At 53.1% G+C, this 113,480-nt stretch carries 114 protein-coding genes, 4 tRNA genes and 2 pseudogenes (1 of these 120 running past the window's edge); 84 read left to right on the top strand and 36 right to left on the bottom strand.

Annotation, left to right across the window (positions count from 1 at the left end):
• Positions 1–345, top strand: partial view of a glycine cleavage system aminomethyltransferase GcvT gene (gene gcvT / locus HZS80_RS03070; RefSeq protein ID WP_179915137.1) — the 3' portion only. It extends 768 nt beyond the left edge of the window; only the last 345 of its 1,113 coding nucleotides appear in the window; the start codon falls outside the window, past its left edge; its stop codon occupies positions 343–345.
• A 97-nt stretch (positions 346–442) separates the two neighbouring features.
• Here the strand turns inward: gcvT and HZS80_RS03065 are convergent, their stop codons facing one another.
• The 3 genes from HZS80_RS03065 to HZS80_RS03055 form a co-directional block, all read right to left on the bottom strand.
• On the bottom strand, positions 443–1,309 hold the full coding sequence (locus tag HZS80_RS03065) for a LysM peptidoglycan-binding domain-containing protein (protein ID WP_045812120.1): 867 nt from the start codon (positions 1,307–1,309) through the stop codon (positions 443–445).
• 32 nt (positions 1,310–1,341) lie between these two features.
• The gene (locus HZS80_RS03060; protein ID WP_035558353.1) at positions 1,342–2,223 is read right to left on the bottom strand and encodes an acyltransferase; all 882 of its coding nucleotides are present in this window, start codon (positions 2,221–2,223) and stop codon (positions 1,342–1,344) included.
• A 118-nt stretch (positions 2,224–2,341) separates the two neighbouring features.
• Entirely contained in the window at positions 2,342–3,238 is an 897-nt protein-coding gene (locus tag HZS80_RS03055; RefSeq protein ID WP_179915136.1) for a LysR family transcriptional regulator, read from the bottom strand.
• A 165-nt stretch (positions 3,239–3,403) separates the two neighbouring features.
• Between HZS80_RS03055 and HZS80_RS03050 the strand changes: the two genes are divergently transcribed.
• Both HZS80_RS03050 and HZS80_RS03045 read left to right on the top strand, forming a co-directional pair.
• Positions 3,404–4,102 carry a CoA transferase subunit A gene (locus tag HZS80_RS03050; protein WP_035558347.1) on the top strand — a complete coding sequence of 233 codons (699 nt, stop codon included), beginning with the start codon at positions 3,404–3,406 and terminating at the stop codon, positions 4,100–4,102.
• Positions 4,103–4,180: 78 nt separating this feature from the next.
• The gene (locus HZS80_RS03045) at positions 4,181–4,843 is read left to right on the top strand and encodes a CoA transferase subunit B (RefSeq protein WP_035558343.1); all 663 of its coding nucleotides are present in this window, start codon (positions 4,181–4,183) and stop codon (positions 4,841–4,843) included.
• Positions 4,844–4,931: 88 nt separating this feature from the next.
• On the opposite strand, the gene HZS80_RS03040 is transcribed toward HZS80_RS03045, so the two are convergent.
• Positions 4,932–5,699, bottom strand: a complete 768-nt coding sequence (locus tag HZS80_RS03040; RefSeq protein WP_035558339.1) for a VOC family protein — start codon at positions 5,697–5,699, stop codon at positions 4,932–4,934.
• Positions 5,700–5,838: 139 nt separating this feature from the next.
• A complete protein-coding gene (locus HZS80_RS03035) occupies positions 5,839–6,102 on the bottom strand; it encodes a GrxA family glutaredoxin (RefSeq protein ID WP_035558335.1) in 264 nt (87 codons plus the stop codon).
• A gap of 177 nt (positions 6,103–6,279) precedes the next feature.
• On the opposite strand from HZS80_RS03035, the gene hybE reads away from it, so the two are divergent.
• Both hybE and HZS80_RS03025 read left to right on the top strand, forming a co-directional pair.
• Positions 6,280–6,705, top strand: coding sequence for a [NiFe]-hydrogenase assembly chaperone HybE (gene hybE, locus HZS80_RS03030; RefSeq protein ID WP_179915135.1), 426 nt, complete (start codon positions 6,280–6,282; stop codon positions 6,703–6,705).
• A gap of 55 nt (positions 6,706–6,760) precedes the next feature.
• Complete coding sequence (locus HZS80_RS03025) at positions 6,761–7,534, top strand: 3-hydroxybutyrate dehydrogenase (protein WP_179915134.1); 774 nt, start codon at positions 6,761–6,763, stop codon at positions 7,532–7,534.
• Between the two features lie 70 nt (positions 7,535–7,604).
• Here HZS80_RS03025 and HZS80_RS03020 read toward each other — a convergent pair whose 3' ends face one another.
• From HZS80_RS03020 to HZS80_RS03010, 3 genes are read right to left on the bottom strand one after another with little or no spacing between them, the layout of a single operon-like run.
• Positions 7,605–8,144, bottom strand: a complete 540-nt coding sequence (locus HZS80_RS03020) for a response regulator transcription factor (RefSeq protein ID WP_179915133.1) — start codon at positions 8,142–8,144, stop codon at positions 7,605–7,607.
• A 42-nt stretch (positions 8,145–8,186) separates the two neighbouring features.
• Positions 8,187–9,458 (bottom strand): ATP-binding protein, encoded by a 1,272-nt coding sequence (locus HZS80_RS03015; protein ID WP_035558324.1) that lies wholly within the window; start codon positions 9,456–9,458, stop codon positions 8,187–8,189.
• A gap of 7 nt (positions 9,459–9,465) precedes the next feature.
• Entirely contained in the window at positions 9,466–9,882 is a 417-nt protein-coding gene (locus HZS80_RS03010) for a hypothetical protein (protein WP_035558320.1), read from the bottom strand.
• Positions 9,883–10,073: 191 nt separating this feature from the next.
• Between HZS80_RS03010 and pyrC the strand changes: the two genes are divergently transcribed.
• Positions 10,074–11,111, top strand: coding sequence for a dihydroorotase (gene pyrC, locus HZS80_RS03005; RefSeq protein WP_179915132.1), 1,038 nt, complete (start codon positions 10,074–10,076; stop codon positions 11,109–11,111).
• 14 nt (positions 11,112–11,125) lie between these two features.
• Here pyrC and mtnN read toward each other — a convergent pair whose 3' ends face one another.
• Both mtnN and folD read right to left on the bottom strand, forming a co-directional pair.
• Positions 11,126–11,833 (bottom strand): 5'-methylthioadenosine/S-adenosylhomocysteine nucleosidase, encoded by a 708-nt coding sequence (gene mtnN / locus HZS80_RS03000; protein WP_179915131.1) that lies wholly within the window; start codon positions 11,831–11,833, stop codon positions 11,126–11,128.
• A 40-nt stretch (positions 11,834–11,873) separates the two neighbouring features.
• Positions 11,874–12,746: a bifunctional methylenetetrahydrofolate dehydrogenase/methenyltetrahydrofolate cyclohydrolase FolD gene (gene folD / locus HZS80_RS02995; protein WP_035558312.1), complete on the bottom strand. Its 873-nt coding sequence runs from the start codon at positions 12,744–12,746 to the stop codon at positions 11,874–11,876.
• A 257-nt stretch (positions 12,747–13,003) separates the two neighbouring features.
• Here folD and HZS80_RS02990 point away from each other — a divergent pair.
• The 4 genes from HZS80_RS02990 (at position 13,004) to HZS80_RS02975 (ending at position 13,511) form a co-directional block, all read left to right on the top strand.
• A tRNA-Pro gene (locus HZS80_RS02990) sits at positions 13,004–13,080 on the top strand.
• Positions 13,081–13,171: 91 nt separating this feature from the next.
• Positions 13,172–13,248 (top strand) — tRNA-Arg (locus HZS80_RS02985).
• A gap of 79 nt (positions 13,249–13,327) precedes the next feature.
• Positions 13,328–13,402 (top strand) — tRNA-His (locus HZS80_RS02980).
• A gap of 34 nt (positions 13,403–13,436) precedes the next feature.
• Positions 13,437–13,511: transfer RNA gene (locus HZS80_RS02975), tRNA-His, on the top strand.
• A 112-nt stretch (positions 13,512–13,623) separates the two neighbouring features.
• Here the strand turns inward: HZS80_RS02975 and amt are convergent.
• The gene (gene amt / locus HZS80_RS02970; RefSeq protein ID WP_179915130.1) at positions 13,624–17,004 is read right to left on the bottom strand and encodes an ammonium transporter; all 3,381 of its coding nucleotides are present in this window, start codon (positions 17,002–17,004) and stop codon (positions 13,624–13,626) included.
• A 327-nt stretch (positions 17,005–17,331) separates the two neighbouring features.
• Here amt and HZS80_RS02965 point away from each other — a divergent pair, with 327 nt between their 5' ends.
• The 3 genes from HZS80_RS02965 (at position 17,332) to HZS80_RS02955 (ending at position 21,176) form a co-directional block, all read left to right on the top strand.
• On the top strand, positions 17,332–18,573 hold the full coding sequence (locus HZS80_RS02965; RefSeq protein ID WP_035558307.1) for an NAD(P)/FAD-dependent oxidoreductase: 1,242 nt from the start codon (positions 17,332–17,334) through the stop codon (positions 18,571–18,573).
• 237 nt (positions 18,574–18,810) lie between these two features.
• A complete protein-coding gene (locus HZS80_RS02960) occupies positions 18,811–20,400 on the top strand; it encodes a peptide chain release factor 3 (protein ID WP_008958002.1) in 1,590 nt (529 codons plus the stop codon).
• An 8-nt stretch (positions 20,401–20,408) separates the two neighbouring features.
• Positions 20,409–21,176 carry a TatD family hydrolase gene (locus HZS80_RS02955; RefSeq protein ID WP_035558302.1) on the top strand — a complete coding sequence of 256 codons (768 nt, stop codon included), beginning with the start codon at positions 20,409–20,411 and terminating at the stop codon, positions 21,174–21,176.
• Between the two features lie 12 nt (positions 21,177–21,188).
• Here HZS80_RS02955 and ygfZ read toward each other — a convergent pair whose 3' ends face one another.
• Positions 21,189–22,175 (bottom strand): CAF17-like 4Fe-4S cluster assembly/insertion protein YgfZ, encoded by a 987-nt coding sequence (gene ygfZ, locus HZS80_RS02950; protein ID WP_035558300.1) that lies wholly within the window; start codon positions 22,173–22,175, stop codon positions 21,189–21,191.
• Positions 22,176–22,349: 174 nt separating this feature from the next.
• Between ygfZ and HZS80_RS02945 the strand changes: the two genes are divergently transcribed.
• From HZS80_RS02945 to HZS80_RS02915, 7 genes are all read left to right on the top strand, one after another.
• Complete coding sequence (locus HZS80_RS02945; RefSeq protein WP_035558295.1) at positions 22,350–22,547, top strand: hypothetical protein; 198 nt, start codon at positions 22,350–22,352, stop codon at positions 22,545–22,547.
• Positions 22,547–22,954 (top strand): OsmC family protein, encoded by a 408-nt coding sequence (locus HZS80_RS02940; protein ID WP_179915129.1) that lies wholly within the window; start codon positions 22,547–22,549, stop codon positions 22,952–22,954. Before HZS80_RS02945 ends, HZS80_RS02940 begins: the two co-directional genes overlap by 1 nt.
• Before the next feature lie 36 nt (positions 22,955–22,990).
• The gene (gene uvrB, locus HZS80_RS02935) at positions 22,991–25,015 is read left to right on the top strand and encodes an excinuclease ABC subunit UvrB (RefSeq protein WP_035558289.1); all 2,025 of its coding nucleotides are present in this window, start codon (positions 22,991–22,993) and stop codon (positions 25,013–25,015) included.
• Between the two features lie 4 nt (positions 25,016–25,019).
• Entirely contained in the window at positions 25,020–25,841 is an 822-nt protein-coding gene (gene nei / locus HZS80_RS02930; protein ID WP_035558286.1) for an endonuclease VIII, read from the top strand.
• Positions 25,842–26,060: 219 nt separating this feature from the next.
• Positions 26,061–27,566 (top strand): fumarate hydratase, encoded by a 1,506-nt coding sequence (locus tag HZS80_RS02925; RefSeq protein ID WP_035558283.1) that lies wholly within the window; start codon positions 26,061–26,063, stop codon positions 27,564–27,566.
• A 112-nt stretch (positions 27,567–27,678) separates the two neighbouring features.
• Positions 27,679–29,097, top strand: a complete 1,419-nt coding sequence (gene cls, locus HZS80_RS02920; protein ID WP_179915128.1) for a cardiolipin synthase — start codon at positions 27,679–27,681, stop codon at positions 29,095–29,097.
• A gap of 56 nt (positions 29,098–29,153) precedes the next feature.
• Positions 29,154–30,071: a LysR substrate-binding domain-containing protein gene (locus tag HZS80_RS02915; RefSeq protein WP_008957993.1), complete on the top strand. Its 918-nt coding sequence runs from the start codon at positions 29,154–29,156 to the stop codon at positions 30,069–30,071.
• A 38-nt stretch (positions 30,072–30,109) separates the two neighbouring features.
• Here the strand turns inward: HZS80_RS02915 and HZS80_RS02910 are convergent, their stop codons facing one another.
• Positions 30,110–31,204 carry a bifunctional nicotinamide-nucleotide adenylyltransferase/Nudix hydroxylase gene (locus HZS80_RS02910; RefSeq protein WP_035558278.1) on the bottom strand — a complete coding sequence of 365 codons (1,095 nt, stop codon included), beginning with the start codon at positions 31,202–31,204 and terminating at the stop codon, positions 30,110–30,112.
• Between the two features lie 141 nt (positions 31,205–31,345).
• On the opposite strand from HZS80_RS02910, the gene HZS80_RS02905 reads away from it, so the two are divergent.
• Positions 31,346–32,245, top strand: a complete 900-nt coding sequence (locus HZS80_RS02905) for a YihY/virulence factor BrkB family protein (protein ID WP_035558275.1) — start codon at positions 31,346–31,348, stop codon at positions 32,243–32,245.
• Between the two features lie 24 nt (positions 32,246–32,269).
• Entirely contained in the window at positions 32,270–32,545 is a 276-nt protein-coding gene (locus tag HZS80_RS02900) for an acylphosphatase (protein ID WP_035558272.1), read from the top strand.
• Between the two features lie 43 nt (positions 32,546–32,588).
• Here HZS80_RS02900 and HZS80_RS02895 read toward each other — a convergent pair whose 3' ends face one another.
• Positions 32,589–33,530 (bottom strand): D-2-hydroxyacid dehydrogenase, encoded by a 942-nt coding sequence (locus HZS80_RS02895; RefSeq protein WP_179915127.1) that lies wholly within the window; start codon positions 33,528–33,530, stop codon positions 32,589–32,591.
• A 238-nt stretch (positions 33,531–33,768) separates the two neighbouring features.
• Between HZS80_RS02895 and HZS80_RS02890 the strand changes: the two genes are divergently transcribed.
• The 13 genes from HZS80_RS02890 (at position 33,769) to HZS80_RS02830 (ending at position 44,754) form a co-directional block, all read left to right on the top strand.
• Entirely contained in the window at positions 33,769–34,068 is a 300-nt protein-coding gene (locus tag HZS80_RS02890) for an FmdB family zinc ribbon protein (protein ID WP_035558265.1), read from the top strand.
• A gap of 65 nt (positions 34,069–34,133) precedes the next feature.
• Positions 34,134–35,915 carry an aspartate--tRNA ligase gene (gene aspS / locus HZS80_RS02885; protein ID WP_179915126.1) on the top strand — a complete coding sequence of 594 codons (1,782 nt, stop codon included), beginning with the start codon at positions 34,134–34,136 and terminating at the stop codon, positions 35,913–35,915.
• Positions 35,916–35,991: 76 nt separating this feature from the next.
• Positions 35,992–36,555 (top strand): crossover junction endodeoxyribonuclease RuvC, encoded by a 564-nt coding sequence (gene ruvC / locus HZS80_RS02880; RefSeq protein ID WP_179915210.1) that lies wholly within the window; start codon positions 35,992–35,994, stop codon positions 36,553–36,555.
• A 103-nt stretch (positions 36,556–36,658) separates the two neighbouring features.
• Positions 36,659–37,267 carry a Holliday junction branch migration protein RuvA gene (gene ruvA, locus HZS80_RS02875; protein ID WP_179915125.1) on the top strand — a complete coding sequence of 203 codons (609 nt, stop codon included), beginning with the start codon at positions 36,659–36,661 and terminating at the stop codon, positions 37,265–37,267.
• Between the two features lie 68 nt (positions 37,268–37,335).
• Positions 37,336–38,373, top strand: a complete 1,038-nt coding sequence (gene ruvB, locus HZS80_RS02870) for a Holliday junction branch migration DNA helicase RuvB (RefSeq protein ID WP_179915124.1) — start codon at positions 37,336–37,338, stop codon at positions 38,371–38,373.
• Complete coding sequence (gene ybgC / locus HZS80_RS02865; protein WP_035558250.1) at positions 38,370–38,783, top strand: tol-pal system-associated acyl-CoA thioesterase; 414 nt, start codon at positions 38,370–38,372, stop codon at positions 38,781–38,783. Before ruvB ends, ybgC begins: the two co-directional genes overlap by 4 nt.
• Before the next feature lie 58 nt (positions 38,784–38,841).
• Complete coding sequence (gene tolQ, locus HZS80_RS02860; protein WP_008957981.1) at positions 38,842–39,537, top strand: protein TolQ; 696 nt, start codon at positions 38,842–38,844, stop codon at positions 39,535–39,537.
• Between the two features lie 11 nt (positions 39,538–39,548).
• The gene (gene tolR / locus HZS80_RS02855) at positions 39,549–39,986 is read left to right on the top strand and encodes a protein TolR (protein WP_035558246.1); all 438 of its coding nucleotides are present in this window, start codon (positions 39,549–39,551) and stop codon (positions 39,984–39,986) included.
• 13 nt (positions 39,987–39,999) lie between these two features.
• Positions 40,000–41,166 carry a cell envelope integrity protein TolA gene (gene tolA, locus HZS80_RS02850; protein ID WP_179915123.1) on the top strand — a complete coding sequence of 389 codons (1,167 nt, stop codon included), beginning with the start codon at positions 40,000–40,002 and terminating at the stop codon, positions 41,164–41,166.
• On the top strand, positions 41,166–42,452 hold the full coding sequence (tolB, locus tag HZS80_RS02845) for a Tol-Pal system beta propeller repeat protein TolB (RefSeq protein ID WP_179915122.1): 1,287 nt from the start codon (positions 41,166–41,168) through the stop codon (positions 42,450–42,452). Before tolA ends, tolB begins: the two co-directional genes overlap by 1 nt.
• Positions 42,453–42,506: 54 nt before the next feature.
• Positions 42,507–43,052 carry a peptidoglycan-associated lipoprotein Pal gene (gene pal / locus HZS80_RS02840; RefSeq protein WP_179915121.1) on the top strand — a complete coding sequence of 182 codons (546 nt, stop codon included), beginning with the start codon at positions 42,507–42,509 and terminating at the stop codon, positions 43,050–43,052.
• A 95-nt stretch (positions 43,053–43,147) separates the two neighbouring features.
• Positions 43,148–43,948 carry a tol-pal system protein YbgF gene (gene ybgF / locus HZS80_RS02835; protein WP_179915120.1) on the top strand — a complete coding sequence of 267 codons (801 nt, stop codon included), beginning with the start codon at positions 43,148–43,150 and terminating at the stop codon, positions 43,946–43,948.
• A 44-nt stretch (positions 43,949–43,992) separates the two neighbouring features.
• Positions 43,993–44,754 (top strand): YciK family oxidoreductase, encoded by a 762-nt coding sequence (locus HZS80_RS02830; RefSeq protein ID WP_179915119.1) that lies wholly within the window; start codon positions 43,993–43,995, stop codon positions 44,752–44,754.
• Positions 44,755–44,802: 48 nt separating this feature from the next.
• On the opposite strand, the gene HZS80_RS02825 is transcribed toward HZS80_RS02830, so the two are convergent.
• Together HZS80_RS02825 and ubiG are read right to left on the bottom strand one after the other, a co-directional pair.
• Positions 44,803–45,471, bottom strand: a complete 669-nt coding sequence (locus HZS80_RS02825) for an HAD-IA family hydrolase (RefSeq protein ID WP_035558232.1) — start codon at positions 45,469–45,471, stop codon at positions 44,803–44,805.
• A complete protein-coding gene (gene ubiG / locus HZS80_RS02820; RefSeq protein WP_179915118.1) occupies positions 45,472–46,215 on the bottom strand; it encodes a bifunctional 2-polyprenyl-6-hydroxyphenol methylase/3-demethylubiquinol 3-O-methyltransferase UbiG in 744 nt (247 codons plus the stop codon).
• Between the two features lie 172 nt (positions 46,216–46,387).
• On the opposite strand from ubiG, the gene galU reads away from it, so the two are divergent.
• From galU to HZS80_RS02785, 7 genes are all read left to right on the top strand, one after another.
• Positions 46,388–47,278, top strand: coding sequence for a UTP--glucose-1-phosphate uridylyltransferase GalU (galU, locus tag HZS80_RS02815; RefSeq protein WP_035558225.1), 891 nt, complete (start codon positions 46,388–46,390; stop codon positions 47,276–47,278).
• 3 nt (positions 47,279–47,281) lie between these two features.
• A complete protein-coding gene (locus HZS80_RS02810) occupies positions 47,282–48,574 on the top strand; it encodes a nucleotide sugar dehydrogenase (RefSeq protein ID WP_035558222.1) in 1,293 nt (430 codons plus the stop codon).
• A 9-nt stretch (positions 48,575–48,583) separates the two neighbouring features.
• Positions 48,584–49,405, top strand: a complete 822-nt coding sequence (locus HZS80_RS02805; RefSeq protein WP_179915117.1) for a GumC domain-containing protein — start codon at positions 48,584–48,586, stop codon at positions 49,403–49,405.
• A gap of 114 nt (positions 49,406–49,519) precedes the next feature.
• Positions 49,520–51,373, top strand: coding sequence for an autotransporter assembly complex protein TamA (gene tamA / locus HZS80_RS02800; protein ID WP_179915116.1), 1,854 nt, complete (start codon positions 49,520–49,522; stop codon positions 51,371–51,373).
• A gap of 9 nt (positions 51,374–51,382) precedes the next feature.
• A complete protein-coding gene (tamB, locus tag HZS80_RS02795) occupies positions 51,383–55,426 on the top strand; it encodes an autotransporter assembly complex protein TamB (RefSeq protein WP_179915115.1) in 4,044 nt (1,347 codons plus the stop codon).
• Between the two features lie 11 nt (positions 55,427–55,437).
• Positions 55,438–56,064, top strand: a complete 627-nt coding sequence (msrA, locus tag HZS80_RS02790) for a peptide-methionine (S)-S-oxide reductase MsrA (protein ID WP_035558213.1) — start codon at positions 55,438–55,440, stop codon at positions 56,062–56,064.
• A 47-nt stretch (positions 56,065–56,111) separates the two neighbouring features.
• Positions 56,112–56,642: a c-type cytochrome gene (locus HZS80_RS02785; RefSeq protein WP_179915114.1), complete on the top strand. Its 531-nt coding sequence runs from the start codon at positions 56,112–56,114 to the stop codon at positions 56,640–56,642.
• A gap of 27 nt (positions 56,643–56,669) precedes the next feature.
• Here HZS80_RS02785 and can read toward each other — a convergent pair whose 3' ends face one another.
• On the bottom strand, positions 56,670–57,317 hold the full coding sequence (gene can, locus HZS80_RS02780; protein WP_176302125.1) for a carbonate dehydratase: 648 nt from the start codon (positions 57,315–57,317) through the stop codon (positions 56,670–56,672).
• Between the two features lie 186 nt (positions 57,318–57,503).
• On the opposite strand from can, the gene gorA reads away from it, so the two are divergent.
• From gorA to HZS80_RS02760, 4 genes are all read left to right on the top strand, one after another.
• On the top strand, positions 57,504–58,886 hold the full coding sequence (gene gorA, locus HZS80_RS02775) for a glutathione-disulfide reductase (RefSeq protein WP_179915113.1): 1,383 nt from the start codon (positions 57,504–57,506) through the stop codon (positions 58,884–58,886).
• Positions 58,887–59,162: 276 nt separating this feature from the next.
• Complete coding sequence (gene ectA / locus HZS80_RS02770) at positions 59,163–59,741, top strand: diaminobutyrate acetyltransferase (RefSeq protein WP_008957963.1); 579 nt, start codon at positions 59,163–59,165, stop codon at positions 59,739–59,741.
• Positions 59,742–59,850: 109 nt separating this feature from the next.
• Positions 59,851–61,119 carry a diaminobutyrate--2-oxoglutarate transaminase gene (ectB, locus tag HZS80_RS02765; protein WP_179915112.1) on the top strand — a complete coding sequence of 423 codons (1,269 nt, stop codon included), beginning with the start codon at positions 59,851–59,853 and terminating at the stop codon, positions 61,117–61,119.
• Positions 61,120–61,209: 90 nt separating this feature from the next.
• Complete coding sequence (locus tag HZS80_RS02760) at positions 61,210–61,599, top strand: ectoine synthase (RefSeq protein WP_008957961.1); 390 nt, start codon at positions 61,210–61,212, stop codon at positions 61,597–61,599.
• Between the two features lie 103 nt (positions 61,600–61,702).
• Here HZS80_RS02760 and HZS80_RS02755 read toward each other — a convergent pair whose 3' ends face one another.
• Positions 61,703–62,239 carry a DUF3833 domain-containing protein gene (locus HZS80_RS02755; RefSeq protein WP_179915111.1) on the bottom strand — a complete coding sequence of 179 codons (537 nt, stop codon included), beginning with the start codon at positions 62,237–62,239 and terminating at the stop codon, positions 61,703–61,705.
• A 227-nt stretch (positions 62,240–62,466) separates the two neighbouring features.
• Between HZS80_RS02755 and HZS80_RS02750 the strand changes: the two genes are divergently transcribed.
• From HZS80_RS02750 to yidD, 6 genes are read left to right on the top strand one after another with little or no spacing between them, the layout of a single operon-like run.
• Positions 62,467–63,303 carry an ATP-dependent zinc protease family protein gene (locus tag HZS80_RS02750; protein WP_179915110.1) on the top strand — a complete coding sequence of 279 codons (837 nt, stop codon included), beginning with the start codon at positions 62,467–62,469 and terminating at the stop codon, positions 63,301–63,303.
• Between the two features lie 38 nt (positions 63,304–63,341).
• Entirely contained in the window at positions 63,342–64,865 is a 1,524-nt protein-coding gene (locus tag HZS80_RS02745; RefSeq protein WP_179915109.1) for an inactive transglutaminase family protein, read from the top strand.
• Positions 64,862–65,860, top strand: coding sequence for an alpha-L-glutamate ligase-like protein (locus tag HZS80_RS02740; RefSeq protein ID WP_179915108.1), 999 nt, complete (start codon positions 64,862–64,864; stop codon positions 65,858–65,860). Before HZS80_RS02745 ends, HZS80_RS02740 begins: the two co-directional genes overlap by 4 nt.
• Before the next feature lie 56 nt (positions 65,861–65,916).
• Positions 65,917–66,363, top strand: coding sequence for a transcriptional repressor (locus HZS80_RS02735; RefSeq protein ID WP_179915107.1), 447 nt, complete (start codon positions 65,917–65,919; stop codon positions 66,361–66,363).
• A gap of 4 nt (positions 66,364–66,367) precedes the next feature.
• Positions 66,368–66,838 (top strand): phosphoribosyl-AMP cyclohydrolase, encoded by a 471-nt coding sequence (hisI, locus tag HZS80_RS02730; RefSeq protein ID WP_179915106.1) that lies wholly within the window; start codon positions 66,368–66,370, stop codon positions 66,836–66,838.
• A 17-nt stretch (positions 66,839–66,855) separates the two neighbouring features.
• Positions 66,856–67,188 (top strand): membrane protein insertion efficiency factor YidD, encoded by a 333-nt coding sequence (yidD, locus tag HZS80_RS02725; RefSeq protein ID WP_179915209.1) that lies wholly within the window; start codon positions 66,856–66,858, stop codon positions 67,186–67,188.
• 9 nt (positions 67,189–67,197) lie between these two features.
• On the opposite strand, the gene HZS80_RS02720 is transcribed toward yidD, so the two are convergent.
• Both HZS80_RS02720 and HZS80_RS02715 read right to left on the bottom strand, forming a co-directional pair.
• Positions 67,198–67,614, bottom strand: coding sequence for a SufE family protein (locus tag HZS80_RS02720; RefSeq protein WP_179915105.1), 417 nt, complete (start codon positions 67,612–67,614; stop codon positions 67,198–67,200).
• 61 nt (positions 67,615–67,675) lie between these two features.
• A complete protein-coding gene (locus HZS80_RS02715) occupies positions 67,676–68,839 on the bottom strand; it encodes a tyrosine-type recombinase/integrase (RefSeq protein WP_246361689.1) in 1,164 nt (387 codons plus the stop codon).
• 240 nt (positions 68,840–69,079) lie between these two features.
• Between HZS80_RS02715 and HZS80_RS02710 the strand changes: the two genes are divergently transcribed.
• Positions 69,080–70,129 carry a DNA-binding protein gene (locus HZS80_RS02710; RefSeq protein ID WP_035558169.1) on the top strand — a complete coding sequence of 350 codons (1,050 nt, stop codon included), beginning with the start codon at positions 69,080–69,082 and terminating at the stop codon, positions 70,127–70,129.
• A gap of 93 nt (positions 70,130–70,222) precedes the next feature.
• Here the strand turns inward: HZS80_RS02710 and nfuA are convergent, their stop codons facing one another.
• Positions 70,223–70,846, bottom strand: coding sequence for a Fe-S biogenesis protein NfuA (gene nfuA, locus HZS80_RS02705; protein WP_035558166.1), 624 nt, complete (start codon positions 70,844–70,846; stop codon positions 70,223–70,225).
• Positions 70,847–71,139: 293 nt separating this feature from the next.
• Between nfuA and metH the strand changes: the two genes are divergently transcribed.
• From metH to HZS80_RS02685, 4 genes and pseudogenes are all read left to right on the top strand, one after another.
• Positions 71,140–74,835, top strand: coding sequence for a methionine synthase (gene metH / locus HZS80_RS02700; RefSeq protein ID WP_179915103.1), 3,696 nt, complete (start codon positions 71,140–71,142; stop codon positions 74,833–74,835).
• A 3-nt stretch (positions 74,836–74,838) separates the two neighbouring features.
• Positions 74,839–76,180 (top strand): annotated as a pseudogene (locus tag HZS80_RS02695) (MATE family efflux transporter).
• 137 nt (positions 76,181–76,317) lie between these two features.
• Positions 76,318–77,970 carry a nitrite/sulfite reductase gene (locus HZS80_RS02690; RefSeq protein WP_179915102.1) on the top strand — a complete coding sequence of 551 codons (1,653 nt, stop codon included), beginning with the start codon at positions 76,318–76,320 and terminating at the stop codon, positions 77,968–77,970.
• Positions 77,963–78,526 carry a DUF934 domain-containing protein gene (locus HZS80_RS02685; RefSeq protein ID WP_035558153.1) on the top strand — a complete coding sequence of 188 codons (564 nt, stop codon included), beginning with the start codon at positions 77,963–77,965 and terminating at the stop codon, positions 78,524–78,526. Before HZS80_RS02690 ends, HZS80_RS02685 begins: the two co-directional genes overlap by 8 nt.
• A 59-nt stretch (positions 78,527–78,585) precedes the next feature.
• On the opposite strand, the gene smrA is transcribed toward HZS80_RS02685, so the two are convergent.
• Positions 78,586–79,176, bottom strand: coding sequence for a DNA endonuclease SmrA (smrA, locus tag HZS80_RS02680; RefSeq protein WP_008957944.1), 591 nt, complete (start codon positions 79,174–79,176; stop codon positions 78,586–78,588).
• A 226-nt stretch (positions 79,177–79,402) separates the two neighbouring features.
• Between smrA and HZS80_RS02675 the strand changes: the two genes are divergently transcribed.
• From HZS80_RS02675 to HZS80_RS02665, 3 genes are read left to right on the top strand one after another with little or no spacing between them, the layout of a single operon-like run.
• Positions 79,403–79,873 (top strand): gamma-glutamylcyclotransferase family protein, encoded by a 471-nt coding sequence (locus HZS80_RS02675; protein WP_035558734.1) that lies wholly within the window; start codon positions 79,403–79,405, stop codon positions 79,871–79,873.
• Positions 79,874–79,931: 58 nt separating this feature from the next.
• Positions 79,932–80,555, top strand: coding sequence for an NAD(P)H:quinone oxidoreductase (gene wrbA / locus HZS80_RS02670; RefSeq protein WP_179915101.1), 624 nt, complete (start codon positions 79,932–79,934; stop codon positions 80,553–80,555).
• Positions 80,552–80,941 carry a DUF2069 domain-containing protein gene (locus HZS80_RS02665; RefSeq protein ID WP_035558146.1) on the top strand — a complete coding sequence of 130 codons (390 nt, stop codon included), beginning with the start codon at positions 80,552–80,554 and terminating at the stop codon, positions 80,939–80,941. The genes wrbA and HZS80_RS02665 overlap by 4 nt, the downstream gene beginning before the upstream one ends.
• 7 nt (positions 80,942–80,948) lie before the next feature.
• Here HZS80_RS02665 and HZS80_RS02660 read toward each other — a convergent pair whose 3' ends face one another.
• A complete protein-coding gene (locus HZS80_RS02660) occupies positions 80,949–81,635 on the bottom strand; it encodes a cytochrome b/b6 domain-containing protein (protein ID WP_035558143.1) in 687 nt (228 codons plus the stop codon).
• 237 nt (positions 81,636–81,872) lie between these two features.
• On the opposite strand from HZS80_RS02660, the gene pdxH reads away from it, so the two are divergent.
• Positions 81,873–82,517, top strand: a complete 645-nt coding sequence (gene pdxH / locus HZS80_RS02655; protein ID WP_179915100.1) for a pyridoxamine 5'-phosphate oxidase — start codon at positions 81,873–81,875, stop codon at positions 82,515–82,517.
• Between the two features lie 94 nt (positions 82,518–82,611).
• On the opposite strand, the gene HZS80_RS02650 is transcribed toward pdxH, so the two are convergent.
• Positions 82,612–85,359, bottom strand: coding sequence for a bifunctional acetate--CoA ligase family protein/GNAT family N-acetyltransferase (locus tag HZS80_RS02650; protein ID WP_179915099.1), 2,748 nt, complete (start codon positions 85,357–85,359; stop codon positions 82,612–82,614).
• Positions 85,360–85,462: 103 nt separating this feature from the next.
• Here HZS80_RS02650 and HZS80_RS02645 point away from each other — a divergent pair, with 103 nt between their 5' ends.
• The gene (locus HZS80_RS02645; protein ID WP_179915098.1) at positions 85,463–86,404 is read left to right on the top strand and encodes a histone deacetylase family protein; all 942 of its coding nucleotides are present in this window, start codon (positions 85,463–85,465) and stop codon (positions 86,402–86,404) included.
• A gap of 106 nt (positions 86,405–86,510) precedes the next feature.
• Entirely contained in the window at positions 86,511–87,143 is a 633-nt protein-coding gene (locus HZS80_RS02640) for a helix-turn-helix domain-containing protein (protein ID WP_035558135.1), read from the top strand.
• Between the two features lie 17 nt (positions 87,144–87,160).
• Here the strand turns inward: HZS80_RS02640 and HZS80_RS02635 are convergent, their stop codons facing one another.
• The 5 genes from HZS80_RS02635 to HZS80_RS02615 form a co-directional block, all read right to left on the bottom strand.
• A complete protein-coding gene (locus tag HZS80_RS02635; protein WP_179915097.1) occupies positions 87,161–87,511 on the bottom strand; it encodes a TusE/DsrC/DsvC family sulfur relay protein in 351 nt (116 codons plus the stop codon).
• A 3-nt stretch (positions 87,512–87,514) separates the two neighbouring features.
• Positions 87,515–87,805 (bottom strand): sulfurtransferase complex subunit TusB, encoded by a 291-nt coding sequence (gene tusB / locus HZS80_RS02630; RefSeq protein ID WP_035558127.1) that lies wholly within the window; start codon positions 87,803–87,805, stop codon positions 87,515–87,517.
• Positions 87,806–87,815: 10 nt separating this feature from the next.
• Positions 87,816–88,181: a sulfurtransferase complex subunit TusC gene (gene tusC, locus HZS80_RS02625; protein ID WP_035558123.1), complete on the bottom strand. Its 366-nt coding sequence runs from the start codon at positions 88,179–88,181 to the stop codon at positions 87,816–87,818.
• An 11-nt stretch (positions 88,182–88,192) separates the two neighbouring features.
• The gene (gene tusD, locus HZS80_RS02620) at positions 88,193–88,582 is read right to left on the bottom strand and encodes a sulfurtransferase complex subunit TusD (RefSeq protein WP_008957932.1); all 390 of its coding nucleotides are present in this window, start codon (positions 88,580–88,582) and stop codon (positions 88,193–88,195) included.
• Between the two features lie 102 nt (positions 88,583–88,684).
• Positions 88,685–89,365, bottom strand: a complete 681-nt coding sequence (locus HZS80_RS02615; protein ID WP_008957931.1) for a Bax inhibitor-1/YccA family protein — start codon at positions 89,363–89,365, stop codon at positions 88,685–88,687.
• Between the two features lie 173 nt (positions 89,366–89,538).
• On the opposite strand from HZS80_RS02615, the gene HZS80_RS02610 reads away from it, so the two are divergent.
• Positions 89,539–90,297 (top strand): dienelactone hydrolase family protein, encoded by a 759-nt coding sequence (locus HZS80_RS02610; RefSeq protein WP_179915096.1) that lies wholly within the window; start codon positions 89,539–89,541, stop codon positions 90,295–90,297.
• A gap of 46 nt (positions 90,298–90,343) precedes the next feature.
• Here HZS80_RS02610 and HZS80_RS02605 read toward each other — a convergent pair whose 3' ends face one another.
• Complete coding sequence (locus HZS80_RS02605) at positions 90,344–90,514, bottom strand: hypothetical protein (protein WP_179915095.1); 171 nt, start codon at positions 90,512–90,514, stop codon at positions 90,344–90,346.
• Positions 90,515–90,665: 151 nt separating this feature from the next.
• Between HZS80_RS02605 and HZS80_RS02600 the strand changes: the two genes are divergently transcribed.
• The 4 genes from HZS80_RS02600 to HZS80_RS02585 all read left to right on the top strand — a co-directional run bounded on the left by HZS80_RS02600 (position 90,666) and on the right by HZS80_RS02585 (position 92,918).
• Entirely contained in the window at positions 90,666–90,854 is a 189-nt protein-coding gene (locus tag HZS80_RS02600; protein WP_179915094.1) for a hypothetical protein, read from the top strand.
• A gap of 401 nt (positions 90,855–91,255) precedes the next feature.
• Positions 91,256–91,582 (top strand): hypothetical protein, encoded by a 327-nt coding sequence (locus HZS80_RS02595; RefSeq protein WP_144408583.1) that lies wholly within the window; start codon positions 91,256–91,258, stop codon positions 91,580–91,582.
• Positions 91,579–91,722, top strand: a complete 144-nt coding sequence (locus tag HZS80_RS02590; RefSeq protein ID WP_158414210.1) for a hypothetical protein — start codon at positions 91,579–91,581, stop codon at positions 91,720–91,722. Before HZS80_RS02595 ends, HZS80_RS02590 begins: the two co-directional genes overlap by 4 nt.
• Positions 91,723–91,856: 134 nt before the next feature.
• Positions 91,857–92,918 carry an ion channel gene (locus HZS80_RS02585; RefSeq protein WP_179915093.1) on the top strand — a complete coding sequence of 354 codons (1,062 nt, stop codon included), beginning with the start codon at positions 91,857–91,859 and terminating at the stop codon, positions 92,916–92,918.
• 38 nt (positions 92,919–92,956) lie between these two features.
• On the opposite strand, the gene HZS80_RS02580 is transcribed toward HZS80_RS02585, so the two are convergent.
• The 4 genes from HZS80_RS02580 to HZS80_RS02570 all read right to left on the bottom strand — a co-directional run bounded on the left by HZS80_RS02580 (position 92,957) and on the right by HZS80_RS02570 (position 95,256).
• Positions 92,957–93,238 (bottom strand): hypothetical protein, encoded by a 282-nt coding sequence (locus tag HZS80_RS02580; protein ID WP_246361677.1) that lies wholly within the window; start codon positions 93,236–93,238, stop codon positions 92,957–92,959.
• Positions 93,192–93,425 carry an NAD(P)H-dependent oxidoreductase gene (locus HZS80_RS23340; protein WP_246361675.1) on the bottom strand — a complete coding sequence of 78 codons (234 nt, stop codon included), beginning with the start codon at positions 93,423–93,425 and terminating at the stop codon, positions 93,192–93,194. Before HZS80_RS23340 ends, HZS80_RS02580 begins: the two co-directional genes overlap by 47 nt.
• 167 nt (positions 93,426–93,592) lie before the next feature.
• A complete protein-coding gene (locus HZS80_RS02575; RefSeq protein WP_179915092.1) occupies positions 93,593–94,726 on the bottom strand; it encodes an endonuclease/exonuclease/phosphatase family protein in 1,134 nt (377 codons plus the stop codon).
• Between the two features lie 197 nt (positions 94,727–94,923).
• Positions 94,924–95,256, bottom strand: coding sequence for a hypothetical protein (locus HZS80_RS02570; protein ID WP_179915091.1), 333 nt, complete (start codon positions 95,254–95,256; stop codon positions 94,924–94,926).
• Between the two features lie 122 nt (positions 95,257–95,378).
• Between HZS80_RS02570 and HZS80_RS02565 the strand changes: the two genes are divergently transcribed.
• The 5 genes from HZS80_RS02565 to HZS80_RS02545 are packed head-to-tail and all read left to right on the top strand — an operon-like array spanning position 95,379 to position 100,736.
• Positions 95,379–96,026: a peroxiredoxin gene (locus HZS80_RS02565; RefSeq protein ID WP_179915090.1), complete on the top strand. Its 648-nt coding sequence runs from the start codon at positions 95,379–95,381 to the stop codon at positions 96,024–96,026.
• 50 nt (positions 96,027–96,076) lie between these two features.
• Positions 96,077–96,985: an MBL fold metallo-hydrolase gene (locus tag HZS80_RS02560; protein WP_179915089.1), complete on the top strand. Its 909-nt coding sequence runs from the start codon at positions 96,077–96,079 to the stop codon at positions 96,983–96,985.
• A gap of 45 nt (positions 96,986–97,030) precedes the next feature.
• The gene (locus HZS80_RS02555; protein WP_035558083.1) at positions 97,031–97,459 is read left to right on the top strand and encodes a protein tyrosine phosphatase family protein; all 429 of its coding nucleotides are present in this window, start codon (positions 97,031–97,033) and stop codon (positions 97,457–97,459) included.
• Between the two features lie 53 nt (positions 97,460–97,512).
• Positions 97,513–99,294, top strand: coding sequence for a SulP family inorganic anion transporter (locus tag HZS80_RS02550; protein WP_035558080.1), 1,782 nt, complete (start codon positions 97,513–97,515; stop codon positions 99,292–99,294).
• Positions 99,270–100,736 (top strand): dihydrolipoyl dehydrogenase, encoded by a 1,467-nt coding sequence (locus HZS80_RS02545; RefSeq protein ID WP_179915088.1) that lies wholly within the window; start codon positions 99,270–99,272, stop codon positions 100,734–100,736. The genes HZS80_RS02550 and HZS80_RS02545 overlap by 25 nt, the downstream gene beginning before the upstream one ends.
• Before the next feature lie 105 nt (positions 100,737–100,841).
• Here the strand turns inward: HZS80_RS02545 and HZS80_RS02540 are convergent, their stop codons facing one another.
• Positions 100,842–101,453, bottom strand: a complete 612-nt coding sequence (locus tag HZS80_RS02540) for a LysE family translocator (protein ID WP_179915087.1) — start codon at positions 101,451–101,453, stop codon at positions 100,842–100,844.
• Between the two features lie 142 nt (positions 101,454–101,595).
• On the opposite strand from HZS80_RS02540, the gene HZS80_RS02535 reads away from it, so the two are divergent.
• The 11 genes and pseudogenes from HZS80_RS02535 to HZS80_RS02485 all read left to right on the top strand — a co-directional run bounded on the left by HZS80_RS02535 (position 101,596) and on the right by HZS80_RS02485 (position 112,319).
• A complete protein-coding gene (locus HZS80_RS02535; protein WP_035558070.1) occupies positions 101,596–102,081 on the top strand; it encodes an Lrp/AsnC family transcriptional regulator in 486 nt (161 codons plus the stop codon).
• A 442-nt stretch (positions 102,082–102,523) separates the two neighbouring features.
• Positions 102,524–103,114 (top strand): rhodanese-like domain-containing protein, encoded by a 591-nt coding sequence (locus HZS80_RS02530; protein ID WP_035558067.1) that lies wholly within the window; start codon positions 102,524–102,526, stop codon positions 103,112–103,114.
• 70 nt (positions 103,115–103,184) lie between these two features.
• Complete coding sequence (locus tag HZS80_RS02525; protein WP_340162606.1) at positions 103,185–103,673, top strand: DsrE family protein; 489 nt, start codon at positions 103,185–103,187, stop codon at positions 103,671–103,673.
• Between the two features lie 29 nt (positions 103,674–103,702).
• On the top strand, positions 103,703–103,891 hold the full coding sequence (locus HZS80_RS02520) for a YgaP family membrane protein (RefSeq protein WP_035558063.1): 189 nt from the start codon (positions 103,703–103,705) through the stop codon (positions 103,889–103,891).
• A 291-nt stretch (positions 103,892–104,182) separates the two neighbouring features.
• Positions 104,183–104,959 (top strand): sulfate reduction electron transfer complex DsrMKJOP subunit DsrO, encoded by a 777-nt coding sequence (gene dsrO / locus HZS80_RS02515; protein ID WP_035558060.1) that lies wholly within the window; start codon positions 104,183–104,185, stop codon positions 104,957–104,959.
• Positions 104,943–106,175 (top strand): NrfD/PsrC family molybdoenzyme membrane anchor subunit, encoded by a 1,233-nt coding sequence (gene nrfD / locus HZS80_RS02510; RefSeq protein ID WP_179915086.1) that lies wholly within the window; start codon positions 104,943–104,945, stop codon positions 106,173–106,175. The genes dsrO and nrfD overlap by 17 nt, the downstream gene beginning before the upstream one ends.
• A complete protein-coding gene (locus tag HZS80_RS02505) occupies positions 106,168–109,263 on the top strand; it encodes a molybdopterin dinucleotide binding domain-containing protein (protein WP_179915085.1) in 3,096 nt (1,031 codons plus the stop codon). The genes nrfD and HZS80_RS02505 overlap by 8 nt, the downstream gene beginning before the upstream one ends.
• A 234-nt stretch (positions 109,264–109,497) precedes the next feature.
• Complete coding sequence (locus tag HZS80_RS02500; RefSeq protein ID WP_179915084.1) at positions 109,498–110,880, top strand: NAD(P)/FAD-dependent oxidoreductase; 1,383 nt, start codon at positions 109,498–109,500, stop codon at positions 110,878–110,880.
• Between the two features lie 11 nt (positions 110,881–110,891).
• On the top strand, positions 110,892–111,233 hold the full coding sequence (locus HZS80_RS02495; RefSeq protein WP_179915083.1) for a DUF5368 family protein: 342 nt from the start codon (positions 110,892–110,894) through the stop codon (positions 111,231–111,233).
• Positions 111,234–111,318: 85 nt separating this feature from the next.
• A pseudogene (locus tag HZS80_RS02490) lies at positions 111,319–111,936 on the top strand (cytochrome d ubiquinol oxidase subunit II); the annotation flags it as partial.
• 35 nt (positions 111,937–111,971) lie between these two features.
• Positions 111,972–112,319 carry a carboxymuconolactone decarboxylase family protein gene (locus HZS80_RS02485; RefSeq protein ID WP_179915082.1) on the top strand — a complete coding sequence of 116 codons (348 nt, stop codon included), beginning with the start codon at positions 111,972–111,974 and terminating at the stop codon, positions 112,317–112,319.
• A gap of 719 nt (positions 112,320–113,038) precedes the next feature.
• On the opposite strand, the gene HZS80_RS23940 is transcribed toward HZS80_RS02485, so the two are convergent.
• Positions 113,039–113,260 (bottom strand): transposase, encoded by a 222-nt coding sequence (locus HZS80_RS23940; protein WP_340162605.1) that lies wholly within the window; start codon positions 113,258–113,260, stop codon positions 113,039–113,041.
• Between the last annotated feature and the right edge of the window lie 220 nt (positions 113,261–113,480).

Below are 113,480 nucleotides of genomic sequence, written 5' to 3'. Positions count from 1 at the left end.
CCGCGTCGCCATGGCGGCGAACGTGCAGGCGGTTTTCCAGGCGCTGACGTTATCCTGCATCAAGTTGACGCCAAAGATCATACCCGCAAGCGCGTTGGACTGTTAGCCGACGGTCGTGCGCCTGTAAGAGAGGGGGCAACACTGGTAGACGAAGCGGGCAATGAGATTGGGGTGGTGACATCGGGCAGCTTTGGACCGAGCATCGGTAAACCGGTGGCGATGGGCTATGTGACCCGTGAGCTGGAGGCACCGCAAAGCACTGTGTATGCGGTAGTGCGTGGTAAGCAGTTACCCATGGTGGTTACCCCTATGCCGTTTGTTAAACCTGGCTACTATCGCGGCTAACAAAACGGCAGACACTAGCCTAAACCCCACGGCCCCTGTTTAAGCAGGGGCCGCTTGGTTTTTAACAAGTGCTTTAACCAGTGCTTTACGAAGAGCTTTAGCGCAGCACCTGCCTAGGATCGATGGGTTTACCACCCTGGCGCAGATCGAAGAGGAGATCGTAGCGCTGGGTTGCATCACTTTGGCCTACTTCGCAAAGCGCATCACCCGCGCTCACCTGCTTACCCACCTCGACCAATATGCGGTCACAAAGGGCGTATACGGTTTGAAGGTTGTCGGCATGGTGCACAATCACTACTTCGCCAAGCTGGCGCATACCATCAGCAAAACGTACTTCACCGGCGGCGACGGATTTTGCCTGGGCGCCCGCTTGTGTTGCCAGCAGCATTGGTTGGAGAGTGCCACGGCTATCTGGGCCAAAGCGGCGAACCACACGATAATCATCCAATGGCCAGGGCCAGCGTCTAGCTGAAGCGGGCAGCGCCTGACTGGGGGCACTACTGGGCGCGGCAGCGGGTCGGTTAGGGCTAGATGAACCACTACTGCTAGCAGCGGTTCGAGGCGCAGAGCCGCCAAGCGGAACGCTAACGACTTGACCTACTCGTAAGTTAGTGGGCGTGGCGCTAGGGTTGGCGCTCTGAATACGGCCGCTGGTGGTACCAAAATGGCGGGCGATACTCGAAAACGTATCGCCGGGGCGAATTTGGTAACGATAAGGACCGCCGGAAGGCGCGCGCTCTTGCTGAGTGGGGATCAATAACCGTTGGCCTACCTCTAGCCGTCGTGCATTCACACCTGGGTTAAATCGTTGTAATCGTTCTAGCGGCACATTAGCGCGGCCCGCCATTTTCCCGAGTGTGTCCCCGCGCTGTACCTGCACCCAATTGCCACTAATCTGAGTAGCACTAGGAGCCGCCGCACGCTGAGATGACGATTGAGGCGCATTGGCACAGCCGACAAGCATTCCGGCTAATAGGCAGGTGCTTAACAAGCCAATCAGTCGTGATCGGTTTTGCCGTCCAACAGGCCATCTTTTTCCCGCCAGAGTGAATTGATCCATGTGTGGAAACGTTCCTTATGCTGCTTTTCGTCGTGGTTATTAGGTGCGTACATCCACTGAGGAATATCTAGTTGCCGTGCGTGCAGCGTAATGGGCGCTTCATTACCGCACAAAAAACCCCAAAAAGTGGGGGATGGGTTGGTATAGCTAATCGTTACGTCCAGAATACCATCTAATTGACTGCCTAGCAGGCTAAGTACCTGGGCAACGCCACCTGCTTTGGGGCGCAACAAGTGACGATAAGGGCTTTGCTGAGCATCGCGCTTGGCGACGCTAAAACGTGTGCCTTCGACAAAATTAAAAATCGCAATCGGGGTATTACGTGCTTGTTGGCACATACGCTCGGTAGACGTGCGGTCTATGGTGGCAAGTTTGGGGTTTTTAGCTATTTGTTCACGGCTAAAGCGACGCATGAAGGGAAATTCAAGTGCCCAAAAAGCCAAGCCCACGATAGGAATCCAGATTAATTGACGTTTGAGGAAAAACCGCGGCATCGGTATGCGGCGGTGTAACGCCATGAATAGCATAAAGATATCGGTCCAACTGCGGTGATTGGATATCACCAGCCACCATTGATGGGGGCTCAACTGCTCGGGAACCGTGATCGATACGTCAGGCTTAAGCCAGCGCCGCATCCACCACAGATTAAAGCCGATCCAGTTGAGTGCCACGGCATTTAAACCCAGCAGCACCTTCTGTTTCAGTCGCTGCCCGGGAACAATGAGTTTGAGTAGCGTCAACAGAATTAGAGGTACGCCCCAGAATAGCGTGTTGAGGGTTAGCAGCAGAGCGCTGACAAGCCCTTTTAAAATAGGCATACCACGTTTCCTTACCGTCAGACGAATAGCGTAATACTGAATGCTAAATGATCCTAGCCACGCTGCCCAGCAGAAACCCAGTTCGTCTCATCAACTGTCTCAACAACATAGTAGGGGGTTAGTCGCCAGAGAGAGACGGTGCTTGGACCGTCTCAAGCAGTACAGTGCGAAGCGCATGGGCGGCAACGGAAAGCTCTTGATGCGTCAAAATACCCACTCGGCAAGAGATGGCTGGGGCTGTTAGCGGTATGCACCGGGCGCCCAGCTCATGCATTTGTCGAATACACATAGAAGGCACCGCGCTCACCCCTAACCCGTCAGCAACCATTCTTCCGACGGTGGAGAGCTGGTGGCTTTCAAACGCCACAGGCAGTTCCATGTGTTGTTTCCGCAGCTCCTGTTCCAACAAGCGGCGCACCATAGAAGGGCGCTGCAGCGTGATAAAGTCGTGATTGAGTAGGGTTGGCCAAGTTAGCTGCGAGGCTTGATTTAGCATGGAAGTTGGCGGTACCACAGCGACAAAATGATCTTCAAACAGGGGGGTGAACAGTAGGCTGCCCGCGCCTTCCGGTGAAAAAGCGATACCCATTTCCACCTGTCGAGAGCGCACCATTTCAGTGACTTCTTCATTGATCACGTCGTGCACTGTGATATTGATTTTGGGATATTGCTGGCGAAACTTAACTAACGCTGCGGGTAATAAATTACAGGCGAAAGCAGGCATGGCGGCGACGCTTAACCGGCCCAGCTGAAGCGTGAAGCGCTGGCGCAACCGCTCTTCGGTATTATCCCATTGGGCCAGCAAGTGTTTGGCCAGCGGTAGCAGCGACTCGCCTTCTGGGGTTAGCCTAACGCTCCGGGTGCTCCGGATTAACAATTTCCCCCCCAACGACTCTTCTAACCCCTTGATCGCCAAGCTGAGCGCTGGCTGGGATAAATGCAGCCGCTCACAGGCCTGGGTAAAACTGAGCGTTTGGGCGACCGCGAGAAAGGCGCGCAGCTGTTTGACGGTCATAAAGTGCCTTTTATAAGTTTTACCAATAAATTGATAAGAAAAACAAACTTAACAAATATATCATCTGGCACAACACTGGCACTATCGTAAGGGGCGGTCTATGTATTATTGACAGCCCATATCAATGACCACTCATATTTAATGACAACAACGTGAGGCACAACAATGGCAGGATTCGATAAGCGAGTATCTTCCTACAAAGAAGCGATGGAAGGCATTGAGAGCGGTATGACCGTCATTGCTGGCGGCTTTGGCCTATGTGGCATTCCCGAAAACCTGATCGCGGAAATCAAGCGCCGCGGCGTTCATGATCTCACCGTGGTTTCAAATAACTGTGGTGTGGATGGTTTTGGCTTGGGGATACTGCTTGAAGATCGTCAAATCAGTAAAATTCTGGCCTCTTACGTAGGTGAAAACGCGTTATTTGAGAAGCAAATGCTGAACGATGAAATTGAGGTGGTGTTAACGCCTCAAGGCACGTTGGCGGAAAAAATGCGCGCAGGTGGCGCGGGTATCCCTGCTTTTTACACTGCCACCGGCTACGGCACGCCGATTGGCGAAGGCAAGGAAGTACGTGTCTTCAATGACCGGCACTATATTTTAGAAGAAGCCATTATTGGTGACTTTGCCATTGTAAAAGGCTGGAAAGCGGATCGCTATGGCAATGTGATGTATCGCCATACAGCACAAAATTTTAACCCCATGGCCGCCACCGCGGGGAAAATCACCGTGGTAGAAGTTGAAGAAATTGTGGAGCCGGGTGAGCTTGAGCCTAGCCAGATCCATACGCCAGGCATTTATGTGGATCGGATTATTCAAGGCACGTTTGAAAAGCGCATTGAAAAACGCACGGTGCGTAGTTAAGTCACCGCTTTTTTAAAGACTTAAATTTCAAATATCTCACTCGCTTCCTATTTAACGATTCAACAAGAGGTAGTCACCATGGCTTTAACACGAGAACAGATGGCCCAGCGTGTCGCTCGCGAACTTCAAGATGGCTTTTACGTCAATTTGGGCATTGGTATTCCCACCCTGGTTGCCAATTACATTCCAGACGGCATTGATGTCATGCTGCAATCCGAAAACGGACTGCTGGGGATGGGCCGTTACCCCACCGAAGAAGAGCTTGATGCGGATATGATCAATGCGGGTAAAGAGACCGTGACGGCGCGCCCGGGCGCGGCGATTTTCTCTTCAGCTGAGTCCTTTGCCATGATTCGTGGTGGGCATGTGGATTTGACCGTACTGGGCGCCTTCGAGGTTGATCAACAAGGCAATATCGCCTCGTGGATGATCCCCGGCAAGCTTATCAAAGGCATGGGCGGCGCGATGGATCTGGTGGCTGGTGCTGACAATATTATTTGCACCATGACGCATGCCTCTAAACATGGTGAATCCAAACTGCTGGAAAAATGCGAGCTGCCGCTGACGGGGGCTGGTTGTATTAACCGTGTTTTGACCGATCTCGCTTATCTGGAAATCAAAGACGGTGCATTTATCCTCAAAGAGCGTGCGCCCGGCGTTAGCGTTGAAGAAATTGTCGAAAAAACAGCGGGCAAACTAATCGTGCCAGACCACGTGCCTGAAATGAGCTTTGACGCTTAATAAGGCACCCCGTCAGCTTTTAAGTCGAGTAGCATTAGAGATAGTGAGATAGTGAGATAGTGAGTCGCTAACTGAAAGAGTTAGCGACTCATGCCATTTCACAGCGTGTGTGATGGGGTAGAAGGACGTCGGCTAGGCGCTCGTGACTATGCTCTACATGCTTTTGGACGAGCGCCAGCCCCCCTAAGCAAAGGCGATGCTCATCGCCATCGGCGAATACGGCTTTCTGCGGTGTCGTTGGGTAAAAACGATGGTCAAGCAGCGGTGACACCGTAAAAACACCGTTCTGCTGCTCTTGCAGGCTCAGCATACCTACCTCTTTGAGACGTTGATCCAAAACGGCTAACGGTTCGCCAAGCTGACCACAATCAAAGCCCGCATGGTGCAAGCGGGGCCCCCTCACTGCAAGCCATGCGGCTAGCGGATGGGCCTGCTGCAACTGCTGATAAAGTGCCCAGGAGGGCATTGGCCAGGGTCTACCGCGACAGAGTAAATTATGCCCTTTGCAATCCTGAGGATGCGATTGACGCACCAGTCCTTCAATTGCTTCTCGCGGCGCTTTAGAAAGGGTGCCTATTTGCAATTCGGCAAGCACCAGCCAGCTACTGCCATCGCTGGGGGCTAGTAAGTGCACGAGTAGGCCTTTGTCCGCCATGGCGTAGTGACTCATAGCGCGGTAGCCCATGTGGGCTAAATTGCTGCTAAGCGCGGTAGCCGAAAAAGGACCGTAGTTGAGTGTGACTAACGTTAAATATTCGGCTGCGGCCGAGAGTGGCCACAGCCTCAATGCCCCAATATCGGGGTGTGTATGTACGTAGTCTAGCCACAGCTGCTGAACAAACTCCTGACGCTGCATGGTGAACTCCTTGCCCAAAAGTGGCACACCTCGCGTGGGCCATGAGTAACTGCACAGTATAGGCAAGCAAGGCAGGCAAGGGTTCAACGGGTATTAACGAGGGTTTTAACGGCAGCACAGTGCCAAACGCCAATTACTATTAAACGGCGAGGAGCTGTTTGTCGCGGACAAACTGATCAAACTCGGTAAAGCCACCGACATGAGTTTGATCCACGAACACTTGCGGTACGGTATGAATGGGTTTGCCAGCGGTCTTGGCGATATCTTCCTTAGTAACGCCTTCAGAAGGCATATCGACATAGCGGTACCCTTCAATTTTTCCGGCTTTTTCCAGATGATCTGCAAGGTGTTTAGCACGTACACAGAAGGGGCAGGACATCCGACCAAAAATAACCACAAACATAGGTGGCGCTCCTTTACGATAAGCAGAATAAGTTACAAAGTGGAACGTAACCGAGTGAAAAGTCTTTGCGGCACGATAATCTGCGCCCATTGTGGCTTAGCAACGCTTATTTCGCCAATAGCAGCTCGCTACATTGCCCATTAATGCCTGTTATCACCTGGAAAAAATCACACGTTTATGTATACGCTGACTGCTGACGAATACGCCCTTCTTGCTGAACTGGCGAAGGCCTATCGAGATGTGCATTTACCTTCCATGAAACAACAGGAGGGATGGAATCCGCGCTTAGGATTTGATGCGCTATGCTTTCAGCATCATGGTGCAGGAAATATGGTGGGTGCGTTGATTACACCCTGTGAACTTTGGCTGGTCGTGGTGCCTGATCAATCCCATCTTACGGAACCTTTGGCAGGTTCGCTGACACTTTCCTTACCTTCAGGCACCTATCAGTTGTCTCTTGAGCCCCTGCCTGGTGGCTATGAGCTCTATAAGCGCGCAATCTTGCACAATCTAGAAGAGCTCGAGAATATGCAGGAGGCTGCTAGGTTGGCGCAGCGAATGATGGCGCGTTTAATGCAACCGGTCGATGAGCCTGACGCTTAACCACGTACCGCTATACTGAAAACACCTTCTGACCACTTATGACAAGGAATTGCCCATGACTTCCTCATCCGTTTCAACGCCGCGTGTAGCGCTGGTCACCGGAACCAGCAGTGGTATCGGTGCCGCGGTTGTTAAGCACTTTTGCGAGCTAGGCCATCAAGTGCTTGCGGTCGACTTTAACCCGGCGGGAAAAGCGATAGCTGAACAGGCTGGCGCTGCCTTTTTTGAAGCTGACCTGACAGACCCAGATGCCTGCCGTGCGGCGGTAGCCGATGCGGTTAAGCGTTTTGGCGGAATTGATATATTGGTCAATAATGCCGGTATTCAACATGTAGCTTCGATTGAGACCTTTCCCGAGGAAAAATGGCGGCAGATCATGGATCTGATGCTGACCGCTCCCTTTCTGCTCACGCAAGCGGCCTGGCCGCACATGCGCGAAAAAGGCTGGGGACGCATCGTTAACGTGGCTTCAATACATGCCCAGGTGGCCTCGCCTGGTAAAGCAGCTTATATCAGCGCCAAGCACGGGATGATTGGTCTGACCAAAACCGCAGCGTTGGAAGGGGGGGAGCAAGGGATTACCGCAAACGCTGTTTGCCCCGCCTATGTGAAAACGCCACTGGTGGATAATCAGATCGCCGATCAAGCTAAGTTGCACGGTATGGATGAGCAGGAAGTGATTGAGAAAGTCATGCTCAAACAGGCGGCGATCAAGCGCTTGATCGAGCCTGAAGAAGTGGCGCAACTAGTCGCCTATCTGGCGTCCGATGCCGCCGGTGCGGTGACCGGGTCAAGCTTTAATATTGATCTAGGCTGGACAGCGCATTAAGCGTTCAGGCCCCTGCCATAAAACATTTTAGTGTGGTGGGGCTTGGACTAGCTGGCAATTAACCAACAATCTAACGCCGCACCGGGCGTTTTTGTAATTTGCGCTGCAGAGTACGGCGGTGCATGCCCAGTGCTCGGGCGGTGGCCGATATATTGCCGTCGTGCTCCTGGAGTACCTTCTGAATATGCTCCCAGGTAATGCGGTTAATTGAAGGTGGATTATCAGCCAACTCAATATCAGGGTCGCCACTTTGGCGCTCAAAGGCCGTTAGCACATCATCAGCATCTACCGGCTTGCAGAGATAATTAACTGCACCAAGCTTAATGGCCTCAACGGCAGTCGCAATGCTGGAGTAGCCTGTCAGCACCACAATGCGAGACTGGGGTGAAATAGCCAGTAGCTCGGGAAGCAGCTTTAAGCCTGAACTATTTTCCAATTTTAGATCAAGGGTCGCCATCGTGGGCAAGTACTGGGCGGCCATTGCCAGGGCCTGATCGGCATTATGGGCAACAATGACTTCGTAACCACGCCGCGTTAAAGCGCGATTTAGCACATGACAAAACATTTCATCGTCATCAACAATCAGCAGGCGTTGGTCTCGCGTTTGCATGTTGTCCTCAATCCATTAAAGGCGATGCTTGGGCAGCCGGGTTTAATGCGGTGCCGCGCAGCGGGGCAGCGTAACTTCCGTTAGCGTACCCCCTTCCGGGTGATTATACAGGCTTACCCCGCCTCCAAAGCGATTGATAGTGGCGTGGGTTAAAAACAACCCTATGCCCATGCCTTTGCTTTTTGTGGAGATAAACGTTTCCCCTAACTGGTCGGCAATCGACATGGCCACTCCTGGGCCATGGTCGCGTATATCAATGACTACACTCTCATCCTGCCAGTCTAAACGAATCGCAATGTGCTCAGGGTTGGCGTCGGCGGCGTTGTTCAACAGGTTCGTTAACGCTTGGTCAAGCGTGGCATCAACCGCAAGCCATGGCCTGCTACGCTTCTCGGCCACCTCGAAATGATGGCTTACATCCGGCCTTAGCACTAGCCAGCGCTGCACAACGCCTGCTAGCCAAACTTCTGCGTCAAGCACTTCAGGCTCTGCCATCCGGCGCCTATCCGCATTAGAGACTAAGTTTTGCAGCCGTGATTTGCAGACGTCCACCTGCTGGCGCAGCAGGGTAATGTCTTCATGCAGCTCAGAATCAGGTAGCGCGTCGGCCTGCATTTCCTTGAGTAGCACCGCCATGGTAGAGAGCGGCGTTCCCAATTCATGCGCTGTGCCAGCGGCTTGAGTGGCTACTGCCAACACCTGTTCATTACGCAACGCGGCTTCCCGGGTGCGTGAAAGTGCTTGGTCCCGGCTACGCAATGCGTGGGCCATTTTGTAGATAAAAAAGGTCACCAATCCTGCTGAGAGACCAAAGTTAAGCCACATGCCCAATATGTGCAGGCTCAAGGGGCTGTCGCTATTAATATGACCCAATTGCGGGATGGGGAAGTAAGAGAACATTAAAAAGGTATAACCCGCCATAGCGCAGGCGGCAATGATCCAGGCGTGGCGCCAGGGCAGGGTGGCGGCGGCAATAGTAACCGGCACTAAGTAGTAGGTAATAAAAGGGTTGGTGGAGCCCCCGGAAAAGTAAAACAGCAGTGTAAGGCCTGCAATATCGGCCAGTAGGTGCAGTAGATACTCCAGGTGGGTAACGGCCCGTGGGCGACCCAGCCGCCACCAGGTGGCGATATTAAGTATGCCCATGGCTATCACCACGCTCACCACAGCAGTCACTGGTAAATCGAAGGCTAGCAATTCGACACCCACAATAATGGCCAGTAAAAAACCGGTCCAGGTGATGCCGCGCACGATAGTGAGCCGCACTAAATTACGGTTGGGCGTAGAGAGCGGAAGTGGTAGAGCCGTTGGCATAATGAGCTTACTTAGTCCTGGTTTTTAGGCCATGAATCACAAACTTAATAAACAACGTCATGACGTAGGTGGCCCAGCCAGCAGAGGCCAGGATATTAAATAGCAGCATTTTAGGTGGCAGCCAGGCACTGCCTAATAGGGCTTCCAACATGATGTGGAAGAACATCGCTAGCAGCAGAGGCAGGGCTAAAATATGAATCCACATATCGGTTCGCCGCTTGCGAATATGGTAGCGACCTAACAAAAAACGCAGTGGTCGATGCGCCCAGCAGAACACCACGAGAGCACCAATCACTAACAAACTGGCAAGGGTAGGCTCCGTGCTGCCCATATGGACTGACAGCGAAATTGACCAAGCCAAGCTTAGCCATAACACGCCCTCCAGACTGGCAATGACATCCGCATAACGTCGCACATTCTGCATAAACAATCGGGTCCTTAACGTTAAAGCGAGCTATCAACCCTAGTCGTTAAGACGGGTTCATTAAGAAAAGTGCCGCCATGATACGACACTTGGGCAAATGTGTGGCGCTCGAAGAGTGGATTTATCCAATCGCGCAATTGCGTATACTGTCGCTATCATTTTTCCGACATCACTCCAGTACAGGACTCGCCGTGGACACTGTAACACTGACCCGCCCCGATGATTGGCATCTTCATTTACGCGATGGTGAAGCGCTAAAGGCGGTGGTAGGCCATACCGCCGCACAGATGGGGCGTGCCATTATTATGCCTAATCTAACTCCGCCGATCACCACAACCTCCCAGGCGATTGATTACCGTCAACGTATCCTAGACGCCTTACCTGCGGGCAGTACTTTTGAGCCCTTAATGGTGCTTTACCTTACCGATACCACGCCCCCCGAAGAGATTGAACGCGCAGCACAGAGCGGCATCGTCAAAGCGGTCAAGCTTTACCCAGCGGGTGCCACTACAAATTCTGACTCAGGTGTGACCGACTTGGCCCATTGTGATGCCACGATTGCCAAGATGGTTGAAGTAGGCATGCCCCTGTTAGTGCATGGCGAGGTCACTACCGCTGAGATTGATATTTTTGATCGCGAAGCTGTGTTTATCGAAAAAGTGATGAAGCCATTGCTGGCGCGCCACCCAACGCTGAAAGTGGTGTTTGAACATATCACTACTCAGCAGGCCGCAGAGTTTGTCGCGCAAGCGCCGGACAACGTAGCCGCTACCATTACCGCCCATCACTTACTGTTCAATCGCAATAAAATGTTGGTCGGTGGTATTCGCCCTCACTACTACTGCTTGCCGATTCTCAAACGTGAGCAGCATCGTCAGGCGCTTTTGAAAGCAGCCACCAGCGGTAGCCACAAGTTCTTTTTGGGCACCGATAGCGCGCCTCACTCTCAGGGTGCTAAAGAGTCAAGCTGCGGCTGTGCGGGTGCTTATACCGCCCCCGCCGCCATTGAACTTTACGCTACTGCTTTCGATGAAATGAATGCCTTGGACAAACTGGAAGCCTTTGCCAGCCTTAACGGGCCGCGCTTTTATGGCCTGACGCCTAACGCTGACACCATGACGCTAGAACGACGCGAATGGCGACTGCCGGAGAGCTACTCCTATGCCCAAGGCGAGTCGATTATTCCGCTATTGGCGGGCGAATCGCTTGGATGGGCTATTAAGGCGTAGCCCTGAGATACCAGCTAGCCTAGGCTAAGCTGCTTCAGCATTTGATCGACCATGCGCGATGAGTGGTCGGCAGCTACTTCCAAAAACTCATCAAAAGAGAGGTGGTTGTCGCCACTGCCGGGAATGTCAGAGAGTGCGCGGATCACGACGAAAGGACACTGGTAGAGATAGCATGTCTGAGCAATCGCAGCGCCTTCCATCTCAACGGCCAGCATGGTGGGGAATTGGGCGCGGGTTGCTTCTACGCGAGCCGGGTCGGCCATGAAGGCGTCTCCTGTGGCGATCAGCCCTTCGCGTATGTTGACCTCACCTAATGAAGCAATGGCGTTACGGGCAATGTCTCGTAGCGCCGTGTCGGCCTGATAGGCGGCGGGCATCCCCGGTACTTGGCCCATCTCATAGCCAAATACGACGGCGTCAACATCATGATGGCGTACTTCATCAGAGATGATCACATCGCCAATCTTTAAATCGGTGGCAAATCCACCCGCCGAACCGGTATTGATAATGATGTCGGGTTGGTGGCGCTCTAATAAAATAGCGGTACCCACTGCGGCGTTGACTTTGCCAATGCCTGACTGCAGCACAATCACCTCAAGGCCATAACGTGTTCCAGTATGGAATGTAAAACCCGCGTGTTCATAGCGTTCAGCATTGTCTAGCTGCGCTACTAAAGTGCTTACTTCCTGCGCCATTGCGCCAATAATACCAATACGCTTCACTGCGCCATGCTCCTGCATAAAAGGGATGAAAATGTATTAATCAGGCGTGATCTTGGGGCGTTAAATCGTGCCGTTCAGCGGCTTCAAGCGTATTTTCGAGCAGCGTTGCGACGGTCATGGGTCCCACGCCGCCCGGAACCGGGGTAATAAAGCTAGCGCGTTCAGCGGCGGCGGCGAAATCAAGGTCGCCTTTTAGCGTGCCATCTTCCTGGCGATTAATACCTACATCAATCACGACAGCTCCTGGCTTAATCCATTCCCCTTTAACGATGCCTGGCTTGCCGACGGCTACCACCACAATGTCAGCGCGGCTAACGTGGTCTTTAAGGTTCTGGGTAAAACGGTGGCATACGGTAGTGGTACAGCCCGCGAGCATCAGTTCAAGTGCCATAGGGCGGCCGACAATGTTAGAAGCGCCGACCACGGTAGCATCCAAGCCGCGTAGCGCGATGTCGCTTTGCGCCAGTAAGGTCATGATGCCTTTAGGGGTGCAAGGGCGTAGCGCAGGCATGCGCTGTGCTAAGCGACCAATGTTGTAAGGATGAAAACCATCAACATCTTTATCAGGACGAATACGCTCTAAAATAGGGCCGGCATCTAAGTGCTTGGGTAGTGGCAGTTGAACCAGTATTCCGTCTACGGCCGGGTCGCTATTGAGCTGATCAACCAGCGTTTCTAAGTCATGCTGAGAGGTCGCAGTGGGCAGAGTATGCTGGAAGGAAAGAATGCCTGCCTGTTCGCAGGCGCGGTGCTTATTACTGACGTAAACGTGAGAGGCGGGATCATCTCCTACCACAACTACGGCTAGGCCCGGTGCTCGTGCGCCTGCATCTTTACGTGCGGCAACCTTCTCGGCAACCTGTTGGCGAACAGTAGCAGCGATGGCTTTGCCATCGATTAGTTGGGCAGTCATGTAGAGAAATCCCTGTGGACGTGGAAAAGGGCTAGGCGGTGTCTCGAAGCCTTTTGACGTAATGGCTTTTAAGACAGTACCTAGTGCTGCTAGCGCAGTTGGCTACGCTTTCTAAGGCGGTAATTTTCGCACGCTAGGGCATCCAGGCAAAGCGCCTTCACGAACAATCACTTTAATGGTTGACTTTAAAATTAAAAATAGTAATATATGCCTCGCTTGAGACGGACCAAGCGGTAGCGTCTAGGGTGATGAAAAATCGGGATGTAGCGCAGTCTGGTAGCGCGCCTGCTTTGGGAGCAGGATGTCGGGGGTTCGAATCCCTCCATCCCGACCACACCTAAACGTGAAAGGTAGTAGCTTGCTTTTTCAAGCTTTGGTTGTGGTCTAGTGCTCATCAGTATTCGTTATTTCTGAATGCTTTTTGTGCGCCCATAGCTCAACCGGATAGAGCAACGGCCTTCTAAGCCGTAGGTTGCGGGTTCGATTCCTGCTGGGCGTGCCACCTAATTTCAGTGGTAACAACCCGTCAGAGAATCATTCTTCAAGCATGTAATACTTGTTTCTACGTAAGATTGTCTATGGTGGGTGTAGCTCAGGGGTAGAGCCCCGGATTGTGACTCCGGTGGTCGTGGGTTCAAATCCCATCATCCACCCCAGTGACAATGTTTACGTTTCCAGTTTTAGGTTGTGGTGGGTGTAGCTCAGTGGTAGAGCCCCGGATTGTGACTCCGGTGGTCGTGGGTTCAAGTCCCATCATCCACCCCATTACCCGCATGTACTCTTCTTGTTATCTCCTCCTGTTTTTAGTTTCTATTTTTCGGTTTTTATGCCCTTTATTGGGTTTTTTTGTTTTCGCCTTTTAAGCGCTCTCGTTTTTCTAACGAGGCATCACTCGAATACGGTTGCCGGCCATATTGGTAAGCGGTTCAGGCATTCCTAATAAATACCCCTGCGCATAATCAATCCCTATCTGATGCAGTGTGTCCAGCGTAGCCTGGGTTTCAACAAACTCTGCGATCGTCTTGATCCCCAGTGCCTTACCCACCGAGTGAATTGCCTCCACCATTGCCCGATCAATCGGGTCTTGATGCACATTGCGGATGAAGTTACCGTCAATTTTTAGATAATCAACGGGTAGCTGTTTCAAATAACTAAACGAGGAGAGTCCGGTACCAAAGTCATCAAGAGCAAAACGGCAGCCATAAACTCTCAAGGTATTAATGAGTGTCTTTACGCTGGATAGCTGGGCGATCGCGGTACTTTCAGTAATTTCAAAACAGAGCGTGCCGTGGGGTAGGTCTGCTGTAGAGACCTTGGTAATCAGATCCTGACAAAAATCAGCATCGGACAGCGAAGCCCCTGATAAATTGATACCCCACAGGCTATATGTTGGTGGAGAGGATTGGCGATTTTGATCTCCTAGCCATGCCAGGGTATTACGAATTACCCAACGATCAATGCGCACCATAAAGTGATAGCGCTCAGCGGCAGGTAAAAAGCTTCCAGGGGCGATAAGTTCACCATGCTCTTCCAGGCGGAGCAAAATCTCACGATAAGCGGGAGCGTCACCGTATATAGCTTTAATCGGCTGGGCAAAAAGTCGAAAGGCATCGTTATCAAGACCATTTTGCAAGCGCTGAACCCACTGCAGTTCACCATGCCTCTCTAGTAACAAATGGTCATCGGGTTGATAGCAGTGGATGCGATTGCGTCCCGCCTCCTTTGCGGCGTAGCAAGCTGCGTCAGAAGCGTGAAGTGCTTGACTAAGCTGCATGGGTTGAGCAGCGTTGAGTTCAACCAAGCCAATGCTAACCCCAATCCCAAAGGTGTGCTCTTGCCAGGCAAATCGGTAATTTTCGATATCGCTGCGCAGAGCTTCGGTAATGACAAGCGCTCTATCAAGACCGCAGTCGGGTAGCAGCAGGGCAAACTCATCACCACCCAGGCGAGCGGCAATATCGCTACTGCGCACATGGGATTTCAGCTTTAATGACACTTGCCGTAACAGCTCGTCACCCGCTAGATGGCCGCAGGTATCGTTGACTATTTTGAACTGATCAAGATCGAGGTAGCAGAGGACATGTTGGCCATCATCGCGATTAAGCAACGCGTTAAGCGCTGATTCAAATGCACGCCGATTGAGTAAGTCGGTTAGATTATCGTGACTTACTTGGTAACTCAGTTGTTCTGTCAGTTGGCGAGTGAGGCTTACATCTTGAAAGACAACGACTGCCCCTAGAGTGATACCGCTGCGAGAGCGTATCGGTGAGGCACTGTGTTGGATGGGTGTGTACGATTGGTCACACTTTACCAGTAGGCAATGCTCAGTGGAGTGCACTGAAGTTAATTGCGTTAGCACTTGCCGGGCTGGGTTGCTGAGCAGTTCGCCACTGGCTTCCTCGAGTAATTGATATACCACATGAATGGGTTTATCCATTGCCTCTTTGAGTGACCAGCCGGTTAAGCGTTGCGCTTCTGTGTTGAGAAACGTGACGTTGCCGCTGGCATCGCAGGTGATAACGCCATCACCTATAGAAGCCAGCGTCGTGCGGGCAAGATCACGCTCCCGGTTTAACTGCTCTTGGAGCTGTCTGCGCTCAGTAATATCGCGCACCATTCCAGAACGCTCTGATGCAGAGCCGCTAGCGCCTTCGCTAACCTGAATTTCCAAATAGCGAATACGCTTGTCATCGCAGCGTCGTTTAATTTCATGCCGCGCCCCAGGGGTTAACGTAAAGCCAGGCAACAGATGTGAGACGGGTTGACCCATAAGGCTGGCTGCATTGATGTTGAAAAGCTGCTCTGCTCCAGGGTTAAGGCTGGTTAAGGTCCCGTCTGCTTGCCAAGTGATCACTCCATCGCGCAGGTTCCGCAGCATGACGCGAGTGTGACCAACGGCGGTTTCAAGAGCCGCCGTTACCCGGTTATAGCTGGCCGCTATTTCACCCACTTCGGTAAACGGGTCGGCTTCAATGCGTTGGCGTATATCGCCCTGTTGTTCATGTTGGCGCATATGTTCGAGCAGTTGGTTCAGCTCGTTGTTGGCGCCATGCTCGGCTAAATTGAGGCCCATTTTTTCTGCGTCAGGTGAGACGCGTAAGGGCAGGAAGCGCCGGGTGATGCGAAAAATCAGCCATGCGCTGCCAAAACTCCAAACACCGCAAACGACAACGCCAAGTAGCTGAATGCCGAATTGAGCGGGTCGGGACAGGCCGCTATCCAGTAGTGCCATATCCGCCACCCAGGGGAGTGCGAGCGTGCCCCAAATGCCGGATATCAAATGGGCAGGTATGGCGCCCACGGCATCATCGATACGCTTACTCAGCAGCCATTCGCTGGTCAGTACCATTAGCACGCCGCTAACCGCCCCCAAGCCAAATGCCGCCGGGAGCGAGATCACATGCGCGCTGGCGGTGACGGCGACTAGGCCTGCAATGGCGCCATTAATTGCGTACATCACATCGGCGTAACGACGTGTTCGCATTCCCATGAGCATACCGGAGAGAATGCCGCCCACGGCTCCAAGCACGGTATTAGCCAATATGCCTGGTATCTGGTCGGTAACCGCCAGCGTGCTACCGCCGTTAAAGCCAAACCAACCTAATATCATAAATAGCGCGCCAAGCATCGCGAGTGGAAGGTTGCCAGAGGGAAAAGCGGTAGGAGGCTTGCCGTGTGCGAAACGACCGCTGCGTGGGCCGATGCAGAGTACCGCTGCCAGGGCTACCCAGCCGCCTACACTGTGAACCACTGTGGAGCCAGCAAAATCAACAAACCCCAGAGCCCCTAGCCAGCCTGCGGCACCACCTAATAGCCCGCCCCAAGCCCAGTGTCCGAATACGGGGTAGATGATTAACGCGATCCATAGCGCCGTCCAAATATACGCTAAAAAGGGCATGCGTTCCGCCACTGCACCCGACACAATGGTGGCGGCGGTCGCGCAGAACATTGTCTGGAAGATGAACACCGTGATCACCCAGCTACCCGAAGCATCTAACTGCCAGCCGAATAACGTCGTGCCTACAGCGCCGCCCAACGAATCACCAAACATGATGCCGAATCCGATGAGCCAAAAAACACTGACGGCAATCGCAAAGTCCGCTACGTTTTTCATAGCGACATTAATGGCGTTCTTGGTACGCGTTGTGCCAGCCTCTAAGCATAGAAAGCCAGCTTGCATCACAAATACCAGAGCGGCTGCCCAGAGTACCCAGAGCGTATCGATCAGCGAGCTATCCAGATTTAGCGTTGCAGGCATGGTGTTTTCCTTTATCACGAGTGCGAGGGCATCTTTTGGTGCGAACGCTTCTTTTTGGTGCGTTATGTGTTTTGCGCTGGGAAGGGAGAGGCCGTTACGGCGGCGTCAATCGCATACCTTTTAGGTTGCCTAATAGAAACTAAGCAATTGTTATGCCGCTAATAGTTTTGTCATCCTTTTTAGCTCTTTATGCAGCATTAATTACTTATTTAAAGCTTTAAAACAGCGGTTTCTACTATATTAATGCGGTTGATTTGGTGATATTTTTCAAATAGTTATTACTTGTCAATAATAGTGCTGAATCGACAGCGGGGGGAGTGCATCAACATGGGACGTCAAACGGTAGTTTTAGGAGCAGGGATGGTAGGTGTCAGCATTGCTTGGCATCTGCAACAGCGCGGTCATGAGGTCACCGTGGTAGACCGTCTTCAGCCTGGCCGAGAAACCTCGTTTGGCAATGCAGGCATTATTCAGCGAGAAGCCGTTAGGCCTTACCCCTTTCCACGGGATGTCAAAACGCTCCTGAGCGTGTTGCCTAACCGACGGGTTGATATTCGCTATCGTCCTGCGGGTATGGTGAATGCCGCTTCCCCACTGTTGCGCTACTGGATGAACTCAGCACCGAAGGCTTACCAGAAAATCGTGCCGGAATACGCGTCTTTGATTCAGCAGTCACTGAAGACCCACGGCCCGATGATTGAGGCTGCCGGGGCGGAACACTTAGTGCGCAGGCAGGGATGGCTTGAGCTTTACCGTACCCCTGAAAAGTTGGCCGCACGGTTAAAAGATGCTGAAGAGGCGCGCCGTCTTTATGGTGTTCAATTTGAGCAACTGGATCGGGCTGCGCTGATGGAGAAAGAGCCTTCCCTTAGCGAACATATTATCGGCGCGATTCATTGGCTCGACCCCTGGACCGTGGCCGACCCAGGCGCGCTGGTCGCGGCTTATGCCCAAGCATTCAGCAATGATGGCGGACGCATTCTGCAGGCGGACATCACCTCTGTTCAGCAGGTGGGTGGCCGGTGGCAGGTAAGCACCGCCGCCGAAACGTTAGAAGCAGACGACGTCGTGGTGGCGCTAGGGCCTTGGGCGGGTAGCTGGCTGAAGGAGCTTGGTTACCATTTCCCTACCTTTGTGAAGCGTGGCTATCACATGCACTACGCCCCGCAAGCAGAGGCCAAGCTAAATTACTGGGTCATGGATGCCGAAATTGGCTACCTGCTGGCGCCGATGAATGCGGGTATCCGCTTGACTACCGGGGCAGAGTTAGACCGTCTTGATGCCCCCGCCGACGTTAACCAACTGGGTGCGGCAGAGAAAGTGGCTCGCAGTGTGTTTCCATTAGGGGAGCGCCGCGATGAAGCCCCCTGGAAAGGTGCGCGGCCGTGCCTGCCCGATATGAAACCGGTGATTGGCCCAGCGCCACGCCATTCTGGCCTATGGCTTGCTTTTGGTCACGGTCACCAAGGGTTTACGTTAGGGCCCGCTACCGGCCACTTGTTGGCGGATATGATGGAAGGGCAGCCAACGGCTATCGATATGGCGCCATTTCGCGCTGACAGGTTTTAAATAGACCTATCACTATTAATGCTTAGGCAGACTAAGCCGATAAGGTTATAAAAACGCTGACTTGTTCAGCGTTTTTTTTGGTCTTTTTCAAGGGCGTCACGTTTGACACCACCCGCGACAACAGCCGCCTCCAAGCGTTACAATTGCCGTAATGGACATAGCTCAACGCGCGTTGGCCAGTTAGCGAGAGCTTCTGATCGAGTGCTGCGGATGAGACCCTATATTTGAAGAGGTACAATGAAAGAGACTCAATTAGCCCGTGAAGCTGAGCTTCGCAGGACATTCGCTATTATTTCCCACCCCGACGCCGGTAAAACAACGATCACCGAAAAGATGCTGTTGTTTGGCAACGCCATCCAGCTAGCGGGCTCGGTTAAAAGCAAGCGCAATGATCGCCACGCAACGTCGGACTGGATGAAAATGGAGCAGGAGCGGGGCATCTCCGTCACTACCTCGGTGATGCAGTTCCCCTATGGCGGACGTATTGTCAATCTGCTGGACACACCTGGCCACGAAGATTTCTCTGAAGACACCTACCGTACGCTCACGGCGGTTGACTCTGCCTTGATGGTGATCGACGGCGCCAAGGGCGTTGAGGATCGTACGATTAAGTTGATGGAAGTATGCCGTCTGCGTACCACGCCGATCCTCACCTTTATCAACAAAATGGATCGCGATATCCGTGACCCCATTGAGGTAATGGATGAGGTCGAAACGGTACTCAATATTCAGTGCGCGCCAATGACCTGGCCGATTGGCATGGGGCGCCACTTTAAGGGCGTTTATCATCTGTATAACGATGTTGTTCACCTCTACACCCAGGGGCAGGGTAGCCGTATCCCCGATGATAAACGCATTGAAGGCCTAAATAATCCTGAAGTAGATGCCGTGTTGGGTGAAGACCAAGCAGAAGAGCTGCGCATGGAAGTGGAACTAGTGCGTGGTGCCTCCCATGAGTTTGACCTGGACGCCTATCGTCGTGGTGAGCTTTCGCCGGTCTATTTCGGGACTGCGATGGGTAACTTCGGGGTGCGTGAAATGCTAGATGGCTTTGTTGAATACGCGCCGCCCCCCCAGGCCCATGAAACCGATACCAGAGAAGTCACTTCTGATGATGATCGCTTCACCGGTTTCGTGTTTAAAATTCAGGCCAATATGGATCCCAATCATCGCGATCGCATTGCCTTCTTGCGGGTCTGTTCAGGCAAGTACGAAAAGAACATGAAGATGCGCCATGTGCGCATTGGCAAAGACGTCAAAATTGCCGATGCGTTGACCTTTATGGCCTCTGACCGCTCGCAGGTCGAAGAAGCGTGGCCCGGTGACATTATCGGTCTGCACAACCACGGTACCATTCAGATCGGCGATACCTTTACCGTCGGTGAAGATATGCGCTTTACCGGTATACCGCACTTTGCACCAGAGCTCTTTAAGCGCGTGCGGTTAAAAGACCCGTTGAAAATGAAAGCGCTGCAAAAAGGCTTGCAGCAGCTTTCTGAAGAGGGCGCTACCCAGGTCTTTATGCCGATGGACAATAATGACCTGATCCTTGGCGCTGTGGGCACCCTGCAGTTCGATGTGGTTGCTCATCGCCTGAAAGAGGAGTACAAGGTCGACTGCTTGTATGAAGGCGTCAATGTGCAGACTGCCCGCTGGGTCTACTGTGAGGATGCTAAAAAACTCGAAGAGTTTAAGCGTAAAGCCAGCACTAATCTGGCGATTGATGGCGGTGGCTATCTCACTTATATCGCGCCGACTCGGGTTAACCTGCAGATGACTCAGGAGCGCTGGCCGGACATTCGCTTCCAACCCACCCGCGAACACTAAGTATTGATATGTTAATCGACGCGCACTGCCATCTCGACTTTTCTGAGTTCGATCATGATCGAACTGAGGTGTTTGAGGCTGCCAAGGCGGTGGGTGTGGTGCGCTTCGTGGTGCCGGGTACAACCCGGGCCCGTTGGCAACAGGTGCTGGCGCTGGGCGAGCGGGATGACACCTCGGTTTGTCTGGGGCTTCATCCGTACTTTATGCAACAGCATCAAGAGGCCGACCTTGAAGCGCTCGACCTAGCTCTGAGCGAGCATCCTGAGGCTGTTGCGTTGGGCGAGTGTGGAATTGATGGCCGCTTTAGCGACACGCTGGACGCGCAGTGGCATTACTTTGATGCTCAATTGAGGCTCGCTAAGCATCACTCACTGCCGATAGTGGTGCACTGCGTTCATGCTAACGATAAGGTCGCCAAGCGACTTCGCCAGCTTGCGCTACCTCAAGCTGGGTTAATTCACGCTTTCTCAGGCTCTATTGAGCAGGCGACGAAATTTCTCGATTTAGGTTTCAAGCTGGGGTTGGGCGGCGCGGTAACCTATGAGCGTGCCAAGCGGTTGCAGCGAACCGTTGAGGCACTACCCGATGACGCTTTTGTGCTTGAAACCGACAGTCCTGATATGCCGCTTAGCGGCTACCAGGGCAAGCGTAATGAACCGTGCCGGGTAGCGGAAGTATGTAGTGTGGTGGCTGCCCTGCGCGGTCAAACGCTGGAACAGGTCGCGACCATGAGCAGTCATAACGCCACAACGCTGTTTGGCTTACCTCACGCTTAGAAAGCGGCAAGGCTAGTTATTCAGGCCAACCGCCAACTGTTCGGGGTCAACTCGCTCAATCGTATAGGGTAATGGTAGTAAAGTGGCTGGGGCCCCTGCGAGAAATACGGGCACTGTTTCTTCCATGACCTTGGTGCTCATTACTGCAAGCAGCTCGACGTCGCCTTGCTCGTTAAATGCGCTTACCACGACTTCGCCCACCGCTTTATCGTCACTGTTCGTCAGGTTGGCGCCTACTTCGGGTAGCGCTTGTGCCCCCACGCTAATATGCATCAGACGCTTTTTAACCTGCCCGCGAAAGTGGGCGCGAGCGACAACTTCCTGGCCGGTATAGCAGCCTTTCTTGAAGCTAATCCCGCCTAACGCTTCCCAGTTAAGCATTTGCGGTAAAAAGTGATCCTGCTGGGCGTCGGTTAGCCACGCTAAGCCACTGCGAATATCCTCAAGCTGCCATGCGTTACGGCCTTCATCGTCGTCCTGTATCGATATTTTATCGCCGTTGATATCGTGATCGAAACACAATAGCCATCTCGGTGTCCTACCGGGGTAACGCAACGCGCAGAGCTGGTCATTGTTGCTGTGAGTGCCAACCTGCTCAGGAAAGTTCTGCTCAGGAAAGTGCAGGCCAAGCTGGTCAGCAGGTGATTGGGCATTGTCGCCAGTGCCGATGAACGTAAGGTTAGGCAGTGCCGTCAATTCGGCCTTATAGAAAGCGGCGAATTTTTTAAGATGGTTGGCTAAACTCTCTAACAGGGTGCTGCTTAGTAGCAGCCGAAAATGGTTTTCCCCCATGCGCAGCAATTGGGCATTGGCTAGCATGCGGCCCTTAGGCGTGCAGAAACAGGTCAGCGGCGCAAAGTGTCCATCGGCTAGGTTGACTTGGGCGCTAGTCTGCCCTTGAAGGAACTTTTCTGCATCGGCGCCTTTCACATCCAGCGCGGCTAAGTGAGTAAGGCGGACGCTGCCAAGGGCGGAAGTGCGTGAGGTAACGGTCGCCATAAAAAACTCCTGATCAAAGTGGTGATTTGTCAGCCATTCTAAGCTTGCGGACAAATGAATATGCATGTATTGCCCTTAAGTGCGGGCAGTCGGCATTAATTGCAAGGCACTATTAGCGTGCTAGACTCTTTCCCTCGTAGGAGTCTTGCATAGGCCAATAGGCAGGGAAACGGTATGGCGCAGCAATCATTAACATTCCAGGGTGTTAAATCGGTCGAGCAGGTTAATAAAATTACCACAGCACTCATGATGCTGGACGGTGTTGACAGCGCCGAGGTCGGCCGCCACGGGGCTGATATCGATGGGCGTGCAAAGCGTGAAACGCTGATTAACGCCATTGAAAAACTCAAGCTTGGCATCAAGGTATCCTAATGCACATACCCATTAGCGTCATTAGTGAGCGCAACCATGCCTTTAGGCTGCGTGTTGAAGTCGATGGTCTGGAAGCTTTGTATGCCGATGTACCGCCAGTGGTTGGCGGCGAGGGCAGTGCCCCTGATCCGCACGACTATTTCGATATCGCCTTGGGCACGTGTAAAGCAATTACCGTGCAAATGTACGCCAAGCGTAAGGGATGGCCGCTTGAAGGAGTGACCGTCACGGTACAGCGCGATGATAGTCAGGAAAGAAAAGGTATTTACAAACTGGGTGTCACCTTAACACTGCACGGTATTAATGACCCTGTGCAGCGCGCCAGGCTTGAAGAAATCAGCCATCGTTGTCCCATCCAGCGTTTGATGACCGAGTCCACGGTTGAGATAGAGACACGTCTTGTTTAGTTACCCTTAAAATAGTTTTCCTTTTTTGGAGCATCGATGAGCAAAGCCTTTCGATTACAGTCAAAATTTCAGCCTGCCGGTGACCAGCCAGCCGCCATTAAAGGGCTGATTAGTGGCCTGGAGTCAGGGCTTGCTCATCAAACGCTGCTAGGCGTTACCGGCTCGGGCAAAACTTTCACCATGGCCAATATCGTCGAACAGCAGCAGCGCCCGACCATTGTGATGGCACCTAACAAGACCCTTGCTGCCCAGCTTTACGGTGAGTTCAAGGCGTTTTTCCCGGATAACGCGGTAGAGTATTTCGTTTCCTACTACGACTACTATCAGCCGGAAGCCTATGTGCCTTCGTCTGATACGTTTATCGAGAAAGATGCCTCTATCAATGACCACATTGAGCAGATGCGCCTCTCGGCCACTAAGGCGCTACTGGAGCGCCGGGATGCGCTGATTGTGGTGTCGGTGTCAGCCATTTACGGTCTGGGTGACCCGGACCAGTATCTAAAGATGCGTCTCCACTTTACCCGTGGTGAATTGATCGATCAGCGCGCCTTCCTGCGTCGGCTGGCCGAGCTGCAATATACACGTAATGATATGGACTTTCGGCGCGGTACCTACCGGGTACGTGGTGACGTGATCGATATCTTCCCCGCTGACTCTGATGAAGAAGCGGTGCGTGTCGAGCTGTTCGATAGCGAGATCGATACGATTCGCTTGTTCGACCCGTTGACCGGTGCCGTCAAGGGCGAGGTGCCGCGTATGACCATCTACCCTAAATCGCACTACGTGACGCCGCGGGAAACCATTCTAGGCGCCATTGATGCCATTAAAGAAGAGCTTAAACAGCGACTTGAGTGGATGCGCAAGCATGAGCGTCTAGTCGAAGCGCAACGCCTGGAGCAACGTACGCTTTATGACATCGAGATGATGCTGGAATTGGGCTACTGCAACGGCATTGAAAACTATTCCCGCTATCTATCTGGGCGTGCGCCCGGCGAGCCCCCGCCGACATTTTTCGATTACCTGCCCGATGATGCGTTGCTGTTTATCGATGAGTCGCATGTGAGCGTGCCCCAAGTAGGCGGCATGTATAAAGGTGACCGTTCGCGCAAAGAAACATTGGTGGAGTATGGTTTCCGACTGCCTTCAGCGCTGGATAACCGACCCATGAAGTTTGAGGAGTGGGAAGCGATTTCCCCGCAGACTATCTTTGTCTCTGCCACTCCTGGGCGCTACGAGGGCGAACACGCCAGTCAAATCGTTGAGCAAGTGGTACGTCCTACCGGTCTGTTGGACCCTGAAATTGAGGTGCGCCCGGCCAGCACCCAGGTAGATGATTTGCTTTCGGAAATTGGTCTGCGTACCGCCGTAGGTGAGCGGGTACTGGTCACTACGTTAACCAAGCGCATGGCAGAAGACCTGACCGAGTACTTTGACGAGCACGGTATTCGGGTTCGCTATCTGCACTCGGATATCGATACCGTTGAGCGTGTTGAGATCATTCGTGACCTTCGTTTGGGCAAGTTTGATGTGCTGGTGGGTATTAACCTGTTGCGTGAAGGGTTGGATATTCCCGAAGTGTCGCTGGTGGCCATTTTGGATGCCGATAAAGAGGGCTTTCTCCGCGCTGAACGTTCATTGATACAAACGATTGGTCGCGCTGCCCGTAACGCCCACGGCAAGGCGATTCTCTACGGCGACCGGATTACTGACTCGATGCGCAAAGCCATCGATGAAACCGAGCGTCGGCGAGCGAAGCAGACTGAGCACAATCTAGAGCATGGTATTACGCCGACGACGATAACGCGCTCGGTGTCCGATATTCTGGAAGCCGCCCAAGCGCCGGGCAAAAAGAACAGCCGTCGGCGCGGCAGTGAACGTAAAGTGGCGGAAAGTGCCGCTGAATATGATGTGTCCACCATGAATAAGCATGATCTGCTGGGCGCAATCAGCAAGCTTGAAGATGCCATGTTCGAAGCAGCGCAAAACCTGGAGTTTGAAGAGGCGGCGCGGCTACGCGATCAGCTCCATCAAATGAAAGAAAAACAGCTGGCGCTGGGCTAGCAGTATGCCAGAAGGGCCAGAAATTCGTCGGGCGGCCGATCGTGTTCAGCAGCAGATAGGCGGGCGGGTAATTGACAAAGCTTGGTTCGCCTTTCCCGAGCTGGCCAGCCAAGCAGACTCTTTCACTGGTGTTCAGGTGTCCCGGGTAGAGACGCGTGGCAAAGCAATGCTGATCCGGTTTGCTGATGAGCGGGTACTTTACTCACATAATCAACTCTATGGGGTTTGGAAGCTGCATAGTGAGGATAAACCTCCCGACACAAAGCGCACGTTACGCGTTCGTTTGACGGCAGAAGGGCGTTGCGCAAGTCTTTACAGCGCTTCCGATATCTCGCTTTGGCATTGCGACAATCTCGCCGAGCACCCTTTTTTGGCCCGTTTAGGGCCTGATTTATTGAGCCAGGATGTAACCCCCACGGATGTTCTGCAGCGGTTAAATCTCAAGCAGTTTCACCGGCGAAGCTTGGGTGCGCTGTTGCTCGATCAAGGATTAGTGGCAGGGCTCGGCAATTATCTGCGCTCTGAAATCTTATTCTTTACCCAGTTGCCGGCCAGCGCTCGGCCGGTAGATCTCACCACCAATCAACAACAATTGCTTGCGCACTTTATTATCGAGACAACTCGGCAAGCGTACCAAACCGCAGGTGTGACCAATCAAGAGGCCTGGATTGAACAGGCTAAAGCAGCGGGTGAGTCACGTAAGCAGTGGCGTTTTGCGGTATTCGATCGCGCAGGTCTCGAGTGCCACCGCTGTGGTGCGGTGATCGAGCGCCGAATGATGGGATCGCGAAGGCTCTACTATTGCCCGCATTGCCAAGGCAGTTAATAGCTTCGAAGAGTTAATACCACGCTTTATTGAGCATTTATACCGTTATCTTGTTTTCTGCCAAGAATTACTAAAGCACTAATTTCTGTAGCCAAGACACTACCGAGGAGTGCTGCCGACAGCAGGGCAATACGGTATACTGGCTACACGCTAAGACGGCACCTGCGCCGATGCGCAAGAATGCCGCTGACTAGACGATAACCTAGGAGCTGTTAGTCCATGACCGTGATTCGCCAGGACGACGTTATTCAAAGCGTTGCCGATGCTCTTCAGTACATCTCTTACTACCATCCCAAAGATTTCATCGACGCCATGGCGGCCGCCTACGAGCGTGAAGAGAACCCCGCTGCGAAAGACGCTATTGCGCAAATTCTGATTAATTCGCGTATGTGCGCCACCGGGCATCGCCCGATTTGCCAGGACACCGGCATCGTCACCGTGTTTGTTCACGTGGGCATGAACGTTACCTGGGAAGCGGACATGAGCCTGGACGACATGGTCAACGAAGGTGTCCGTCGCGCTTATTTGCTGCCTGATAATGTCCTGCGCGCCTCAGTACTGGCCGACCCTGACGGTAAGCGGGCCAACACCAAAGACAACACTCCCGCCATTATCCATCATCAGATTGTGCCTGGTGACAGCGTGGATATTCACGTGGCTGCGAAGGGCGGTGGTAGTGAAGCCAAGTCAAAATTTGCCATGCTTAATCCTTCCGACAGCGTCGTGGATTGGGTAATGGAACAGCTGCCGAAGATGGGCGCAGGCTGGTGTCCGCCCGGTATGCTGGGCATTGGCATCGGCGGCACCGCTGAAAAAGCGATGATGATTGCCAAAGAGGCGCTACTGGATCCCATCGATATTCAGGATCTACAGGCTCGCGGGCCCAGTAATCGCGCCGAAGAGATACGCTTAGAACTGTTCGATAAGGTCAATAAGAGCGGTATTGGCGCGCAAGGGTTAGGCGGCTTAACCACCGTGCTGGATATTAAAGTAAAAGACTATCCAACCCATGCCGCCAATAAGCCTGTAGCGATTATTCCCAATTGCGCAGCAACCCGTCACGCCCACTTCAGCCTGGATGGCTCAGGCCCTGCGGCGCTAAAAGCCCCGAAGCTTGAGGACTGGCCGGAAATCACTCGCGAAGCAGGCGATAACGTCAAGCGTGTCAATCTTGACACCGTAACGCCCGCTGAGGTCAAAACCTGGCAGCCAGGCGATACGCTACTGCTGAACGGTAAGCTGTTAACCGGCCGTGACGCTGCCCATAAGCGTATGGTGGATATGTTAGCCAAAGGTGAGCCGCTGCCTGTTGATATGAAAGGGCGCTTCATTTATTACGTGGGCCCGGTTGATCCTATCGGTGATGAAGTGGTGGGGCCCGCAGGCCCAACAACCGCCACGCGAATGGATAAATTTACCCGCACCATGCTAGAAGAAACTGGCCTGTTAGGTATGGTAGGAAAGGCAGAGCGTGGCCAAATCGCCATTGATGCTATTCGTGACAATGAGGCGGTGTACTTAATGGCGGTAGGGGGTGCAGCTTATCTGGTTGCCCAAGCGATTAAAAAATCCCGAGTCGTCGGCTTTGAAGATTTAGGCATGGAAGCGATCTACGAATTCGAGGTCGAAGATATGCCGGTGACGGTAGCTGTCGATAGTCTGGGCACATCAGTGCATCAAACCGGACCTGCGAAGTGGAAAGAGATTATTGCTCAGTCAGCGTAGCAAAAGTGGTAAGAAGGTTGATTAGGCTTTGAACGCCTAGCTTTTTAAGCGCATAAAGGCCTCGCTGACGGCGAGGCCTTGTTCTTTGTGAGGGCTTTTTAAGGACGTGGCTATGACCTCCTGGTTGCTAGGGACCAGCATCTTATTGATTCATCTGCTGGGAATCGTTTCGGCGATTATGGCATTGATGTCCAGTCGCACCTCTCAAGGGGCCGTTGCGTGGATTATATCGCTGCTGACTTTCCCTTACGTGGCGCTTCCTGCTTACTGGTTTTTTGGACGGCCGCGATTTTATGGCTATGTCTCTGCACGGGGGCAGCGTGACACTGTTCTACGCCGCGTGCTAGTACGTTACCGAGCTAATGTAGAGCCTTTTGTGGCGCCCTCTAGTAATGCAGATATTCAGGCGGTTGAGCAGCTTGCCATGATGCCCTTAACCTATGGTAATCACGCCACGTTATTAATCGACGGGCCAGTGACCTTTGAAAGCCTTTTTGACGGCATTGATCGTGCCGAACAGTATGTATTGATACAGTTTTTTATTGTCCGCGGCGATGCTCTCGGACAGCGCTTGAAACAGCATTTACAACACGCTGCCCAGCGTGGCGTGCGCGTCTATTTTCTCTACGATGAGGTGGGGAGTCGTCAATTAAATGATGGTTACCTAAATGATTTAATCAGCGATGGGGTAGCCGTAAGTGCTTTTCGTTCATCAAGGGGCTTTAAGCACCGTTTTCAGCTTAACTTCCGGAATCATCGCAAAGTAATGGTCATCGATGGCAAAGAGGGCTGGATAGGAGGCTTTAATATTGGGGTTGAATATTTAGGCGAAGATCCTCGGCATGGCCCTTGGCGTGACACCCACTTAAAGCTTGAAGGTCCCAGTGTATTGGGCTTACAAGAAGCGTTTTGGGAAGATTGGCACTGGGCTACCGATGAAGTGATTAGCCTGAACTGGATGGCTGAGACGTCTTCTTCAACTGATCATCATGTAGTTATTGTGCCCTCTGGGCCTGCAGATCGTCAGGATACTGCCAGCCTGCTGGTACAACAGGTTATTCATAGCGCAAAACAGCGCCTATGGGTGACCAGTCCTTACTTTGTTCCTGACCAAGGGGTTCAGGATGCACTGCGACTTGCGGCCATGCGCGGAGTAGATGTACGTGTCATGATTCCCGAACGACCAGATCATTTATTGGTTTTCCTATCAGCCTTCTCGTTTCTACCTGATATGTTAAGAGCAGGCGTAAAAATATACCGTTATCTTCCTGGGTTTTTACATCAAAAAGTAATGCTTGTAGATAACAGTGCAGCCACAGTTGGCACCGTAAATCTGGATAACCGTTCATTTCGGTTAAATTTTGAAATAACCGCCTTTATCCCTAACCAAGACTTTGCTGCTAGCGTGGAAGTTATGCTGGAAAATGACTTTTCACAATGCCGCCGGGTCAGCATTGATGAAATCAACCAGCGCTCAATGTGGATGAAAGTCGTATCACGTGCTGCCTATTTAATGGCGCCCGTCCAATAGACAGCAAAATAGGAAAACAATATGCGTGCACGAAGGGTGAGACAAGGAGTCCTGGGGTGAATCTCGAAACAAAATGGCTAGAAGATTTCGTAGCACTTGCCAGCACACGCAGCTTCTCTGCATCAGCTCGACAGCGCCACGTAACGCAGCCTGCATTTAGTCGGCGCATTCGTGCACTGGAGCAGGCCGTTGATGTCACTCTTGTCGATCGTTCAACTACCCCTGTTGGGCTAACACCGGAAGGGCAGCTGTTTTTAGTTACCGCCCGTAATTTGGTCGAACAGTTAAACGAATCGCTTAGCCATTTGCGTGGTCTTTCGATTGCCAATGAAGCGCTGGATATTGTCGCCGCTCACTCCCTGGCATTAAGCTTTTATCCGCCTTGGATTTCCCGTTTACAACAGGGCTTAGGCGAATTGCCGACACGCCTAGTGGCAATGAACGTAGGTGAGGCGATACATGTGCTACGTGAAGGCAATTGCGATTTAATGCTGGCTTATTACGACCCCTTTGCCACCATGCAGCTCGATGCCGAAGTGTTTCCTTCCTTCTCGATCGGTAAGGTCAATATGCTGCCCGTCTCGCTACCCGATGCACAGGGAAAAGCTAAATTTTCCCTTCAGCATGACACTTCCATCCCTTACCTTTCCTATACGCAGGGTGCATTTTTGGGGCGCAGTGTGCGTATGCTGCTGAAGAATGATCCGCTACGTATGAAGCTGCGTACCGTGTATGAAACGGCCATGGCCGAAGGCCTGAAAGGGATGGTGCTGCAAGGGGTAGGCGTTGCCTGGATACCTGATTTCTGTATTCGTGAGGAATTAAAAAGCGGCCGCTTGGTCAGGGCGGGCGACCCGAGCTGGGACATTCCCTTAGAAATTCGCTTATACCGCTGCTCAATGGTGCATAAGCCCGGCGTGGAGCGTTTATGGCGGCAAATGATGAAATTACCCAGGGATTTCCTGCAAGCATAAACGTCTCAAGCGTGTGCCTTTCTAATCCCTTGAGTTTTTTAGCTGCTGCCAAAATCGGCAGGCAGCCCGAGAAAATTCTGAATAATAAAAAAGTGGTCTTCAAACAAGCTCTCAGGTTCAAGGTCAGCAAGTGCCACCCAGCGCGCATGATCTCCCCCTTTAACAGGCTTTAAGCGAGGCAACTGCTGGTCTGGACGTAACGCAAAGTAGAAAGCTTCTGCCAAAGTGCGCCCGCGCCAACTGCGGTGGGGTTCATCAAACAGCCGCTGGCCACGTAGTGACCCCTTAAGCACAGGCTCGGGGACTTTTAATCGCAACCGTTCGCGCAGTTCACGCAAACAGGCATCGAGTAAACGCTCATGAGGATTAATAAATCCGCCTGGCAGGGCGTAAAGTCCTTTACCCGGTGCCGCCGTACGCCGTACCAGCAATACATGACCCGACTGCACCACGACCGCATTTACTGTGACAAAAATAGGCGGGTAGGGCGCATGGGCCCACGCCTGACGGTATTGATCCAATAACTGCTGCTCTTCCAGCAGGCGCTTATAGGCGCTGACGTGGCAAAACTTCTTTACACTTTCGACAACGCCGGGGGGCAGGTCGTGGTAAGCCCCCGTACTCAAGTAGTCATCGGTGGAGCTAGGCGAACGGAACAGGCGCTCACGAATTTGACTCGCTGAAATCCCTTCTACCGACGGTACACTGACCGACTCCCATTGAGGGAATAGCGACAGGTAGTAGCTAGACTGTCCGCGACTGGCCCCAATCAAACCAATGCGGGGTAGGCGGGCATTGGCAGGGGCGGCTAAATCACGCACTTTGCGCTGAACATCGCGCACCCAGACATCATCATTGTAGAGTGCGTCCAGTAGCGGGGTAATCTCTAAGCGTTGATTATCAGCCTCATCAAACCCTGAGCGGAGCATGGCTTGGCGTTCGTCAAATCGCCACGGGTTACGCAATGAGCGTGCTTGCCACGCAGAGCCCACCAGTACAATCACTTGCCGCGCGCGTTTTAGTGCTTCTCGAATAATCGCCAAGTGGCCAAGGTGAGGTGGTTGAAAGCGACCAATAAACACCAAACAGTCGAAATCGCAGGCGGTAGTAGAGCGCGCAATATCGGTGGCCATCCAAGCTTCCTTTTGGTTTGGTGATGTTAGGGGTCAACGTACCAGAAAACTGCGCTAAAAGCTGTGGTTAGGTATGCTAGAAAAAATAGGCTGTTGATTACGTTTAAAATTAGCCTTATACCAACGACACAGGGAGTGGATATGATAAAACGTGCAGCTAATTTTTGGTGGAAAGTCACCCAAGACGCCACCTCATTATGGCTGGAACGCAATGCGTTTAGCTATGCGGCTTCGCTCGCGTTTTATACGCTTTTCTCACTGGCACCCACGATTATTATTGCAGTCACGGTCATCGGTGTTGTGATGGGAGAAGAGGCCGCTCAGGGACAAATAGTCGCTCAACTGCAGGGCACTTTAGGCATGGATGCCGCCGTCGCCATACAAGAAGCCGTTGCTCAGTCCAGAATAGAAGAGTCGGGTTTACTACCCACATTATTGGGTGTGGGCGCACTAGTCGTAGGTGCTACAACGGTCTTCGCTCAGATGCAGTTCTCACTCAATACGATTTGGGGCGTCACTGCAAAGCCGACCTCAAATAGCGCTTTACGGTTTATCAAGAGCCGATTGCTATCGCTGACGGTCGTGCTTTCTATTGGCTTTATACTGCTTGTTTCATTAGTGTTAGGGGTCGTATTGCGCGGTATGCTTTTAGCGGCGGATAACCTGCTCCCATTTGCTAGTCTATTTACCACGACGCTTGAATCACTTATTTCAGTCGCCATGGTGACAATGCTATTTGCAACTATTTTTAAGGTGCTTCCCGATGTGGTGCTTCGCTGGCAGGACGTGCTGATTGGCGCTGTTGTGACAGCCGTCCTGTTCACCATAGGACGCAGTGTTATCTCAGTTTATTTGGCTTATACAGCCACAGCCTCTACTTACGGGGCAGCCGGGTCAGTGGTAATGATCTTGCTCTGGGTCTACTACAGTTCGCTAATACTGCTATTCGGGGCAGCATTCACTCGTTCTTTATTGCTGCGCCGAGGACGACCATTGATTCCGCGCAATAGCGCGGTGTTGATTAAGCACGAGTATGTGTAAAGTGCGGGTAGTAAGGGAGGAGATATGACGAATTGCTGCGTACGCGCCGTGGTCACGGGTAAAGTACAGGGCGTCTGGTATCGTCGCGCTACTCAAGAGAAAGCGCTTCAATACAACATTACCGGTTACGCCAAAAATCTACCCGATGGACGCGTCGAGGTGCTTATGTGTGGGCATACCGACGCCGTCAAGCTGTTAAGTGAATGGCTATGGCAAGGGTCAGAAGGGGCACGCGTCACTCACGTTGAGCTCGATGTGCTCGATAATTGCCGCGCACCTAGCCACTTTGGCACCCAATAGGGCCATTGAAGGCCCTATGGTAAGTCAGAATGTATTGTCAAAGTTAAGAAGCGTCTTTCCAATCACGTATATTGTTAGCCGTCAGGCTAACAATATTTTGGCGGGCTTCCGGCGTTATCCACGCGTTGTGAGGAGTAACGATTAAGTTCAGCGACTCGTTGAGAGCGTCCAGCAGTGGGTGTCCCTCTCTAGGCGGTTCAGCGGGTAGTACATCAACGCCCAGCCCACCAAGCTTTCCATTGCGCAGTGCTTCGAGCGCGGCGATTTCATCGATAACGCCGCCGCGGGCGCAGTTGACCAATAGCAGCGAGGGCTTAACGCGAGACAAGCGCTCTTGATTTATCAAATGTTTGGTGGCGTCGCTCAAAGGACAGTGCAAGCTGATAACATCGGCATCGGGAAGTAGCTCATCCAGGGCAGGGCGCTCATCATTCGCTTCATTGCCTGGGCGAGCAGCAAACGTCACTTGCATACCAAAGGCCTCTGCCAGACGCGCCACTTCTGTGCCGAGTTCGCCTTGACCCACCATTACTAAATGCTTGCCGGACAGCTGTAACGTAGGATAATCCTGCAAACAGAAGAAGGCGCTGCGCTGCCATTCACCTGCAGCGACATCACGCTGGTAGCGTGGAAGCTGATTGGCCAGCGCAAGCATTAACATCAAGGTGTGCTGGGACACGCTGGCGGTGCCGTAAGCAGCAACATTTTTAACCGCGATACCCTGCTCTTTGGCGGTATTTAGGTCGATATTGTTAAGGCCTGTCGCTAATACGCATATTAATCGCAGTTTAGGCAACTGCTGCAGGGTCTCAGCGTCCAGCACTACTTTGTTTACGATCGCAATATCGGCGTTAGTAAGGCGCTCAAGCGCCTGCTGAGTCGTACTTTGCTCAAACACCTCAAGGTGTGAGACCGACTCTTTAATGGCGCTTAAATTGATCTCAGGGCCTAGGCTTTGTGCGTCCAGTATCACCGCATGAGGCATTTTATTCTCTCCAATAGTTACCGAAGGCTGCATAACCTTGCTCGGCAGGGGTCACAAAAGGGTATAATGGCGGCGCTTTATCAACCGCAGCCTTGGAATTTATCCCGACTGGCCACATATTGGCAGCCTAGCAGCGTTTGTGTTCGCCACTATTCTTTTCTTTCAGTTCTGGATCTATCGGGACTGGGTCTTAAAAGAACGTAGTTTGTCAGGGTTGAGCTTTTTAGGAGCCATTAACATGCCCATCTATGAATATGAGTGCAAGGCCTGTGGCCATCGCCTGGAAAAATTGCAAAAAATTAGTGCCGATCCTCTCAAGGATTGCCCTGCATGCCAAAGCGATGGCTTGGAACGACTTGTCTCGGCAGCGGGCTTCCGCTTAGCCGGCGGTGGTTGGTATGAAACCGATTTCAAAACGGGTAGCAAAAAGAATCTGGTTGCTGACGGCAAAACTGCTTCTGCAGATACCGCTAAATCAAGCGATACCAGCGCTACCCCCAAGAGCGTTACTCCCAGCGACAAAGGCGCCGCGGCATAGCTGCGGCAGTCAGGATCGGGACGCCCGCGACACACTAATTGCCACGTAACAGAACAGGATTTGACATGCGCAGCCATTATTGCGGCCAGCTAAACGAAACTTTGGTGGATCAAACGGTTACGGTATGCGGATGGGTTCATCGCCGCCGCGACCACGGTGGGGTCATTTTCCTCGATATGCGCGATCGCGATGGCATCGCTCAATTCGTTGTCGACCCTGATACCGCCGAGGCGTTCGCCACTGCCGACCGTGCCCGTAGTGAGTATGTCCTGCGCATCACTGGACGCGTTCGGCTGCGCCCTGAAGGTACTCAAAACCCCAACATGCCAACAGGCATGATTGAAGTGCTGGCGAAGGACGTCGAAGTACTTAATACAGCGATTACGCCGCCTTTTCAGCTTGATGAGCATGGCAAAGTCGGTGAAGAGGTGCGTCTTAAGCACCGCTATATCGACCTGCGTCGCCCGGATATGATCGAGAAACTGCGCCTGCGTTCACGTATTTCACACAACGTACGCGCGTACCTCGAAAACCAGGGCTTCCTGGATATCGAGACACCGGTACTCACCCGCGCCACCCCTGAAGGTGCGCGTGATTATCTCGTCCCGAGCCGTACCCACGCAGGCAGCTTCTTTGCCTTGCCGCAATCACCGCAGTTGTTTAAACAGCTGTTGATGGTGGCTGGCTTTGACCGCTATTACCAGATTGCCAAGTGCTTCCGCGATGAAGACCTACGCGCCGACCGTCAGCCTGAGTTTACGCAGATTGATATCGAGGCGTCGTTCGTGGAAGAGAGCGACATCATGGGCATTACTGAAACCATGATTCGTCAGCTGTTCCAGGATGTGCTGAAAGCCGAATTACCAGAATTTCCGCGCATGACCTGGCAGGAAGCGATGGATCGTTTTGGTTCTGACAAGCCGGATCTACGCATTCCGTTGGAATTGACCGATGTTGATGACCTTATGCAGCAGGTCGATTTCAAAGTCTTCTCTGGTCCCGCCAGCGCAGATGATGGCCGTGTTGCCGCGCTGAAAGTCCCCGGTGGTGCCAAGCTTTCGCGCAAAGAGATCGATGAATACACCAAGTTTGTCGGCATATACGGCGCCAAAGGCTTGGCGTGGATCAAAGTCAACGAGCGCGCGAAAGGGCTTGAGGGTCTGCAGTCGCCGATCGTCAAGTTCATGGAAAATATCGTTGCAGAGTTGCTTGATCGTGTGGGCGCAGAAGATGGCGACATCATCTTCTTCGGTGCCGATAAAACACGTATCGTCAACGAAGCCATTGGCGCGCTGCGCGTTAAGTTAGGGGCTGACCTGGAGCTCTACACGCAGGAGTGGGCGCCGCTATGGGTCGTCGACTTCCCAATGTTTGAAGCTGACGACAACGGTCGTCTTAGCCCGCTTCACCACCCCTTCACAGCACCCTCTTGCAGCCCAGAAGAGTTAAAGGCTGATCCAGCTAAGGCTCTGTCGCGCGCTTACGATATGGTGCTCAACGGTACAGAGCTGGGCGGTGGGTCTATTCGTATCCACGATCAGACCATGCAGAGCACCGTTTTCGAGATTCTGGGGATTGGTGAAGAAGAGGCTCAAGAGAAATTTGGCTTCTTGTTGGATGCGCTCCAGTACGGCGCACCGCCCCATGGTGGCTTAGCTTTCGGTTTGGATCGCCTGGTCATGTTGATGGTGGGGGCTAAAACCATTCGTGAAGTTATTGCCTTCCCGAAAACCCAAAGCGCTGCATGCTTAATGACCAATGCTCCGGGTGAAGTCAGTCCTGAGCAGTTAAAGGATTTGAATATCCGCCTCCGCCAGAAAGCCAAGCCAGAAACAGCCACTGAGTAAACTGGTTGTTTGAGTGCCTACCACCGACGCCCCGGCGTCGGTGTTTTTGTATATAGCCACCACGAGTTTCGATGACATGGATGAAAAAAAGCCTGCCAGCACGATCCGTATCCTGGGCATCGATCCTGGATCGCGAATCACAGGTTATGGGGTAATCGATGTGGTCGGTGTGAAGCCCTGCTACGTGGCGAGTGGCTGTATCCGTACCGCGGAAGGGGCTCTAGAGCAGCGTTTGGCGCAGATTTATGCGGGTCTTAGCGAAGTGGTCGGTTTGCATTGCCCGGATCAAGTCGCCATCGAGCGGGTGTTTATGGCCAAAAATCCTGATTCCGCACTAAAGCTAGGTCAAGCACGAGGAGCGGCCCTGGTTTGCATGGCCAATCATGGGTTAAGCCTAGCCGAGTATGCCGCGCGTCAAATCAAGCAGTCAGTCACTGGCCAAGGAGGAGCGGATAAAGAGCAGGTGCAGCATATGGTGACCGCTATTCTGCAGCTTTCCGCCACACCTCAGGCCGATGCCGCGGATGCATTAGCCATTGCGCTAACGCATGCTTATAACGCTCATGCCTATAACAGTAGCGACTCGCCTGCGTCGCCAGTACGGGGTCGCCGCCGCTCCACGGGCCGCTGGCGACTTTAATTCCTTGCTGTGTTGGTGAACTACTGGTCACCTGTACAGAGTCGCTTTATAGTAAACGTTTGTTTTTCACTCTCTTGTTATTCACCCCAGTGTGAGCGATTTTATGATTGGACGTCTGAGTGGCCAGTTATTGGCAAAGCAACCTCCTTGGATAGTGATCGACGTACATGGCGTAGGCTATGAGCTGGAAACGTCAATGAATACCCTGGTGGCACTTCCCGCCGTCGGCGAAAATGCCTCTCTGTTCACCCACCTCACTATTCGTGACGACGCCCATCTGCTGTATGGTTTCGGCAGAGAGCATGAGCGCGCCTTATTTCGAGCCTTGATTAAGGTCAATGGTGTAGGGCCTAAGCTTGCTTTAGCGATTTTATCGGGGATGGATGAAGACGCCTTTATGCGCTGCGTGCGTGACGATGACAGTAAAGCACTGACAACCCTGCCAGGTGTGGGTAAGAAAACCGCTGAGCGGCTGATTATTGAAATGCGCGATCGCTTCCCTGAGTGGGAAGACGGTAGCAATGCGTTACTGCCTCTTGAGGCCGCTAGTGGTCGAGCATCTTCTCGCGATAGCCTTGCCGATGCAGAAGCGGCGTTAGTCAGCTTGGGCTATAAACTCACTGAAGCAGCCAAAATGCTTGCCGATATCGACCCCAATCAGTCAACCGAGTCGCTGATTAAGGCTGCCCTGACTCAACGTATGAGCGGCTAAGTGGATGGCTTTGACTGCGTTAGACGTGGGTAAAGATTGCATTTGAATCGTCATAAAGAAGAGCCTCTATGCTAGAACACGACCGGCTGATCGCCGCTGAACCTGAACAAGGCGAGGGGCGCATTGACTACGCTATTCGCCCTAAGCGGTTGGATGACTATATTGGCCAGCCGCGTGTGCGTGAACAGCTGGAAATTTTTATCGGCGCCGCAAGGCTGCGCGAAGAGAGCCTGGATCATACCCTGGTATTTGGCCCCCCTGGGCTAGGTAAAACGACGCTCGCGCATATTATTGCCACCGAAATGGGGGTCGGCATGAAGTCGACTTCCGGCCCGGTACTAGAGCGGGCGGGGGACCTCGCCGCCATGCTGACGAATCTAGAGCCTGGCGACGTACTTTTTATCGATGAGATTCATCGTCTTTCGCCGGTGGTCGAAGAAGTGCTATACCCCGCCATGGAAGATTTCCAGCTGGATATCATGATTGGCGAGGGCCCGGCCGCGCGCTCTATCAAGCTGGACTTGCCCCGTTTTACCCTGGTGGGCGCGACCACCCGAGCAGGGTTGCTGACCTCACCGCTGCGCGACCGCTTCGGTATTGTTCAGCGGCTTGAGTTTTATAACCTCGAAGAGCTGACCGAAATTGTGTCGCGATCGGCTCGCCTAATGGGCGTTAAGACCAGTCATGAAGGGGCAGTTGAGGTGGCCAAGCGCTCACGTGGAACGCCGCGAATTGCCAACCGGCTATTGCGTCGAGTGCGTGATTACGCCGAAATGAAAGGTGACGGCGTTGTCGATGTCGCCATGGCTGATGCCGCGCTTAATATGCTCAACGTTGATCATCATGGATTGGATCACATGGACCGCCGGTTATTGCTGGCAATGATCGAAAAATTCGATGGTGGCCCTGTGGGCATTGATTCACTTGCCGCTGCCATTAGTGAAGAGCGCGACACCATTGAAGATGTGATCGAGCCGTATCTTATTCAACAAGGCTTGATTATGCGCACGCCGCGTGGCCGTGTCGTTACCCGCCAAGCGTGGCTGCACTTTGAGCGAGTACCCCATGAACAGGAAACCGATATGGAAGGGGAGCGCCGTCCGTGAGCGCTAGTAAGCAAAAAGGATATCGCCTGCCGCTGCGCGTTTATATGGAAGATACTGACGCAGGCGGCATTGTCTACTACGTTAACTACTTGAAGTTTATGGAACGTGCACGGAGTGAATGGCTGCGCCATTTAGGCCTTAATCAGCAAACGCTGCTAGACGAAGGTACACAGCTAGTGGTATACCGCTTGGCCTGTCACTATGCGAAACCAGCTCGTCTGGATGACGCATTGGAAATCAGTGCCCATGTTACGGAGATTGGGCGTTGTCGCATGACATTTGACCAGCAAGTTTGGCGTAATGAGGAACTCCTCTGCTCTGCCACAGTCGAGATAGCCTGCTTGAGCGTCGAACGTATGCGACCTAAAGCATGGCCAGCATCGCTTAATATTTTGATACGGGCCTCTTAACCAAGAGGTCACTCACTGCGTCGGCAATACCGACCCTAATAGATTGATGAGGGCACCTGTGAACGATAACACCATGTCCATTCCCCACTTAATAATGAATGCCAGCACCGTGGTGCAGCTGGTGATGTTGCTACTGTTGGTGGGGTCAATCCTCTCTTGGGTGGTGATTTTTCAGCGTAGTATTGCAATGCGTCGAGCCAAGCAAGAGTACAACCAGTTTGAGGAGTCTTTTTGGTCGGGTGTCGACTTAAATGAACTCTATCGTGAAATCCCCGCTGATGACCCACGCCATGGTGCCGAGCATATTTTTCAAGCAGGGTTTCGCGAATTTAACCGCTTAATGCCTAAAACCCGTGATGCGGATACTGTATTGGAAGGCGTACAACGCAGTATGCGCGTTGCTTGGTCGCGTGAAGAAGATCGTCTAACCCAACACTTGGTGTTTCTGGCGACGGTTGCTTCTGCCAGCCCTTATATCGGCCTTTTCGGTACCGTATGGGGCATCATGGGGTCATTCCAAGCGCTGTCACTGACCCAGCAGGCGACGCTCGCAACGGTTGCTCCCTGGATTGCTGAAGCATTGATAGCAACAGCCATGGGTCTGTTTGCGGCTATCCCGGCGGTCATTTTTTATAACCGCTTGTCCAATACATCTTCTCGCTTACTCGGTAAATATGAGGATTTTGCCGAGGAGTTCCACGCTATCCTGCACCGTAATTTACAAGGTCGTGATGGCAAGCCAAGCGCGAGTTAAGGGAGACAGCCATGCAAGGACCTTTCAATCGCAGTGGTAAAGGCAAGCCAATGGCGGAGATCAATGTGGTCCCTTTCATTGACGTCATGTTGGTACTGCTCGTTGTGTTTATGATTACGGCGCCCATGTTAACCCAGGGCGTACAAGTTGAATTGCCGCAAGTTACCTCTCAGCCTATAGAGACGCAGGAAGATAATGACCCCATTGTCATTTCGGTTGATAGCGAGGGTGCATATTTCATCACGTTGGGAGAAGACTCTAACTCTGTCTCTTTGGATGAGATGGCCGCGCGGGTAACCACGATCTTAGAGCGAAGTCCCGGCACGCCAGTAATGGTGCGTGGTGACCGCAATGTGGCCTATGGACAAATTGTTGTCTTGATGAGCACGTTACAAGGTGCTGGTGTGGCTAACGTGGGGCTGCTTTCTGAGCCGCCGCAAGATGGGTAAGGGCCGCGCGCGCATGACAGTAAATTCACCGCGTGATCCTCAAGATGTCGACTATAAGTGGCCGACTGTTCTGGCGATAGCTGTGCACATTTCGATTGTCGTGTTTAGCTTAATCAGTTTGCCGACCCGCAACGCGGAGCCCGATAGCTCTTCGATTGTTCAGGCAACGCTGGTGAGTACGAAAACGTTTACCGATCAGGCACAGCAGGCAACGGAACAACAGGCGGCGATGAATGCACCGGCTGAAGCGCCTACTGAGCCCGATGCACCAGAAGAGCCGTCGGCCAGTGAACAGCAAGCCGCCGCCGAACAGCAAGCGGCCGAAGAAGCTGCCCGACAGGCAGCCGAAGAGGAGGCGCAAGCATTAGAAGCCGCGCGAGAGGCAGCTGAAGCAGAGGCCGAACGCCGGGCTCAAGAAGTGGAAGAGCAGGCTGAGCAACAAGCCGCTGAAGCTGCCGAACGCAAGGCCGAGGCGGAAGCCGCTGCTGAGCGTCAACGTGAAGTCGAAGAGGCGCGGCGTCAGCAAGAGGCTGCCGAGCAGCAACGCCAGGAAGAGGCCGAAGCCGAACGTGCGCGTGAAGCGGCAGAGCAGCAGCGCCGTGAAGAGGAAGAGGCCGAACGTGAACGTGAAGCAGCAGAGCAGCAGCGCCAGGAAGAAGCAGAAGCCGAACGTCAGCGTGAAGCAGAAGAAGAGCAGCTTCGTGAAGAGGAGGCGGCTCAGCGAGCGCGAGAGGCGGAAACTCAGCGTCAACGTGAAGCAGAAGAGCAGCAGCGGCGCGAAGCCGAAGCAGAGCGCCAACGCCAGGCTGCAGAAGCCGCAGAGGAGGCCATGCAGCGACAGCTGGCGGGTGAAGCAGAAGCCGCGGCCAATGCTCAGCAGGCCGAGCAGGCAGCCAATAGCTTTATCAATATTGTCCGTCGCGCTGTTGAGCAGGCGTGGTTGATTCCTGCCGGTGCAAGTGATTCGATGAGTGCTACCCTACAAGTGAGGCTAGGACCGTCTGGAGAAGTATTGGCAACATCGATCGTGACATCCAGCGGCGATAGTGCTTTTGACCGGTCTGTGATGCAGGCCGTGGAACATGCTGCACCGTTTGGTGAATTGCGAGATTTACCAGCCGATCAGCAGCGTAATTTACGTCAGTTTAATCTGCGATTTACCCCGGGGGATGTTCGCTGATGCAAAGCTTGAGCAAAGTGTGGTTGTTCTGTGTGCTGCTGCTAGTCAGCAGTGTAGCGAGTGCCAATTTAACCATTGAAATCACGCGAGGCAGCGATCAAGCACTGCCTATTGGCGTAGTACCGTTCGCAGGTTCAGACGGGATGCCCGAAGATGTTGCGCAGATTGTCCAGGATGATCTTGACCGTAGTGGCTATTTTGATCCGCTAGAGCGTAGCGCGATGTTTGAACAGCCCAATCAATCTGACGATGTTCAATTCGATACTTGGCGTTCATTAGACGTACGCTACTTAGTCGTAGGTAGGGCAGAACAGACCAGCGGCGGTTTTGAAATACAGTTTGAGCTGATGGATATTAGCGGCCAGCGGCGGATGATTGGCGAAACCGTAACGGTGAGAGGTAATGACCTACGCGGTGCCGCTCACTATATTAGTGACCAAATCTTTGAAGCGATTACTGATATTCGTGGTGCGTTTTCAACTAAAATTGCCTATGTCACCGCACAAGGTGTTGGAGACAACATGCAGTTCGGCCTGTACGTTGCCGACGCCGATGGACGTCGCAGTGAGCAGGTATTGACCTCTGACGAACCTATTATGTCGCCCGCATGGTCACCGGATGGCACCAAGCTTGCTTATGTCTCGTTTGAAACTGAGCGCCCAGCTATCTATATTCAGGATGTAGCAACCGGCCAGCGGATAAAAGCAACGTCATTTGATGGTATCAATGGCGCGCCAGCGTGGTCACCAGATGGTCGCCGTATCGCGATGTCTCTCTCCAAAGACGGCCAGCCAGAAATTTATATTATGGATGTGGCTAACCGCTCCGTAGAGCGTATTACCAACAATAACAGCATTGACACTGAGCCCGCTTGGGCACCTGATGGTCGTAGTTTGCTATTTACCTCTGATCGCAGCGGTGGTCCCCAGCTTTACCAGTACTCGATGGGCGGTGGAGAAGCCGAACGCTTGACGTATACAGGTAATTACAATGCCCGTGGACGCTTCTCACCAGACGGGGAACAGATATTCTTGATCCACCGCTCTAGCCGCGGTTACCAAGTGGCAAGACAAGATTTAAGCGGCGATCGCTTAGTAATCTTAAGTGAATCAACAAGAGATGAATCTCCTAGTGTTGCGCCGAACGGGACCATGGTAATCTTCGCTACCCAACAGGGTAACAGTGGGGTGCTAAGTGCTGTTTCTGCCGATGGTCGCTCATCTTTTAGGCTGCCATCAGCACAGGGCGATGTACGTGACCCAGCTTGGTCACCCTTCTTAAATTGATCGACACAACTGATTTACATCGAAATTTTTAGTTTTCAGGCAAGGAGTCTGATTATGCAACTTAAACCGTTGGCTCGCTCATTAGCAGCAGCGCTATCTATCGTGGCAATCGCTGGCTGTTCCAGCACCGGCGGAACCCAGGACGGTGACTCGTACGGTAGCCAGGATGGCAGTACTACCGGTTCCAGCACCTCTGGTACAGGTACGGGAAGTCAATATGGTTCTTCCTCAGGCTCTGGTTCTAGCTCGGGCCAGCAGGCTGATTCGCGTATTCCAGAAGTACGCACCATCTATTTCGATTACGACCGAGATACGATCAAGAGCGAGTATGAGTCTGTCGTAATGTCGCATGCACGCTACTTGCGTGCCAACCCGAGTGCTCAGATGGTTCTGCATGGGCATACGGATGAGCGCGGAACTCGTGAATACAACATGGCGTTGGGTGAGCGTCGTGCTAATGCTGTAGAGCGGTTCCTGAACATTCAGGGTGTCTCTCCTTCACAAATGAGCGTTGTTAGCTATGGTGAAGAGCGTCCGGCCGTTAATGGTCAGGACGAGAGCGCCTACTCGCAGAACCGTCGTGTTGTATTTAACTATTGAGCATTTAATTACTGAGCATTTAACGATTGAATGCTTAACCACTGATGAATTCGGCGTGCGGCTTATCGCACGCCGTTTACGTCTACGGAGTCATTATGAATCACAGTCTCAAGCGTTACGTTGAGAGGCTGTGCGGTGCGGGAGCCTTAGCGCTCCCGCTGTCCGTATTGCCTTTAATGGCCGTCGCTCAACAGCCGCTCGTCCAAGATCTTTCCAACTCTGACGCTTCCAGCAGCAGCTTCTATCAGCAGACGCAGCGTCAGGAAGCTTCCAGCGGTAATCTGGTGTTATTTAACCAGGTACAGGAGCATCAGCAGGAAATCCAACAACTGCGCGGTCAGATTGAAGAGTTGCGCCACCAGTTGGAGCAGCTGCGTCGTCAATCACAGCAGCAGTATCTCGATATTGAAGACCGGCTGATGAGCAGTGGGCCAACGCAGATTGAGCAATCAACCCCAGCGGTTGAACCTGAAGCGGCCGAGGAAGTGGTTAACGCGCCCTCTACTCGCAATGTGAGTGAAGAGGTGCAAGCCGATTACCAAGCGGCCTTTGCGCATGTTCAAGCACGCCGTTTTGAGGAAGCTATCGCGGCGTTTGAAGCCTTTGTCAATGATCATCCTGATTCCAGTTTAACGGCCAATGGCCACTATTGGCTGGGTGAGTTATATTCGGCTGAAGGCAAGTTGGACGCTGCTGACCAAGCGTTTAGCCGCGTTATTGACGAGTATAGCGGTAGCAGCAAAGTACCTGATGCGATCTATAAGTTAGGTTTAGTGAAAGCGCGTCAAGGCGAAGCGGAGCGTAGCCGTGAGTTACTTGAGCGAGTGCGTGACGATTACCCGCAAAGCAGTGCCGCGGGCCTTGCCAGTGATTTTTTACGCCAATCAGCAAGTTAAATTTTGCTCTTTATCGCTTCTAAGAATAGTTTCAAGGAATCAGCATGAGCTGCAAGATCGACTATCAACCAGCGCCCAACCTATTGGAAAATCGCATCGTGTTGGTAACCGGCGCAGGAGACGGGATTGGCCGCGCGGCAGCATTAAGCTATGCGCAGCATGGGGCCACCGTGATTCTATTGGGGCGCACCATTGCCAAATTAGAGCGTGTTTACGACGAAATAGAAGCGGCAGGCGGGCCTCAGCCTGCGATTTTTCCACTCAATTTTGAAGGCGCCACGCTCAAAGATTTTCATGATATGGCCGAAACGCTGGACAAAGAGTTTGGTCGCTTAGATGGTCTGCTACATAACGCGGGTTTGCTAGGCCGGATCACGCCATTTGAGCAATACAATCCTGAACTTTGGCAACAAGTGATGCAGGTTAATATCAATGGCCCTATCTGGATGACTCAAGCACTGTTACCCCTGCTGCAACAGTCTGAAGATGCCTCCATTATCTTCACGTCATCCAGCGTTGGGCGGAAAGGGCGTGCTTACTGGGGGGCTTATTCCGTCTCTAAATTTGCCACTGAAGGCTTTGTCGACGTATTGGCTGATGAGCTGAGTAATCAGTCACATATTCGGGTGAATTCACTTAACCCAGGCGCCACACGCACCCAAATGCGACGTACGGCGTTTCCCGGCGAAGATCCCTTCACACTGCGTACGCCGGAAGAGATTATGCCGACCTACCTGTGGCTAATGGGGCCAGACAGCGCAGGCACCAGCGGGCAAAAGCTAGATGCCCAACCTCCCCGTACATAACCGTTTGTTTTGAAAAACGCGTCGATGCCCGCCCGCCATCATGCTTGTCTAGAGCTTGAACTCGCCTAGGGCATCGACCAGCGCCGCACACTCTTCAAACCAAATATCAGCGGGCCACTGTTGGTAGTCATCCTCTTCGCTGATATAGCCATAGCCAACCGCGACAGCGGTCATACCGGCGGCGGCGGCGGCCTCCATATCACGCACATGGTCACCAATGTACCAGCAATGTTTAGGGTCAACGCCAAGGCGGCGGGCAGCTTCCCAAAGCGGTTCAGGTGCTGGCTTTTTAACGCTGAGATCATCCGCACATAGCAGTGCGCCAGGCTGCAGCAGCAGAGCTTCTAGTAGCGGCAAGGTATAGCGGCGCGGTTTGTTGGTGACAATCCCCCAAGGCCGCTGATCGCCGTGCCACTCTTGTAGCCACACATCAAGCGGCGAGAAAACCCGGCTGTGTACCGCTACGGCTTGCTCATAAGCATCAAGCAGAAACTGGCGTGCTTGATTGTGTCCATCAGCAGAGGCCTCTAAGCCCAGCGCTAGCGTAACCAGCGCACTGCCGCCATTAGAGACTTGGCGGCGAATTACCTCAAAGGGTAGCGGCGCTAACCCATGGTGAGCACGCAGTGCATTGGTCGCTTCTGCCAAATCGGGGGCCGTATCTACCAACGTTCCGTCCAGGTCGAAAAGTATTGCTTGAGGTGCTTGCATCGGCATTTAATCGCTCACCTTACGGCAGTACATCATGTAATTGACTGATACATCATGGCTGACTAAGCGATAGTGACGCGTAAGCGGATTGTACGTCAGCCCTGTCTGTTCACGTACTTCTAAGCCACTGGCACGCGACCAAGCCGCCATTTCAGAAGGGCGAATAAATTTTGCGTAATTGTGTGTCCCCCTAGGCAGCAGTCTAAGTACGTACTCGGCGCCTAAAATGGCGAACGCATATGACTTGGGAGTGCGATTAAGCGTGGAGAAAAATACATACCCCCCCGGGCGAACAAGAGTGCTGCAGGCACGAATGACGGAGGCAGGGTTGGGTACGTGTTCTAGCATCTCCATACAGGTGACAACATCATAAAACCCCGGCTTTTGAACGGCCATGGTTTCCACGCTGATATGCTGATAATCAATCTGAACGCCACGCTCTTCTGCGTGTAGTCGAGCTACCGCCAAAGGCGCTTCACCAAGGTCGATACCGGTAACTGTAGCACCGCGGTTGGCCATGGATTCGCTTAAAATACCGCCGCCGCAGCCTACATCAAGCACCTTTTTACCCGCTAAACCCGCACGTGCATCAATAAAATCAAGACGAAGAGGGTTGATATCGTGAAGCGGTTTAAATTCGCCCTGAGTATCCCACCAGCGGCTAGCAAGTGCTTCAAATTTGGCAACTTCCGCTGCATCGACATTGCCTTGAGTATGATCAGCAGTGCTATCCTGTGGTGTCGCTTGCATATTGTGGCTCCCGTTGTCATAAAGCATTGAGCGATAAACGTTGGCGACTAATGACTGGTAATTGCCTATTCGCACTCGTTATCGCCATTGGCGAGGTGGTATCCACTCACGCCTTCAGTATTATGGACATTCTAACCACTCCTGTGTCGGAACGCATGAAAAGGACCTCTCTATGATTCGTAAAGCTGTACTTCCTGTTGCTGGGTTTGGTACCCGCTGCTTGCCAGCGTCAAAAGCAATTCCCAAGGAGATGATTACGATTGTCGATAGGCCAGTCATTCAGTACGTTGTCGAAGAGGCGATTGCTGCTGGCATTCGCGAAATTGTATTGGTCACCAGCAGCAATAAAAGCGCTATCGAAAATCACTTCGATACCCATGCTGAACTGGAATCTAGCCTCGAAAAAAAGGGCAAGCATGAATTATTGAAGGTGTTACGTGATTTGGTTCCTGATGACGTCAATATCATCAGCATTCGACAGGGCGTTCCGTTAGGGCTTGGACACGCCGTGCTTTGTGCTCGTCCGATCATTGGCGACGACGAACCGTTTGCAGTCCTGCTGCCCGATGTGTTGGTAGATAACAGCGCCAATGCTGCAACCGATTTGGCCGGCATGTTGGCGGCGTTTGATCAACATAAAACAGCGCAGCTGATGGTAGAAGAGGTGGCGTGGGAGCAGGTAGAGAAATATGGCATTGTGGCACCCGCCGGTGATGTGCCCGCGGCAAATGAGTCAGCAGATTTAGCTGGCATGGTGGAAAAACCTAAGCGAGATGCTGCCCCTTCAAATCTAGCGGTAATAGGTCGATATGCGTTACCAGGCAGCATTTTCTCAATACTGGAAAAAACAGCGCCCGGTGCCGGTGGCGAAATTCAGCTGACCGATGCGCTGGAGACGCTGCGCGGACAGTCCGGTGTTCAGGCATATCGCATGCAAGGTATCACCTACGATTGTGGCCATCCATTGGGTTATCTTGAAGCCACGCTCGCCTATGCGCGCCGTCACCCAGAGTTTGGAGAAGCTTTTCAAACCTTGCTATCACGTTACCACCAGGGAGCGTAATGTATGCGGGTGTTACTTTACGGTAGCGAATTAAGTGCAGCGACGGCAGCCGCTGCGTTGGCTTGGGTGGGACATCAGGTTCAGTGGTTGCCCCATGCGGATGCGCCTTGGTCAGCACTGTCACAGGTTGATTGGTTACGCAGCGAACCTCATTTAATGACCCATCTTGAGCAGGGCTTGGCAGAGGGTACGCTGCAGGTCATTGAGCAACTTAAAGATGCTGCTACTCCAGAAGTGATTTGGCTGGGCTTGTCACCTAGTCAACGCTCAGAGGCGAGAGCACTACTTGAGAACCCGTTATTAGCGGATCAGCAAGGCATCGTGCTGATCAATAACTCAACGTTTCCGGTAGGCGAGACCGAACGCCTGCATACGTTAATGGGGGCTCAGCACTCCAGTGTGGCACTGCCCGATACGTTAGAAGAAGGTCGTGCATGGGACTCTTTCACACGCCCAACCCGGCGCTTGCTAGGCTGCGATGATGCGACAGGAGAGCAAGTTACCAGAGAGCTATTACGCGCCTTTAATCGGCGTAGCGAAGTGTTTCAGTGTATGCCTCGCCGCGCTGCGGAGTTAACTAAGCTGGCCATTAACGGCATGTTGGCCACGCGTATCAGTTATATGAATGAAATCGCCGGTTTGGCTGATACTCTAGGCGTGGACGTCGAACATGTCCGCCAGGGGATGGGGGCCGATTCGCGTATCGGGTTTGAGTACCTGTACCCTGGGTGCGGTTTTGGAGGCCCTAACTTTTCCCGCGATTTGATTCGCTTGGCCGATGTGCAACTGCAGAGTGGCCGGTATTCAGCGCTGCTTGAGCAGGTAATGGATATTAACGAACAGAAAAAAGAGACGCTGTTCCGCAAGCTGTGGTCCCATTTTTCCGGCGAAATGGCCGGAAAAACCGTGGCGATTTGGGGAGCTGCGTTCAAGCCCGGCACTGCACGCATTGACCACGCGCCCGTATTAACGCTGCTTGAAGCACTTTGGGCGCAGGGAGTTAAGGTTCAGCTACACGACCCTGCCGCCGTACCAGCTCTCCATGCTCTGGTAGGCGAGCGCGAAGATTTACGCACCTTTACTCATGACCCCTACCAAGCCTGTGAAGGCGCCGATGTACTGATGTTGGTAACGGAATGGAAAACCTATTGGAACCCAGACTGGCATCGGCTGGGCTCGTTATTAAACGCTAAGCTCGTATTAGATGGACGCAATATTTACGATCCTGAATTTGTTGCCAGCTGTGGATTAATGTATCGCGGGATAGGCCGTCGTGCTGACCCGAAGACTCTCTGAGGAACTGTTATGCCAGACGCCACTGCATCCTCTCGTATCGTACCCGATGTGGATCAAAGCTTGTCGGCGCAGCATTTGCGCCACCGAAAGGGGCCTACTTTGTGGCCGCTATGGCTATGCTTGTTATTAATCATTGCCCTATTGGGTGCGGCGGCGGCTGGACTTTGGTACGAACGTGAACGACTGTTAAATGAGTTACATCGGGTAAGCGGCGAAGTGTCCAATGTTCATGCTCGCTTGGATTCGGATGACACCGATGTACAAGATGCGATAACCTTTGTACAAGCTCAGATGTCGACGCTTTTTCAAGAGCAAGAGCAGCTGACCATTGCGCTGACCGATACTCGCGAAGAGTTGTACAGTCTGCTAACAATGAATGAGGACATGGCCTCTAGTGATTCGATCAATTCGTTGCTGCAGCAGCTGAACCAGCTTAATGAGCAAGCAGAGTTGCGCGACAGTCAACTGTTGGCGATGCGGGAATCATTGAATGCCCTGGAACAGGCTGGAACCTCAGGACGGCAAAACTTGATTGAGGAAGTGTCCCACCTTGAGCAACTGACCGAACAACGCCTGTCCGTACTGGATAGTCAGATCAGTAACATTAGTAGTGATTGGGACGAGCAGTTATCAGCGCAAAGAAATGCCATTGAGTCGCGCTTTGATGAGCTGGAGGCTTCTGTTGCTGAGGTTGAAGTGTCACCGGATCAAGATGCTCTGGCGGCATTAGAGCAGGAATGGTCGCAACGATTGAATTCGCTAGAGAGTGATGTTCGACAAGTCCGTCAGGCACAGCTTGCCTTTAGTGCCCAGTTAGAAATGCTACGTTAAAAGGTAGTCAGGATAGTTGTATCGCGTTGATGCGTTCTAGTGCCGAAGAATATTCTATAAGCCTTTGAAATGACTAGATAATGAAGCCGCTGATTTAGGTTAGGATAAAAATGTATGGGAAGACAACGGCGATGGACTTCAGCCACCGGTCGCACAGTGTTGGTAGTGCTACCACTATTTTATGCATCACATGGGGTATGGGCGTTAGAGGCGAGCATCACGGGTGTTTCCGATGAAGTCGAAAGTAATATTCAAGCCTATCTACAGAACGTAGAGGCTGAGCAATACACCGAAGCGCGTTTAGAAGGTGAGGTTCGTCAACGTACTGAAGAAGCCATGCGTGTGTATGGGTATTATGAGCCTGATATTACTTTTGAGCACACCGACAATGAGCTTGTATCGCTTGAGATTGAGCCAGGGCCTCAAATTGAAATTGAAATTTTATCAATTAATGTCGAAGGCGATGCCAGTAACGACCCACCGTTTCAACAAGCAGTAGAAGACTTCCCGCTAGAAGAGGGTGACGCACTGCGGCATGCCCCGTGGGAGCGGCTGCGTGGTCAATTTTCTGGTTTGGCTATCGAGCGCGGTTACTTTGACTGGGGCTTTACGGATCGGCGTATGGAAGTCCGTCCGTATTTACAAAGTGCGCGCCTCTATATGGATTTTGACAGCGGCCCCCGCTACCAGTTTGGAGAGACTTTAATAACGGGTAGCCACATAGAGATCGACCGATTACTCCGTATACAGCCGTTTGAAAGAGGCGATCCCTATCTAGCGCAAACGCTAACTGACTATAACCAATCACTTGCAGAAACCGGCTGGTTTAGCTCAGTGTCAGTGCGGCCGAGACTTGAAACAGCGCAAGAGCTGGTGATTTCTCCGCCTGGTGGTGGAGACGCCTGGTGGAGCGAGGCGACTGCTTCCCAACCAGAGCGCCCACGAGTCACCGGCGCAGCTTTAACCAGTGCACTAAGCATCAATAAGCCCAGTGATACGCAGTTACCTATTGATGTCAGTGTGGAGCCTGCTGATCGCCACCAGTTTGAAGTCGGCATTGGCTACGCTACCGATGTGGGGCCCCGTCTGCGTTTTGGTTGGGAACAACCATGGATCAATCGTTATGGTCATAGTCTTGACCACGACCTCTATTTATCCTCCCCGGAGCAGCGGTTTACCGGGGTATATAACGTTCCGCTAGAAGACCCGCTGCGCGATAGCTACCAGCTGCAATACGGTATCCGTAATATTGACGATAGTGATACCCAATCATTAGAAGGCACCGTTGAAGTGGCTCGTCGCTGGGAGTTTGATAACGATTGGGTTCAAACTCTGTACTTCCGTACTACTTATGAAGACTTCGAACAGGGGGGCGAAGCCGATCAAGTATGGCTGTTTTATCCTGGTATTCAGTGGTCGCGAACCCGGACACGCCCTCAGCGCTTTCCCTTATGGGGCGACCGTCAGCAGCTCTCTTTAGAGTACTCGGATAAGGTTTGGGGGTCTGATGCACAGTTCACACGCGTTACGGCCGATACGGAATGGATTCGCACTATTGGCAATGATAACCGCTTCTTGGCGCGGGTTAGCTTAGGCGCCATCGAAACCAATGACTTTGCCAAAATCCCACCTTCGCTACGCTTTTTTGCCGGTGGCGACCGCAGTGTGCGCGGCTACTCCTATGAAAGCCTTTCGCCACGCAATGAAGAAGGGCGGCTACGGGGCGGCCAACAATTGCTGACCTCAACCCTTGAGTATCAACGGCGTGTCACTGGGGGTTGGTGGGCAGCCACCTTCGTGGACAATGGCGATGCGTTTGATAACTGGGGACCTAACGATTTGAAAACAGGCGCCGGCGCCGGGGTGCGCTGGGTTTCACCGGTCGGACCAATTCGCTTTGATATCGCACATCCTTTTGACCACGAAGACGCTTGGCGTTTGCACTTTTCCATCGGACCGGAATTCTAGGAGAGAGATTTGTCTCAGGTTGAAACAGCGACGTCTGATAAGCGCCAGCGACTATCACCCAAATACCGTACCTGGCTTCTATTATGGAGCTTTTTGCGCCTGATTATCGTATTGCCAATTTGGCTGTTTGGGATTACGGCGCTGCTTGTTGGGGTAGCGTTATCGCCTTGGGGCACTGGTGTATTGCTCTCGCAGGGGGAGCAGCGGGACTTATTCACCTATGCAGGCCATGAAGGTGGGCTGCTTGATCATTTTCTGATCGAAGATTTCCAACTGCAGCTGGGTGAAACCCGTATCACCGTGGATGAATTTGAGCTTGCGTGGGCGGATGACTGCGTCCTGTCGGGCCGGTTATGCATCGACACGCTCCGCGTGGTAGGCGCTAATGTGCGTTTAGGCGCATCGGGCGAACAGGAGCCGCCGCCAGAAGAGGAGGGGTCGCCACTCGCTATTCGTTTTCCCTTCCCGATCGAGTTACGTTCGCTACAGCTTGAAGATGTCAGCCTACGCCTTGCCGACGGCACCGAGGTCGCATGGCGCTCGTTAAGCTCAGCGGCTGTTGCTGAAGGCAATCAAGTGCGACTTGAGCCGACCCACTTGGAGCAACCTCGCCTTTATTTGCCGCCATCGGCAGGCGTGTTACTAACGCAAGCCACTGAAACACCACTTTCTGCTGAGGCTATCGATGCTGCTATATTGCTCCGCGAACCGCAAGACGAGGCCGTACTGGCAGTAGAGTCGCTAGAAGAGCAGTTAGAAACACGAGAACGGTTGGAATTACCTGACATTACCTTGCCGGTGGATATTCAAATACCCGAATTTACGCTTAACGATTTTCGCCTGGAAGGCGCCACTGAGTATCAAGTGGAACGCCTTCAGCTTGGACTGATGACCGAGGGCGACCGCGTTGAGTTAACCGAGCTTGCTGTCGTTACGCCAGACGTCGAGGCTGAATTAACCGCAAAGGCGACTTTAAGCGGCAGTTACCCACTTGAAGCTCGTTTGAACGTAGAACTTTTTTTAGCTGAGAGGTTTCCTGAGCTCGATGGCGAGACCTTGACATTAACGCTGTCTGGTCCACTCGACGCACTTGAAGCACGGCTGGAAGCATCCGGCGCGGTAAACGCGTCGTTATACGGCCAAGTAGACGCGCTAGCCCCCACGCTGCCATTTCAAGTGCAGTTACAAAGTGACCGGGTCCAGTGGCCGCTAGCCGTTGATGAAACGGCGCAAGCCGACGGCGATGGGACCATCAACCCTTATGTGGTCGATGAGCTGGATTTACAGGTGACCGGAAGCCTAAGTGAGTATAGCGCTCAGCTCGCGCTGGCCGCTGAGGGCCCCAGCGTGCCGCGTACCCAGATTAACGTCAGCGGTGAGGGAGACCTTGAACACTTTAGCTGGCAGCCGCTTAACCTGATCGTAGGCGAAAGTTCCCTGCGCAGTGAAGGCACCGTTAGCTGGTTAGCTCCCTTGCAGGTTAATGCGAGTATCCGTTTGGATCAGTTTGACCCTTCCCACTTCGTGGATCAGTTAGACGGCAGTCTGAATGGCGATATTGAGTTTTCCCTGTTCCAGCAAGAGAGCCCGCAAGGTGCCGTGTGGGCTGTCAGTGTACCCAACTTGGCGATTGATGGTGTCCTGCGCGACTACCCCCTAACACTGCAGGCAGCTCTGGACGCCAACAGCAATATGGAGTTGGATATTAAACAGTTGCTGTTTACCCAGGGGGATAACCGTCTGGAAGCGGCAGGCCAAATCAGCGAACAGGCGATGTCGTTAAATGCCGACATTGCGCTACGCCAGCTGCAAACCCTCTCGCCGGATCTGGCGGGCAACATTGTGGGAACGCTGAAGGCTAGCGGTAGCTTTGATCAGCCGCAATTGCTGGCTGACTTACAAGGTGATGGCGTGCGTTTCGGCGAAAATCGCATTGAAAGGCTCACGCTAAATGCCAATGTGCAGGGAATCGATGATCCTGCCCTTGATGTGCAACTGGCTCTACAAAACGTCAATGCCGGTGGCCAAGCGCTGTCTGCCATGAACGTAACTTTAGCCGGGCATCTCTCAGAGCACCGTCTTGAGCTTAATGCCCAGGGTACGGACAACAACGTATTAAGTCGCGCGCAACTCGCCCTTGATGGGCGTTTTGATCAGCCGAATCAATTGTATCAGGCTCGGGTAACGCCACTGGAAATCATTTCCGAAGCGGGCGATATTAGCCTTGAAGCACCTTTGGATCTTCGTTACAACTTGGCGAGCGGTCAGGCGAACCTTTCACCCTTCTGCCTACGCCGTGAGCAGGGCGGTCTGGTTTGTTCTGAAGAGCAAATAAATGCTTCTGCTCAACAGGGCAGCGCCGTGCTTTCATTACGTGAAGTGCCTATGGAAATGCTGGAGCCTTTTTTACCCGAAGAGTGGCAGTTAGAAGGCGACACAACGGCGGATCTTAACGTTAATTGGCGCCAGGGCGGTGCACAGTGGCAGGCAAATCTTCAGGTGCTAAGTGAACTCGCAGTCACTGCCATCAATGATTATGGTCAGCCCGTGCAACTACCAGAAATCAATTTAGACGCCCAGATTGAGGCTAACCAAGCACAAGCGGATGCCAATGTAACGCTGTCCCTTGCCGAGGCAGGCGATCTAAATCTGGATTTATCGATCAATGACCCACTAGGGGCAGGCGAGCTAGATGGGGAGCTGCGTGCAAACGATGTTTCACTGCAACCTTATCGCCCTATGCTCGTCGGGATGGAGCAATTGGAAGGGGATCTGACAGGTAGTGTGCAAATTTCGGGCACTACCGCTCAGCCCGGTTTACAAGGCCAGCTTGGGTTACGTGGTATTCGTGTTAATGGTCCTGATATTCCCGTTGACGTACAAGATGGTGAGTTACTGGTCTCCTTTGACGGTGAGCAGGGCGATATTGACGGTTATCTGGCGGCCGAGCGCGGGCGTTTGGAAATCACCGGTGATGCTTACTGGCCAAGCGGTGACGATTGGCGCATTGGCGTCGATCTAAATGCTGTTCAAGAGCCTATTCTGATCGTATTGCCACAGTTTGGTCGTCTAGAAGCTGCGCCTGATATTCGAGTTCGTGTGACCCCAGAGACACTACAAGTAAGGGGAGATATCAACTTGCCCTGGGCAAGACTTGAAATTGGCGATATGCCGTCGTCGGCCGTTACGCCTAGCGGTGATGAAGTGATTATCACCGAGCGCGACGATCGGCAGGCAGAAATTGAGGCACGGCGTGCTGCTGCCAATGGTGATGAGCCTAGCGCTGCAGATGAACTTGCCGCTACCGGCATGGCCCTTGATGTGCTGGTAACGCTAACGCTGGGCAGTGATATGCAGATATCGGCCTACGGCTTAGAGTCCGGATTGGGAGGCTCGTTAGAAATTCGTCAAGGTGGCGGTGCATTACAGCTATTTGGCGATGTCAATTTAGTTGATGGACGCTTCCAGGCGTTTGGTCAAGACTTGGTCATTCGCCGCGGTGAACTACTGTTTAGCGGCCCCCCCGGGCTACCTACCCTCGACTTTGAGGCCATCCGTAATTCCGATGTCACTGAAGATGACGTTACTGCTGGCCTGCGTGTCACCGGTAGTGCCGAAGCCCCCAATGTACAGATCTTTTCTGAACCAGCGATGAATGAAGCACGTGCACTTTCATATCTACTACGGGGCCGCGCTCCGGATGCCTCTGGCGGTGGGGTGGATAGCGCACTGACCACGGCGTTGATTGGTATGTCGTTAGGACGCACCGGTGGCGCAGTGGGCTCGATTGGCGAGGCTTTCGGCATTGACGACTTAACACTGGATACCACCGGCGCAGGCGATGACAGCCAAGTCGCCGTCAGTGGCCAACTGACCGACGACCTTAGGATTAGTTACGGCGTGGGAATTTTCTCGCCGATTGCAGAACTAACACTACGCTATACGCTGTGGCGTAATCTTTATCTTCAGGCCGTATCGGGTACCAATCAGGCGGTGGACTTGATCTACACCTTTACCCGTTCCGGTGACCCAAAAATCTTACAGCAGCAATGAGTGAGGGCGATATGTCGCTATTTTCTTCTTCAAGTACCAGTCGTGTACTGCCTGGCCGTGATACCCCTATAGAGACCAGCGATGTTCACTCCATCAGCGGGCATTCGTTGCGCCCTCCGTTTCCAGAGGGCCATGAAGAGATTGTGCTGGGGATGGGCTGCTTCTGGGGCGTTGAACGTCTGTTTTGGCAATTGCCCGGCGTCTATGTGACCGCGGCAGGTTATGCCGGCGGTGAAACGCCCAACCCCACCTATGATGAGACCTGCACAGGGCGTACCGGCCACACCGAGGTGGTGAGAGTGGTCTACGATCCTAAGCAGGTCGATCTGGAATCGCTGCTACAGGTGTTCTGGGAACAGCACGATCCTACCCAGGGAAATCGCCAGGGCAACGATATTGGATCGCAGTATCGTTCGGCTATTTTCACCACCAACGAGGCTCAGCAAGCAGCCGCTGAACAAAGCGCGTCCGCATTTCAGCAGGCGCTTGACAAGGCAGGCAAAGGGCAAATCACTACCGAAATAAAACCGCTTGAAGCGTTTTATTATGCAGAGGCTTACCATCAGCAGTATCTCGATAAAAACCCCAATGGCTACTGCGGCTTAAAAGGCACCGGTGTGACGTGTCCGATAGGCTAAAAGCGAGTTTTAACCAAGCCAACCAGCGCATTATAAAGGAAGCCATTATGCAGCAGCGTTATCACCGAAAGCGGGCTTTCAAGCGTAGCGCGATAGGCAGCACTTTGGCGCTGCTGCTGTGTGCGCCGTTATCCTGGGCGAGCGAGGAGGCCACTAGTGAGCTTTCGATGCCTCAAACAGTTGGCGACACTCAGTTCGCCAGCGAGCGTGACGCAGTGATGTGGCGCCAGCAAGAGCTCAAAGATATTGAAAGCCTGGTTCGTCAGCTGCGTTTTGACTTAATTAACAATCAAGATGTAGAGACTGCTGCCCCGCGCTTAACGGAACTCCAAGAGCGTGCGACTGCACAGCAGCTACTGCCTTCCTTTATTGCAGGTACGCATGGCGGGGGTTCTGAGGCGCGCGCCTCTATTTGGGAAGAGTGGAATGAGTTTGCCGCTGGCTTTACTGATCTTGAGGATAAAATCACTCAGTTGGTTGAGGTTGCCGAACAGGGGGATACCCGTAACACGGCGCGAGCACTTTCAGAGGTAGGTGCTAGCTGCAAGAGCTGCCATCGCGCCTACCGCTACGACTAGCGTCTCAGTAGGCGCTAAAAGAGAGACTTAATCGCCTGATTGTATGCGGTCAATGCGGTAAAGCGTTTCCACTTGCTCTAAGCCACTGATGGTGCAATTCAGGTCTTTAACGCGACCATCACTTAAACCGTAAACCCAGCCATGTACCGAGATTTGCTGCCCGCGCTGCCAGGCGCGCTGCAAAATCTTGGTACGGCACAAGCTATTCACCTGCGCTTTAACGTTGAGCTCGCACATACGGTCAATTTGGTCTTCCAGAGGAAGATGGTCTAGCGAATCACGGTGACGGTTGTACTGTTCGCGAACCGAATGTAGCCAATAATCGACCACACCGCATTCGCCACCCATCATGGCGGCCTTAATACCCCCACAACCATAGTGTCCAACAATCATAATATGGCTGACTTTAAGCACATCCACCGCGTACTGAACCACTGACAGGGCATTCATATCCGTATGGTGGAGCAGGTTCGCTACATTGCGATGAACGAAGACTTCCCCAGGCGGCAGCGCAATAATTTGATTGGCGGGCACACGGCTATCCGAACAGCCAATCCATAAATAGTCTGGGTTTTGCTGACTCGAAAGCCGTTTAAAGTAGTCGGGGTCCTCTTCGCACATGCGCTCAGCCCAGGCACGATTGTTATCGAGTAGCGTCGCAATAGAGTCAGACATAGAGTCTCCAGCAAGATTAAATAGAGTTAAGTCGCTGATCGAGAAGCGGAATAATAAATCTTAGTAAGTATAAGGGATTGAACAGTATAAAATAGCAGCAAATGGTTTTAACCTCCCCCGACAGTCAGGTCAATATCCTTGTTCGGCCGTCAGGGGTAGGAATATTTAACTTCACAGGAGCAAACGATGGCAGACGTTTCCGAATACGAATATGACCTCCTGGTGATTGGTGCAGGCTCCGGCGGCGTACGTGCTGCGCGTATGGCAGCCGCCACCGGTGCCAAAGTGGCGATTGCCGAAGACCGATACCTGGGCGGTACCTGTGTCAACGTTGGCTGTGTGCCCAAAAAACTTTACTCATACGCCGCCCATTTTCAAGATAGCTTTGATGACTCGGCCGGTTTTGGCTGGCGGTTGCCTGGCCCTGCAAGCTTTGACTGGGCGACGCTGCGAGATAATAAAATAAGCGAAATCAAACGGCTAAACGGTATTTATCAGCGGATGCTGGAGGGTGCCGGGGTAACGCTCTTTAATGCACGGGCTCGGCTGGCTGATGCGAATACGGTGACGTTGAGCGGAGAGCATGGCGATATTTCGATAAGCGCAGAAAAAATCCTGGTGGCCACGGGCGGGTGGCCATGGGTGCCCGATTTTCCGGGTAGTGAATATGCGCTGGACTCCAACCAGATCTTTGATCTTGATACGTTTCCCAAACGCTTTCTAGTTTTGGGTGGTGGTTACATCGCAGTCGAGTTCTCCAGTATTTTCAACGGGCTTGGCAGTGAGACACACCTTATCTACCGTGGCGAACTGTTCTTGAAAGGATTTGATCAACAGGTTCGTGAATTCACCTGTGCCGAAATGGAAAGAAAGGGGGTCAATCTTCACTTCAACACCAATATTGAGCGTATTGAAGCCACCCAGAATGCCTACAACGTTCATCTCACCGATGGGCAGGTAATGGAAGTCGATGTGGTACTGGCGGCAACTGGGCGCAAAGCTAATATCAAAGACCTGGGTCTGGAGGCGCTGGGTATTAACCTGGATGAGCAGGGCAAGATCCCTGTCAACGAGCGTTTTGAAACGGCGCAACCGTCGATTCTTGCGCTAGGCGACTTAATCGCCGGCCCAGAACTGACGCCAGTGGCTTTGGCAGAAGCGATGCAGCTGGTGGATGTCCACTTTGCCGATACCGTTCCCCAGCCGCTCGATTACACCACGATTCCAACCGCTGTTTTTTGTCACCCTAACATCGGTACGGTAGGGCTCTCCGAAGAGGCGGCTCGTGAAAAATTCACCAATATCCGCGTTTATAGCACCAATTTTCGGGCTATGAAGCACACTTTGTCGGGTAGCCAAGAGCGCACCTTAATAAAATTGGTGGTAGACGATGCCACTGATGTGGTGGTCGGGGCTCATATGGTGGGCGACGACGCAGGTGAAATCATTCAGGGTATAGCTATCGCGGTAAGGGCAGGCCTTACCAAGTATGACTTTGACCGCACTGTGGGTATCCACCCAACGGGAGCAGAGGAGTTCGTCACCATGCGTACGCTCACGCGTACTTGATCCGTTGCTTATGTTGCCTTGCGACGAGCGCTGGATGCCCGTGAAGACATCGCCTGTGAAGACTGATTTAGGTGTGCCCATTGGCACGCCTTTTTTTGTCGGCGAGTTGGGCTATTCTAAACCAGTAACGACGGATCTGAGCGCGAGCAGATAGCTAACAAGTCGCCTCTCATAACAAAAAATTATGGAAAGTAGGGTGGTGAATAATATGGCTTTTGAATTGCTCATAATCAGCTGTTATAATGATCATCAAATTCGCTACAGCGAAGCATAACTATGAGTACGCCCATACAACCGTTTACCCCCTCTGCGGACTTGGCCAGGCCTACAGTGGCCGATGCCGTCGTTGGTCATGCAGAGACACCGCTGTTTATTCGCAAACCTAATGCGGATGATGGCTGGGGCGTATACGAGCTTATCAAAGCCTGCCCGCCGCTGGATGTGAATTCTGCCTACGCCTATTTGTTACTCGCTACACAGTTTCGTGATACCTGTGCAGTCGCTACCAATGAAGAGGGTGAAATCGTTGGTTTTGTATCGGGCTATGTGAAGGATAATGCCCCGGATACTTATTTCTTATGGCAGGTGGCCGTCGGCGAAAAAGCACGCGGTACGGGGCTTGCGCGCCGCTTGGTCGAGGCGATTATGTCCCGCCCCGAGCTTGATGATGTGCATCACCTTGAAACTACGATTACGCCAGACAATCTAGCCTCTTGGGGCTTATTTCGTCGCTTGGCCGCGCGCTGGCATGCGCCGCTCAATAGCCGCGAATATTTCTCTACCGAACAGCTCGGAGGGGAGCATGACCCGGAAAACCTGGTTCGTATCGGTCCGTTCCAAACAGACCGAATCTAATACGTGCATTTAATTGTCAATAGCATGTAGTGAACATACTGTTTTTCCCGCTCATGTTGCTCCGGGCTAGCAACGCCTAATGGCATAATGATTGACCAAGGAGGTCGCAATGCAGACCCAGACGCTTGAACGCATGGAATCCAATGTACGTACTTATTCTCGTTCATTCCCGGTGGTGTTTACCAAAGCGCAAAATGCGCGCCTAACCGATGAGAACGGCCGTGAGTACATTGATTTCCTCGCCGGCGCGGGCACGCTTAACTACGGCCACAATAATCCGCACATGAAGCAGGCAATGATTGATTACCTGTCAACGGACGGTGTTGTGCACGGTCTGGACATGTGGACCAATGCCAAGCGCGATTATTTAGAAACGCTTGAAGAAGTAATCTTCAAGCCACGCGGTCTTGACTATAAAGTACATCTACCGGGGCCGACTGGCACCAACGCTGTCGAAGCCGCTATTCGTCTGGCCCGTGTTGCTAAAGGCCGTCACAACATCGTGACGTTCACCAATGGCTTCCACGGTGTAACGATGGGCGCTTTGGCTACCACCGGTAACCGTAAGTTCCGTGAAGCCACGGGGGGTATCCCGACGCAGGGTGCCAGCTTCCTGCCCTATGATGGCTACATGGGCGAGCATACCGACACGCTGGATTACTTTGAAAAACTGCTGGGCGACAAATCCGGCGGCCTGGACGTTCCAGCTGGTGTTATTATTGAGACCGTGCAAGGCGAGGGCGGTATCAACGTGGCAGGCCTGGAGTGGCTGAAGCGTCTGGAAAGTATTTGCCGAGCCCATGATATTCTGCTGATTATCGATGATATCCAAGCAGGATGTGGTCGTACCGGCAAGTTCTTCAGCTTTGAGCATGCAGGCATTACGCCTGACATCATTACCAACTCGAAGTCACTCTCTGGCTTTGGTCTGCCATTTGCGCATGTGTTGATGCGTCCAGAGCTGGATAAGTGGAAACCGGGTCAATATAACGGCACCTTCCGTGGCTTCAGCTTAGCAATGGTGACAGCGACCGCAGCATTAAAAAAATATTGGACCAACGATACCTTTGAGCGTGATGTTCAGCGCAAAGGGCGTATTGTAGAAGAGCGTTTCCAGAAGCTTGCGGCACTGCTGACTGAGAGCGGAATACCTGCCACTGAACGTGGTCGTGGTCTGATGCGCGGCATTGACGTGGTATCGGGAGATATCGCGGATAAAATTACCAGCAAAGCTTTTGAGCACGGCTTAATAATTGAAACCAGTGGTCAGGACGGTGAAGTCGTGAAGTGCCTGTGCCCACTGACCATCAGCGATGAAGACCTGCTGAAAGGTCTGGATATTCTGGAAATGTGCGTGAAAGCTGTTGCTAGCGAGTAATTTGGCGTTAGGATAAAGCGTAAACTCACACCTGTTTCTTTAGGGAACTGCGGCTGGTAATCGCTAGCCGCTATGCTATGGAGTACTTCTATGATCGTTCGTAATCTCGAAGAAGCGCGCAAAACAGAACGCCTAGTTACCGCTGAAAATGGTAATTGGGACAGCACGCGTCTTGTTTTGGCCAATGATAACGCTGGTTTCTCGTTCCACATTACCCGCATTTTCCCCGGTACTGAGACCCACATTCATTACAAAAACCACTACGAAGCGGTGTTTTGCTATGAAGGTGAAGGCGAGGTGGAAACCCTGGCCGACGGTAAAATCTGGCCGATCAAAGCAGGCGATATTTATCTTTTAGATCAGCATGATGAGCACCTGCTACGCGGTAAAGAAAAAGGAATGACGGTTGCTTGTGTCTTCACACCGCCGATTACCGGCAACGAAGTCCACCAGGAAGACGGTTCATACGCAGCAGAATAGAAAACGCTATTTAGAAAGCAGTTAAAAAAGCGTCAGCATGAGATGAAAAAAGCAGCCTGCTAAATAGCGGGCTGCTTTTTTAGCTAGATGACGAGCTTTGTTACTAATGACCTGTTTTCTCAAAGACTAGCGTGATTTCACCCAGTGTTAAGCCGAATTTTCGCATAGCCGTTCGATTGATCAAGCGGCCATCCGGTTGCAGGTACATCCAATCATCCATGGTGAACGTAATCATTCGCCCGTCGATAGCAATCTCTAACGGGTATCGCATATGGAAAACATGACCATATTGACGAGCGTCAACGTGATCCTTCACGTCGCTGGCGGTGCCAACCCAGTGATGCACGTCGATACGTTCAAACGTCCATACACGTCGGTCGGTTTCACCATCTGAAAACATGAAGGACTCATCCAGCGTTAGTGTGTCGGCCTCGTAAGTGCCCTGGATTTCCACCGTGAAGCGGCGCTGTACCTCACCAGAATAATCCTGCACCATGCCCCAGGCTCGCGTAGTCCCTGTAAAGTACTCGGCAATATCCAAGCGGGGCTCTGAATCAGCGTAATCTTCGATATCAACACCCACACAGCCAGCCAGCAGGAAGAGCAGTGTGAAAAAGCTTATGCGCAGGGAGCGGGTCATGGAGATATTTCCTATATTGAAATGGAAGCTGGTACAACTATGGTAAAGTATTTCCATAGCATAGAGCACCTAAGTGGCTGTGGCTACTGGGCACCTCTGGGTTCGCTTAATATATATTATGTTAAATAAGGTAAATTGTGTGTCTGAATAATCGTGATGACGTTGGACACTCGTCGCCCATCTCCTTATTATTCCCTCCACCTATTTGTCCAAGGATATCTCTCGTTATGCGCCCAGGTGTTTTGTGGCTAATAGCTAGCTTGTCGCTTTCAATCGCAGGCTGTGCAGCAACCCAGCCAGAAACTAATGAACCGCCTCCCCTAAGCGAAGCGTCTTTCAATACTCGTATCCTTGAATTAGAAAGCCAATTGGCGCAGCAATGCGACACCCGTTCTGAGCTTCAGACACGCCAACTTGATCAGCAGCAGGTACTCACTGCCGACGTACGTGAAGTCGGTAGTTTGTTGCGTTCGCTACGCCAAGATGTCCAGCAGTTAGAAGCCCGTGGTGAAGAACCTGTCATCATCCGCGAAGAGTGTGAAGTTGATGAGACGCTAAGCACGAAAACGCTACTGGGTCGTAGTGAATGGGTTGGTTTTCCAAGCCTGGGTACCTACCTCAAGGCGCGAGTCGATTCAGGAGCTAATACCTCATCGCTGTCGGCCGACGAAATCACCCGCTTCGAGCGTGACGGTGAAGACTGGGTGCGTTTCAAACTAGCGCTAAACGACGACGATGTGGCCGTTGAGTCACAGCGTGATGAATGGGTAGAGGCGCCTATTGTTCGTCGGGTTCGTATTCTTCAAGCTTCTGGTGAAGAATCCCGCCCGGTTATTTCATTATTAATGACGTTGGGACCTATCCGCGAAAACGTCGAGTTCACGCTGAATGACCGCTCACATTTAGAGTATCCAGTGCTACTGGGTCGGCGCTTCTTAATGGATATCGCGGTAATAGACGTCGCCGATACTTACTTACATGACCGTCCCGAGTTTCCTGGTGGCGAGCCAGCCGATCAAGCTGCTGAAGATGAAGCAGTTGATGACGACGATACAGAAGAGTAACTGCTCTCCCCTGGCGCTTTACGTAGAAAGGAATCTCCATGTCACGGTTAATGTTTTATATTATTGTCGGCTTGCTGTTGGTCGCGGGTATTGCCACCAGCATACATCGCCATGTGCAGTTTGAAATCCCCTGGTTACCCGGTGAACAACGCCAAGTCTGGGAGATTGAAGCGGGCATAAACTTCAATGCTCAAGATGGTCCTGTGCAAGTCGATTTGGCGCTGCCTTCTCATCAGGCTGGCTATCGGGTATTAACCGAAAATACAGCATCGTCAGGGTATGGCTTGGCCTACCAAGCAGATGAGCTAGGCCGTACCGCGCAGTGGACGATTCGCGAAGCGGCTGGCAGCCAAACGCTATATTACTCTGTTCAAATGCTGGTATCGCAAGATGCCCGAGCACCGGCGCAAACGCCGCCTGAAATGACCCCAATAACGCCATGGGAAAGCCCTTATGACACGGCGGCTAGCCAGCTGATCGAACAAGCCTGGGCTCGCAGCGCCAATAACGCGACGTTTGCCCGGGAACTGATCCGAGACGTGAATGGTGAGCGTCAGGGTGAGAACGCGCGTCTTCTGTTATCTCAGGAAAACCCAGCAGCGCTGGTGGTCCGCTTGCTCAACCAAGCGGGTGTATTAGCGCGCGAAGTAAGCGGCCTGCTATTGGAAGATGGACGTCGCCGCCAAACACTTAGTAGTTGGATTCAAGTGTTTGACGAGTCTGGTGAGCAGTGGGCCATTTTTCATCCGCTGACAGGCGAGCAAGGCAAACCCGAAAACCTACTGTTGTGGGAAACGGGTGGTCGAGCTGTTTTAGAAGTACAAGGTGGCACCAACTCCCGGGCTACCTTCTCAATGATGACCCACGATCAGCCGGCTTCAGCCGCGGTGCGCAATCACTATTCCGAAGACACGCTGCTGAATTTCTCCATTCATAGTCTGCCGTTGGAAGAACAGGCGCTATTCCAAACTATCTTGCTGATTCCCATTGGTGCGTTAATGGTGGTGTTTTTGCGTGTGCTAGTGGGCATCAAAACGTCCGGGACCTTTATGCCGGTGTTGATCGCCCTCGCCTTCATTCAAACCACCCTTCCCACGGGTTTGATTGGCTTCCTGCTTATCGTCGCGGTCGGGCTGATTATCCGTAACTATCTCTCTTACTTGAACTTGCTGTTGGTGGCCAGGGTCTCCGCGGTCATCATCACGGTGATCGCGATCATTTCTATCTTTACTGTACTGGCCTATCGCATGGGGCTGAGTGCTGGCTTAACGATTACCTTTTTCCCGATGATCATCCTTGCATGGACTATTGAGCGGATGTCGATTTTATGGGAAGAAGAAGGTCCTAAACAGGTATTGATCCAAGGTGGCGGCAGCTTGATCACCGCCGTCCTTGCCTATCTGGCGATGAACAATCCCTGGGTACGCCATATCACGTTTAACTTCTTAGGCGTGCAGTTGATACTCATGGCGTTGATCTTGCTACTGGGTAATTACACTGGTTACCGACTGTTAGAGTTACGCCGCTTTAAGCCAATTACTGATGATGAGAAACCATCATGAGTTGGTTCAACAACTGGACGTGGCCCACGCGCTTGCGTGATAAAGGCATCATTGGCATGAACCGGCGTAATATCCGCTACATTGGCCGTTATAACAGCCGCCGACTCTATCCCTTGGTGGACGATAAACTTAAGACCAAACTGCTTGCCCAGCAGTATGGGATAACGTCGCCAGAACTGATCGGCACTGTGACCACTCAGTTCGGGGTTAAGCATATCGGCGAAATGCTCACGGGCCATCCAGGCTTTGTTATCAAGCCTGCTAAAGGTAGCGGCGGCAAAGGGATTTTGGTAATTGAAAAGGTCGAAGATAATACTTTTATAAAGCCAAGTGGTGCCAAGCTAACCCTCACCGATGTTGAGCGACACGTTTCTAATATTCTTTCCGGCCTCTACTCATTGGGCGGCTCGCCCGATGTGGCGGTGATTGAGACGCTGATCAATTTTGACGAAAGCTTGATGGATTACACCTACGAGGGAGTGCCCGATATCCGGGTGATCGTCTTTAAGGGCTATCCCGTTATGGCCATGATGCGGCTTTCCACCGCTGCCTCTGATGGTAAGGCAAACTTGCACCAGGGCGCCGTGGGGGTGGGGCTAAACATTGCAACGGGGGCTGCATTACGCGCCGTTCAGTTTGACCGGCCCTGCTTTAGTCATCCCGATACAGGCCACGACTTGGCAAGTTTAGTGGTACCTCAGTGGGAAACGCTGCTGAATCTGGCGGCTGGCTGTTATGAAATGACCGGCCTGGGGTATCTCGGTACCGATATGGTGTTGGATCGCAAGCATGGGCCAATGCTGCTTGAGCTGAATGCACGCCCCGGCCTAGCCATTCAAATGACCAATGGGGAAGGTTTGCGCCGCCGTTTGGATCTAATTGAGCGGCAGCCGGATGGCGTGCCTGCCAAACAGCGTGTTGCCTTTTGCCAGCACCATTTCGCGCGGCAAAGTGAGCTGGTAGAAAGCCCTGACACCACCTCTTCCAACGCGTAGACTGGCTATAAGAGCCTATTACGAGAGCCTGGCTAACCACGTTCAACGAGTTGCCCATGACCCAAGCGAATACACTACTGCAGCAGGCGGAGTCTCAATGTCATCTTCGCGGCGTCCGATTCACCCCTATCCGCCGGCGTGTACTGGAAATGATTGCCGAAAATGGCGGCGGGCTAAAAGCCTATGATCTGCTCGATAAGCTCTCTACTGAGCACGCGGCCGCCCGGCCCCCGACGGTTTATCGCGCGCTTGAGTTCTTAATTGATCAAGGGCTAGTGCATCGGATTGAGTCGCAGAATTCCTATGTAGCTTGCGCTTGCCCAGAACATGCCCACGGCTTTCAGCTGCTGATTTGTCGCCACTGCGGTTATGTTGAAGAGCTGCATTTAGACGAGATCAGTGACCAACTGGCAGCACTGGCAAGTCGTCAGGGCTTTAATGTTGAGCGCCAAACCATTGAGCTCCAAGGGTTCTGCCAGGATTGTCGAACAGCTAGCGAGTAAATTTATGTCCCGTTTTGATCAAGTCGCGCCGGATGCCCTCTTCAAACAGCTTGAGCGCGCCACCCCCGAAGATAGCCTGCCCGCTGTTGCTACTCTGCTAGCAGCAGTGCGTTTCAATACCGATGGGTTGATCCCTGCCATTGCCCAGCAACATGATTCGAAAGAAGTCTTGATGATGGCATGGATGAATCGCCAGGCGCTTGAAGAGACGCTAACCACTCAGCGGGTCTGTTACTACTCGCGCTCACGGGGAAAATTGTGGCGCAAAGGTGAGTCATCGGGCCAGCAGCAGCTGCTTGTTTCTGCTGCGCTAGATTGCGATGGTGATACGCTGTTGTTGCAGGTCGAGCAAACGGGGCCTGCTTGCCACACCGGGCGGCGTAGCTGTTTCTATATTGCCGTGGATGGAGAGCAGGCCTCAATTACCAGCAAGCCGCTGATTGATCCTGACGATCTGTACGGCAAAAAAACCTAGTTCTGCCTATGCAAGCTATGACTCGGTTAATATCAGCCCTGCGCTCAGGTTCGCGCTGGGTATTGATGAAGGTGATGATTGGCTGCGTTAGAGTCTATCAATATACGCTTAGCCCCCTTTTAGGCCCACGCTGCCGCTTCTGGCCAAGCTGTTCGTCCTACACGATTGAAGCGATTCAGGTGCATGGGCCAATAAAAGGCGGCTGGATGGCCGTAAGGCGGATCGTTAAGTGCCACCCAGGCAATCCTGGCGGTATGGATCCAGTACCCGGCGGCCGCAGCGAACAGCTTTGCCAAGAGGATGATGAGAAAGCATCGTCGCCCTCTTGCTGTGATCATCACCCTCGCTAGCTTGTTAGCCTACTTCTGCTGCGCTACTGCGTAGATCTTCTCCAGCATGGCGTGCAAGCCGTTGCTGCGCGTGGGTGAAAGGTGTTTATCCAGCCCCAAATCGGTCAAGAAGTGTGGCTCGGTGGCACGAATTTCAGCCGCTGTGCGCTCGCTATAAATACGCAGCAATACGGCAATCAGGCCGGATACGATAGCGGCATCAGACGTTGCCTTGAACACCAGCTTGTCTCCCTCCTCCTCATGGCGCATCCACACGTTTGACTGACAGCCCTGAATTTTAAGCTCCTCGATCTTCCACTCTTCTGGAAAGTCAGGCAGCTGCTTACCCATGTCGATAATGTACTGATAACGATCCATCCAGTTATCAAATATCTCGAAATCTTCGATCAGCTCTTGCTGGGCCTGTTCGGCGCCGGAAGTGCTCATGCTATTTCCTTCTCTATTGGAATTGGCTTGGTCTTGGCGACTGACATTTTGAGTCATTGGATTACTCGCTGTGACCATTATAACGGCTCGAAGGTGTCTTGAGGGAGGTTGTGTCGGAAACAGTCAATCGATGTCGCTGCTGTTCAAGATGCCACTCGTTGTCTTCGCTATGGAGATAGCGTGAGGTGGTGTCGAGGCGCGCGTGTCGCGCGCTTTCGGCCAGATGGCGCAGGCTAATGCCCGATTGAGCCTGATGGGTGATCGATGTGTGCCTTAACCAGTGCGGCGTTGCCTGGTTAAGCGCGGTCACATGTTCCGCTGCTCCGTCGATATCTTCAAGTGCTTGTGCCGCCTGCTGAAACGTTGCGCGAATAAGCCGATAAAGCTGGTTATGGCCCAGGCCACGCTGTCCATCCAGAGCGCGAAGCACCGGTGCCTCAGCTTCAAACTGCTCAGGGTATTCAGACAATCCCAACACATGGCGCCACTGGCGCAGACAATCCAGCATATCGTCAGGCAGCGGAATGCGCGCCATCTTGTTTCCCTTGCCCACTACATGCCACCACCAGCGCCCTTCGCTACGCTGAAAATCCCCCATGCGCGCATCGGCCATCTCGCTAAGGCGCGGTGCCAGCAAATAGGCAAAGCCAAAGATAAAGCGCCGTCGTGCATGTTCAAAACGGGCACGACTGCCCTCCCCAGCCTCTAACGGGCTATTCAGCCACTCCCACAGCCACGCCCACAAATCACTTTCCAAATAGCGCTCAACACGCGGCGTTTGATTACTCAGGCGTCGCGATTTATCGCGCATCAAGCGAAACGGATTGTGGTTAACCCAGCCTGCTTCTACCAACCAAGCAAACATACCTTGCAGTATCACCAGGCTTTGACGGCGGCTAGCAGGAGACAAGGCACCACGAAATGGTCGCCATGCTGGATGGGAGCGTGGCTTTGAAGGCCCAACCCACTGCTCGCTTGGTTGTGGGTCAGCGAGAAAGGCTTCAAAGCGGCGCAGGTTTTCGCGGTTGATATCGGCCAGCGTGTGCCCCTGGCTGGCGAGCCAGAGCAGCAACCGCTCCGCTTCGCGACGGTACGCTTTCCAGGTTTGTGGACTATCCACGTACTCTTCAAGCCATGCGGTCACTGCCTGGGCATCGTTTTGGGCGCTAATACGTCCGCCCCTCGGCGACTCTTTCAATATCTGTAGTTGACCAGTGGGTGTCATAACTTCGTTCGCCATGCCCGTCCCTACTCTCTTCTTTTAGCCGGTTTTTGGATTCTCTTACCTTAAGTGTGCCTCTGTAGTCATATAAATTCAAGATAATACGGGTAATCTTGAAATTATGGGCAATATCATAAATAATTTTACGTATTACATAATACGTAATTATTGCCTTTTGAATCATTAATGCCGACAATGCGACGACAAATCCCGTAAGAAAAGCCCGCAAGGAAGGAGCGCTTCATGGCCCGCAACGGCATTCAGTACAGCGATGTGCAACAAGCAATAGATGCCCTGCTGGCTCGCGGCGACACGCCCAGCGTGCAGCGCATCCGCGATGTGCTGGGCACCGGTAGCTTCACTACGATTAGTGATCACTTTCGCCAGTGGCGCAGCGAGCGGGAGCAAAATCGCGACGTGCCGCCGCCCAAGGGTGTGCCGGAAGTCGTGGTAACCATGGCTAGCGAGCTATGGCGCGAGGCCCAGGAGGTAGCGAATCAAGCGCTGCTCCACTATCGCGAAGATGCCAATCGCCAGGTTGCAGACGCCCAGCAGCTCGCAGAAGATGCAAAACAGCAGGCCGCTAACGCCGAGCAGCGCGAAAGCGCCCTCGCCGAGCACTTGCGTCATATGGAGCAGCGCATGGAGGCGTTAAACCGGGAATTAGCTGCGAGTCAAACCAGTGAGCACCACTGGCACCAGCTTGCTGAAGCGTCACACAGTGAAGTCAATCAACTGAAGCAGGCGCAACAGCAGCTAAAGAGTCAGCTAGAGGCGCAGCGTGATACGCATAGCCAAGCCCTTAGTGAGCAGCAGGTGGCGTGGGAGCAGCGGCTGGCACAAGAAGAGCAGCGTCATGAGGCAGCGGAAGGCAGACTAATGGCGATGCTGGATAGTGCTCAACAGGCACGCGCCCAGGAGGAGAAGAGTTACCAAAAACGCCATCTGCAGTCTGAGCAGCGTGTGGAAACATTAAGTCAGGAGCTAAAAACAAAGCAGCAGGCCCTGCATCAGCTGCAGCTGGAAGGCAACGAACGCGAGCAACGGCTTAGTGGCCAGATGCAACAAATCACATCGCTTGAAAAGCAGTTGAAGGCGCTTACCCTACAGCTGAATGAGTCGAAGGTGGCGCTCAAGAAGCAGGCCCAACAGCATGCCGATCGCGAAACCGAGCTACAGCAAGCGTGGCAAGAGAAGTTGTGGAACCGTATGGAGGCGTTGCAAACACAGCTAACGGCGCTTCCCGACGCGCTTTCACATCAGAGTGCCAAGGGTAATGAACCAGAACAGTGATCAAAGCTGCGTTCTTAAAAGACAGGTCTTAAAACGGAGAATATAAAGAAGCCCAGCTGTTAAAGGCTGGGCTTTTGGTGCGATACCGTTAGTTTAACGGTAGTAAGCGTTGGTCGTATCGGTATGGTCGGTGACGTCGCGAATGCCGGCAAGCTCGGGAATACGCTCCATCAGGGTTTTCTCAACGCCATCTTTCAGCGTTAAATCGACCGCTGCACAGCCCTGGCAACCACCGCCAAAGGCTAATACCGCATACTGCTGCTCGGTGAGCTCAACAAGCTTTATTTCACCGCCATGGGCCGCCAGCCCAGGATTGATCTCGCTGTAAAGCACGTAGTTGATACGGTCTTCAAGGGGACTATCCGCATTGACCTTCGGCATTTTGGCGTTGGGTGCTTTGATCGTCAGCTGACCACCCATGCGGTCGGCGTTGAAATCCACCACCGCTTCTTCCAAAAAGGCCAAGCTGTTTTTGTCGAGAAATACATTGATTTTCTCGAGCTCCAGCGTGACATCGGTAGGCTCTTCTTCGCCGGGACGGCAGTAAGCCAAACACGTTTCCGCGTAGGGTGTACCCGGCTGGGTAATGAAAATGCGTACGGCAATACCCTCAACGTTCTGCTTTTCCAGCAGTTCTGCCAAGTATTCCTGCGCGCTGTCTGTGATATCAATACCTTGGGTATCGATTTTAGTATCTGCTTCGCTAGTCGTGGTCATGAGGGCTGTCTTCCTCCCGTGGTAGTGGCGGCGCCACTTCACATGTCATTTGTGTCTATGGTAAGCAAAACAGCGCGCTGACACAATCCCGACTGTTTTAGTCGGCTATTTTAAACAGCTCTTTTTACGAGCGACTATTAATTATCTTTCCTTATCTTGCGTATAGCCTCCGTAGGGGCGCCTTTTGCCATCCCTTTTGTTATCATTATGCGCCTTATAACGACAGATGCTGCTTTTTCCGACGATAACAACATCCCCTTTGACGACTGTGACGCTGGAGAACTCCCCCTGCCATGGCTGATAGTGCTTTGATCGCAACCCTCACCCAACGCCTTGCCCAACGTATCCTGATTCTGGATGGCGGCATGGGCACCATGTTGCAGAATGCCCAGTTGAGCGAGGAAGATTTTCGCGGCGAACGGTTTAGCGACTGGCCCTCGGATCTCAAAGGCAATAATGATCTGCTCGCGCTTACCTGCCCCGAAGTGGTCACGCGGATTCACCGTGACTATCTGGAAGCCGGTGCCGACATTATTGAGACCAACACCTTTAATAGCACTCAGCTGTCACAGTCTGATTACGGCATGGAATCGCTGGTGGTTGAGCTTAACCGCGAATCAGCACGCCTTGCTCGCGAGGTGTGTGATGCAGTGGCCGCTGAAACCGGCGTGCCCCGCTATGTTGCCGGTGTGTTAGGCCCCACCTCGCGCACCGCGTCGCTATCGCCGGATGTAAATGATCCCGCTAAGCGTAACGTCACCTTTGATGAGCTGCGCGAGAACTACTATGAAGCCGCCGAAGCGCTGATTGCAGGCGGTGCCGATCTAATCATGATCGAAACCATCTTCGATACGCTTAACGCCAAGGCAGCGATCTATGCCCTGGAAGAGCTATTCGATGACCGCGGTGAGCGCTTACCGGTAATGATCTCCGGCACCATTACCGATGCCTCTGGCCGCACGCTTTCGGGTCAAACCACAGAAGCGTTCTGGAATTCGGTACGCCATGCTCAGCCGCTGTCGGTGGGTTTGAACTGCGCCCTGGGCGCCGAGGAGCTACGTCCTTACCTAGAAGAGCTCTCTACCAAAGCCGATACCTTTGTCTCCGCCCACCCCAACGCGGGGCTGCCCAACGAGTTTGGTGAGTACGACCAAACACCGGAAGAGATGTCGGAGATCGTAAGCGAGTTTGCCGCCAGTGGCCTGGTCAATATTATCGGCGGCTGCTGTGGCTCCACGCCTGAGCACATTCGCGCCATTGCTGATTCTGTTCGCGATATGGCGCCTCGGGTCATTCCTGAGCGCAGCCGCGCCTGCCGTTTATCCGGTCTAGAGCCGTTCAACATTGAGGCTGACTCGCTGTTCGTCAACGTCGGCGAGCGCACCAACGTCACCGGCTCGGCGCGCTTTAAGCGCTTGATAGTAGAAGAGGACTTCACCACGGCGTTAGAGGTCGCCCTGGAGCAAGTCGAAAGCGGTGCGCAAGTCATCGATATCAATATGGACGAGGGCATGCTCGAGTCCAAGGAAGCCATGGAGCGCTTTCTAAACCTGATCGCTGGCGAGCCGGATATCGCCCGGGTACCGATTATGATCGACTCCTCCAAGTGGGAGATCATCGAAGCGGGCCTGAAGTGTGTCCAGGGCAAGGCGGTGGTGAACTCCATTTCGCTTAAAGAGGGCGAAGCCGCCTTCCGCGAACAGGCGACCAAGTGCCGCCGCTTTGGCGCTGCCATTGTCGTAATGGCCTTTGATGAAGATGGCCAGGCAGATACCTTCGCCCGCAAAACCGAAATTTGTCAGCGCGCCTATCGCCTGCTGGTGGATGAGATCGGCTTCCCCGCGGAAGACATTATCTTTGACCCCAATATCTTTGCCATCGCCACCGGCATTGAGGAGCACAACAACTACGCGGTCGACTTTATCGAAGCGACTCAGTGGATTCGCGACAACCTGCCCCACGCAATGATCTCGGGTGGTGTGTCTAACGTCTCGTTCTCGTTCCGTGGCAACAACCCAGTACGCGAAGCGATTCACTCGGCGTTCCTTTACCATGCGATCCGCGCGGGCCTTTCCATGGGTATCGTCAACGCGGGCCAGCTCGCCGTTTATGACGACCTCCCCGCCGAGCTACGCGACGCAGTAGAGGATGTGGTGCTCAATCGCCGCAGCGACGGCACCGAGCGCTTGCTGGATATTGCCGATAAGTATAAAGGCGACGGTAGCGGTGCAGCTAAAAAAGAGGATCTTGAGTGGCGTAGCTGGCCGGTCAATAAGCGCATTGAACACGCGCTGGTAAAAGGCATCACCGTTTATATCGAAGATGATACCGAACAGGCCCGCGCTGAGGCCGAACGCCCCATTGAGGTTATCGAAGGCCCCTTGATGGACGGCATGAATGTGGTCGGCGACCTGTTTGGTGATGGCAAGATGTTCTTGCCGCAGGTGGTTAAGTCCGCGCGAGTGATGAAACAGGCCGTCGCCTACCTGATCCCGTATATCGAAGCCGAGAAGAGCGAAGAGACCAAAGCCAAAGGTAAAATCGTCATGGCCACGGTCAAAGGCGATGTTCACGATATCGGCAAAAATATCGTCGGCGTGGTGTTGCAGTGTAATAACTACGAAGTGATTGATCTGGGCGTTATGGTCGCCGCCGACAAAATCTTACAGGCGGCCAAAGATCACAACGCCGATATTATCGGTCTTTCGGGCCTGATTACCCCGTCGCTGGATGAAATGGTGCACGTCGCCAAAGAGATGCAGCGCCGCGGCATGGATCTACCGCTGCTAATTGGCGGTGCCACCACCTCTAAAGCGCATACCGCGGTCAAAATCGAACCGCAGTATGAGCATCCGGTGATTTATGTGACCGACGCCTCCCGGGCCGTTGGCGTAGCGGGCAAATTATTGACGCCTGCTTTAAAAACACCTTACGTCGCCGAAATCCGTGAAGAGTACGAAAAGGTTCGCGAGCGTAACGCCAAGCGCCGCCCCAAAGCAGCGGATCTTGACTACACTCAGGCGCGCAAGCGGCGTTTTCGCACCGACTGGAACAACCACACCCCCGCCGAGCCCAATATGTTGGGGTTAAAAACCTTCGATGATTACGATCTGGAAGAACTGATCGAACGCATCGACTGGACGCCGTTCTTTATGAGCTGGCAGCTAGCGGGCAAGTATCCCAAAATTCTTGATGACAAGGTCGTCGGCGAAGCCGCTCGCAACCTGTTTGAAGATGCCAAGGTAATGCTGCGCAAGTTGGTTGAAGAGAAGCGCGTGCAGGCACGCGGCGTAATCGGCCTGTGGCCCGCCAATAGCGTGGATGATGACGTGATCGAAGTGTATGCCGACGAGTCGCGCAGCGAAGTGATTGAACGCCTCTTTCATATTCGTCAGCAAACGACGAAAGGACGCGACGGTATTTGCTACAGTCTGGCTGATTTCATTGCCCCAAAAGAGAGCGGCAAAGGCGACTGGATTGGCGGCTTCGCGGTCACTACGGGCCACGGCGTTCATGAGCTATCCAAAGCTTATGAGGCCGCTGGCGACGACTACAATGCGATTATGGTGCAGGCATTGACGGATCGCCTTGCGGAAGCCTTCGCCGAGCGCATGCACGAACGGGTGCGCAAAGAGTTTTGGGGCTATGTGCCGGAAGAAACGCTGGACAACGATGCCTTGATCGCCGAGAAATACCAGGGTATCCGCCCCGCGCCTGGCTACCCCGCCTGCCCGGATCACACCGAGAAAGCCACGCTATTCCGGTTGCTTGATGCCACTGAAAATACCGGTCTGGCGTTGACCGAAAACTTCGCCATGTGGCCAGCGGCGGCGGTTTCCGGCTGGTACTTTGCGCACCCACAGTCGAAGTACTTCTCCACCGGTAAAATCACCCGCGATCAGGTTGAGGCCATCGCCGCACGTAAGCAGATGCCCCTTGAGGAAATGGAGCGCTGGCTCTCACCGGTGCTCTCCTACGACCCGAGCTGATTAATGCTGTTAGTCGCTCGCCGTCACGGCAAGGTTATTCGCCTTGCCTTACCTATCGCTGGGCATGCTCTCCCAGAGCATGCTCAACTTGATCGATGCCGCACTGGTAGGGCATTTAGGCGAGGTAGCCCTTGCTGGCGTGGGAGTCGGCGGTTACGCCATGTTTATGCTCAGCGCTGTCGTGTTTGGACTCTCCTCAAGCGTGCAGTCACAAACTGCTCATCGCGTCGGTGCTGCCCACACAGAGATCGCCCACCCGCTTAGGTCGGGGCTGGTGATTGGGCTTGCAGTTGCCCTGCCGCTTACTCTCTGGGCCTGGTGGCAAGCGCCGCTGCTGATTAGCTTGATTAGCCAAGCCGATGACGTTCAAGCCGTTGCGGTTGGCTATTTTCGTTGGCGGGTGGTGTCACTGATGGCCATTGCGCTAACACTCTGTTTTCGTGGCTACTGGAATGGTCGTCAACAGACGCATCTCTACTTACGAATTATTGTGGCGGTTCATTTGCTCAACGTGGTGGTCAGCGCCGTTTTGATTTATGGCCTGGGAGGCCTGCCTGCAATGGGGTCTAGCGGCGCGGGTGCCGGTACGACACTGTCGCTGTTTGTAGGCTTGATTGCGTGGTGCTGGGTAAGCATAAAAAGCCCCTCTAGCGCGCATTTTTTGACACACCTGCCAAGCTTAGCCACCCTGCGTACTACTCTGGTTCTTGCCGCCCCCCACTCTTTGCAGCAGCTGTTGTTCGCAGCGGGTTACGTGGTACTCATTGGGGTATTAAGCCAGCTGGGCACGGCCAGCGTTGCGGTGGGTCATGTGTTGATTAATCTGTCGCTGTTGCTGATCTTGCCCGGAGTGGGGGTTGGCGTTGCGGCCATGAGCCTGGTGGGTGAAGCGCTAGGCCGGGATGCTCAGCAGGAGGCCCACCGCTGGGGGCTAGATGCGCTGCGGGTCGCCTGGTTGCTCCTGCTTGTTCTGGCGCTGCCGATGCTGCTTGTGCCCGAGCAAGTACTCGCACTCTTTTTTACCAACAGTGAGCTAGTCGCGCTGGGTAAACTTCCGCTGCAGCTAACCGGCGTGATGATTGTGCTGGATGCCGCCGCTCTGGTGCTTGCCCAGGCGTTAATGGGCGCAGGCGCCCAGCGCACGGTCATGATGCTAACCCTGGGGATGCAGTGGCTGCTTTTTTTACCCCTGGCCTGGTGGGTGGGGATTGGCTTAGAACAGGGTTTATTAGGTATTTGGCTTATGCAACTGCTTTACCGATTGATAAACTCAGCCGGTTTTTTATGGGTATGGCAGCGCCGCCGCTGGCTGGCCCCGCTTTCTAACTCGTTGACTGGCCCATGATATGTGTTCTAAATAGCTTTTAGAGATAAAAAGATAATTATATATTCTTTTGTAGAATATGACGCCCGCGTTAAGGTGACACAATATTAACGTCCGTCTCAACGTGACCATTTCGCTTTTTAGCAGGATCGTGCCACATGTACCGTTATGATATTCACGACCAAACACTGGTTGATGAGCGTGTCGCTCAGTTCCGCGACCAAATGGAACGCTACCGCGCAGGGCGTTTGGGTGAAGAAGAGTTCCGCCCATTAAGGTTGCAGAACGGCCTCTATATTCAACGCCATGCGCCCATGCTGCGCATTGCGATACCTTACGGCATGCTGGCGGGTAATCAGCTACGTGCCCTTGCTGAGATTACTCGTCGTTATGACCGTGGTTACGGCCACTTCACCACACGACAGAATCTACAGCTGAACTGGCCCGCCCTTGAGGATGTGCCGGATATTTTGGCAGATCTGGCCAAAGTACAAATGCACGCGATCCAGACCAGCGGCAACTGTATCCGTAACACGACCAGCGACCAGTTTGCTGGTATCGCCAATGATGAAGTGGAAGACCCGCGCCCCTGGTGCGAGCTGATTCGTCAGTGGTCTACCCTGCACCCTGAATTTGCCTACTTGCCGCGTAAATTCAAAATCGCAGTCAGCGGTGCCGCGCAGGACCGCGCCGCGATTCAGGTTCACGATATTGGCCTGCGTCTGTGGCACAACGCTGACGGTGAGCTGCGCATTAAAGTTTTGGCCGGCGGTGGGCTTGGCCGCACGCCAATGATTGCGGACGTGGTACGCGAAGATCTGCCCTGGCAGCACCTGCTGACCTATCTGGAAGCTTGTGTGCGGGTTTACAACCAGTTCGGTCGTCGTGACAACAAGTTCAAGGCGCGGATCAAGATTCTCGTCAAAGCACTGGGCATCGAAGAGTTCCGCCGCCGGGTTGATGAAGAGTGGGCACACCTGAAAGATGGCCCGCAAACACTCAACCAGGCGGCTGTTGATGCAGCCAAACTCCACTTCCCTGAGCCAGATCGTCGCCCGGTTGCCGAGAACGCCAACGAAGCGTTCGACCTACTGCGTACTGAAAACCGCAGTTTTGCACGCTTTGTGACCAATAACGTCTCGGATCACAAGGTGCCCGGCTATAAAGCAGTAACGCTTTCCCTGAAGCGTCGTGAGCATGCGCCTGGCGATGTGACTGCTGATCAGATGGAAGCCGTCGCCGATTTGGCTGATCGCTACAGTTTTGGTGAAGTACGCGTTACCCACGAGCAGAACCTGGTGCTTTCTGATGTGCCGGTCGATGAGCTGGAAGCACTGTGGAAAGAGCTTGAGGCGCTGGGTATGGCGAACCCCACGGTAGGTACGCTTAACGACATAATCTGCTGCCCTGGCGGTGACTACTGCAGCCTAGCCAATGCGGTCTCTATCCCTATTGCCCAGGCGCTGCAGGAACGCTTTGAAGATCTAGACTTCTTGTATGATCTTGGCCCGCTGGATCTGAATATTTCCGGCTGCATGAATGCCTGTGGCCACCACCACGTGGGTCATATCGGCATCTTGGGCGTCGATAAAAAGGGCGAAGAGTTCTACCAGATCTCCATTGGCGGTAACTCCACCGATGATGCGTCACTGGGTAAAATTCTAGGCCCATCATTTTTCCGCTCTGACGTGCCGGATGTCATCGAAAAAGTATTAGAAGTCTATGTGGCGCAGCGCCATGAAGACGAGCGGTTCCTGGATACTTACCGCCGTATTGGCTTAAAACCCTTTAAGGAGCGTGTCTATGCCTAATAGCCGTGTGCCTAATAAAACAGATGAGACGCAAACTGAAGCAGTTGAGCAGACGCCAGTACATGTTGATCATTTGATAGCTTACGGCGAGCTAGCGGCAGAGAACGCTTGGTGTGTCTCCTACGATGTGGAAACGCTTCCCGAACAGCGCCCGGCGTTTGTACCACTAGCGCTGTGGCAAGCCAACCAGGAGGATGCCGAGCTGGCGCCACTTCTCACCAGCGACACCGAACTAACAGCCGAGTTGGCGCAACAGCTTGGCAGTGCCCAGGCCATTGCGATTGACTTTCCTGCCTTCACCGATGGGCGTGGCTACAGCCTGGCGCGCCTGCTGCGCGAGCGCTACGGTTATGAGGGCGAAGTTCGTGCAGTGGGCGACGTACTGGTAGATCAGCTGGACTACATGCGACGCTGCGGGTTTTCGAGTATGGCATTGCGCGATGATCAGCACCCAGAGGATGCCCTGCGTGCGCTAAGCTTTATCAGCGTTCGCTACCAGCCTGATGTGGAAGAGCGTCAGGCGCTGTTTGAACGCCGCTTAACCGCTAGCGAGTAGTTTTAAAATGACATAAAAGGGCAGCTTCGGCTGCCCTTTTTGATGGTTAGGACGGCAGATTAGCCTCGTCGCTTCTGCTGGCGCTCGCGGTTATTGGCTTTGGCACGGTCACTCTTGCGCAGCATGACCCAGGTAGCGCCTAGCCCCCCTTCTGAAGACTGGGCGGATACATACGCCTGGACTTCCTCAAACTGGCTGAGCCATTTGGCAAGATAGGAACGCAGCACGTTGGCAGGACTGTCGATTTCGCGCCCCCGGCCATGAACAATCATGACTGAGCGCAAGTCATGGGCATAGGCTTCCTGAATGAACGGGAACAGCATTCGGCGGCACTCACTTAAGGGTCGCCGCAGCAGGTGCAGCTGTGATTGAACGCTATAACCGCCGTGCTTTAATTTATCGACCACGCCTTGCTGAATACCCTCACGCCGATACTCCATCGGGTCGAACGGAGGAAGCAGGTCGACAAAGTCATCGGATAGAAAGTTGCGCGCCCCCATCTCCTCTTCCGCCCATTCACGGCGAGCCAGCTGCGCCTCAGAAGGCCTTTTGCGATTAGCGCCAGGGTCTGCACGATTGCTTGGTGGTAGTGGCTTAACATCGCCGATGAGATCACGAAAATCCATATCATCACGAAGTGGCTGATTCATTGCAGGCTCCTCCGGCAGGATCAAAAGACCATCTATGTTACCTAGATAGCCTAGCAAATCTGACCACTTTGCTTAAGCAGATAAAATAAGTCGATTACTCAGGATGTGAAGCATAGAGCTCAAACACATGGGGCTTAAATTATAGAGCTTGTTTTCACCAAGTTGGCACGCCAAGCTATACAGCCACTTTTTCATCATCAATCAGAGGCGCTTTGGTTTGGCTAAAATGGTGTGGCTTAAACGCCTTTTTGTTATCGCTGGCGTGGGGTTGCTCAGTCTAGCGGGATGGTTATGGTTAACCATGCTGAGCCCGTGGTTTTACGACCGCCCAGAAGACCTGGCCGACATCGAACAGCGCCCTCATCAGGTCTTCGTTTACGGCACGCTGCGCTACGCGCCCATTCGCTTGGTGGTTATGGGCAGTTTCGGCGTCCCTGAAAAGGCCACTCTGGAAGACTATCAGCGCGATGGGTTGGACCTTTCCCCCCAGCCTGGGAGTGATGTAGAAGGCCTGCTGCTCCATGTGGATGCTGATGAACTGGCCCGCCTTGACCGCTATGAACGGCTGGGTATTCGCTATGAGCGAATGGAAATCACCCTCCGCGATGGCACCCGCGCCTGGGTTTATCTGCGTTTACCGGTACTAGAAAATACGTTTGTACCGGACGCGGACTTACCAATAGCTCTGGTACCATAGGCAACCATGTTATGCGCTATTTGCGTGACAGCTTCCATGATCCTAGCCAGGAATAATGATGAGTGAAATGACTCCGTACGTTTTGGTGCTCTACTACTCCCGCTCTGGGGCAACGGCCACCATGGCGCAGCAAATTGCCGCTGGTGTAGAAAGTGTGCCCGGTATTCAGGCGTGCTTGCGAACAGTGGCACCGGTTTCAACTACCTGTGAAGCCGTCGATCCCGAGATTCCTGAACAGGGCGCGGTCTACGCTGATTTGGACGATTTACGCAACTGCAGCGCACTGGCGCTCGGTAGCCCAACACGGTTTGGCAACATGGCCGCGCCGCTGAAATATTTTATCGACTCTACCAGTAGCCTCTGGATGAACGGTGCGCTGATTGATAAACCCGCCTGCGCTTTCACCTCGACATCAAGCCTGCACGGTGGCCAAGAAAGCACACTGCTAACCATGCTGGTACCACTACTGCATCATGGCATGGTCTATGCGGGCGTGCCGTACAGTGAAACCACGCTGCTGGAAACTCACACCGGCGGTACGCCCTACGGTGCCAGCCACTTGGCCGGTACGCGCAGCGATCGCTCGGTGGATGAACACGAGCGCGCGCTATGCGTGGCCCAGGGCAAACGCATAGCGCGGCTCGCCCTCGCCCTGCACGCTATTCGTCAGGAGGCATTATGAGACAGTGGTTAGAAGACGTAGAAGCCCGTCATGGGATTGATAAGCTCACACAGCGAACCCGCCAACTGGTGTTGGCCAGCTTTGCTATTTTATTGGTGCTGGTTATTTACCGAGGCTTTCTAGTACAAGGCGACGAGTTTAACTGGCGCCCGGTGTTAGCCTTTGTCCTGCCCCTGGTACTGTTCCTGCCCTCTATCATTGGCCAGCGAGCCCGTGGTCATGCGTGGCTGGCATTTGTCAGCCTGCTCTATTTTACTCAGGGGATAATGTTGGCAACGTTGCCCGGACAAAGTGCGCGCGGGCTTTTAGAAGCGGCCGTTTCGCTGGCTCTATTTGCGGGCTGCATGGGCTATGCGCGTTTCCGTAGCCGTCAGCTACGTCAATAAATAACGTTTAAAACCAGAGCCATACGACAACACCAGCAGCTATTAGCAGAGCACCCAGTGCTCGTAAACGCAGCATGGAGGCAGTTAACGGCTCATTGTGAGCATCGGTCGGCTGCTGGTGAAAGCGCTTGGTACCTCCCAGCATCGCCGCTAACAGCGGCTCTCCAAGCAGCCGATGCACTACCAGCCCGACCAAGTGCAGTCCAATTAAGATGATCAAGAGATCGCTATTCCACTGATGCAAGGTTCGCAACTGGCTGCTAGCACCTTCCCCAAATAAGCCATAGAGTGGCGCCTGAAAAAAGATGTCGTCGCTCAAAAACACACCGCTGACTGCTTGAAAAGTGAGCGAGAGCAGCATGATCACCACCATCCAGCCGCCTAACGGGTTATGGCTGGCATAAGCACTCGGCTTTCGCTGGATGAGTGCCTTTGAATAGGCCATTGTTTTAGCCGGTGGATACAAAAATGTCTTGAATCTCGCATAGACACTACCCAGCACGCCCCATAACCAGCGAAAGACAAGTAACCCGAGTATCAGGTAACCTGCCTGGGCGTGTACCTCAATGGGAAAGAGAAAAGGCGCACCGCTAGTCTTGGTGGTATAAAATGAGATCAACACTGCCAGCACCAATCCCCAGTGAAACAGGCGCATCCAACTATCCCATACTTCAATTGCTACCTTGCCACGCATAGCCCTTTCCTCTATCAGCAGTGATGAGCTAACCGGTGGTGAGCCCGTATGGGTGAGACAGCTTCGCATTAATTCTAACTTTCTCATAGAATGCGGGACAGTTAGTCGCAACCAAGTTTGTCTCTACGGGAGAAGTGACCGTCGTGAATAGTTGCGTTAAACATTCATTGATGGCGATCACTTGAGCTTTAAAGGCAGACCAGCGAACATGGATTAAATTCAAGGGAGAAGCATTCGATGACACGTAATATAGCCGATATCAGGCGTGATTATGAAGGCGGTAGGCTTGATGAATCCCAGGCACCTGACGATCCATTCGTGTTATTCGCTGAGTGGTTCACTCTTGCGCTGGAAAAAGAGGGCAAGGATGGTAACGCCATGACGCTTGCCACCGTTGACAGCCAAGGCAGGCCCCATGCCCGGGTAGTACTATTAAAAGGGTTTGATGAGCGCGGCATGGTCTTTTTTACCAATTACCATAGCCATAAAGGCAGCGAGTTGAGCAATGTACCCTTCGCTGCCATGACATTCTGGTGGCCTTCGCTCTCTCGCCAGGTGCGTATCGAAGGCCCCGTTGAGCCGGTGTCAGCCGATGAGTCCGACGAGTACTTTGCCAGCCGCCCACGCGGCAGCCAGCTAGGTGCGTGGATTGCGACTCAGAGCGTTGTGATTCCCGATCGCAATTGGATCGAAGAGCGCCAAAACCGTTTCGAACAAGCCTACGATGGTCAGAACATCCCTCGCCCTATCCATTGGGGAGGCTATCGCGTCGAACCGGAAATGATCGAGTTTTGGCAGGGCCAGCCTAGCCGCTTGCACGACCGGCTGCGCTTTGAACGCCGCGATGGTGGCGAATGGGGCCGCTTCCGGCTGGCGCCATAAATCATCACGATACGCCTAGGCCTGACGCTTAAAACGCAGGCCTTTTGGGTTGTGTACCCTCGTCCGGCAATTAACCCGGTATCTAGTCTGACGCTTAGTCCGGCAAACTTTCCAGGCGGTGCCGTTGCCACTCGCTTTCGGGTTCGTTGAGACGCAGCACGGCATCTATGACCTGCTCTTCCATGTTGTAACGGCTCTTGAATCCCAGATGTTTCATCAAGGCCCGCATCGGGTGGTTGTCGACCATGATTTTGCCGATCATTTCCAGCGTGCCGATGTTGGTGCAGTAAGCAATCATCTTATTCATCAGCAGGCTGCCAATGCCCAGCCCCTGTAGATCATCACGAATGATGACCGAAAATTCGGTACGGATATTGTCCGGGTCGTTCCATACCCGCACTACCCCTAGCATTTCCTTGCTGCCATCTTCGCTCAAGTGTTCGGCGATAAACGCCATCTGGCGGTCATAATTGATATGCGACAGGATCGACAAATCGCGCTGAGTAAGATTGGACTTATTATGGAAGTAGCGGAAGCGAATACTCTCTTCCGACAACTGGCGGTGGAAGGTGGTAATCAAGTGGGCATCTTCAGCGCGAATCGGCCTTACTTCCACCTTCCAGCCATTTTTGAGTGTCACCCATTCACGCAGCTCTTCCGGATACGGCATGATCGCAAAACGCGACGGCGTACCAAGGTCCATGGCGAAATCCACAGCGACCATGCCATCGCGATTAAGCAGCAATGGGTTCACTTCCAGCCCACGCAAATCGCCCAAATCCGATGCCATCTGCGATAGTTTCACCAGCATTTGGCACAGGTGCTGTATATCGCGATCAGGGTCAGCGGAGTGTTCACGGATTAGCGAAGCGGCATGGGTTCGGCCCACCACATCGGCTGCCAGGCTCATATTAAGCGGTGGCAGCGCTACTTGGCGGTCAGCCAGCACGTTAACCTTGTAGCCGCCGATACCAAAGACGATCAGGGGCCCAAACACAGGGTCGCGAGTGATACCGGCGCAAATTTGCATCGAGTGTTTGCCACGCTGCATAGGCTGCAAACAGTATTCGCGGATCGCATACTCGGGGAATTTCTCAGCCACCTTGTCGCCCAGCCGCCGCACGCCTTCAGCTACCTGTTCGGGTGTTTTCAAATCCTGCAGCAGGCCTGCCGAAATTTTATGTGGGTGCTTACGGTAGCGATAAGGACGGCAGTTGCCTTCATGAACCACCTTAAGCGCTTTGGTGCCGGGGATTTCGGTCGCCCGGGCAAGCGCTTCTTCCGGGTTGGCCAGATAGACGCTTGGCGCGGTTGGGATACCATATGCCTCCAGCACCTGGGCGGTTTCCGAGTGGGTCAGCGTCTGCCTGCCCTGCTCTTTTGCCCCTTTGATCAAGGTGCGGCACTGGGCACGAATTTCCGGGCTGGTTGAAAACGGCAAGCTGGGCGGGATTTCCTGCAGCAGTGCCTGAACGCGCTGGTAAATCACCATATGCATAAACGCCTTGACGGCTTTTTCCGGCGAAATATAGGTCGGAATTCCGGCCAGATTACAGGCGTGTCTGGCGTTGAGTGCCTCTTTTAGGCCCATCCAACTAGTCAGCAGGTTGCGGCGAAACTTCTTACGGTTATCGATTAGGGCTTGGGCTGTCACCAGCGATGGGGCCATGCGTGTGGGGGCATGAACCACTAACACGGCGTCTACGTTGGCATCGGACGCGACAATCTCCAGTGCCTGGACAAAACGCTCGGGTGAGGCGTTACCGCCCAAATCCACCGGGTTCTCGCCCGGTTTACTCATATCGACTTCGCTACGGTGTAGCGCAGCCTGGGTTTCGGCGCTAAATTCAGCCAATTTGCCGCCGGCACTAATTAACTTGTCGATGGCCAGCATGGCAGGACCCAAACCATTCGAGACAATCGCCAGGCGGTCGCCCTTCAGCGGCTTCATTCGCGAGAGGGTTTCCAGCGCGTCGAGCAGTTCATCGGAGTCATCAACCCGCACGACCCCCGCACGGGCAAAAGCGGCATCAAACACCACGTCGCGGTTGGCGATACCAGGTGTCGGTGCCATGCCGGAAATATCCGACTCTGGCGTACGGCCGCTCTTGATAGCCAGTACCAGACGGTTGCGCGAGGCGTCACGCACAGCGGTCATGAAGTGCTGCGCGTCACTGATCCGCTCCAGGTGCAACAATATGGCCTGCGCGGGAGAAAACTGATTAACGTAATCGATTAGATCCGGCAGCAGCACATCAACGCTGTCGCCAACCGTAATCAGATGTGAAAAGCCGACATCCCGCCCCGCGGCCCAATCGATCATCGCATTGGCGAGCATGCCGGACTGGCCAAGGTAGGCGACCTTACCTGCCTTCACCGGCTGACTGGCATACGAGGCGTTGAGTTTTTTACCCGGCACAATCAACCCCATGCACTCCGGGCCCAGCACACGAATACCGGAGACGCGTGCCGCACTCAGCATACGTTCGCGAATCGAGCCCTTGTTGCCCTTGTCGCGATCCAGATAGGCGCCTCCGGAGAGCACCAGGGCAGCCTTGACGCCGTGCTGACCAAGCTTTTTGATCAGGTCAGGTACGCCCTCGATAGGCGTGCAGACCACGGCCAGATCAGGCACCTCAGGCAGTTCACTCACCCGGCTCACGCAGGGGGCGCCGAATACCTGCGGGTACCCCTTGAGATTGACCGCCCAGAGCGCCCCCTTGAAGCCGCCCTCTTGAATATTTCTCAGCACTAAACCGCCCAGCGATGCGGGCTTTTCAGAGGCGCCAAACACCGCTAGTGTATGAGGTTCAAAGAAATGGTGTAAAAAGCGCGTGCTCACGAATGAGTCTCCCCTGACTAAATAGCGGCTGTACGACTTATTGACACTGTCGCGTAGGGCATGGAGGCGATTAAGGTGGCATCAATAATAATGGAGCGTTTGAATGATTACCGCCTACCTTACCCACCCAGACTGCTCATTGCACCATATGGGGCCGGAGCATCCCGAAAGCCCTCAGCGTCTGGAGGCTATTCGCGCTCGCCTATCGCTTGCTGGTCTATTACAGCAGACCATGCAGGCAGATGCCAAAGAAGCCTGCGAAGAAGCCCTGGCTAGGGTACACCCCTTGCGTCATCTGCGCGCTCTGGAAAAGTGCTTGCCCAGCGAGGGCATTGTTACGCTAGATAGCGACACCATGATGAACCCTAACAGCCTGAAAGCCGCGCGCGTGGCTGTGGGGGCGGTCATTCGTGGTGTTGACCAGGTATTTAAACGTCAGGCGGACAACGTATTTTGTGCCGTAAGGCCGCCCGGCCACCATGCCGAAGCCAGCGATGCCATGGGGTTCTGTTTTTACAACAATATTGCCGTGGGCGCGGCTCATGCCAGGGCCAAGTATGGCGCCAAACGCATCGCGATCCTCGATTTTGATGTGCACCAATGCAACGGTACCATCGATATCTTCAAGAATGACCCAGAGGTGCTGATCTGCACCAGTTTCCAATACCCATTTTACCCCTGGCGCTATTTGCGCAGTGAGTGGCAAAACGTCGTCAATACCCCACTGGAAGTGGGTAGCGACGGACGCGAGTTCCGTCGCGTAGTGGAAAACCATTGGCTGCCTGCCTTGCACGCCTTCAAGCCCGATCTCGTCATGATTTCCGCCGGGTTCGATGCCCACCGGGATGACCCGATGGGCGATCTCTGCCTAGAGGACGAAGATTTCTATTGGGTAACGCATCTGGCAATGGAGATCGCGACACTTTATGCCGACAACCGAATTGTCTCGGTACTTGAGGGCGGCTATAACCCTAAGTCGCTGGCCAGTGGTGTCGAGGCGCATCTCAAAGCGCTGCTGGGTTTGCCCTTTGCAGAGGTTCCCTAGTGCTGGCATCTGATTGGCAACCACTCTTGGCGGCCTGACGGCTGTGATATCATGGGCATTTTACAGCTACTTCCAGCCCAAGCCAACGCAGCCAATTTGACAATTTATGACCGCTACTTCTGAACAGCATGCCGCGCTGCGTATCGCATCGGGAAGCAAACCGTTTGTTGAGCCGCTGCGCCTGGGCGAACGGCTCAAGCAAATCCGTCTTGCCAATCAATGGACTCTGGAAGATGTCAGCCAGCGCACGGGGCTTGCCCGCTCGACGCTCTCTAAAATCGAGAATGATCAAGTCTCTCCTACGTTCAGCGTGGTACAGAAGCTGACCACCGGTCTCAACATCGACCTACCCCAACTGCTGACACCACCTAAACGGGAGCGTTACACCATGGGGCGGCGCGATTTGACCCGGAAAGGAAAAGGCCAGCTGCACCCTACGCCGACCTACGAGCACGAGTTGCTGGGGCATCAACTCGCCCAGAAACGTATGATTCCGTTCAAAACCATTGTGCGGGCACGCAGCTTCGACGAGTATCACCAGTGGGTACGCCATGATGGCGAAGAGTTCTTGATGGTGCTGCATGGCGACATCATGCTCTACACCGAATTCTACGCCCCATTGGTACTGGCAGAGGGTGACAGCATCTACTTTGATAGCGACATGGGGCATGCGCTCGTTTCCACCAGCCAAGACGACGCAGTGGTGCTTTCCGTGTGTACCCGTGGCGATGCGGCGTAGCGAACGCAAATAGTACGTTATAGGCAATTGGTAGGTTTGGGTAGCCCGGCCAGACGGGCAATTCTTTTTGCCGGACTGCCAGGAAAGAGCTGCATAAGATAAATCGAGCGTCCCTTCTCTTCTCCCAGCGCGTTTTTCGTTGCCTTGACGAGTGGCCGCATGGCCGGCGCCATTTCGTAGCGTTGGTAAAATGTCCGAACAACCTCAATGATTTCCCAATGAGCAGGCGTAAGCGGCAAGCCTTCTTCTTCTGCCATCAGGTTAGCGACGGTATCGCTCCACTTTGACTGATCAACTAGATAACCTTCCGGATCTAGCCCCCATTTTTGTTCTGAATCAAGATAACGGTATATTTTTGGATCTAACATGAGTTAATACCAAGTAACTGTCTTTGTGTATTGCTCCGTAAGGGCTACAAAGCCGTCCATCTCCAGGGTAGGCAGTTGGTGCTCGGCCGCAATACTGGCAAGGCCACGTGACTTCAAGTCCTCCAATAACAGGAAGATTCGCGAAGGGCACTGCTCCCAAGCCTCCCAGGCAGGGGCAAGCGCAGCAGTGACCGCCTCTTCAATCAACAGGACGCTATCCTGCGCCCCTACCGCCTGCTGCATTTGAGCAGCTGCACTGCTATCAGGTGCTTTGGTGAGGATGTGTAGAATCATAGTAGCCCCACTAAAAACTAAGAATGTTGCTGTGCTGCTGCAATAACCCAGGCACTTGCTGTTCCGCTAGGAGGGTCACTCCTTCTACGAGGGCATCCGTGGTTAAGTGCATGCCTTTCAGCGCCTCTTCCGTTACCCATAGCTTCTCAATATCGTACATTTCCAACATGTCGATAGTGGGCAGCGTCGCTTTTTGCCCGGCAGCCCCACTGCCCTGCTCTTTCAGCAAAGCCAGTATCCCCTGTCCCATGAACAGTAGATGCACGGGCTGGCCAAACGCCGCAGCCACCAAGGCAGCATCTAACCCTTCACGCAACCAGCTTGAGTTGTGAGGAGCGTGTCGAATAATCACTAACAGCGCGTTAGGCGTCGCCATGGGGTCTCCTTTTAAGCAAAAGTAATGAGGCGATCGGCACGTTGCTGCAACTCAAGCAGCTGGCCAAGACCGGTCAACTCAAAGGGAGGTGAGAGATTATACGCCTGCTTTCCATGACGCTGCGCTTCCGACTCATTCATCAACCCGCGCCGCAGGGCAGCGGCGATACAGACGTCCAGGGGGACCGCATGTTGCTGGTGCAGCTCAGCCCAGGCGTCGTGCATATTGAGTTCGTCCTGCGGTGGCGCCATCAGAGAAGAGGCATTATGAACGCCGTCGTGATAGAAAAAAACACCTGCGAGTTGATGCCCACGCGCCAGCACGGCATGGGCAAAACGCAATGCAGAGTGAGGGGCCGGGCTGCTGTACGGTGCGCCCATTACCAATAAGCCGTACTGCATCATTTTAATACCTAGTTGTTAATACCTAGTGACGGTGGCCCTAAAAAAAAGACAGACCCTAAAAATAGGGCCTGTCATATCATCTAGTAGCGCTCCCAGAGATCAATCGTTGCTCATGATACCCAGAATTGAAAGAAGGCTCACAAACAAATTGTAGATCGAAACGTAGAGCGTCACGGTGGCGAGAATATAGTTGGTCTCGCCAGCACGGTGAATGATCTCGCTGGTTTGATACAGGATGGCAGCTGAAGCAAACAGCACAAAACCAGCCGATACCATCAGTGAAAGCGCAGGAATGTTAAAGAAGAACCCAGCAATCATGGCAAGAATCAACACGATGGCACCTGCCATCAAGAAGTTGCTCAAGAAGCTAAAGTCTTTCTTGGTGGTTAGCGCCACCGCTGATAGACCCACAAACGTCAGACCGGTCATGGCCAGCGCGTTCATGATCAGCGCACCGCCGTTAGGCAGGGTCAAGTAGGCAGAAAGGATCGGCCCTAGCGTAAAGCCCATGAAGCCGGTGAAGGCAAACGTTGCCAGCAGACCCGCTGCAGAGTTAGCGGTTTTGTGGACAAGGAACATCAGGCCGTAGGCACCAATGAAGAACACAAAGATGTTCATCTGTTGAATACCAAGTGCAACTGCGGCACCTGCGGTTACTGCCGAAAACAGCAGTGTCATTGCCAGTAGCGCGTAGGTGTTTCGCAACACCTTGTTAGTACTAACACTATTAGCAACGCCGCCCGACTGGGGACGTGCCATACGTGAATCGTTGTAAGCCATGTGTTCATGCTCCCTAATGGTATTTCCAACAACTGACAAGCATGCCGTCACCGAGTTCCAGACGCAAGCCTTTGTCTATTTCACACTATCTTCTTCGCCAATGGTTATTCAACGTTGAATCAGCTTAGCAAGCATTGTTTATGCTTCCTGAATACTCAATTGGACACGCTACTATGAAAAAAATTCTGCTCTCTGGGAGCACTTTAACTCTCTTGGCAATCGCACTGCCTGCTTTAGCATTCTCGCCCGCGGGGGAAGATATCTCGTACAGCGTGAACGGAGAGGACTTCCAAGGCTATTTTATTACTGGAGGAAACAACGCAAAGGGCAGCGTATTAATTGTCCATGACTGGGATGGCCTGGATGACTATGAGCGCAAGCGCGCCGATATGTTGGCCGAGCAGGGCTACGACGCCTTTGCTGTTGATCTCTATGGTGCAGGCAACCGCCCCCAGGCGGTCGACGATAAGCGAGCCGCCACTAACCGCCTCTACCAAGATCGAGAGCGTATGCGTGCTCTAACGCTGGGTGGTTTAGCGCAAGCGAGGGAACAAGGTGCTGCTGAACAAACGGTCATAATGGGTTACTGCTTTGGCGGTGCGGTGGCACTGGAGATCGCTCGTTCTGGCGAGGTAGATAACATCGCTTCTTATGCCAGTTTTCACGGCGGGCTAACGACACCGGAGGGCCAGGACTATTCCAGCAAGACGGCCCCCATTTTCATCGCCCATGGCGGTGCTGATAGCTCTGTGAGCCTAGAGGATGTTGCTACCCTGGTAGAGAAACTGGAAACCACAGGGATCATCTATGAGGTGGGCATTTATTCGGGCGCACCGCACGCCTTCAGCGTGTTTGGTAGTGATGCTTACCACGAACGCGCCGACCAGCGCTCATGGGCTGCCTTCAATGCCTGGCTGGACGAGAGACTTTGAGCCCCCCTGGCGGCACCGTTTGCCGCCAGGGGATAAATGCTCCCTTTCAGCTTTGCACTTCTTCTTCGTCATCGGTTTCGTCTTTATGCGGCGTCACTGAGGTAATCGCCGTTTGACGAACATCCTGCGACGAGTTGTAGAGACGAGCATCAATCACATGCAGCACCGCCAATTGCGCAAATAACACCGCAAAACAGACGATCAGACCTTTTAACATGGCGGTTTTCCAGAGAAGTAACGTTAATCGCATAGTAGCCGATTGTTGACTAAACACAATCGCTTTAAGCGACAGATGCCACCCTCCCCCAGCCTCACCCTTTCACAAAGATGGTCTACAGTTAAGATGAATCAAAACCAAGGAGAGGACTATGGCGACGTTTATCGTCTACAGAGCTGTCAAGGAAGGTGCCGAGATTGATTCACAGCCCGAATGGTGGGTGGTTGATACGCGTGAGGCGAGTGATAGAGATGGCGAGTTCGTTAGACACCGCTGCGCAACGAAGCCTGAGGCTGATCGAGAAGTGCGCCAGCTCAATGAGCAATATGACAATACTTGAGCTTCGCTGGATAAATGTCTAACAATAGCGGTGGAGGCCGCTCTAGCCTCCATTCCGCTTATTGGATCTAACTGATTATTCGTACCCGTTAGTCCTTAACCGAGACGGTACGCAGGTCATCAACGGCCACGCCTTCTGGCAAATCCTAGACTTCTGCAGGCAACCATACTGGAGAAAGATCACTGTCTTCTCTGCCATCCTCAAAATGATGGCCAGGAATTCGATAAACGACTCGATTGTGGTGATGGTCCCACGCAAATACACGATCCATATGCTTATCCTGATAAATGAACATAACCGTTATGACCCCTAGGTTCAGCGTGATGTTCCATGGACGCTGATCGATAACCGTGACCCGATGTTGCTGGGTTATTTTTGCTTGATGAATAATGGGTGGTCGTTTGAAAGAACCTCATGATGGTAAAGACCCGCAAGAGGCTCTACGTGCTAGGCTCAACAAAAGCTTACAGGAACGCAGGGCCTCAGCAGTACGCAGGAGAATAGGCGCCCGAGCAACCCGGCAGCAGTTCCTGGAAGCGACTCGCAACGTGGGCGTGATCGTAGTGGCCACTTGCTTCACGGCGGGCTGGGTAGTCACCAATCCCAGCTTAAATACCGATAATGTTTGGATGGGCGTGGGACTGGGTATACTCTTGATCTTTGTCGGGTCGTTCGGCTATGGTTATGTGGAGCGGGATAAAACCTCAGATGAGGAAAGTAAGCTATGAATGAACTTATTCTTGCCAGTATGTTGATGAGCCTTGCGGTAGTATCAGGCGGTATGGTCTGGAGTCAGTACCGCGAGCACCACGGTAAAAAATCACTTACCGAGAGCGCATTTTCCTGGATTGCCAAGCGCTTCGCTTAAGAGCTACAGCTTATAAATAACAAAGGGTCGCTACTTGCGACCCTTTTTGTTTATTCCATAGACGCTTAAACACTCAATTCTCGACTTCCGCGCCAAACAAAGAACATGCGCACTTATTACTCTAAGAGACCCAAATGCCTGTAATCCAGCGACTGCTTCGCGTCCTCAAAGCATCAACTCTTCAAATCTCATGGACATTTCTTCTGCTAGTAGTCCTCGCACACATGGGCACTACCTGGGCGTTTTTTTCCATGGTCGGCGAAACAATGGCCGACTCCATTACCGATTGGGTTTACTTTTATGTGGTGGTTGCCAGCACTGTCGGTTTCGGTGATTTCAGCCCCGAAACAGTGGCTGGCAAATGGATCACCACGCTCTATCTCATTCCAGGCGGCATTTCGCTGTTTGCAGCGTTGATTGGTAAAGCCACTGTCACACTTTCAGTTTTTTGGAGACTGCAAATGCAAGGAAAAGGCGATTTTAGCCACCTAACCGGCCATACCCTCGTTATCGGCTGGCACGGCGAAACCACAGAACGTATTTTGGATATTCTCAAAGCCGACAAAAGCCTACCTGACGAGATAGTGCTTTGTGTGACCAAAGAGATGAGCAATCCACGCCCAGCCGATCTGAAGTTTATTAAAGGCGAGAGTTTTTCCAATGCTGATCTTCTCAAGCGGGCGGGGGTTGAGAACGCCAGCCGTATTATTATTTATGACACAAGCGATGATCGGGTGGCCACTGTCGCACTGAGTGCCTACAGCCTAAAAGGAAAAGGTGCCCATATTGTCGCCCACTGCGCAAATCCTGACACCGCAGCGATGCTACGTCGCACCTTACCCGGTATCGAATGCACCCAGGCGCTGGCACTTGAAATGCTGGTACGCTCCGCTTCAGATGCCGGTATTTCGCGAGTGGTTAATGAGCTACTTGCCGTCGATCGCGGCGCTACGCAGTATCAAACGAAGATAAGTAAACCGCCTACTGGTGCCACTTTTGGCGACCTTTTTATACAGGCGAAAAAGATCTGCAACGCCACCGTTTTAGGGCTCGCTAGCGGCCAGGACGATAGCGAAGGCAGCATGCTCAACCCTGCCACGGACCGTCCATTACAAGATGGCGATATCGTCTACTACATGGCCAATACACGGCTTTCGGAACAACAAATGGGAGGCTTGCTCAGCGAGTCCCGCTAGAGCAATTCCCCCTTCGCTCCGCCTAACGCACGCAGGTGTCAGTTATCTTGATTAGGGTATGGGGCTTGCTTCAGTAGCGTTGCGAGATGAACACAGTTACGAGTAAGTCCCGCTGTTGCGGTTTGAACGACCTCTGGCGTCTGCTTCAAATCTTTGAAATCGGTTGACTGCATTGCTTCGCCTACCCAGTAGGTAGAAGCATTCGCTGGAATCGTGAAACCGACATCGTTCAAGCCCTGGAACAGTTCGGCGATAATATGATGCGCGCCATCTTCATTCCCCCACCGCCACGACGCCCGCAACACAACCGTATGAGACAAGCCGCCCCTGGTCATCTGTCTCATCCAGAAAAGCATCAAGCCGCTCTAGAACGCGCTGGCAAACACTGGAGTGATGCCCTAACCAAACCGGGCTGCCCAAGATGAATATATCGGCGTCTAGGATTCGCTGACGAAGTTGAGGCCAATCATCCACCTCTATCTTCTTAATGAAAAGATCGTGCTTCATGCTGGCTAAAACAAAAACCAATGTCACTGATGCCTGCGCATGCTTCAATCAAGCGAATTTAAATAAACCTATCTGTAAGTAGAGAGTTATCTACACTATAGCTAAATACTAGGGAGCCTATGATTAACACTATGCCAGATCAAGCAGTTAGCTTAACCATAGCTGCTCTACTCTGAAGCACCCGCGTCATGCTCGGCGGCGTCTTCTTCTCCTTCTTCAACCATTTCCTGGGCCTCTTCCTCTTCTTCTTCTGACGCTTCGGGCTTTTCCTGGTCTTTACGCCCAACGGCAAGTGTCGTAACGATGCCGAAGTGGTCGGAGCCAATCACTTTGACACGTTCAAGCTCAACCAGATGAAGCCCGTCAGAGACGAACAGATGGTCGATTGGGTAGCGCCAAAACGGGTACGCCGAATGGTAAGTACTCAGCAATCGTCGGCCACGACGGGGGTCTTTTAGATCGCTCAAATCGGCAAACAGCCGCGTGGTATGCGACCAGCCCACATCGTTAAAATCGCCGGTGACGATCCAGCGATTATCCGGGTCTTCTTGCACATGCTCGGCTATCAGCATAAGTTCCGCATCGCGTTCGCGGCTGTCCCGTCTTGCCTCGGCATCCTCGCTCTCGATATCTTCTTCAAGGCCGGGGGGTACAGGATGAGCGCCAACAAACCGCACGGCACCCATGCCTGGCACATCAAGGGTGGCGAAAACCGACGGTCTGCGCTCAGAAACTAAGTGTTCCACCTGCTCCTCCAAAAACGGATAACGCGACCAAAGCACCAGTCCCTGGCCTTCATCACGCACCTCTCCCACCCGATAATCGTAATAGTCGTCCAGCGGTGCCAGCCCTTCTTCCCACGCGCTATCAACTTCAATCAACAGTAAGAGATCGGGATCCTCACGCCGCACCATCTCTATCAATTCGGAGTAATGATCGTTTTTGAAAGTAATATTGGCGGTCAGCACTTTTAACGCTGTCCGGTTGTCATCGGACCGCATTTCCGCCGACGGAACCTCGGTGGGCCAAACGGGGGTAAAGGGCAAGATGTGGTAAAGGTGCCACCCAGCAATGGCCAGGATAACGGCTACCCAGACGGCATGCTCTTTTCGTGGGCGCTTGAGCCACGCATGGATAGCTAACAGAAGAAGCGGAAACACCAACGCGGCGGTTAACTGCAAACGAGGGAAATCCCACAGCCTGACCCACCACTCACCACTGGGTAACAAAGGTAGAAGACATACCACCACCATTAAAAGAACCAGCACTCGGCTGGCCCACAAAAGAAGCTTTAAAAACATGAAACCTCTCAAACGCAGCAACGGCGGCCGTTAATGATTGGCCGCTAATCTCGCATAAATGTATGCCTAATGCGTAGTAATTAATAAGAAAAATCGTGAATTCCGCAACCGGGGTGATGATCACTAATCTGAATTGGTTTGGTAAGCTAATCGTCTTAGCGAATCGCTTCAAAGCCGAGTTTATGTCAAGCAGGCAGCTATCGACTGCGGAGAGATTGGCCAACCCGCGTCTCAAGTATTGTTTCTCTCAGCATTGTTGGCCATAGCCGTACACATAGGAAGGCCGCCTTTCGCCCTAAGCAATAAGAGAGCACGCTCGCCAGTAGCTCCGCATTGCGGACTGGTCGCATTAGATCGGTGTAGGCCAAGCGCTGATACATATTGGAATCGCCACCCGAGGCGTAAACGCGGGCTGCAAGGGATGCCGTGTGCAGGGCAATCGCAATGCCATACCAGCAAACGACGGGATAACCGCTGCTTGGGCGGGAGCAGGCTTGGCTGCGAGTCACCGGGGGAGCGGAGATAACCATAAGGAACACCGGAAACTGCCAAGGGCTCCCTATCAACTCCATAATGCCATACTATTATCTATTGATAACAAAATGATCTATCTTTATTCCTGAAAGAAAAATTCACTTCTCAGGAATTCGACATGTCTAATGAAACCTTCCAACCCGTAATGCCACAAATTAATCGTCCAGCACCGGCTTTTACCGCGAAAACCACTCATGGTGAAAAGTCACTCACTGACTATTTAGGTAAATGGCTGGTTTTATTCGCCCACCCGTCGGACTTTACCCCAGTGTGCACCACGGAATTTTCGGCATTTGCGAATTACGCAGAACAGTTCAAAGAGGTCAACACGGAGTTGTTGGGTCTTTCCATCGATAGCATTCACTCGCACATCGCATGGACACGCAGCATTAAAGATAACTTCGGCGTTGAGATTACCTTTCCGATTATTGCTGATCTCAACATGAAAGTGGCAAATGCCTACGGAATGATTCAGCCAGGTGTCAGCGACACCGCTGCGGTTCGCGCTACTTTTGTGATTGACCCAGAGGGTGTGCTGCGTGCCATGTTGTACTACCCGATGACTAACGGTCGCTCGGTGGAAGAAGTGCTTCGCCTGGTTAAGTCCTTACAAACAAGCGATGAGCATGGGGTGGCGACACCGGAAGCCTGGTTGCCCGGCCAGCCGGTCATCGTTCCACCACCCCACACCTCGCAAGATGCGGAAGCTCGTAAATCAGCAGGCTATGAATACACCGACTGGTACTTCTGCAAAAAGGCACTTTAATGCTGGAAGCTCCTTATCCTGATATACCTCACATCTTAGGAGGACTACGTATGAATACTTTTAAGCTTTCAAAGCACACCGGAACAGGCACGCCCGATGTCGCCGGCTTTTTTGACCCACGTACCTTTAGCATCCAGTACGTGGTGAGCGACCCCGCCACCAAGCAGTGTGCGATTATCGACCCCGTATTGGATTTTGACGAAAAGTCCGGCGCGACCGCGACCCATTGCGCCGATGAACTGCTAGCCTATATCGAAAAAGAGGGACTGTCGGTAGTGTGGATTCTCGATACCCACCCCCACGCCGACCACTTCTCTGCGGCACACTATTTAAAAGAAAAGACAGGTGCTCCCACGGCTATTGGGCAGCATGTCACCAAAGTGCAGACGCTGTGGAAGGAGATCTATCACTGGCCAGAAATGCCTACCGATGGCCGCCAGTGGGACACACTGTTTAGTGAAGGCGCCACCTTTAACATCGGTGAACTGAATGCTCGCGTACTGTACTCGCCCGGCCATACGCTGGCCTCGATTACCTATGTGATTGGCGATACGGCCTTCGTGCACGACACTCTATTCCAGCCAGACTTTGGTACCGCACGGGCAGATTTCCCCGGTGGGGATGCCAAGGTATTGTGGCACTCCATTCAGCAGATTCTATCGCTGCCCGCTAACACACGGCTGTTTACCGGCCACGACTATATGCCCGATGACCGCGAGCCCCAGTGGGAAAGTACGGTCGCTGAGCAGCTTGAACATAACCCGCATTTAGTCAACATGAGTGAAACGGATTACATCTCTCTACGCCACAAGCGCGATAGTGAATTGCCCATGCCCAAACTGATTTTGCACGCTCTACAGGTCAACACGCGTGGTGGAAGACTGCCGGAGCCGGAAGCTAATGGTAAGCGCTACTTAAAAATTCCGCTGGATGCCCTGGAAGGCGCCGCTTGGGATTAATAAACCACTAACTTTCAGAACCTCTACGATAGAAGGAGCATGGCCATGCAAACGCAGCCTTTAGAAACCGATGTCGAGATTACCTCGGCGCTCACGGTAGAAGAGCTTGAGCAAGTAAAAGCAAAAGGCTTCAAGACGGTTATTTGTAACTGCAAGCCTGGAGAAAGCGCTGAGTTTCCGGGTGAAGAGGCCTACCGTCGAAAAGCCACAGAGATTGGCCTTCAGTGGGCGCACATTCCGGTTACTCCCGGTGACTACAGCCAAGCGGATATTGCCGCCTTTGCTGAGGCGCTAAAGCAACTTCCCCGGCCTATTTTGGCTTTCTGCCGCACCGGTAAGCGGGCTACCCATCTATGGGCCTACGCTAAGCGTCAAGCGGAGCAGTGCGATCTGGCTGAACTATTTACCGCTGCAAAAGCAGCAGGCTTCGATTTGGAAGAGCATCGGCGAGGGCTCGAAGATCAACCAACCTAACCGTGCGACGACATTAGTCGTGATGACACTATATCAGCAGGCGAGTACGTCACATGAGCATTGAGCGTTGGGTGCCACTGTTCGGCTGGCTACGCAGCTATAACCGGAAGCTGCTCTCTCGGGATGCTCTAGCCGCGATAATTGTGACGCTAATGCTGGTGCCGCAGGCGCTGGCCTACGCTCTTTTGGCGGGGCTACCGCCGGAAATGGGCCTCTATGCCAGCATGCTGCCACTGGTTCTGTATGCCATTTTTGGTACCAGCGCTAGCTTAGCGGTGGGGCCTGTCGCCGTAGCGGCACTAATGACCGCTTCAGCGCTGAGTAATTTTGCTTCCCCTGGTAGCCCGGAATACATTGGGGCAGCGTTGGTGTTGGCGGCGCTTTCAGGTCTGATATTGATCGCCATGGGTGTGCTGCGGCTAGGCTTTTTAGTTAATTTCTTGAGCCATCCGGTAATTTCGGGATTTATAACGGCTTCGGGCATACTCATTGCGATTAGCCAGCTTCGACATATCCTCGGCGTAGAAGCCTCTGGCCATAACATCATTGACCTTATGGGGGCGCTACTGAGCCAATGGCAGCAGGTCAATATAACGACACTGCTGATCGGACTAGGAGTGTGGAGCTTTCTGCTGGTGTGCCGCAAGCGGTTAAATACGTGGCTGACGGCTATCGGTGTTTCTGCCAGCATTGCCGGGCTCATCGTGAAAGCCGCTCCGATCTCAGCGGTGATTGCCACCACATTGCTGGCCTGGGGGCTAAACCTAGAGCAGCGTGGGGTAGCACTAGTTGGTGCGGTACCCAGCGGTCTACCTGCCCTTGCACTGCCCAACCTGGAACAATCGCTGTGGCTTAGCTTATTACCCGCAGCACTGCTGATTAGCCTGGTGGGCTTTGTGGAATCGGTATCGGTGGCGCAAACACTGGCTGCCAAGCGCCGCCAGCGTATAGATCCTAATCAAGAGTTAATTGCACTAGGCATGGCTAATCTGGGCGCTGGTATCAGCGGCGGTTCGCCGGTGTCTGGCGGGTTTTCCCGCTCGGTAGTCAACTTTGAAGCAGGCGCGGCAACACCGCTGGCCGGAGCATTCACGGCGCTGGGCATTATGCTTTCCACACTACTGCTAACCGACCTACTGGCATTCTTACCCACAGCGACCCTGGCAGCTACCATTATTGTGGCGGTCGGCACGCTAATTGACCTACCGGCGGTGAAACGTACTTGGCAATACTCCCGTAGCGATGGCTTGGCCATGGTGGCCACCCTACTGCTCACTCTGCTGCACAGCGTGGAGCTAGGCATTATAAGCGGCGTAGTGCTCTCGCTTGGGCTGCATCTATACCGTACCAGCCAGCCCCACAGCGCGGTGATTGGCCGCGTGCCGGGCACCGAGCACTTTCGTAACGTCAAGCGCCATCAGGTCGAAACCGATGAGAACGTTGCGATGCTGCGCATCGATGAAAGCCTATACTTCGCCAATGCCCGTTATTTGGAAGACACCGTCATGGCCTTGGCCGCCCGCTCACCCTCGCTTAAGCATATTGTGCTGACTTGCCAAGCAGTTAACGTGATTGATGCGTCTGCGCTCGAAAGCTTAGAGGCGATCAACGCGCGACTAAACGATTCAGGCGCCAAGCTGCACCTAGCGGAAGTAAAAGGGCCAGTGATGGATCGGTTACAACACACTGACTTCTGCCGCGAGCTAACCGGACAGGTGTTTTTTACGACTTTTGATGCTTGGCAGGCACTGGCCCATCCCGCCGAAGCCAACTCACCACTCTTGCCAACACAACGAGAGGAGACAACGTCATGCAACAGCGACACGCCAAGATAGCCATTATTGGTGCAGGTAGCGCCGGCCTTAGCGCGTGGCACGCCGCACGCAAGCATACCGATGAGGTAGTACTGATAGAAGCGGGCACCTATGGCACGACCTGCGCCCGCGTGGGTTGCATGCCCTCTAAGCTACTCATCGCCGCTGCCAATGCAGCACACAACGCGCGCAAAGCGGAGATGTTTGGTATCACTGTCAAACAGGTAGTGATCAAAGGCGAAGCTGTGATGGCAAGAGTCAAACATGAGCGCGATCGCTTCGTCAGTAATGTAATGAAATCGATGAAAACGATTCCTGAATCCAACCTACTGCGTGGCCACGCGCGTTTTATAGATCCACATACATTGGTCATAGATGAGCATACCCGGCTCACCGCTGAGGCCATCATCATTGCCACGGGTTCGCGGCCCACATGGCCAAAACTGCTGGAAGGCGCTGGCAATCGGTTAATCATTAATGATGACGTGTTCAACTGGGAAACGTTGCCTGCATCAGTCGCTGTGATCGGCCCTGGCGTTATTGGCATGGAGCTTGGTCAAGCGCTTAGCCGATTAGGTGTGAAAACTCGCACGTTTGGCGTGGGGGGTGCGATTGGGCCTTTTCAATCTGAAAAACTCCGGCAACTGGCGGACGAGACATTCAATCGCGAGCTGTATCTGGATGCTGATGCCAATCTCGACAAGATTGAACAGACCGATAACGCCGTTGCCATTACGTTTTTCGAACGTGACCGGGGGCAAAAACTCACCGAAACATTCGAGTATGTCCTTGCCGCAACAGGGCGTCGGCCCAACGTGGATCAGCTAGCCATCGAGCAGGCCGGACTCAAGCTGAATAAACACGGCGTACCTGAATTTAATCGCTTTACTTTGCAATGCCTAAGTACACAAAACACACCCAGCCATATTTTTATCGCAGGTGATGCAAATCAGTCGGTACCGCTACTGCACGAAGCCATCACAGAAGGCAAAATCGCAGGTCGAAATGCCGCTCATTTGGATGATGTGCAAGTGGGTCAGCGTAACGTCCCCCTGGCGATTGTATTTACCGAACCCCAGATGGCAATTGTGGGTGAGAGTCGCACTACGTTAGACACTCGTTATGGCGGCTGTGGCTGCATCGCTGAAGGCGGAGTTTCCTTTGCTGATCAAGGCCGTGCACTGGTCATGGGGGAAAATAAAGGTTATTTCGAGCTATATGCGGAGCACGGCAGCGGACAGTTTTTAGGCGCGGAGCTATTCGGACCCCAGGTTGAGCACATAGCCCATTTGCTTGCCTGGGCACTGGAGCAAAAGCTAACCGTCAGCCAGATGCTCGCTATGCCCTTTTACCATCCGGTACTTGAAGAGGGTTTAAGGTCAGGGTTGCGCGATTTACAGGCAAATCTTCAACAAGGGCCTGCCATTACTGAGCACTGTATGGAGTGTGGCCCAGGCGATTAAGGAAATGACTAAAATAACTAACCTCCCTCCCTGATCAGCCTCATTCCTCTAGGCGGCCAAGTCCTGCGTCTGCTTGCGGGGCTTTATTACACTAGGATAGCAATTTTAAGCGGCTAACCGCAGCGCAAAGCCAATAAGCAGCGTTCCAAACACCCATCGCTGAAATATTTGCCGTTTGCGCTGGCTGGCAAACCAGCGTTGCATCTGCGCTCCCAGGCAAGCATATAGCACATCATAGAGCAGCCCCACCCCCACTAGCACCGACCCCAGTAAAGTGAACTGAAGTGCGACGGCGCCTTGCTGGGTATGTATAAATTGGGGCAGTAACACCGAACAAAAAAGCAGCGATTTCGGGTTCAGCAAATTAGTTAGAAGCCCTCGACGCCAAGCTAGATAATAGCTGCCATTGAGTGATGCTTGGTGATGATTACTATCAGCGCTATGCCGACTACGGATAAGTTGCACACCTACCCAAACCAAGTAAGCTGCGCCCAAGTAACGAACCACATCAAATAGCCACGGGGCGGCGGTAAATAGCGCCGCTAGACCCAACCCTGCTAATGCCACATGCAGCCCTCGGGCGATGCCTAGCCCTAGCGCTGTGGCTAGCCCATGACCACGCCCCTGAGAGCTACTGGTATGCAACACAAGTAACATATCGGGACCAGGAATTAGGTAAACAATGGCTAATGCACTAATAAAAAGACCAATTTCCATCGCTGCTTCCTTAAGACCACAAATAGTGTCTTCGCAAGCGCTATGGTACCTTTAAAGGGGTGAGCGTTTTCTTGCCATTTTGACTTTAAAAATGATATTTATTGGTATTTTGTGTCAATTGTTAATAGGAAAATGCTTACTCATGCCAATTGGCCAGTTAGACGCTATCGACCGCCGCATTCTTGCATTGCTCCAAGGTGATGCCCGTTTAACGAATGTGGAACTCGCGGAGAAAGTAAACTTGTCGCCATCTCCCTGTTTACGCCGAGTGCGACGCTTGGAAGCTAGCGGTATTATTCGTGGTTACCATGCTGAGCTTGATCGGCGAGGTGTCGGACTTGAGCTAACGGTGTTTGTGGGTATCAAGGTTGAACGTCACCATGAAGAGCAGGCTAATGCCTTCCGTGAGGCAGTAGTCAAACTGCCAGAAGTCGTTACTGCGCACTTAGTCTCTGGGGAGTCTGATTTTTTACTGCAGGTAGTGGTGCCTAGCTTGGCGGCTTATGAGGCGTTTCTAACGGGTACACTGCTTCGCCTACCCGGGGTGAGTGATATTCGCAGTAACTTTGCTATCCAGCCGGTGAAAGAGTACGGCACCTTACCATTAGCTAACAACAATAAGACCTAGTTGTGAAACTTGTTGATAGTGGCGCGCTCGTTTGATGCAATTTAACGCTAAACCCACGAATACCCATATGAAAAAGGTGATTAGCCAAAGCCTGGCTATTCCTCGTCACCAGTAGCCGCATAAAGTCAGCCTACAGCGGCGCTTGATTTGGGTACTGTGCGCCAGTAACGCCTTAAGATATCCGAGTTGTCATCCTGTTTTAAGTTTTCTCCTTCTGAATCCACCAAGGCTAACTGTTTCCTCTGGGGCCTAGACAATGGAGCAATGCTTGTCGTTGTCATTGAGAAAAAAGACTCCCTCATCGTTACGTCATTTCACGACCTCGAAAAATCATATGGGCTTGATATGGATCAAGCTGCGGCCATATGCCTCGTGTTTTTAAGCGAGAAGAGGTCTATCCTCAAACAATAAAAATTAAGTTATTACGTTAGAGGAAATAGTTATGAAAAGTTCTTTAATGCCAATGGCTACCGTCATCGGAATCACGATGGCCTTAGGAGCCACACCCTCTATTGCAGACGAAGTCGAGGCCTACCGGGAAACAACGTTAGGTCTCTATGTCACGGCCATTGAGGCTCATGACCTCATGCAAGATAACGATCGTGCTGTACTTATCGACGTACGCGACCCCATTGAGATCAAGTTTACTGGCTTCGCCGAGCCTACCGATATCCATGTGCCCTGGGTGATAGCCGAGCGCGATAATTTCGATGAAGAAGCGAAGACTTGGCCAGTAGTCAAAAACGCTGACTTCGAAGAGCAAGTAAGAGCCAAAATAGAAGCGCTGGGCGTAAACAAAGAAGATCCAATCATTGTCATGTGTCGCTCCGGTGCCACCCGCAGTGCCCCCGCTGCCGATGTGATAGCCGAGATGGGATACAGCGAAGTCTATTCCATGACCGACGGTTTCGAGGGTGAAAAGCTCAAGGAGGGTAATTCCCAGGGCGTAAGAGCGCAGGATGGCTGGCGCAATTCGGGTCTTCCGTGGAGCTATGACATCAACCCTGATGTGGCATGGCGCCCTGCCCATTAACAGTCCGATATATGGGTCACTGCTTGAGCAGCAGGGCCAAGATACTGATCAAAACCAACGAGGTGACCCCATGACTATTACACATAAGACCAGCAATACGATCTTGACACTGGCAGTTGCTACTGCTGCTATCGGTTTCTCTAGTTTCTCAATGTCTGACAGCCATGGCAGCAACGGAACTGAAGATCAGGCCTTAGTTATCCTTACTAGCGACTCACTGCAGACCCAAGGCATGGCCATGATTCTATCCAACGCCATGCAGCAGCAAGGCACTCACCTGCATATACTGCTTTGTGATGCTGCTGGTGATTTGGCCGTCGGGGGATACACAAGTGCGGAAGCTATCAACACGCCACCGAGCAACCCGGCAGGCCAAGTCAAGCCGGAAGGCATGCTTAATATGCTTTTAGATAATGGCGCCACCGTGGATGTGTGTGCCATTTACCTGCCCAACAGCGAAAACGAAGAAGACGACCTTCTTGAAGGCGTGGGTGTGGCGGCACCTGGCCACATAGCGGAAATGATGCGCGATCCGTCCATTCCTGTTTACAGTTTTTGAGCACTCAAACTTAAATTAAGGAGTTAATTATGAGTCGCAACGTCGGTGGTATCGATAAAATCTTACGCATCCTGATAGGGATTGCACTGATCGTACTGGCCCTAACAGGCACTATCGGGGTGTGGGGCTGGATCGGCGTATTGCCGCTAGCCACCGGGCTATTTAACTTCTGCCCAGCTTATAAATTAATAGGCTTCACTACCTGCAAAACTAAATAGTGTCTATTAAGCAAACAAGACCATAGAAATAGCGCTTGCCATGTTTATTAGCGCAAGCGCTATTTTATATATGTGCGCTAAAAATTACCCGTGTCGCCATTCAATTGTTTAATGCTAAATGAAACTCCGTATACAGAACAAACACTTAGCCATTTAACATTAAGGGAGCATTAAGAGATATACCCTAACCCATTGACACGTATCAATTTTCACCTTTAACAAAAGGCGTAACCTAAGCGTATTCCGACCATTCGCCCATGCGAATGCCGTTTAATTCGCCAAGGAGGCGCTATGGACGCAATACGCCGTTCGCTCTTGGGTCAAATGGCACGTTTAAGCGCCGGCGCTGCGCTGATACCGTTTTCAAGCCTTGCCCAAGCTGGCATCAATCAGCAACCTGCCCGCCGTGAAGGCGATCCCACTAAACGCTACGGCATGCTTGTCGATTTACGCCAGTGCATCGGCTGCCAGGCCTGTACGGTGTCGTGTCATATCGAAAACGCTGCACCGCTGGGCCAATTCCGCACCACGGTTTCCCAGTATGAAGTACAGCACCAGGAAAGCGGCGAATTAGCCACCTTTATGCTGCCCCGGCTGTGTAACCACTGTGAAAACCCGCCCTGCGTCCCGGTTTGCCCCGTAGAAGCCACTTACCAGCAGCAGGATGGCATTGTGGTGGTCGATAGTGACCGCTGCGTGGGATGTGCCTATTGCGTTAACGCCTGCCCCTACGATGCTCGCTTTATTAACCAACGCACGCAAACCGCCGACAAGTGCACCTTCTGCGCCCATCGTCTAGAAGTCGGTCTATTGCCCGCTTGCGTTGAGAGCTGCGTAGGTGGTGCCCGCGTGATTGGGGACATGCGCGATCCTCAAAGCCAAATCAGCCGCATGATTTACGAACATCGCGATGCATTGATGGTGCTACAACCCGAAAAACACACCCTTCCTCAGGTGTTCTACCTAGGCATGGATGAGCGCTTCACCACGCGTCCTACGGCAGAACCCGTCGCGCTGGAAGTACTCGACCCCCACGGTCAGGAGATGGGCTATGAATTCCACCATTGAGCTACTGGCACCGCGCTATGACATCGCCTGGTACCCGTGGGCGGTGCAGTACTTTTTCATGATTGCGGTTTCCTACGCCAGCCTGTGGCTAGCCGCCCCAGCACTGGTATTCGGCAAAAAAGCCTGGCTGCCTACCGCGCGTCTGGCGCTAATCGCTTGCGTTAGCACTACGCTGGTAGCGCCCGTTGCGCTACTCGCGGATTTGCACCAGCCGCTGCGGTTCTGGCACTTCTACGCTTACGCCAATAGCCACTCGTGGATGTCGATTGGCAGCGTTGTTCTGCCGCTTTATTTGGTTAGCGTGCTTGGCCTTGCTTGGCTGGCATGGCGACCCGCGCTGCAGGCGCAGCGCAGCGCACCAGGACTCAGCGGCATGCTAGCTACTTGGCTTTCACTGGGCAGTGGCATAACGCCACGAGCACTGGTCGCCGTGGTAGGTCTGGCTGCGCTGGGGCTTTCCAGCGGCATTATGCTTTACACCGGTGCGGAGCTTGCAATCGTAAAAGCCCGCCCGCTTTGGAACACCGTATGGCTACCGCCTATGCTGGCGACCACGGGGTTTATCGCCGCCTCCGGGCTGGTATTAGTGCTGAACCGGGTTAGTGGGCTTTGTTCGCAAACCGCTATACGACAGATGCTGTATGTGCTGCTAGTGACCTGTGCACTAGCAGGCTTGGTTGCAATTAGCTGGTTTTTGGATGGCGTGAATGCCCACGTAGGCTCTGTTGCCGCCGCATTGGAATCCGTGCGTCATAGCGACTCGTGGCGCAATACCGCCCTATGGGGAGGGATTACCGGCTTAGCGCTCTTTGCCGCCGTGTTGTTGTTATTGACTCGCCCTACCCTGCGCCAGCCAGGGGTACGCGGCGCCCCAACCTCTAGCCAGCCTGCGCTGTTTGCCTGGGCATGGCTGCTAGGCCTCGTAGCCATACACATGGGCTGGATGTTCCGCTGGGTGGTGCTGATGGATGTTCAGCATGTGGCCCGCAACAGCGCAGGCTTTCATCACTACGGCATTCCCGCGGGCTCTTCCGGTATTTTAGGCATTGTTGGCACCTTCGGCCTCTGGCTCGCCGCTATTCTACTGATTGAACTGTTTATTCCCTGGCGGCAGGCCCAACAGGGCGGCCTTATAGCAACGCCCACTCACGCTACCCAAGATGCTTCTTCTACTCATTCTCTCACCGCGAAAAAAGGAGCGTCTAGTCATGTCTAAGTCTGCTCAAGACCCGTCACGCCGCCGTTTTCTAAAAGGCGCTGCCGTCGCCGGTGGTGCAGCCACCTTTGCCGTGGGCTATGCCGACCCTTTGGCAAAAATGGCTAAGGGCATTACTGGTAGCGCGGGTGAAAAACCCAGGCACCATATTCATGGCAACTCGCTGACCCCAGAATATCGAGTCGATTTAGACACTGGCGAACTCACCTTAACCCCCGGCCAGCGAGTCGCCTTCACTATTTGCTACGGCTGTACCACTCGGTGCGGCGTGAGAGTTAGGGTCGATGACGCCCTTGGCGAAGTACTGCGGGTATCAGGCAATCCCTACCACCCGCTGTCCACCGACGACCATTTACCCATGCGTACACCGGTGGCGGATGCACTGCGCAGTGTTAGCGCCTATGGCGAACAGGGCCAGACAAACCGCTCCACCGCCTGCGCCCGTGGCAACGCCATGATGAGCCAAATTACCAACCCTTTCCGTGTCGACCACTGTTTAAAACGAGTAGGCAAACGTGGTAGCCGTCAATGGCAGAAAATCTCCTTTGAGCAACTCATTGAAGAAATCTGCGAAGGCGGCGACCTGTTTAACGAAGGCCACGTTGATGGACTGCGCGATATTCGCGATCACGACACCCTGATCGACCCTGATAACCCTGAATATGGCCCCAAGGCCAACCAATTAATGGTGATGGAAGCCACTGACTACGGGCGCTCAGATCTACTCAAGCGCTTTACCCTCAATGCCTTTGCTACCCGCAATTATGGTCACCATGGCGCTTACTGCGGGTTGGCTTTCCGCATGGGATCTGGCGCGGTGATGAACAATATTGTCACCAACGCCCACGTTAAGCCGGATATCCAAAACGCACGGTTCATCATGTATATCGGCTGTGCGCCCAGCCAAGCGGGCAACCCGTTTAAGCGCCAAGGCCGCTTGATTGCCCAAGCCCGTGCAGCCGGTACATTGGAGTACGTGGTGGTCGACCCAGCGCTCAATGCTGCCACCTCCCACGCAGCTGACAACAACCGCTGGGTGCCTATTCGTCCTGGGACAGACAGCGCTTTTGCCATGGCAATCATTCAGTGGCTACTTGACAACCAGGGCTATGCTAGCAACTTCCTAGCCCTGCCCGGCAAAGCCGCCGCCGATGCAGCGGGCGAAACCACCCACTCCAACGCCACTCATTTGGTAATTGACACTTATGAACACCCGCGCAGAGGTTATTTTCTTCGCGCCAGCGACCTGGGCCTAGCGGAAGCGGGTAGCTATGCTGACTCGCCGGTGGTAGTGGCCAATGGCGAACTCGCGCTAAGCGAAGAGGTGATGACCGCCGAGCTCTTTGCCGAACGTCCGGTTGAGCTTGCCGATGGCACCACCGTGACCGTCAAAAGCAGCCTGACGTTGCTAAGCGAATCTGCCCACGAGTACGACCTAGACACCTACGCAGAACATTGTGGCATTCCAAAGGCGACGATTATTGAATTGGCCAGCCGCTATGCCAGCCATGGCAGGAAAGCCGCGGTTAACTGTCACGGCGGCATGATGTCGGGTAACGGTTTCTATGCCGCGTTTAGCGTGCAAATGCTGAACCTACTGGCGGGCAACTACAACATGAAGGGTGGCAGCGCCGTGGGCGGTGGCACTTACAGCGGTACCGGCGAGGGCCCACGCTACGATTTAGCCAACTTTCCTGGTAAGCGCGCGCCGCAGGGGGTATTTCTATCCCGCTCGCGCTTCCCCTACGAAAAGTCTTCCGAGTATCAGCGCAAAGTCGCCGCAGGCGAAAACCCTTACCCGGCTAGAGCGCCGTGGCGCTCGCTGGCGCCGCCGACGCTCACAGAGCACCTACCCTCGGCACTAGATGGCTATCCTTACCCCATCAAAGCGGTGATTGGCTGTATGGCTAACCCGATTTACGGTCAGGCTGGCCTAAAAGGCGTCATTGTCGATAAGCTGAAAGACCCCAAACGGCTGGGACTCTTTGTTGCCGTGGATGGCTTTATCAATGAAACCAACCGCTACGCCGACTACATTGTGCCTGATTCCGTGATGTACGAGGTCTGGGGCTTTACGGGCGCGTGGAAAGGCACCCTAGGCAAGCTGACCACCGCCTGCTGGCCCGTGGTGGAGCCGCGCCAGCAAAAAACCGCTGAGGGCGAACCGGTGTCGATGGACAGCTTTTTTATCGCTGTGGCCAAACGGCTTGGCCTGCCCGGCTTTGGCGACAACGCAATTCCCGATGTCCAGGGCAATCTGCACCCGCTCAATCGCGCAGAGGATTATTATCTGCGGGCCGCGGCCAATATCGCTTTTCAAGAAGAACCATTGCCAGAAGCCGACGATGCTGATGTTGCCCATGGAGGCATTGCCCCACTGGTGCCTAAAATCGCACGAACGCTAAAAACTGATGAACGCGCTCGAGTCGCCTATCTCTATGCCCGGGGTGGACGCTTTGAAGATGCCAGCGAGCACTTCATCGGTGAAAAATTGAAATACCAGTGGAAGCAAACGCTATGTGTTTACAACGAATCAGTCGGCACCAGCATTGATACCACTAATGGCCTGCCCAATAGCGGCGTCCCCTGCCATAAGCTGCCTCAGCTGGCGAACAAGCAACCCATGCGCGAGGTGTTTTCGGAGCAAGAGTGGCCGCTGTTGGCGTTCTCGTTCAAATCCAACCTGATGAACTCTTACGCTATCGGCATTGAGCGGCTGCGTATGATCAAGCCTTACAACCCGATACAGATGCACCGTCAAGACGCAGATCGCTTTGGTATCCAGCACGGCGATACCATTCGCATAGAAAGCCCTGGCGGAAGCGTAGTCGGGTTGGCGCTAGTCAGTGAAAGCGTAATACCTGGTGCCTTGGGCATTGAGCACGGCTATGGCCACCTGGATTTAGGCGCAACGCCACATATTATCGACGGTGAATCTCAACCGGATATGCCTTGGATGCGCGCAGGTATCAATATCAACGATCTAGGCTTTAAGGACCCCACGAGGGATGTGGATGGCACTTGGCTTGAGCCCATCAGCGGGGCTAGCGTGCGCCAGGGTTTGCCGGTAAGGGTTAGTCGAGTTTAGCTGAGAATCGTTTTTCAGAGCTAATGGATCATTCGGTGGGAATTGCTGCAGAGCTTCCTACCGAATGAGTGATGAAGCTCATTGATACATTTTCAAAATCTACTTCTGACTTTTTATAAAGGGCATTTCTATTAAGTAAGACAAAATGTTTATGGCTTTCTTACGCAAAAAGCACGTAATTTAATAAGGATATTCCCAAAAGAAATATATCAGCACGCGCTGAAGGAGTCTTCCATGCAAAAATCACCGTTATTGACACGAAGAGAGTTATTGAAAGTTGGCTCTGGGCTGAGTGTGGGTAGCTTACTACCGTTCAGCGGGTTATCTGCTAGCACTCTGCGAACACAAGCACATATCGTGATTGTTGGTGGCGGTGCAGCAGGCATGGCAATGGTGAACCGACTCGCCAGACGCCTACGGGGAGGAACTATCACACTCGTGGAACCTCGCGAAACTCACCACTACCAACCGGGCTGGACAATGGTAGCTTCTGGGATATGGGCGGCAGAAAGAACAACGCGCCTTAATGCACAGTTTCTTCCACGAGGAGTCAAATGGTTGCGTGACTACGCAGACAGCATTGATGCTGACAGCAAGCGTATAACTCTCGTCAGTGGCGAAACGCTGGAATACGATTTCTTAATTGTGGCCTCCGGCATTCAGCTCAATTACCACTTGATCGATGGTATGACACCAGCGTTGGTGGGGCAGCACGGGATTGGCAGTGTGTATGCAGGTATCGAGGGAGCATCACGCACTAACCAGGCCATTCAAACGTGGCTCCAGAGCGGTCATGGAAGAGGAATATTTACCGCGGCCCCAACACCCGTAAAGTGCGCCGGGGCACCGCTAAAAATGACATTCACAACACTAAGTCGTTTAGAAGACACCGGGCGACGTGACGCTTTTGATGTGGACTATATGGCTCCCGGCGCTAGTCTTTTCTCTCAACCTTGGGTCGATGAGTTCATTAAGCAGCGCTTTGATAGCCAAGGCGTTAACCGACGCCACCACTATCGACTTTCCGCCATTGACCCTCAAGCCAAACAGGCTGAATTTGCTTTTGTAGGGCCTGAAAGCGAGTTCACATCCCACCACCAACTTCGAGAAGCTGAATTCAGACGCGATGACCAGCCAACAGTCATCGCAGACTACGACTTTCTTCATGTCGTGCCTCCCATGAGTGCCCATGATTTTGTCAAACAGAGTGCTCTCATCGCACAAGACGGCCCGTTTAGAGGCGAGTGGTTAGATGTTGATATCCACACGCTGCAGCACAACCGTTACCCCGAGGTATTTGGCATTGGCGATGTGATTGGTGCCCCAATTAATAAAACAGCCGCCAGCGTTAAAGCGCAAGCACCGGTAGTCGAAGAGAACCTACTTGCCGTGATGCAAGGGAATGCGCTTCCTGCAAGCCATAGCGGTTATACCTCGTGCCCCATGATTACCGGCATAGGCAAGGCCATGCTGGTAGAGTTTGGTTACGCCGATAACTTCGCATTTATGCCTTCATTCCCTTTTATTGATCCCACTGAAGAGTCCTGGGCCGTATGGGTAATGAAAGACCGCATGCTTCAACCCGCTTACTATGCTGTGCTTGAAGGCAAAGCATAAGGAGAGCTGACATGTCCATTAACGGTATGCTGACCATATTGATGTACGCCTTAGCACCCTTTAGGTGGCTGCTCATAATGGGATTAATCATTATCATCGCCCTGCACCTGCTCACTTATCGACGCGGCTATAAGATCACTCACCACCGTAGCCGTCTCACCAACCTATTAGCCCTATTAATCGGGCTAACAGCCATACTCTGGATTCCTTGGCTCACTCACTCGACGCTTGGCTATGTAGCAACAGTATTTGACTGGATAGCGCTGCTAGGTGCTGCCGCTGCCACGAGTGTTATGGCATTTATCATCTTGCATCCCTTGAGCTATTTGATTAGCTTTCAGGACAAGGAATGACCTTACCAATGACAGCACGTGAAGGATTAGCGTTTGCTAACCCCAGTCAAACGGCTCATATAAGAGTGATGCACCGTACCTTCGCGCCTCATGTGCACAGGGAGCTGTTATAGGTGCCTACATCCAGAGGTTTGCCGTTGAAGATTTTCGCTATGTCGGCGGTGCGCTCGACTGGTTAACGCCTTTCACAGTGCTAACAGGGTTAGGGCTGATGGCAGGCTATGCGCTCCCTGGCTCATTATGAAAACAGAGGGGGCATGTACAGCAATGGGCCTATGCGATTACACCAAAGTTGTTGTTAGCAGTACTGGTCGTGTTTGCCATGGTGAGCACCTGGACACCACTTGTTAGCCCTGAGGTATATAGTCGCTGGCTGGAACAGTTCCAGCTTATTTGGGTCTTTCCCCTGCTGACCTTAGTGTGCTCAAGCATGGCTTACCGAACGATGAAGCGCCAAGATGAAGGCCTCGCTTTCGTCATGTCTCTTGGCATCTTCCTGTTTACCTACCTTGGGCTAATTGCAAGTAAGTGGCCCGTGATTGTGCCGCCTAACTACACCATTTGGGATGCCTCTTCTGCACCGGAATCCCAGCTGTTTCTGTTGATAGGCTTTCTGTGTGTTATTCCCATTGTGCTGGCCTACACCGCATGGTTCTACTGGGTGTTTCGCGGTAAGGTCAAAGTGGGAGAAGGCTATCACTGATCTGACTACCCTCAGTTCACTTTAAGGAGAGCGCTATGCATAAAGATTGGCAAAAAACGACCCAAGACCTTTCGGCACTAATGCAGGATATCGGCAAAGACATTCCCGATGTTGCCAAAGGCTTTAACCAAATGGCTAAGGGGGCGAATAAAGACGGTGTCCTTTCACACAAATACAAAGAATTGATGGCGTTAGCAATTGGTATTAGCGTGCGTTGCGATGGGTGCATTGCGTTCCACGCAAAAGCTGTTGCGGAGCTTGGAGCAACACGCGAAGAAGTGATGGAGATGCTTGGCGTTTGTATGTATATGGGCGGTGGGCCAGCTTTCACCTATGCTGCCCAAGCCCTTGAGGCGTTCGATAGTTTCGCCAGTCAAGACTAAGCGGCCTTGTCATGCGTCCCCACCCTCTTTTAAGCTTTAAGAGGGCCAACCCAGCTCTCCTAACGATGAAGAATTACCATTGGCAGCGAGTAGTAAGGATAAGGCATGAACCTATGGCTATTAGCCGCTAGCACTCTCATCGCCAGCATACTGGTTGCTATTCTCTTTCACTGTTTTCATCAGCGCCTGCGCCAACAACTTACCCCCACCCGTTAATCAGTTATTGCCGTGGAGAATGCGTACTCCTCTAATCGACAAACCATTCGTTTTGCAACGGCGCATGGGCTCACATTAGAAGGATGGTGGTTTATCACTACGTATGAGCAAAAGGGACATGCGCTATTGACCCATGGCTGGGGCTCTAATCGTACCACTCTACAGCCGTTAGTTCCCGTGTTGCTAGCAGCCGGATGGAATGTGCTGATATTTGACGTGCGAAATCATGGCAACAGTGATAAGGATACATTCTCCTCAATGCCGCGTTTTGCAGAGGATATTGAGTCTGCACTCGCCTAGTTAAATAGCCACTATGACCGTCGTGCTACAGCACTGATTGGCCATTCAGTAGGTGCTGCAGCCACACTGCTTGTAGCTTCGCGGCGAAGAGACATAACAGCCGTTGTCAGCATATCGAGCTTTGCCCATCCCGCGGACATGATGAAGCGCTGGTTGGCTGAAAAGCACGTGCCGTTTTTCCCCTTGGGGTGGTACGTGCTTCGCTATGTCGAACGAGTGATTGGGTAGTATCGGTTTGATGCGATTGCGCCACTGCACACGTTAGTGCACATCCGTTGTCCTGTGCTTTTAGTTTTAGCTCGCCACTTATAGAAGGTCGCGCTGCTCATACCGTGTTCACGGCATCGCTCCGGAACCGGGGGACCGCCTTCGGCTTGCTTAAGGATCGATAGTATTTGGCTGTCTGAAAAACGTGATTTTTTCATGCAGAACCTCCCTTCGTTTAGCTTACGGAAAATTCTACTTCTGAGCACCCTGGTTTGTCGGGGGGATTACCTCAAAACTTGCGCTTAAAAGAAATCCGCTATTGAACCGCCCCGGCTTTACCGGAGACTCCATATCTTGAGAGGATGGAGTTATGAACTCACCAAAACGATATTCCCCAGAAGTCCGGGAGCGAGCTGTTCGATTAGTCCTTGAACAGCA

It is taken from the genome of Vreelandella glaciei (genome assembly GCF_013415125.1).
GTDB classification, from domain to species: Bacteria; Pseudomonadota; Gammaproteobacteria; order Pseudomonadales; family Halomonadaceae; genus Vreelandella; species Vreelandella glaciei.
Note: the sequence above shows the minus strand (reverse complement) of the source record. Positions and strands in the feature narration are given on the sequence as shown.

Coding starts and splice junctions, on each gene's coding strand:
- HZS80_RS03065 (WP_045812120.1), bottom strand. CDS start 1,309: ATGCTTGTCGGCTGTGCCAATGCGCCTCAATCGTCATCTCAGCGTGCG.
- HZS80_RS03060 (WP_035558353.1), bottom strand. CDS start 2,223: ATGCCTATTTTAAAAGGGCTTGTCAGCGCTCTGCTGCTAACCCTCAAC.
- HZS80_RS03055 (WP_179915136.1), bottom strand. CDS start 3,238: ATGACCGTCAAACAGCTGCGCGCCTTTCTCGCGGTCGCCCAAACGCTC.
- HZS80_RS03050 (WP_035558347.1), top strand. CDS start 3,404: ATGGCAGGATTCGATAAGCGAGTATCTTCCTACAAAGAAGCGATGGAA.
- HZS80_RS03045 (WP_035558343.1), top strand. CDS start 4,181: ATGGCTTTAACACGAGAACAGATGGCCCAGCGTGTCGCTCGCGAACTT.
- HZS80_RS03040 (WP_035558339.1), bottom strand. CDS start 5,699: ATGCAGCGTCAGGAGTTTGTTCAGCAGCTGTGGCTAGACTACGTACAT.
- HZS80_RS03035 (WP_035558335.1), bottom strand. CDS start 6,102: ATGTTTGTGGTTATTTTTGGTCGGATGTCCTGCCCCTTCTGTGTACGT.
- hybE (WP_179915135.1), top strand. CDS start 6,280: ATGTATACGCTGACTGCTGACGAATACGCCCTTCTTGCTGAACTGGCG.
- HZS80_RS03025 (WP_179915134.1), top strand. CDS start 6,761: ATGACTTCCTCATCCGTTTCAACGCCGCGTGTAGCGCTGGTCACCGGA.
- HZS80_RS03020 (WP_179915133.1), bottom strand. CDS start 8,144: ATGCAAACGCGAGACCAACGCCTGCTGATTGTTGATGACGATGAAATG.
- HZS80_RS03015 (WP_035558324.1), bottom strand. CDS start 9,458: ATGCCAACGGCTCTACCACTTCCGCTCTCTACGCCCAACCGTAATTTA.
- HZS80_RS03010 (WP_035558320.1), bottom strand. CDS start 9,882: ATGCAGAATGTGCGACGTTATGCGGATGTCATTGCCAGTCTGGAGGGC.
- folD (WP_035558312.1), bottom strand. CDS start 12,746: ATGACTGCCCAACTAATCGATGGCAAAGCCATCGCTGCTACTGTTCGC.
- amt (WP_179915130.1), bottom strand. CDS start 17,004: ATGCCTGCAACGCTAAATCTGGATAGCTCGCTGATCGATACGCTCTGG.
- HZS80_RS02965 (WP_035558307.1), top strand. CDS start 17,332: ATGGGACGTCAAACGGTAGTTTTAGGAGCAGGGATGGTAGGTGTCAGC.
- HZS80_RS02960 (WP_008958002.1), top strand. CDS start 18,811: ATGAAAGAGACTCAATTAGCCCGTGAAGCTGAGCTTCGCAGGACATTC.
- HZS80_RS02955 (WP_035558302.1), top strand. CDS start 20,409: ATGTTAATCGACGCGCACTGCCATCTCGACTTTTCTGAGTTCGATCAT.
- ygfZ (WP_035558300.1), bottom strand. CDS start 22,175: ATGGCGACCGTTACCTCACGCACTTCCGCCCTTGGCAGCGTCCGCCTT.
- HZS80_RS02945 (WP_035558295.1), top strand. CDS start 22,350: ATGGCGCAGCAATCATTAACATTCCAGGGTGTTAAATCGGTCGAGCAG.
- HZS80_RS02940 (WP_179915129.1), top strand. CDS start 22,547: ATGCACATACCCATTAGCGTCATTAGTGAGCGCAACCATGCCTTTAGG.
- uvrB (WP_035558289.1), top strand. CDS start 22,991: ATGAGCAAAGCCTTTCGATTACAGTCAAAATTTCAGCCTGCCGGTGAC.
- nei (WP_035558286.1), top strand. CDS start 25,020: ATGCCAGAAGGGCCAGAAATTCGTCGGGCGGCCGATCGTGTTCAGCAG.
- HZS80_RS02925 (WP_035558283.1), top strand. CDS start 26,061: ATGACCGTGATTCGCCAGGACGACGTTATTCAAAGCGTTGCCGATGCT.
- cls (WP_179915128.1), top strand. CDS start 27,679: ATGACCTCCTGGTTGCTAGGGACCAGCATCTTATTGATTCATCTGCTG.
- HZS80_RS02910 (WP_035558278.1), bottom strand. CDS start 31,204: ATGGCCACCGATATTGCGCGCTCTACTACCGCCTGCGATTTCGACTGT.
- HZS80_RS02905 (WP_035558275.1), top strand. CDS start 31,346: ATGATAAAACGTGCAGCTAATTTTTGGTGGAAAGTCACCCAAGACGCC.
- HZS80_RS02900 (WP_035558272.1), top strand. CDS start 32,270: ATGACGAATTGCTGCGTACGCGCCGTGGTCACGGGTAAAGTACAGGGC.
- HZS80_RS02895 (WP_179915127.1), bottom strand. CDS start 33,530: ATGCCTCATGCGGTGATACTGGACGCACAAAGCCTAGGCCCTGAGATC.
- HZS80_RS02890 (WP_035558265.1), top strand. CDS start 33,769: ATGCCCATCTATGAATATGAGTGCAAGGCCTGTGGCCATCGCCTGGAA.
- aspS (WP_179915126.1), top strand. CDS start 34,134: ATGCGCAGCCATTATTGCGGCCAGCTAAACGAAACTTTGGTGGATCAA.
- ruvC (WP_179915210.1), top strand. CDS start 35,992: ATGGATGAAAAAAAGCCTGCCAGCACGATCCGTATCCTGGGCATCGAT.
- ruvA (WP_179915125.1), top strand. CDS start 36,659: ATGATTGGACGTCTGAGTGGCCAGTTATTGGCAAAGCAACCTCCTTGG.
- ruvB (WP_179915124.1), top strand. CDS start 37,336: ATGCTAGAACACGACCGGCTGATCGCCGCTGAACCTGAACAAGGCGAG.
- tolR (WP_035558246.1), top strand. CDS start 39,549: ATGCAAGGACCTTTCAATCGCAGTGGTAAAGGCAAGCCAATGGCGGAG.
- tolA (WP_179915123.1), top strand. CDS start 40,000: ATGACAGTAAATTCACCGCGTGATCCTCAAGATGTCGACTATAAGTGG.
- tolB (WP_179915122.1), top strand. CDS start 41,166: ATGCAAAGCTTGAGCAAAGTGTGGTTGTTCTGTGTGCTGCTGCTAGTC.
- pal (WP_179915121.1), top strand. CDS start 42,507: ATGCAACTTAAACCGTTGGCTCGCTCATTAGCAGCAGCGCTATCTATC.
- ybgF (WP_179915120.1), top strand. CDS start 43,148: ATGAATCACAGTCTCAAGCGTTACGTTGAGAGGCTGTGCGGTGCGGGA.
- HZS80_RS02830 (WP_179915119.1), top strand. CDS start 43,993: ATGAGCTGCAAGATCGACTATCAACCAGCGCCCAACCTATTGGAAAAT.
- HZS80_RS02825 (WP_035558232.1), bottom strand. CDS start 45,471: ATGCCGATGCAAGCACCTCAAGCAATACTTTTCGACCTGGACGGAACG.
- ubiG (WP_179915118.1), bottom strand. CDS start 46,215: ATGCAAGCGACACCACAGGATAGCACTGCTGATCATACTCAAGGCAAT.
- galU (WP_035558225.1), top strand. CDS start 46,388: ATGATTCGTAAAGCTGTACTTCCTGTTGCTGGGTTTGGTACCCGCTGC.
- HZS80_RS02810 (WP_035558222.1), top strand. CDS start 47,282: ATGCGGGTGTTACTTTACGGTAGCGAATTAAGTGCAGCGACGGCAGCC.
- HZS80_RS02805 (WP_179915117.1), top strand. CDS start 48,584: ATGCCAGACGCCACTGCATCCTCTCGTATCGTACCCGATGTGGATCAA.
- tamA (WP_179915116.1), top strand. CDS start 49,520: ATGGGAAGACAACGGCGATGGACTTCAGCCACCGGTCGCACAGTGTTG.
- msrA (WP_035558213.1), top strand. CDS start 55,438: ATGTCGCTATTTTCTTCTTCAAGTACCAGTCGTGTACTGCCTGGCCGT.
- HZS80_RS02785 (WP_179915114.1), top strand. CDS start 56,112: ATGCAGCAGCGTTATCACCGAAAGCGGGCTTTCAAGCGTAGCGCGATA.
- can (WP_176302125.1), bottom strand. CDS start 57,317: ATGTCTGACTCTATTGCGACGCTACTCGATAACAATCGTGCCTGGGCT.
- gorA (WP_179915113.1), top strand. CDS start 57,504: ATGGCAGACGTTTCCGAATACGAATATGACCTCCTGGTGATTGGTGCA.
- ectA (WP_008957963.1), top strand. CDS start 59,163: ATGAGTACGCCCATACAACCGTTTACCCCCTCTGCGGACTTGGCCAGG.
- ectB (WP_179915112.1), top strand. CDS start 59,851: ATGCAGACCCAGACGCTTGAACGCATGGAATCCAATGTACGTACTTAT.
- HZS80_RS02760 (WP_008957961.1), top strand. CDS start 61,210: ATGATCGTTCGTAATCTCGAAGAAGCGCGCAAAACAGAACGCCTAGTT.
- HZS80_RS02755 (WP_179915111.1), bottom strand. CDS start 62,239: ATGACCCGCTCCCTGCGCATAAGCTTTTTCACACTGCTCTTCCTGCTG.
- HZS80_RS02750 (WP_179915110.1), top strand. CDS start 62,467: ATGCGCCCAGGTGTTTTGTGGCTAATAGCTAGCTTGTCGCTTTCAATC.
- HZS80_RS02745 (WP_179915109.1), top strand. CDS start 63,342: ATGTCACGGTTAATGTTTTATATTATTGTCGGCTTGCTGTTGGTCGCG.
- HZS80_RS02740 (WP_179915108.1), top strand. CDS start 64,862: ATGAGTTGGTTCAACAACTGGACGTGGCCCACGCGCTTGCGTGATAAA.
- HZS80_RS02735 (WP_179915107.1), top strand. CDS start 65,917: ATGACCCAAGCGAATACACTACTGCAGCAGGCGGAGTCTCAATGTCAT.
- hisI (WP_179915106.1), top strand. CDS start 66,368: ATGTCCCGTTTTGATCAAGTCGCGCCGGATGCCCTCTTCAAACAGCTT.
- yidD (WP_179915209.1), top strand. CDS start 66,856: ATGACTCGGTTAATATCAGCCCTGCGCTCAGGTTCGCGCTGGGTATTG.
- HZS80_RS02720 (WP_179915105.1), bottom strand. CDS start 67,614: ATGAGCACTTCCGGCGCCGAACAGGCCCAGCAAGAGCTGATCGAAGAT.
- HZS80_RS02715 (WP_246361689.1), bottom strand. CDS start 68,839: ATGACACCCACTGGTCAACTACAGATATTGAAAGAGTCGCCGAGGGGC.
- HZS80_RS02710 (WP_035558169.1), top strand. CDS start 69,080: ATGGCCCGCAACGGCATTCAGTACAGCGATGTGCAACAAGCAATAGAT.
- nfuA (WP_035558166.1), bottom strand. CDS start 70,846: ATGACCACGACTAGCGAAGCAGATACTAAAATCGATACCCAAGGTATT.
- metH (WP_179915103.1), top strand. CDS start 71,140: ATGGCTGATAGTGCTTTGATCGCAACCCTCACCCAACGCCTTGCCCAA.
- HZS80_RS02690 (WP_179915102.1), top strand. CDS start 76,318: ATGTACCGTTATGATATTCACGACCAAACACTGGTTGATGAGCGTGTC.
- HZS80_RS02685 (WP_035558153.1), top strand. CDS start 77,963: ATGCCTAATAGCCGTGTGCCTAATAAAACAGATGAGACGCAAACTGAA.
- smrA (WP_008957944.1), bottom strand. CDS start 79,176: ATGAATCAGCCACTTCGTGATGATATGGATTTTCGTGATCTCATCGGC.
- HZS80_RS02675 (WP_035558734.1), top strand. CDS start 79,403: ATGGTGTGGCTTAAACGCCTTTTTGTTATCGCTGGCGTGGGGTTGCTC.
- wrbA (WP_179915101.1), top strand. CDS start 79,932: ATGAGTGAAATGACTCCGTACGTTTTGGTGCTCTACTACTCCCGCTCT.
- HZS80_RS02665 (WP_035558146.1), top strand. CDS start 80,552: ATGAGACAGTGGTTAGAAGACGTAGAAGCCCGTCATGGGATTGATAAG.
- HZS80_RS02660 (WP_035558143.1), bottom strand. CDS start 81,635: ATGCGTGGCAAGGTAGCAATTGAAGTATGGGATAGTTGGATGCGCCTG.
- pdxH (WP_179915100.1), top strand. CDS start 81,873: ATGACACGTAATATAGCCGATATCAGGCGTGATTATGAAGGCGGTAGG.
- HZS80_RS02645 (WP_179915098.1), top strand. CDS start 85,463: ATGATTACCGCCTACCTTACCCACCCAGACTGCTCATTGCACCATATG.
- HZS80_RS02640 (WP_035558135.1), top strand. CDS start 86,511: ATGACCGCTACTTCTGAACAGCATGCCGCGCTGCGTATCGCATCGGGA.
- HZS80_RS02635 (WP_179915097.1), bottom strand. CDS start 87,511: ATGTTAGATCCAAAAATATACCGTTATCTTGATTCAGAACAAAAATGG.
- tusB (WP_035558127.1), bottom strand. CDS start 87,805: ATGATTCTACACATCCTCACCAAAGCACCTGATAGCAGTGCAGCTGCT.
- tusC (WP_035558123.1), bottom strand. CDS start 88,181: ATGGCGACGCCTAACGCGCTGTTAGTGATTATTCGACACGCTCCTCAC.
- tusD (WP_008957932.1), bottom strand. CDS start 88,582: ATGCAGTACGGCTTATTGGTAATGGGCGCACCGTACAGCAGCCCGGCC.
- HZS80_RS02615 (WP_008957931.1), bottom strand. CDS start 89,365: ATGGCTTACAACGATTCACGTATGGCACGTCCCCAGTCGGGCGGCGTT.
- HZS80_RS02610 (WP_179915096.1), top strand. CDS start 89,539: ATGAAAAAAATTCTGCTCTCTGGGAGCACTTTAACTCTCTTGGCAATC.
- HZS80_RS02605 (WP_179915095.1), bottom strand. CDS start 90,514: ATGTTAAAAGGTCTGATCGTCTGTTTTGCGGTGTTATTTGCGCAATTG.
- HZS80_RS02600 (WP_179915094.1), top strand. CDS start 90,666: ATGGCGACGTTTATCGTCTACAGAGCTGTCAAGGAAGGTGCCGAGATT.
- HZS80_RS02590 (WP_158414210.1), top strand. CDS start 91,579: ATGAATGAACTTATTCTTGCCAGTATGTTGATGAGCCTTGCGGTAGTA.
- HZS80_RS02585 (WP_179915093.1), top strand. CDS start 91,857: ATGCCTGTAATCCAGCGACTGCTTCGCGTCCTCAAAGCATCAACTCTT.
- HZS80_RS23340 (WP_246361675.1), bottom strand. CDS start 93,425: ATGAAGCACGATCTTTTCATTAAGAAGATAGAGGTGGATGATTGGCCT.
- HZS80_RS02575 (WP_179915092.1), bottom strand. CDS start 94,726: ATGTTTTTAAAGCTTCTTTTGTGGGCCAGCCGAGTGCTGGTTCTTTTA.
- HZS80_RS02570 (WP_179915091.1), bottom strand. CDS start 95,256: ATGGTTATCTCCGCTCCCCCGGTGACTCGCAGCCAAGCCTGCTCCCGC.
- HZS80_RS02565 (WP_179915090.1), top strand. CDS start 95,379: ATGTCTAATGAAACCTTCCAACCCGTAATGCCACAAATTAATCGTCCA.
- HZS80_RS02560 (WP_179915089.1), top strand. CDS start 96,077: ATGAATACTTTTAAGCTTTCAAAGCACACCGGAACAGGCACGCCCGAT.
- HZS80_RS02555 (WP_035558083.1), top strand. CDS start 97,031: ATGCAAACGCAGCCTTTAGAAACCGATGTCGAGATTACCTCGGCGCTC.
- HZS80_RS02550 (WP_035558080.1), top strand. CDS start 97,513: ATGAGCATTGAGCGTTGGGTGCCACTGTTCGGCTGGCTACGCAGCTAT.
- HZS80_RS02545 (WP_179915088.1), top strand. CDS start 99,270: ATGCAACAGCGACACGCCAAGATAGCCATTATTGGTGCAGGTAGCGCC.
- HZS80_RS02540 (WP_179915087.1), bottom strand. CDS start 101,453: ATGGAAATTGGTCTTTTTATTAGTGCATTAGCCATTGTTTACCTAATT.
- HZS80_RS02535 (WP_035558070.1), top strand. CDS start 101,596: ATGCCAATTGGCCAGTTAGACGCTATCGACCGCCGCATTCTTGCATTG.
- HZS80_RS02530 (WP_035558067.1), top strand. CDS start 102,524: ATGAAAAGTTCTTTAATGCCAATGGCTACCGTCATCGGAATCACGATG.
- HZS80_RS02525 (WP_340162606.1), top strand. CDS start 103,185: ATGACTATTACACATAAGACCAGCAATACGATCTTGACACTGGCAGTT.
- HZS80_RS02520 (WP_035558063.1), top strand. CDS start 103,703: ATGAGTCGCAACGTCGGTGGTATCGATAAAATCTTACGCATCCTGATA.
- dsrO (WP_035558060.1), top strand. CDS start 104,183: ATGGACGCAATACGCCGTTCGCTCTTGGGTCAAATGGCACGTTTAAGC.
- nrfD (WP_179915086.1), top strand. CDS start 104,943: ATGAATTCCACCATTGAGCTACTGGCACCGCGCTATGACATCGCCTGG.
- HZS80_RS02505 (WP_179915085.1), top strand. CDS start 106,168: ATGTCTAAGTCTGCTCAAGACCCGTCACGCCGCCGTTTTCTAAAAGGC.
- HZS80_RS02500 (WP_179915084.1), top strand. CDS start 109,498: ATGCAAAAATCACCGTTATTGACACGAAGAGAGTTATTGAAAGTTGGC.
- HZS80_RS02495 (WP_179915083.1), top strand. CDS start 110,892: ATGTCCATTAACGGTATGCTGACCATATTGATGTACGCCTTAGCACCC.
- HZS80_RS02485 (WP_179915082.1), top strand. CDS start 111,972: ATGCATAAAGATTGGCAAAAAACGACCCAAGACCTTTCGGCACTAATG.
- HZS80_RS23940 (WP_340162605.1), bottom strand. CDS start 113,260: ATGAAAAAATCACGTTTTTCAGACAGCCAAATACTATCGATCCTTAAG.